The organism is Bradyrhizobium sp. LB13.1, assembly GCF_054056815.1.
In genome coordinates, this window is the sequence record NZ_JBSRYQ010000001.1 from 5,343,756 (window position 1) to 5,451,605 (window position 107,850).

General features: G+C 60.3%; 127 protein-coding genes, 3 tRNA genes and 10 pseudogenes (2 of these 140 running past the window's edge). 71 read left to right on the forward strand and 69 right to left on the reverse strand.

From position 1 onward, the window contains the following. A protein-coding gene (locus ACVWYI_RS25750; protein WP_456663538.1) for a TIGR02391 family protein crosses the window boundary here: on the forward strand, positions 1-691 show its 3' portion. It extends 23 nt beyond the left edge of the window; 691 of the gene's 714 nt are visible here — the last part of the coding sequence; its start codon lies off the left edge, out of view; it ends in the stop codon at positions 689-691. A gap of 21 nt (positions 692-712) precedes the next feature. On the opposite strand, the gene ligD (ACVWYI_RS25755) is transcribed toward ACVWYI_RS25750, so the two are convergent. Continuing rightward, positions 713-1,609 carry a non-homologous end-joining DNA ligase gene (ligD, locus tag ACVWYI_RS25755; protein ID WP_456663539.1) on the reverse strand — a complete coding sequence of 299 codons (897 nt, stop codon included), beginning with the start codon at positions 1,607-1,609 and terminating at the stop codon, positions 713-715. A gap of 566 nt (positions 1,610-2,175) precedes the next feature. Between ligD (ACVWYI_RS25755) and ACVWYI_RS25760 the strand changes: the two genes are divergently transcribed. The 5 genes from ACVWYI_RS25760 (at position 2,176) to ACVWYI_RS25780 (ending at position 6,616) form a co-directional block, all read left to right on the forward strand. Continuing rightward, positions 2,176-2,832, forward strand: a complete 657-nt coding sequence (locus ACVWYI_RS25760; RefSeq protein WP_456663540.1) for a hypothetical protein — start codon at positions 2,176-2,178, stop codon at positions 2,830-2,832. 6 nt (positions 2,833-2,838) lie between these two features. Continuing rightward, on the forward strand, positions 2,839-3,459 hold the full coding sequence (locus ACVWYI_RS25765; protein ID WP_456663541.1) for an SAM-dependent methyltransferase: 621 nt from the start codon (positions 2,839-2,841) through the stop codon (positions 3,457-3,459). A 175-nt stretch (positions 3,460-3,634) separates the two neighbouring features. Next, a complete protein-coding gene (locus ACVWYI_RS25770; RefSeq protein WP_456663542.1) occupies positions 3,635-4,591 on the forward strand; it encodes an Abi family protein in 957 nt (318 codons plus the stop codon). Positions 4,592-4,822: 231 nt separating this feature from the next. Next, positions 4,823-5,035, forward strand: coding sequence for a hypothetical protein (locus ACVWYI_RS25775; RefSeq protein ID WP_456663543.1), 213 nt, complete (start codon positions 4,823-4,825; stop codon positions 5,033-5,035). 174 nt (positions 5,036-5,209) lie between these two features. Next, complete coding sequence (locus tag ACVWYI_RS25780) at positions 5,210-6,616, forward strand: exonuclease domain-containing protein (protein WP_456663544.1); 1,407 nt, start codon at positions 5,210-5,212, stop codon at positions 6,614-6,616. A 12-nt stretch (positions 6,617-6,628) separates the two neighbouring features. On the opposite strand, the gene ACVWYI_RS25785 is transcribed toward ACVWYI_RS25780, so the two are convergent. Next, positions 6,629-6,835, reverse strand: a complete 207-nt coding sequence (locus tag ACVWYI_RS25785) for a hypothetical protein (protein ID WP_456663545.1) — start codon at positions 6,833-6,835, stop codon at positions 6,629-6,631. Positions 6,836-7,091: 256 nt separating this feature from the next. Between ACVWYI_RS25785 and ACVWYI_RS25790 the strand changes: the two genes are divergently transcribed. The 7 genes from ACVWYI_RS25790 to ACVWYI_RS25820 all read left to right on the forward strand — a co-directional run bounded on the left by ACVWYI_RS25790 (position 7,092) and on the right by ACVWYI_RS25820 (position 12,502). Continuing rightward, on the forward strand, positions 7,092-7,679 hold the full coding sequence (locus ACVWYI_RS25790; protein WP_456663546.1) for a thermonuclease family protein: 588 nt from the start codon (positions 7,092-7,094) through the stop codon (positions 7,677-7,679). 169 nt (positions 7,680-7,848) lie between these two features. After that, a complete protein-coding gene (locus ACVWYI_RS25795) occupies positions 7,849-8,127 on the forward strand; it encodes a hypothetical protein (protein ID WP_456663547.1) in 279 nt (92 codons plus the stop codon). A 305-nt stretch (positions 8,128-8,432) separates the two neighbouring features. Then, positions 8,433-9,275 (forward strand): hypothetical protein, encoded by an 843-nt coding sequence (locus tag ACVWYI_RS25800; RefSeq protein WP_456663548.1) that lies wholly within the window; start codon positions 8,433-8,435, stop codon positions 9,273-9,275. A 288-nt stretch (positions 9,276-9,563) separates the two neighbouring features. Next, positions 9,564-9,737 (forward strand): hypothetical protein, encoded by a 174-nt coding sequence (locus ACVWYI_RS25805; protein WP_456663549.1) that lies wholly within the window; start codon positions 9,564-9,566, stop codon positions 9,735-9,737. A gap of 601 nt (positions 9,738-10,338) precedes the next feature. Continuing rightward, positions 10,339-11,076, forward strand: a complete 738-nt coding sequence (locus ACVWYI_RS25810; protein WP_456663550.1) for a hypothetical protein — start codon at positions 10,339-10,341, stop codon at positions 11,074-11,076. Beyond that, positions 11,073-11,900: a hypothetical protein gene (locus tag ACVWYI_RS25815; RefSeq protein WP_456663551.1), complete on the forward strand. Its 828-nt coding sequence runs from the start codon at positions 11,073-11,075 to the stop codon at positions 11,898-11,900. Before ACVWYI_RS25810 ends, ACVWYI_RS25815 begins: the two co-directional genes overlap by 4 nt. A 5-nt stretch (positions 11,901-11,905) precedes the next feature. Beyond that, the gene (locus ACVWYI_RS25820) at positions 11,906-12,502 is read left to right on the forward strand and encodes a hypothetical protein (protein ID WP_456663552.1); all 597 of its coding nucleotides are present in this window, start codon (positions 11,906-11,908) and stop codon (positions 12,500-12,502) included. A 75-nt stretch (positions 12,503-12,577) separates the two neighbouring features. Here the strand turns inward: ACVWYI_RS25820 and ACVWYI_RS25825 are convergent, their stop codons facing one another. Then, positions 12,578-12,979: a hypothetical protein gene (locus tag ACVWYI_RS25825; protein WP_456663553.1), complete on the reverse strand. Its 402-nt coding sequence runs from the start codon at positions 12,977-12,979 to the stop codon at positions 12,578-12,580. A 186-nt stretch (positions 12,980-13,165) separates the two neighbouring features. Between ACVWYI_RS25825 and ACVWYI_RS25830 the strand changes: the two genes are divergently transcribed. From ACVWYI_RS25830 to ACVWYI_RS25855, 6 genes are all read left to right on the forward strand, one after another. Beyond that, a protein-coding gene (locus tag ACVWYI_RS25830) for an IS5 family transposase (RefSeq protein ID WP_247772603.1) occupies positions 13,166-13,917 on the forward strand; the annotation gives its coding sequence in 2 pieces (ribosomal slippage) (positions 13,166-13,496 and positions 13,496-13,917; 753 coding nt in all). A 20-nt stretch (positions 13,918-13,937) separates the two neighbouring features. Continuing rightward, entirely contained in the window at positions 13,938-14,063 is a 126-nt protein-coding gene (locus ACVWYI_RS25835) for a hypothetical protein (protein ID WP_456663554.1), read from the forward strand. 154 nt (positions 14,064-14,217) lie between these two features. Beyond that, complete coding sequence (locus ACVWYI_RS25840) at positions 14,218-14,460, forward strand: hypothetical protein (RefSeq protein ID WP_456663555.1); 243 nt, start codon at positions 14,218-14,220, stop codon at positions 14,458-14,460. A gap of 213 nt (positions 14,461-14,673) precedes the next feature. Further along, positions 14,674-14,886 carry a hypothetical protein gene (locus ACVWYI_RS25845; protein ID WP_456663556.1) on the forward strand — a complete coding sequence of 71 codons (213 nt, stop codon included), beginning with the start codon at positions 14,674-14,676 and terminating at the stop codon, positions 14,884-14,886. Positions 14,887-14,972: 86 nt separating this feature from the next. Continuing rightward, positions 14,973-15,290 (forward strand): hypothetical protein, encoded by a 318-nt coding sequence (locus ACVWYI_RS25850; protein ID WP_456663557.1) that lies wholly within the window; start codon positions 14,973-14,975, stop codon positions 15,288-15,290. After that, positions 15,274-15,492 (forward strand): hypothetical protein, encoded by a 219-nt coding sequence (locus ACVWYI_RS25855; RefSeq protein ID WP_456663558.1) that lies wholly within the window; start codon positions 15,274-15,276, stop codon positions 15,490-15,492. Before ACVWYI_RS25850 ends, ACVWYI_RS25855 begins: the two co-directional genes overlap by 17 nt. Before the next feature lie 21 nt (positions 15,493-15,513). Here the strand turns inward: ACVWYI_RS25855 and ACVWYI_RS25860 are convergent, their stop codons facing one another. The 4 genes from ACVWYI_RS25860 to ACVWYI_RS25875 all read right to left on the reverse strand — a co-directional run bounded on the left by ACVWYI_RS25860 (position 15,514) and on the right by ACVWYI_RS25875 (position 18,986). Further along, positions 15,514-17,319 carry a hypothetical protein gene (locus ACVWYI_RS25860; RefSeq protein ID WP_456663559.1) on the reverse strand — a complete coding sequence of 602 codons (1,806 nt, stop codon included), beginning with the start codon at positions 17,317-17,319 and terminating at the stop codon, positions 15,514-15,516. Next, the gene (locus ACVWYI_RS25865) at positions 17,319-17,516 is read right to left on the reverse strand and encodes a hypothetical protein (protein WP_456663560.1); all 198 of its coding nucleotides are present in this window, start codon (positions 17,514-17,516) and stop codon (positions 17,319-17,321) included. Before ACVWYI_RS25865 ends, ACVWYI_RS25860 begins: the two co-directional genes overlap by 1 nt. Before the next feature lie 343 nt (positions 17,517-17,859). Next, complete coding sequence (locus tag ACVWYI_RS25870; RefSeq protein WP_456663561.1) at positions 17,860-18,525, reverse strand: hypothetical protein; 666 nt, start codon at positions 18,523-18,525, stop codon at positions 17,860-17,862. A 65-nt stretch (positions 18,526-18,590) separates the two neighbouring features. After that, positions 18,591-18,986 carry a hypothetical protein gene (locus ACVWYI_RS25875; RefSeq protein WP_456663562.1) on the reverse strand — a complete coding sequence of 132 codons (396 nt, stop codon included), beginning with the start codon at positions 18,984-18,986 and terminating at the stop codon, positions 18,591-18,593. Between the two features lie 235 nt (positions 18,987-19,221). On the opposite strand from ACVWYI_RS25875, the gene ACVWYI_RS25880 reads away from it, so the two are divergent. The 4 genes from ACVWYI_RS25880 to ACVWYI_RS25895 all read left to right on the forward strand — a co-directional run bounded on the left by ACVWYI_RS25880 (position 19,222) and on the right by ACVWYI_RS25895 (position 22,469). Next, positions 19,222-19,386: a ribbon-helix-helix domain-containing protein gene (locus tag ACVWYI_RS25880; RefSeq protein WP_456663563.1), complete on the forward strand. Its 165-nt coding sequence runs from the start codon at positions 19,222-19,224 to the stop codon at positions 19,384-19,386. A gap of 451 nt (positions 19,387-19,837) precedes the next feature. Then, positions 19,838-19,996 (forward strand): hypothetical protein, encoded by a 159-nt coding sequence (locus tag ACVWYI_RS25885; RefSeq protein WP_456663564.1) that lies wholly within the window; start codon positions 19,838-19,840, stop codon positions 19,994-19,996. A 3-nt stretch (positions 19,997-19,999) separates the two neighbouring features. Beyond that, positions 20,000-21,061: a hypothetical protein gene (locus ACVWYI_RS25890; protein ID WP_456663565.1), complete on the forward strand. Its 1,062-nt coding sequence runs from the start codon at positions 20,000-20,002 to the stop codon at positions 21,059-21,061. A 307-nt stretch (positions 21,062-21,368) separates the two neighbouring features. After that, positions 21,369-22,469, forward strand: a complete 1,101-nt coding sequence (locus tag ACVWYI_RS25895) for a tyrosine-type recombinase/integrase (RefSeq protein ID WP_456663566.1) — start codon at positions 21,369-21,371, stop codon at positions 22,467-22,469. Positions 22,470-22,489: 20 nt separating this feature from the next. On the opposite strand, the gene ACVWYI_RS25900 is transcribed toward ACVWYI_RS25895, so the two are convergent. Together ACVWYI_RS25900 and ACVWYI_RS25905 are read right to left on the reverse strand one after the other, a co-directional pair. After that, positions 22,490-22,563: transfer RNA gene (locus ACVWYI_RS25900), tRNA-Gly, on the reverse strand. 354 nt (positions 22,564-22,917) lie between these two features. Next, a complete protein-coding gene (locus ACVWYI_RS25905) occupies positions 22,918-23,103 on the reverse strand; it encodes a hypothetical protein (RefSeq protein ID WP_456663567.1) in 186 nt (61 codons plus the stop codon). A gap of 203 nt (positions 23,104-23,306) precedes the next feature. On the opposite strand from ACVWYI_RS25905, the gene ACVWYI_RS25910 reads away from it, so the two are divergent. After that, a complete protein-coding gene (locus ACVWYI_RS25910; protein ID WP_456663568.1) occupies positions 23,307-23,687 on the forward strand; it encodes a YciI family protein in 381 nt (126 codons plus the stop codon). 6 nt (positions 23,688-23,693) lie between these two features. Here ACVWYI_RS25910 and ACVWYI_RS25915 read toward each other — a convergent pair whose 3' ends face one another. Then, the gene (locus tag ACVWYI_RS25915) at positions 23,694-24,287 is read right to left on the reverse strand and encodes a TMEM175 family protein (protein WP_456663569.1); all 594 of its coding nucleotides are present in this window, start codon (positions 24,285-24,287) and stop codon (positions 23,694-23,696) included. 128 nt (positions 24,288-24,415) lie between these two features. On the opposite strand from ACVWYI_RS25915, the pseudogene ACVWYI_RS25920 reads away from it, so the two are divergent. Both ACVWYI_RS25920 and ACVWYI_RS25925 read left to right on the forward strand, forming a co-directional pair. Further along, positions 24,416-26,474, forward strand: a pseudogene (locus ACVWYI_RS25920) (ATP-dependent helicase). A gap of 5 nt (positions 26,475-26,479) precedes the next feature. After that, positions 26,480-26,652: pseudogene (locus ACVWYI_RS25925) on the forward strand (LysR family transcriptional regulator); the annotation flags it as partial. On the opposite strand, the gene ACVWYI_RS25930 reads toward ACVWYI_RS25925, so the two are convergent. Continuing rightward, the gene (locus ACVWYI_RS25930) at positions 26,643-26,771 is read right to left on the reverse strand and encodes a hypothetical protein (protein ID WP_456664633.1); all 129 of its coding nucleotides are present in this window, start codon (positions 26,769-26,771) and stop codon (positions 26,643-26,645) included. The pseudogene ACVWYI_RS25925 and the gene ACVWYI_RS25930 overlap by 10 nt on opposite strands. 75 nt (positions 26,772-26,846) lie before the next feature. Here ACVWYI_RS25930 and ACVWYI_RS25935 point away from each other — a divergent pair, with 75 nt between their 5' ends. Continuing rightward, on the forward strand, positions 26,847-27,878 hold the full coding sequence (locus ACVWYI_RS25935) for an LLM class flavin-dependent oxidoreductase (RefSeq protein ID WP_456663570.1): 1,032 nt from the start codon (positions 26,847-26,849) through the stop codon (positions 27,876-27,878). A 119-nt stretch (positions 27,879-27,997) separates the two neighbouring features. Here ACVWYI_RS25935 and ACVWYI_RS25940 read toward each other — a convergent pair. Then, positions 27,998-28,083, reverse strand: a tRNA-Tyr gene (locus tag ACVWYI_RS25940). A gap of 206 nt (positions 28,084-28,289) precedes the next feature. Between ACVWYI_RS25940 and rlmB the strand changes: the two genes are divergently transcribed. Further along, on the forward strand, positions 28,290-29,120 hold the full coding sequence (gene rlmB / locus ACVWYI_RS25945) for a 23S rRNA (guanosine(2251)-2'-O)-methyltransferase RlmB (RefSeq protein WP_456663571.1): 831 nt from the start codon (positions 28,290-28,292) through the stop codon (positions 29,118-29,120). A gap of 62 nt (positions 29,121-29,182) precedes the next feature. On the opposite strand, the gene ACVWYI_RS25950 is transcribed toward rlmB, so the two are convergent. Both ACVWYI_RS25950 and ACVWYI_RS25955 read right to left on the reverse strand, forming a co-directional pair. Next, complete coding sequence (locus ACVWYI_RS25950; RefSeq protein ID WP_247443364.1) at positions 29,183-29,695, reverse strand: hypothetical protein; 513 nt, start codon at positions 29,693-29,695, stop codon at positions 29,183-29,185. Between the two features lie 43 nt (positions 29,696-29,738). After that, the gene (locus ACVWYI_RS25955) at positions 29,739-30,224 is read right to left on the reverse strand and encodes a hypothetical protein (RefSeq protein WP_247353223.1); all 486 of its coding nucleotides are present in this window, start codon (positions 30,222-30,224) and stop codon (positions 29,739-29,741) included. Between the two features lie 304 nt (positions 30,225-30,528). Between ACVWYI_RS25955 and ACVWYI_RS25960 the strand changes: the two genes are divergently transcribed. The 3 genes from ACVWYI_RS25960 to ACVWYI_RS25970 all read left to right on the forward strand — a co-directional run bounded on the left by ACVWYI_RS25960 (position 30,529) and on the right by ACVWYI_RS25970 (position 32,272). Further along, positions 30,529-31,020 (forward strand): hypothetical protein, encoded by a 492-nt coding sequence (locus ACVWYI_RS25960; protein WP_456663572.1) that lies wholly within the window; start codon positions 30,529-30,531, stop codon positions 31,018-31,020. Between the two features lie 164 nt (positions 31,021-31,184). Then, positions 31,185-31,259: transfer RNA gene (locus ACVWYI_RS25965), tRNA-Thr, on the forward strand. 746 nt (positions 31,260-32,005) lie between these two features. Further along, on the forward strand, positions 32,006-32,272 hold the full coding sequence (locus ACVWYI_RS25970; RefSeq protein WP_354069663.1) for a hypothetical protein: 267 nt from the start codon (positions 32,006-32,008) through the stop codon (positions 32,270-32,272). Positions 32,273-32,429: 157 nt separating this feature from the next. Here the strand turns inward: ACVWYI_RS25970 and ACVWYI_RS25975 are convergent, their stop codons facing one another. Next, positions 32,430-32,669: a hypothetical protein gene (locus ACVWYI_RS25975; protein ID WP_354069665.1), complete on the reverse strand. Its 240-nt coding sequence runs from the start codon at positions 32,667-32,669 to the stop codon at positions 32,430-32,432. A gap of 358 nt (positions 32,670-33,027) precedes the next feature. Between ACVWYI_RS25975 and ACVWYI_RS25980 the strand changes: the two genes are divergently transcribed. From ACVWYI_RS25980 to ACVWYI_RS26015, 8 genes are all read left to right on the forward strand, one after another. After that, complete coding sequence (locus ACVWYI_RS25980) at positions 33,028-33,267, forward strand: hypothetical protein (protein WP_354069667.1); 240 nt, start codon at positions 33,028-33,030, stop codon at positions 33,265-33,267. A 244-nt stretch (positions 33,268-33,511) separates the two neighbouring features. Next, on the forward strand, positions 33,512-33,796 hold the full coding sequence (locus ACVWYI_RS25985; RefSeq protein ID WP_354069669.1) for a hypothetical protein: 285 nt from the start codon (positions 33,512-33,514) through the stop codon (positions 33,794-33,796). A gap of 92 nt (positions 33,797-33,888) precedes the next feature. Next, entirely contained in the window at positions 33,889-34,446 is a 558-nt protein-coding gene (locus tag ACVWYI_RS25990) for a hypothetical protein (protein WP_354069671.1), read from the forward strand. A gap of 433 nt (positions 34,447-34,879) precedes the next feature. Beyond that, positions 34,880-35,074, forward strand: coding sequence for a hypothetical protein (locus ACVWYI_RS25995; protein ID WP_354069673.1), 195 nt, complete (start codon positions 34,880-34,882; stop codon positions 35,072-35,074). Positions 35,075-35,080: 6 nt separating this feature from the next. Continuing rightward, entirely contained in the window at positions 35,081-35,371 is a 291-nt protein-coding gene (locus ACVWYI_RS26000; protein ID WP_354069675.1) for a hypothetical protein, read from the forward strand. A gap of 938 nt (positions 35,372-36,309) precedes the next feature. Continuing rightward, positions 36,310-36,480 (forward strand): hypothetical protein, encoded by a 171-nt coding sequence (locus ACVWYI_RS26005; RefSeq protein ID WP_354069677.1) that lies wholly within the window; start codon positions 36,310-36,312, stop codon positions 36,478-36,480. Between the two features lie 140 nt (positions 36,481-36,620). After that, on the forward strand, positions 36,621-36,770 hold the full coding sequence (locus tag ACVWYI_RS26010; protein WP_354069679.1) for a hypothetical protein: 150 nt from the start codon (positions 36,621-36,623) through the stop codon (positions 36,768-36,770). 489 nt (positions 36,771-37,259) lie between these two features. Next, positions 37,260-37,445 (forward strand): hypothetical protein, encoded by a 186-nt coding sequence (locus tag ACVWYI_RS26015; protein ID WP_354069681.1) that lies wholly within the window; start codon positions 37,260-37,262, stop codon positions 37,443-37,445. A 32-nt stretch (positions 37,446-37,477) separates the two neighbouring features. Here ACVWYI_RS26015 and ACVWYI_RS26020 read toward each other — a convergent pair whose 3' ends face one another. Then, positions 37,478-37,681: a cold-shock protein gene (locus ACVWYI_RS26020; protein ID WP_247342407.1), complete on the reverse strand. Its 204-nt coding sequence runs from the start codon at positions 37,679-37,681 to the stop codon at positions 37,478-37,480. 264 nt (positions 37,682-37,945) lie between these two features. Between ACVWYI_RS26020 and ACVWYI_RS26025 the strand changes: the two genes are divergently transcribed. Further along, on the forward strand, positions 37,946-38,137 hold the full coding sequence (locus ACVWYI_RS26025) for a helix-turn-helix domain-containing protein (protein WP_354069715.1): 192 nt from the start codon (positions 37,946-37,948) through the stop codon (positions 38,135-38,137). A gap of 416 nt (positions 38,138-38,553) precedes the next feature. Here the strand turns inward: ACVWYI_RS26025 and ACVWYI_RS26030 are convergent, their stop codons facing one another. The 6 genes from ACVWYI_RS26030 to ACVWYI_RS26055 all read right to left on the reverse strand — a co-directional run bounded on the left by ACVWYI_RS26030 (position 38,554) and on the right by ACVWYI_RS26055 (position 43,051). Then, entirely contained in the window at positions 38,554-38,826 is a 273-nt protein-coding gene (locus tag ACVWYI_RS26030) for a hypothetical protein (protein WP_354069684.1), read from the reverse strand. 133 nt (positions 38,827-38,959) lie between these two features. Next, the gene (locus ACVWYI_RS26035; RefSeq protein WP_354069686.1) at positions 38,960-39,439 is read right to left on the reverse strand and encodes a phasin; all 480 of its coding nucleotides are present in this window, start codon (positions 39,437-39,439) and stop codon (positions 38,960-38,962) included. Between the two features lie 346 nt (positions 39,440-39,785). Then, positions 39,786-40,517: a Crp/Fnr family transcriptional regulator gene (locus ACVWYI_RS26040; RefSeq protein WP_456663573.1), complete on the reverse strand. Its 732-nt coding sequence runs from the start codon at positions 40,515-40,517 to the stop codon at positions 39,786-39,788. A gap of 1,009 nt (positions 40,518-41,526) precedes the next feature. Then, on the reverse strand, positions 41,527-41,808 hold the full coding sequence (locus ACVWYI_RS26045) for a hemerythrin domain-containing protein (protein WP_354069691.1): 282 nt from the start codon (positions 41,806-41,808) through the stop codon (positions 41,527-41,529). 506 nt (positions 41,809-42,314) lie between these two features. Further along, on the reverse strand, positions 42,315-42,560 hold the full coding sequence (locus ACVWYI_RS26050) for a hypothetical protein (protein WP_354069693.1): 246 nt from the start codon (positions 42,558-42,560) through the stop codon (positions 42,315-42,317). A gap of 311 nt (positions 42,561-42,871) precedes the next feature. Beyond that, positions 42,872-43,051 (reverse strand): hypothetical protein, encoded by a 180-nt coding sequence (locus ACVWYI_RS26055; RefSeq protein ID WP_456663574.1) that lies wholly within the window; start codon positions 43,049-43,051, stop codon positions 42,872-42,874. A 2,734-nt stretch (positions 43,052-45,785) separates the two neighbouring features. Between ACVWYI_RS26055 and ACVWYI_RS26060 the strand changes: the two genes are divergently transcribed. Next, positions 45,786-46,181, forward strand: a complete 396-nt coding sequence (locus tag ACVWYI_RS26060) for a response regulator (RefSeq protein ID WP_354069695.1) — start codon at positions 45,786-45,788, stop codon at positions 46,179-46,181. Between the two features lie 20 nt (positions 46,182-46,201). On the opposite strand, the gene ACVWYI_RS26065 is transcribed toward ACVWYI_RS26060, so the two are convergent. Together ACVWYI_RS26065 and ACVWYI_RS26070 are read right to left on the reverse strand one after the other, a co-directional pair. Beyond that, positions 46,202-46,555, reverse strand: a complete 354-nt coding sequence (locus ACVWYI_RS26065) for a response regulator (RefSeq protein WP_247351209.1) — start codon at positions 46,553-46,555, stop codon at positions 46,202-46,204. Between the two features lie 108 nt (positions 46,556-46,663). After that, a complete protein-coding gene (locus ACVWYI_RS26070; RefSeq protein ID WP_456662998.1) occupies positions 46,664-46,879 on the reverse strand; it encodes a hypothetical protein in 216 nt (71 codons plus the stop codon). A 209-nt stretch (positions 46,880-47,088) separates the two neighbouring features. Here ACVWYI_RS26070 and ACVWYI_RS26075 point away from each other — a divergent pair, with 209 nt between their 5' ends. The 4 genes and pseudogenes from ACVWYI_RS26075 to ACVWYI_RS26090 all read left to right on the forward strand — a co-directional run bounded on the left by ACVWYI_RS26075 (position 47,089) and on the right by ACVWYI_RS26090 (position 48,440). Beyond that, a complete protein-coding gene (locus ACVWYI_RS26075) occupies positions 47,089-47,358 on the forward strand; it encodes a DUF2934 domain-containing protein (protein ID WP_247338771.1) in 270 nt (89 codons plus the stop codon). A gap of 257 nt (positions 47,359-47,615) precedes the next feature. Beyond that, positions 47,616-47,842: pseudogene (locus tag ACVWYI_RS26080) on the forward strand (Hsp20 family protein); the annotation flags it as partial. Between the two features lie 68 nt (positions 47,843-47,910). Continuing rightward, a complete protein-coding gene (locus tag ACVWYI_RS26085) occupies positions 47,911-48,234 on the forward strand; it encodes a hypothetical protein (RefSeq protein ID WP_247338773.1) in 324 nt (107 codons plus the stop codon). 14 nt (positions 48,235-48,248) lie between these two features. Beyond that, entirely contained in the window at positions 48,249-48,440 is a 192-nt protein-coding gene (locus ACVWYI_RS26090) for a hypothetical protein (protein WP_346730914.1), read from the forward strand. Between the two features lie 158 nt (positions 48,441-48,598). Here the strand turns inward: ACVWYI_RS26090 and ACVWYI_RS26095 are convergent, their stop codons facing one another. The 4 genes from ACVWYI_RS26095 to ACVWYI_RS26110 all read right to left on the reverse strand — a co-directional run bounded on the left by ACVWYI_RS26095 (position 48,599) and on the right by ACVWYI_RS26110 (position 51,582). Beyond that, positions 48,599-48,907, reverse strand: coding sequence for a hypothetical protein (locus ACVWYI_RS26095; protein WP_247338775.1), 309 nt, complete (start codon positions 48,905-48,907; stop codon positions 48,599-48,601). Between the two features lie 537 nt (positions 48,908-49,444). Then, positions 49,445-49,714 carry a hypothetical protein gene (locus ACVWYI_RS26100; protein WP_456663575.1) on the reverse strand — a complete coding sequence of 90 codons (270 nt, stop codon included), beginning with the start codon at positions 49,712-49,714 and terminating at the stop codon, positions 49,445-49,447. An 868-nt stretch (positions 49,715-50,582) separates the two neighbouring features. Next, on the reverse strand, positions 50,583-50,900 hold the full coding sequence (locus ACVWYI_RS26105; RefSeq protein WP_354069699.1) for a DUF3303 domain-containing protein: 318 nt from the start codon (positions 50,898-50,900) through the stop codon (positions 50,583-50,585). 274 nt (positions 50,901-51,174) lie between these two features. Continuing rightward, entirely contained in the window at positions 51,175-51,582 is a 408-nt protein-coding gene (locus ACVWYI_RS26110; protein WP_247347539.1) for a hypothetical protein, read from the reverse strand. 679 nt (positions 51,583-52,261) lie between these two features. Here ACVWYI_RS26110 and ACVWYI_RS26115 point away from each other — a divergent pair. After that, the gene (locus ACVWYI_RS26115; protein ID WP_354069701.1) at positions 52,262-53,086 is read left to right on the forward strand and encodes a class I SAM-dependent methyltransferase; all 825 of its coding nucleotides are present in this window, start codon (positions 52,262-52,264) and stop codon (positions 53,084-53,086) included. Positions 53,087-53,747: 661 nt separating this feature from the next. Here ACVWYI_RS26115 and ACVWYI_RS26120 read toward each other — a convergent pair. Both ACVWYI_RS26120 and ACVWYI_RS26125 read right to left on the reverse strand, forming a co-directional pair. Next, positions 53,748-54,371, reverse strand: coding sequence for a YjbE family putative metal transport protein (locus ACVWYI_RS26120; RefSeq protein WP_247347543.1), 624 nt, complete (start codon positions 54,369-54,371; stop codon positions 53,748-53,750). A 158-nt stretch (positions 54,372-54,529) separates the two neighbouring features. Further along, entirely contained in the window at positions 54,530-54,907 is a 378-nt protein-coding gene (locus ACVWYI_RS26125; RefSeq protein WP_354069703.1) for a hypothetical protein, read from the reverse strand. Positions 54,908-55,645: 738 nt separating this feature from the next. Here ACVWYI_RS26125 and ACVWYI_RS26130 point away from each other — a divergent pair. Next, positions 55,646-56,626, forward strand: coding sequence for an ABC transporter substrate-binding protein (locus tag ACVWYI_RS26130; RefSeq protein WP_354069705.1), 981 nt, complete (start codon positions 55,646-55,648; stop codon positions 56,624-56,626). Between the two features lie 569 nt (positions 56,627-57,195). On the opposite strand, the pseudogene ku reads toward ACVWYI_RS26130, so the two are convergent. Further along, positions 57,196-58,121: pseudogene (gene ku / locus ACVWYI_RS26135) on the reverse strand (non-homologous end joining protein Ku). A 142-nt stretch (positions 58,122-58,263) separates the two neighbouring features. Between ku and ACVWYI_RS26140 the strand changes: the two are divergent. The 3 genes from ACVWYI_RS26140 to ACVWYI_RS26150 are packed head-to-tail and all read left to right on the forward strand — an operon-like array spanning position 58,264 to position 59,863. Next, positions 58,264-58,671, forward strand: a complete 408-nt coding sequence (locus ACVWYI_RS26140) for a hypothetical protein (RefSeq protein ID WP_247342461.1) — start codon at positions 58,264-58,266, stop codon at positions 58,669-58,671. A gap of 19 nt (positions 58,672-58,690) precedes the next feature. Beyond that, a complete protein-coding gene (locus ACVWYI_RS26145; RefSeq protein ID WP_354069707.1) occupies positions 58,691-59,140 on the forward strand; it encodes a hypothetical protein in 450 nt (149 codons plus the stop codon). Then, positions 59,141-59,863 carry an SOS response-associated peptidase gene (locus tag ACVWYI_RS26150; RefSeq protein ID WP_354069709.1) on the forward strand — a complete coding sequence of 241 codons (723 nt, stop codon included), beginning with the start codon at positions 59,141-59,143 and terminating at the stop codon, positions 59,861-59,863. A gap of 224 nt (positions 59,864-60,087) precedes the next feature. Here ACVWYI_RS26150 and ACVWYI_RS26155 read toward each other — a convergent pair. From ACVWYI_RS26155 to ACVWYI_RS26165, 3 genes and pseudogenes are all read right to left on the reverse strand, one after another. Further along, positions 60,088-61,018: pseudogene (locus ACVWYI_RS26155) on the reverse strand (alpha/beta fold hydrolase). A gap of 218 nt (positions 61,019-61,236) precedes the next feature. Beyond that, positions 61,237-62,322 carry an IS5 family transposase gene (locus tag ACVWYI_RS26160; RefSeq protein WP_456663576.1) on the reverse strand — a complete coding sequence of 362 codons (1,086 nt, stop codon included), beginning with the start codon at positions 62,320-62,322 and terminating at the stop codon, positions 61,237-61,239. 167 nt (positions 62,323-62,489) lie between these two features. Further along, positions 62,490-62,852 (reverse strand): hypothetical protein, encoded by a 363-nt coding sequence (locus ACVWYI_RS26165; protein ID WP_354070191.1) that lies wholly within the window; start codon positions 62,850-62,852, stop codon positions 62,490-62,492. 316 nt (positions 62,853-63,168) lie between these two features. Between ACVWYI_RS26165 and ACVWYI_RS26170 the strand changes: the two genes are divergently transcribed. Next, positions 63,169-63,993 (forward strand): pilus assembly protein TadG-related protein, encoded by an 825-nt coding sequence (locus ACVWYI_RS26170; RefSeq protein WP_456663577.1) that lies wholly within the window; start codon positions 63,169-63,171, stop codon positions 63,991-63,993. 80 nt (positions 63,994-64,073) lie between these two features. Further along, complete coding sequence (locus ACVWYI_RS26175; protein ID WP_354070195.1) at positions 64,074-64,700, forward strand: vWA domain-containing protein; 627 nt, start codon at positions 64,074-64,076, stop codon at positions 64,698-64,700. Positions 64,701-64,762: 62 nt separating this feature from the next. Here the strand turns inward: ACVWYI_RS26175 and ACVWYI_RS26180 are convergent, their stop codons facing one another. The 4 genes from ACVWYI_RS26180 to ACVWYI_RS26195 all read right to left on the reverse strand — a co-directional run bounded on the left by ACVWYI_RS26180 (position 64,763) and on the right by ACVWYI_RS26195 (position 67,201). Continuing rightward, positions 64,763-65,083, reverse strand: coding sequence for a DMT family transporter (locus ACVWYI_RS26180; protein ID WP_354070245.1), 321 nt, complete (start codon positions 65,081-65,083; stop codon positions 64,763-64,765). A gap of 112 nt (positions 65,084-65,195) precedes the next feature. After that, a complete protein-coding gene (locus tag ACVWYI_RS26185) occupies positions 65,196-65,651 on the reverse strand; it encodes a carboxymuconolactone decarboxylase family protein (RefSeq protein WP_354070197.1) in 456 nt (151 codons plus the stop codon). 126 nt (positions 65,652-65,777) lie between these two features. Then, the gene (pdxR, locus tag ACVWYI_RS26190; RefSeq protein ID WP_456663578.1) at positions 65,778-66,845 is read right to left on the reverse strand and encodes a MocR-like pyridoxine biosynthesis transcription factor PdxR; all 1,068 of its coding nucleotides are present in this window, start codon (positions 66,843-66,845) and stop codon (positions 65,778-65,780) included. Beyond that, entirely contained in the window at positions 66,755-67,201 is a 447-nt protein-coding gene (locus ACVWYI_RS26195) for a GntR family transcriptional regulator (RefSeq protein WP_456663579.1), read from the reverse strand. Before ACVWYI_RS26195 ends, pdxR begins: the two co-directional genes overlap by 91 nt. A gap of 205 nt (positions 67,202-67,406) precedes the next feature. On the opposite strand from ACVWYI_RS26195, the gene ACVWYI_RS26200 reads away from it, so the two are divergent. The 4 genes and pseudogenes from ACVWYI_RS26200 to ACVWYI_RS26215 all read left to right on the forward strand — a co-directional run. After that, a complete protein-coding gene (locus ACVWYI_RS26200) occupies positions 67,407-68,060 on the forward strand; it encodes an FMN-dependent NADH-azoreductase (RefSeq protein ID WP_354070201.1) in 654 nt (217 codons plus the stop codon). A 46-nt stretch (positions 68,061-68,106) separates the two neighbouring features. Next, positions 68,107-69,100: pseudogene (locus ACVWYI_RS26205) on the forward strand (nitrilase-related carbon-nitrogen hydrolase). Positions 69,101-69,157: 57 nt separating this feature from the next. Further along, positions 69,158-69,493: a tyrosine-type recombinase/integrase gene (locus tag ACVWYI_RS26210; RefSeq protein WP_456663580.1), complete on the forward strand. Its 336-nt coding sequence runs from the start codon at positions 69,158-69,160 to the stop codon at positions 69,491-69,493. A gap of 12 nt (positions 69,494-69,505) precedes the next feature. Continuing rightward, a pseudogene (locus ACVWYI_RS26215) lies at positions 69,506-70,210 on the forward strand (IS91 family transposase); the annotation flags it as partial. Between the two features lie 104 nt (positions 70,211-70,314). Here ACVWYI_RS26215 and ACVWYI_RS26220 read toward each other — a convergent pair. From ACVWYI_RS26220 to ACVWYI_RS26235, 4 genes and pseudogenes are all read right to left on the reverse strand, one after another. Next, a pseudogene (locus ACVWYI_RS26220) lies at positions 70,315-71,323 on the reverse strand (HlyD family secretion protein); the annotation flags it as partial. A 740-nt stretch (positions 71,324-72,063) separates the two neighbouring features. Then, positions 72,064-72,432, reverse strand: coding sequence for a rhodanese-like domain-containing protein (locus ACVWYI_RS26225; protein ID WP_354070203.1), 369 nt, complete (start codon positions 72,430-72,432; stop codon positions 72,064-72,066). A gap of 457 nt (positions 72,433-72,889) precedes the next feature. Then, positions 72,890-73,027: a hypothetical protein gene (locus tag ACVWYI_RS26230; RefSeq protein ID WP_354070205.1), complete on the reverse strand. Its 138-nt coding sequence runs from the start codon at positions 73,025-73,027 to the stop codon at positions 72,890-72,892. A 247-nt stretch (positions 73,028-73,274) separates the two neighbouring features. Then, positions 73,275-73,784, reverse strand: coding sequence for a lipocalin-like domain-containing protein (locus ACVWYI_RS26235; RefSeq protein WP_456663581.1), 510 nt, complete (start codon positions 73,782-73,784; stop codon positions 73,275-73,277). An 808-nt stretch (positions 73,785-74,592) separates the two neighbouring features. Between ACVWYI_RS26235 and ACVWYI_RS26240 the strand changes: the two genes are divergently transcribed. The 3 genes from ACVWYI_RS26240 (at position 74,593) to ACVWYI_RS26250 (ending at position 77,127) form a co-directional block, all read left to right on the forward strand. Further along, entirely contained in the window at positions 74,593-75,669 is a 1,077-nt protein-coding gene (locus ACVWYI_RS26240; RefSeq protein WP_354070247.1) for a DUF2336 domain-containing protein, read from the forward strand. Then, complete coding sequence (locus ACVWYI_RS26245) at positions 75,666-75,989, forward strand: PilZ domain-containing protein (protein ID WP_354070209.1); 324 nt, start codon at positions 75,666-75,668, stop codon at positions 75,987-75,989. Before ACVWYI_RS26240 ends, ACVWYI_RS26245 begins: the two co-directional genes overlap by 4 nt. A gap of 88 nt (positions 75,990-76,077) precedes the next feature. After that, a complete protein-coding gene (locus tag ACVWYI_RS26250; protein ID WP_354070211.1) occupies positions 76,078-77,127 on the forward strand; it encodes an HD-GYP domain-containing protein in 1,050 nt (349 codons plus the stop codon). Between the two features lie 318 nt (positions 77,128-77,445). On the opposite strand, the gene ACVWYI_RS26255 is transcribed toward ACVWYI_RS26250, so the two are convergent. Continuing rightward, positions 77,446-77,763: a hypothetical protein gene (locus ACVWYI_RS26255; RefSeq protein ID WP_354070213.1), complete on the reverse strand. Its 318-nt coding sequence runs from the start codon at positions 77,761-77,763 to the stop codon at positions 77,446-77,448. 1,337 nt (positions 77,764-79,100) lie between these two features. Here ACVWYI_RS26255 and ACVWYI_RS26260 point away from each other — a divergent pair. Both ACVWYI_RS26260 and ACVWYI_RS26265 read left to right on the forward strand, forming a co-directional pair. Beyond that, positions 79,101-79,322: a hypothetical protein gene (locus ACVWYI_RS26260; RefSeq protein WP_247342440.1), complete on the forward strand. Its 222-nt coding sequence runs from the start codon at positions 79,101-79,103 to the stop codon at positions 79,320-79,322. A 19-nt stretch (positions 79,323-79,341) separates the two neighbouring features. Continuing rightward, the gene (locus ACVWYI_RS26265) at positions 79,342-79,767 is read left to right on the forward strand and encodes a hypothetical protein (protein WP_354070215.1); all 426 of its coding nucleotides are present in this window, start codon (positions 79,342-79,344) and stop codon (positions 79,765-79,767) included. Between the two features lie 942 nt (positions 79,768-80,709). Here ACVWYI_RS26265 and ACVWYI_RS26270 read toward each other — a convergent pair. The 3 genes from ACVWYI_RS26270 to ligD (ACVWYI_RS26280) all read right to left on the reverse strand — a co-directional run bounded on the left by ACVWYI_RS26270 (position 80,710) and on the right by ligD (ACVWYI_RS26280) (position 82,408). Continuing rightward, positions 80,710-80,847: a hypothetical protein gene (locus ACVWYI_RS26270; protein WP_354070217.1), complete on the reverse strand. Its 138-nt coding sequence runs from the start codon at positions 80,845-80,847 to the stop codon at positions 80,710-80,712. 276 nt (positions 80,848-81,123) lie between these two features. Then, positions 81,124-81,300: a DUF3606 domain-containing protein gene (locus ACVWYI_RS26275; RefSeq protein WP_456663582.1), complete on the reverse strand. Its 177-nt coding sequence runs from the start codon at positions 81,298-81,300 to the stop codon at positions 81,124-81,126. A 187-nt stretch (positions 81,301-81,487) separates the two neighbouring features. Next, a complete protein-coding gene (gene ligD / locus ACVWYI_RS26280; protein WP_456663583.1) occupies positions 81,488-82,408 on the reverse strand; it encodes a non-homologous end-joining DNA ligase in 921 nt (306 codons plus the stop codon). Between the two features lie 310 nt (positions 82,409-82,718). On the opposite strand from ligD (ACVWYI_RS26280), the gene ACVWYI_RS26285 reads away from it, so the two are divergent. Then, on the forward strand, positions 82,719-82,952 hold the full coding sequence (locus ACVWYI_RS26285; protein WP_354070221.1) for a hypothetical protein: 234 nt from the start codon (positions 82,719-82,721) through the stop codon (positions 82,950-82,952). Between the two features lie 3 nt (positions 82,953-82,955). After that, complete coding sequence (locus ACVWYI_RS26290; protein ID WP_354070223.1) at positions 82,956-83,177, forward strand: hypothetical protein; 222 nt, start codon at positions 82,956-82,958, stop codon at positions 83,175-83,177. Positions 83,178-83,209: 32 nt separating this feature from the next. Here the strand turns inward: ACVWYI_RS26290 and ACVWYI_RS26295 are convergent, their stop codons facing one another. From ACVWYI_RS26295 to ACVWYI_RS26340, 10 genes are all read right to left on the reverse strand, one after another. After that, positions 83,210-83,530, reverse strand: a complete 321-nt coding sequence (locus ACVWYI_RS26295; RefSeq protein ID WP_354070225.1) for a DUF3551 domain-containing protein — start codon at positions 83,528-83,530, stop codon at positions 83,210-83,212. Between the two features lie 738 nt (positions 83,531-84,268). Beyond that, complete coding sequence (locus ACVWYI_RS26300; RefSeq protein WP_354070227.1) at positions 84,269-84,631, reverse strand: hypothetical protein; 363 nt, start codon at positions 84,629-84,631, stop codon at positions 84,269-84,271. 503 nt (positions 84,632-85,134) lie between these two features. After that, complete coding sequence (locus ACVWYI_RS26305; RefSeq protein ID WP_456663584.1) at positions 85,135-86,100, reverse strand: AAA family ATPase; 966 nt, start codon at positions 86,098-86,100, stop codon at positions 85,135-85,137. After that, positions 86,100-86,936, reverse strand: coding sequence for a DUF7146 domain-containing protein (locus ACVWYI_RS26310; protein WP_456663585.1), 837 nt, complete (start codon positions 86,934-86,936; stop codon positions 86,100-86,102). The genes ACVWYI_RS26305 and ACVWYI_RS26310 overlap by 1 nt, the downstream gene beginning before the upstream one ends. Continuing rightward, on the reverse strand, positions 86,920-87,174 hold the full coding sequence (locus tag ACVWYI_RS26315; RefSeq protein WP_354070233.1) for a hypothetical protein: 255 nt from the start codon (positions 87,172-87,174) through the stop codon (positions 86,920-86,922). The genes ACVWYI_RS26310 and ACVWYI_RS26315 overlap by 17 nt, the downstream gene beginning before the upstream one ends. 58 nt (positions 87,175-87,232) lie before the next feature. Further along, a complete protein-coding gene (locus ACVWYI_RS26320; protein WP_456663586.1) occupies positions 87,233-88,276 on the reverse strand; it encodes a DNA N-6-adenine-methyltransferase in 1,044 nt (347 codons plus the stop codon). Continuing rightward, complete coding sequence (locus tag ACVWYI_RS26325) at positions 88,273-88,482, reverse strand: helix-turn-helix transcriptional regulator (protein WP_354070237.1); 210 nt, start codon at positions 88,480-88,482, stop codon at positions 88,273-88,275. Before ACVWYI_RS26325 ends, ACVWYI_RS26320 begins: the two co-directional genes overlap by 4 nt. A gap of 127 nt (positions 88,483-88,609) precedes the next feature. Continuing rightward, positions 88,610-88,954, reverse strand: coding sequence for a hypothetical protein (locus ACVWYI_RS26330; RefSeq protein ID WP_354070239.1), 345 nt, complete (start codon positions 88,952-88,954; stop codon positions 88,610-88,612). Beyond that, complete coding sequence (locus ACVWYI_RS26335) at positions 88,954-90,228, reverse strand: site-specific integrase (RefSeq protein WP_354070241.1); 1,275 nt, start codon at positions 90,226-90,228, stop codon at positions 88,954-88,956. Before ACVWYI_RS26335 ends, ACVWYI_RS26330 begins: the two co-directional genes overlap by 1 nt. A 112-nt stretch (positions 90,229-90,340) precedes the next feature. Beyond that, positions 90,341-90,604, reverse strand: coding sequence for a hypothetical protein (locus ACVWYI_RS26340; protein ID WP_456663587.1), 264 nt, complete (start codon positions 90,602-90,604; stop codon positions 90,341-90,343). Positions 90,605-90,989: 385 nt separating this feature from the next. Here ACVWYI_RS26340 and ACVWYI_RS26345 point away from each other — a divergent pair, with 385 nt between their 5' ends. Continuing rightward, the gene (locus ACVWYI_RS26345; RefSeq protein WP_456663588.1) at positions 90,990-91,259 is read left to right on the forward strand and encodes a hypothetical protein; all 270 of its coding nucleotides are present in this window, start codon (positions 90,990-90,992) and stop codon (positions 91,257-91,259) included. Between the two features lie 172 nt (positions 91,260-91,431). Here ACVWYI_RS26345 and ACVWYI_RS26350 read toward each other — a convergent pair whose 3' ends face one another. From ACVWYI_RS26350 to ACVWYI_RS26375, 6 genes are all read right to left on the reverse strand, one after another. After that, a complete protein-coding gene (locus tag ACVWYI_RS26350; protein WP_247353217.1) occupies positions 91,432-91,632 on the reverse strand; it encodes a hypothetical protein in 201 nt (66 codons plus the stop codon). A 248-nt stretch (positions 91,633-91,880) separates the two neighbouring features. Continuing rightward, positions 91,881-92,312, reverse strand: coding sequence for a GFA family protein (locus ACVWYI_RS26355; RefSeq protein WP_456663589.1), 432 nt, complete (start codon positions 92,310-92,312; stop codon positions 91,881-91,883). A gap of 112 nt (positions 92,313-92,424) precedes the next feature. Next, positions 92,425-94,260: an outer membrane protein assembly factor BamB family protein gene (locus tag ACVWYI_RS26360; protein ID WP_456663590.1), complete on the reverse strand. Its 1,836-nt coding sequence runs from the start codon at positions 94,258-94,260 to the stop codon at positions 92,425-92,427. A 102-nt stretch (positions 94,261-94,362) separates the two neighbouring features. After that, positions 94,363-95,076: a class I SAM-dependent methyltransferase gene (locus ACVWYI_RS26365; RefSeq protein ID WP_456663591.1), complete on the reverse strand. Its 714-nt coding sequence runs from the start codon at positions 95,074-95,076 to the stop codon at positions 94,363-94,365. An 84-nt stretch (positions 95,077-95,160) separates the two neighbouring features. Continuing rightward, positions 95,161-95,562 carry a hypothetical protein gene (locus tag ACVWYI_RS26370; protein WP_456664634.1) on the reverse strand — a complete coding sequence of 134 codons (402 nt, stop codon included), beginning with the start codon at positions 95,560-95,562 and terminating at the stop codon, positions 95,161-95,163. Between the two features lie 404 nt (positions 95,563-95,966). Further along, positions 95,967-96,131, reverse strand: coding sequence for a hypothetical protein (locus ACVWYI_RS26375; protein ID WP_247353206.1), 165 nt, complete (start codon positions 96,129-96,131; stop codon positions 95,967-95,969). Positions 96,132-96,232: 101 nt separating this feature from the next. Between ACVWYI_RS26375 and ACVWYI_RS26380 the strand changes: the two genes are divergently transcribed. Together ACVWYI_RS26380 and ACVWYI_RS26385 are read left to right on the forward strand one after the other, a co-directional pair. Continuing rightward, positions 96,233-96,610, forward strand: coding sequence for a hypothetical protein (locus ACVWYI_RS26380; RefSeq protein ID WP_456663592.1), 378 nt, complete (start codon positions 96,233-96,235; stop codon positions 96,608-96,610). Positions 96,611-96,913: 303 nt separating this feature from the next. Then, positions 96,914-97,168, forward strand: coding sequence for a hypothetical protein (locus ACVWYI_RS26385; RefSeq protein WP_456663593.1), 255 nt, complete (start codon positions 96,914-96,916; stop codon positions 97,166-97,168). A gap of 42 nt (positions 97,169-97,210) precedes the next feature. Here the strand turns inward: ACVWYI_RS26385 and ACVWYI_RS26390 are convergent, their stop codons facing one another. The 4 genes from ACVWYI_RS26390 to ACVWYI_RS26405 all read right to left on the reverse strand — a co-directional run bounded on the left by ACVWYI_RS26390 (position 97,211) and on the right by ACVWYI_RS26405 (position 99,735). Continuing rightward, positions 97,211-97,453 carry a hypothetical protein gene (locus ACVWYI_RS26390; protein WP_456663594.1) on the reverse strand — a complete coding sequence of 81 codons (243 nt, stop codon included), beginning with the start codon at positions 97,451-97,453 and terminating at the stop codon, positions 97,211-97,213. Between the two features lie 252 nt (positions 97,454-97,705). Continuing rightward, positions 97,706-98,419, reverse strand: coding sequence for an outer membrane protein (locus tag ACVWYI_RS26395; protein ID WP_456663595.1), 714 nt, complete (start codon positions 98,417-98,419; stop codon positions 97,706-97,708). Positions 98,420-98,706: 287 nt separating this feature from the next. Further along, positions 98,707-99,141, reverse strand: a complete 435-nt coding sequence (locus ACVWYI_RS26400) for a hypothetical protein (protein ID WP_247443347.1) — start codon at positions 99,139-99,141, stop codon at positions 98,707-98,709. Between the two features lie 225 nt (positions 99,142-99,366). Next, complete coding sequence (locus ACVWYI_RS26405) at positions 99,367-99,735, reverse strand: His-rich protein BRANT (RefSeq protein ID WP_456663596.1); 369 nt, start codon at positions 99,733-99,735, stop codon at positions 99,367-99,369. Between the two features lie 251 nt (positions 99,736-99,986). Here ACVWYI_RS26405 and ACVWYI_RS26410 point away from each other — a divergent pair, with 251 nt between their 5' ends. Both ACVWYI_RS26410 and ACVWYI_RS26415 read left to right on the forward strand, forming a co-directional pair. Beyond that, entirely contained in the window at positions 99,987-100,529 is a 543-nt protein-coding gene (locus tag ACVWYI_RS26410; protein ID WP_247353193.1) for a tetratricopeptide repeat protein, read from the forward strand. 109 nt (positions 100,530-100,638) lie between these two features. Further along, complete coding sequence (locus tag ACVWYI_RS26415) at positions 100,639-102,027, forward strand: serine hydrolase domain-containing protein (protein ID WP_456663597.1); 1,389 nt, start codon at positions 100,639-100,641, stop codon at positions 102,025-102,027. Here ACVWYI_RS26415 and ACVWYI_RS26420 read toward each other — a convergent pair. Beyond that, positions 102,014-103,582 (reverse strand): S10 family peptidase, encoded by a 1,569-nt coding sequence (locus ACVWYI_RS26420; RefSeq protein ID WP_456663598.1) that lies wholly within the window; start codon positions 103,580-103,582, stop codon positions 102,014-102,016. The two genes, ACVWYI_RS26415 and ACVWYI_RS26420, sit on opposite strands and share 14 nt — an antisense overlap. A gap of 253 nt (positions 103,583-103,835) precedes the next feature. On the opposite strand from ACVWYI_RS26420, the pseudogene ACVWYI_RS26425 reads away from it, so the two are divergent. The 3 genes and pseudogenes from ACVWYI_RS26425 to ACVWYI_RS26435 all read left to right on the forward strand — a co-directional run bounded on the left by ACVWYI_RS26425 (position 103,836) and on the right by ACVWYI_RS26435 (position 105,859). Next, positions 103,836-104,616 (forward strand): annotated as a pseudogene (locus ACVWYI_RS26425) (NAD kinase). Positions 104,617-104,703: 87 nt separating this feature from the next. Next, positions 104,704-105,249 carry a response regulator gene (locus ACVWYI_RS26430; protein WP_247353187.1) on the forward strand — a complete coding sequence of 182 codons (546 nt, stop codon included), beginning with the start codon at positions 104,704-104,706 and terminating at the stop codon, positions 105,247-105,249. Positions 105,250-105,280: 31 nt separating this feature from the next. After that, on the forward strand, positions 105,281-105,859 hold the full coding sequence (locus ACVWYI_RS26435) for an Hpt domain-containing protein (protein WP_247353185.1): 579 nt from the start codon (positions 105,281-105,283) through the stop codon (positions 105,857-105,859). 40 nt (positions 105,860-105,899) lie between these two features. Here the strand turns inward: ACVWYI_RS26435 and ACVWYI_RS26440 are convergent. Then, positions 105,900-107,076 (reverse strand): annotated as a pseudogene (locus tag ACVWYI_RS26440) (DUF2336 domain-containing protein). Between the two features lie 224 nt (positions 107,077-107,300). Further along, a protein-coding gene (locus tag ACVWYI_RS26445) for a lytic transglycosylase domain-containing protein (RefSeq protein ID WP_456664577.1) crosses the window boundary here: on the reverse strand, positions 107,301-107,850 show its 3' portion. It continues 530 nt past the right edge of the window; 550 of the gene's 1,080 nt are visible here — the last part of the coding sequence; its start codon lies off the right edge, out of view; its stop codon occupies positions 107,301-107,303.

A 107,850-nucleotide genomic window follows, 5' to 3' on the forward strand; every position in this document is an offset into this window, starting at 1 on the left:
CATTCTTCTGGCCTTGGCGCTGCCGAGGGTTCAGGGCGCCGGCTTTATTCCGGACACGGTAGCTCGACCTGAATTGGCTGACGTTCATGCAGGCCGCGATTATCCATTCCACAAGAAGGCGGCGATCGATCAGCTCGTGGGGCGCACTTGGAATATGCTCGAGCGCGAGGGCTTCATTGAACCGACGCCGGGCATGAACGGCCAATACGGTTGGCGGCAGTTTACCGACAAGGGACGTCGGGTCGCCGAAGGCGAAAATCTTCAGAAAGTTCGTGAAGCCGGCGATCTTCCCCTCTCGCTGCTACACCCGACAATCCGAGAAAGAGGCTGGACCGCTATCGTTCACAGCGCCAATTCCCTCGATACTACTTCACTTGCGAGCGCTGTGCGTGATGCTTTCGTGATAGTCGAAGATGCGGTGCGCGTCGCGGCAGGATGTAAACCGAGTGATTTTGGCGATCAACTGATTGAGAAGGCCTTTCATCCTGACACTGGTGTGATGGGCGATCGAGATGCGACCAAACCGAAAAAGGAACGTGAAGGCCTGATGGTTCTGTTCAAAGGGGCGATGAACGCCTTTCGCAATCCAACGTCGCATCGCAATCTCGATATTGGGCTGGAGGAAGCTAAAGATCAGCTCCTGCTGGCCTCCCATCTGCTCCGCATCATTGACCAGCGGAAGCCACGATAACGCCCGCGCCAACGACATCCCTCACTTTGTTGTTTTCGACAGCCCCTTGAACGAACTCTGGCGGAGCAAGCCTTCGGAGGTGATGTCTCGGTACTCGATCTCTGCTGAAAAGACCGGCTCGACCCACGTGGCTTTAGATTTCTTCAGGGGCCTGCTCAACTTGCTCTTCGGGCTGACGACTGTGTCCAGGGCTTTCCTGATCTTGCTGGATGTCGTCCGATTCCACCCGGTCCCGACCTTGCCCATGTACAGTAGGTTCTTGCCTTCCCGCTTCCCCAAGTAAAGAGCGGCCACCCCAGCAGGATCTTTGACGAAGCCGACGACGGGGAATTTGCCCTTCTGGACCGATTTAATTTTCTGCCAAGCTTCGACGCGGTCAGATCGGTACAGAGCGGTCGCATCCTTCGATATGATGCCCTCGAAATTAAGCTTGGCGGCAGCCTCAAACAACGCCTGCCCGTCCCCTTCGTGATGCTCGCTGTAGAGAATTGGCGGGTCGAGCATATCGATCAGCTCTTTCAACCGCTCTTTCCGGTAAAGCTGTGGCTTGCTTCTCAGGTCTTCGCCGTTGTGGAAGAGAATATCGAACGCATAAAAAACAATCCGATCCTGACGACCGTTGGCGAGATCGGCCTGGAGTTCTGAGAAGTTGGCTCGTCCTTCATGGACGACAACCGCCTCTCCGTCGAAGATGGACCGGCTTTTTAGGTTGAAGGCGCCGGCGATGTTGGAAAATCGCTTGGTCCAGTTGTAGCCGTTGCGGGTGAATATCTTCACCTCGCCGCGATCGACATGAGGCTGGAGGCGGTAGCCGTCGTATTTGATCTCGTGAATCCACCTATCCCCGACAGGAGCTTTGCTCTTGAGGGTCGCAAGCTGGGGCTTAATGAACCCCGGCATCTCGATACGCTTCGCCACTACGCAACTCACAAAAAACCCTGCCAAGCGCCCGGGGGGACAAGCGGCTGGTCAGGGCTAGTTTAGCGCTCGGGAGCGCCGGGCCGTCAACGTCACTGGACTGGCTGGGTTCCTAATTGGGGCTTATGGTTTGGGCCGTAGTGGCCAGCGAGGGCGAAATTCGTGCAGGCAAAGAAATCGCGAGACGAACTTGAGGAAATCGCGTTGAAGCGCGTTCGGATGCGCTCTGGGTGCCGCGGAGCCGCAAGGATCGTGCTACCCTGGACGACGATGGCGAGTGGTCATTTGAGGTGTCAGACCCGGGATCCGCTGATGCCGAAACCGTCCGCCGTGCGACAATTGGTGGGACACGCGATGCACGATGAATTTGACCTTGCGACCGACGACTGATGCGCCGGACCGCAGCTCTAAAGCTTTCTACTATCGGCCATGACCGGGACGGCCGTAGGGGCTGGACATCGGCTCATACGGCTCGGTCGGCCCCGTTAACCACCTCTTAAGAAAGGAACCCAGAGGCACCCGCAATAATTGTACGCTTGCCAGATACTCAATCTGGCAATTTCCCCATGGCTTACCTCGATCGAGTGGCGCCGGTAGTCGATCTGACGATTTCCCGGCTTGCCTCCCAACGGTTTCTTGTCGATCCAATTGCCGGCGACAAGTTCTCACGCCAAACCAGCATCATCAGTTCGGCCTACAAGCGGCACGGTGCGATCCTGGAGGTCGCCATTCGAGAGAGCTTGCGGGAGAGCAATCGTCATCGCGTCTGGAGGGAAGACGCGTTCAAGGTATCTCGGGCCGCGGATCAGATTGTCGGTACACAAACCGACGACGCATATGCCTCTACCACCCTCCTCTACGGTGATAGCGTGCGTACCCTGCAGATCGATATGATTGCTTTCGACGACGCCGACAAAACCCTTCGGGCATACGAGATTAAGCGAGGAAACGGTGCCTTCGACGCCGGCAAGATTCGCTCGATCCGACGCGATCTAAACGTCACTCAGATGCTGCTCAAGAGCTATGGGGAAACCTTCAACTTAAACCCCGTCAGGGCGGAGGCTCGTGTTATTTTCTACTATGGGATTCGCTCGCTCCCCCGCCCGTATTCCTTGATCGGGACAGAGCTTAACGATCACTTTGGGTTCGCCGTGTACGATTTGGTCGAGGCCGCCAACCAGTACTTCCGTCAGAAACTGCACGAATTGCTTGAGCGGATTTGAGGGCAGATGCAAAATACATCGCACGCGGTAATGGCTCAGCGAGTTGAGGCCAAAGACAGCCTCGATAATTTCCCGACCCCACCTTGGGCCACCCGAGCGCTCTTGGAGCATGTCATCGCTGACGCCGGACCATTCCGACGATTGACTTGCTGGGAGCCGGCTTGTGGTGCCGGGCATATGGCACGGCCGCTCAAGGAGTACTTTGGCAAGGTGAAGGCGTCTGACATTTATGGCTACGGCCACGGTACGGTCGCTGACTTTCTCGCTGCTCCAATTGAAGCTGCCTCAGTTGATTGGGTCATCACGAACCCGCCCTTCAGGCTGGCTGAGGATTTTGTCCAGCGGTCGCTTATCGCAGCGCGCCACGGAGTGGCGATTTTGGCCCGGACCGTTTTCCTTGAGAGTATTGGACGGTATCGCGATATTTTCGAGAAGACCCCTCCCACGAAATTCGCTCAGTTCACCGAGAGAGTCCCGATGGTCAAGGGACGGCTCGACGCCAAGGCATCGACGGCAACGGGATATGCTTGGTTTGTGTGGGAAAAGAAAGCACCGACTGCGGCGCGCCTCATGTGGGTACCCCCATGTCGCAAAGGCTTAGAGCGGCCTGGGGATTACCAAAATTGAGGTGCAGGCGGCTATCCCTGGTGGAAATGATTAACAACATATGGAAGAGTTCCGCTTCGGCATAGAAATATTGCCCTTGACGGACTCGGGTTGATGAATCATATCTACAGCAACATGGCCCGCCCCTCTGCACGAAAGTGTACGGGTGGGTCTTCTTTTTTGTGAGCCATTTTCAATGGCTTACAGCAAGCCTTATCTTCCAGTTCCAGATCAGTTGGCCCTCATAAAGGGCCGGGGTATGATGGTGTCAGACGACGCCCTTGCCCAATCCTTCCTGAATCGCATCGGATATTACCGCCTCAGCGGGTATTGGTATCCGTACCGCCAATCGACGCATTCGGCGTCAGGCGTGGTCGTTGCCGACAAATTCCGGCCCGGCACAAAATTTTCCGAAATTGTCGAACTGTACGTTTTTGACAAAAAGCTGCGCCTCTTGATGATGGACGTAATCGAGCGCATTGAGATCGCTCTTCGAGTTCAGATCACTTTGGAACTTGGCAAACTTGGGCAACACGCTCATCGCGATCCAAACGCCCTGCATCCAAATTTTCAACGCCCTTCTGCATTCGGATCTTCCGAGAGCCGCCATCAAAAATGGCTGCGGTTGCACGATGAGGCCTTCGCCCGATCAAAAGAGGAATTTGCCAAGCATTTTAAAGTGAAATACGCGGGAGAACTTCCGCCCATCTGGATCGCCGCCGAGCTCTGGGATTTTGGCGCGATGTCATTCCTCTACTCCGGAATGAGGAAGAACGGCCAAACAGCAATCGCGAAGTTTTTTGGCGTCCCCTCATTTCAGATCATGGAAACTTGGCTGCATTCGCTCAACGTGGCGCGCAACATATGCGCTCACCACAGTAGGCTCTGGAACAAACCAAATGCCATTCAGCCAAAGTGGCCTTCACCAACCGATTGCCCGGACCTTGGGCACATTGCCACTAACACACATGCTTTGACGCGGCTCTACGCAATTGCGTGCATCTGTGCCCACCTTCTCAGAACGATAAACCCCAATTCAAGCTGGCAAAATCGCTTCAAGGCTATTGCGGCAGATTTCCCAAAATCAACGATCGTGAGCATTGGAGCGGCCGGATTTCCGGTTGACTGGGATAAGGCGAATCTTTGGTCTTAACCGCATAAGCGGCCTGAACGACCATATCCGTCGGGCAGATTTGGCCCCGGCCTCGATTGCAAGGCGACCCATGGGGGAAGCTATCCGGCCTTAACGTAACATGACCTGCACGGCGGGCGCTGTTCGGCTGCACCAACACTTTTTGATGGTCGCTGCGGGTTTCTGTCAGGTCGTCGGCCGCACGTGGGCGGCGCGTGTCATCCTGCCGGCGCAAGTCGAAGGAGACGGCAAATGACAAACACCGAGGCAGAGGAAAGGATCGCGATGTTTTGGTGGCGATCCTTGTCGCAGAACCAGCGAAATTATTGGCTTAAGGCCGACGGCACCGGATATCCGCTTAATTGCTGGGACCTGTTTAAAGACGCAAACCCCAAGCTCTGGCTTTCCGTGAAGGCGATTATCGATCAGGCGGCTCCGGAGCCTGATCACCGGAGCCTGAACTGACTTCCTTTGGGACTTAACGGAAGTCAGGGACGGTCACACCGCCCCATTCAGGGGCTTGCCTACCCCCTCGGCTTCATCTTGGATAGCCAGCGGTCTGGGGAGGCTAGAATGGGGGTCTGCGCGATCTGTGGCAAGTCCGCGGGGTTTTTGCGGTCAAGCCATCCCGAGTGCGAGATGCTGGCCAGCACCCCGCCCGTCGCCATCGTTGAGGATCGGCCGGCAAGCGACTTTGGCCAATCGATTTACGGAAGCCTAAGCGTAAAGTTGGGTCGGCCTTACGAACTGGAGGTCAGCCGAATTGATGCAGTCGTCAACGAGGTCAACCGCCTCAAACGCGAGGGAAAGCTGGAAGAGGCTATCGCGGTGCTCCTGCCCCAACTGGACCTTTGGGAACGGGATGCTGCGGCAGGCGCTGGCGGGGTCGCCCCCTGGTATTACGAACAAGCGGCCATCGTGTACCGAAAACTCAAGCGGTTTGACGATGAGATCGCTGTATTGGAGCGTTTCGCAGTGCAACAGCACGCTCCGGGCGCGTCCCCACCGCAACTTTTAAAGCGTCTGAAGATGGCTAAGTGGCACGCGCTAAAACGGAGCGGAGTGGATGCGCCGCGGCCAATTTTTGAGGACGATGTCGATCGCAACACCCCTGTTCCGGTCGCGCCTGTCTCCTGCCCGAAAAAGCCCCCGATCAAACCGGCGACCGATCAGCAGCCGATATCTGATTTCATTGCGCTCGACGTCGAAACGGCGAATGCTGACTTTGCAAGTATCTGCTCAATCGGGCTCGCTCATTTTAAGTCGGGTGAGCTGTTCAAGACTTTGACCATCTTGGTCGATCCCGAAGACGACTTCGATCCGATCAATATCGCCATCCACGGGATCACGCCTGAAGCTGTTCTCGGCAAGCCAAATATGGGCCGGGTTTTCGCGGTGATAGCGGCCGCGCTCTCCGATGTTCTGGTTGTGCATCATAGCCACTTCGATAAGACGGCGCTAAACCGCGCAGCGATCAAACACGGTGCCGGCTTTCTTCCGTGTGTGTGGCTGGACACATTGCGTGTGGCCCGGCGAGCTTGGCCAAGTTTGGCAGATGACGGGCGTGGCTACGGCCTTGCGAGGCTGGCTGAAGAGTTTTCAATTTCCTTCCAGCATCACGACGCGGCCGAAGATGCGAGGGCTGCCGGACTATTAATGTTGCGTGCGATGAATGATAGCGGGTTGGACTTGGTTCAATGGATCCGGCGCGTAGAAGAACCCATCGACGGCAGTGAGCCCGGAAAACACGCGCGCGAGGGGGCTGGATCAGGCCCCCTGCTTGGCGAGGTGGTCGTTTTCACAGGTAAACTCGACATCTCGAGAGAAACAGCGGCCCAACTCGCAGCGGCGGCGGGATGCGAGGTGGCCGACACGGTCAGCCAACGCATCACGATCCTGGTTGTGGGAGACCAAGACTTGCGCCTCACCAAGGGGCAGGAAAAGAGTTCAAAACACCGAAAAGCAGAGGCGCTGATCGCGAAAGGCTGCGCGATCAAAATCGTGGGCGAGAGCGATTTTAAGCGGATGACAAACGGGACCAGCTAAGTGCGAACACGCTCATTTTTTCTTGGTGCCGTACGGGCTTTGGTTTGTCGGCGCCAGCGAAATCCCCTCCTCCGATGCTTTCTTGTAAACGGCCGCTTCAGTTCGGCCCAGTTTGAGCCCGGCAACCCGGGTCGGGGTATTTCCCTTCGCCAATTCTTTTAGTTGTTTGACGTCGGCCGGCGTCCACGGCTTTCCAGTATTCCGCGTAGATTTGGCCATCCTATCCTCCCCAGGTTGTGGTTTGATCGTCGCAGCCTGCCGTCTAGGAGTCCAGAGCACAGATGCGCCCCTCGCGTTAGGGACTTGGCATTCGTCACATTTTCTGCCGTCGGATCCACGCGGCCAGCCCGCCAGATCGCTAGGCTGCCCGCGCCTACCCTACCCCGAGCGCACGCAAAGGTCACCAGACGTGTTGCTCTCAAACGAGAGTTGCGTAATGATGGAAGATATTTGAAGGCACACCCAAGGGGCTGGTGTGACGCGCATCGTTCGTAATCCGGGTTACGCTATTTTCGCATGCTTGACTGCGCTGGTTCTAATTTTGCTTGGGGTTCAATCTTTTCGAGGACGAGATTATAGCTCAAATGCCTTGCCCGCAGTGCATGTTCCGTCTTCTCCCTCGATACCCGAAGCCGCATCTAGTGAGGTACTTGTGGGGAACGCCTCCGTTATTGACGGCGACACCATCGACATACATGGCACACGAATCCGTTTTTCTGGAATTGATGCACCCGAAAGTCGGCAGACTTGCGAAGCTTATGGCGCCACTTATCGATGCGGCCAACGGGCCGCGCTTGCGCTCAGTGATTTTATAGGAGCCCACACGATTAGCTGCCACAAGACTGGGACCGATAAGTATCGCCGCGTGATTGCGAAATGCTTCTCTAATGGGATCGATCTAAGCGGTTGGATGGTTTCGAACGGCTGGGCGGTTGCTTATCGAAAATATTCAATGGACTACGTTGCGGACGAAGAACGCGCGCATAATCAGAAACTGGGCATTTGGGCCGGGACTTTTATCGCTCCCGAGCTTTGGCGAAAAAGCAAACCAAAGGGGGAATAAATGTCAAACAACGACGGACGTAATCTGGTCCCGCAACAAGCAAAGACACCGAGTGTAATCACAGTTGGCCCTTTGACAACCATCGATATTTCGTTTCTGCCGGAGGGCCAGCGAAACGCTCTCATGGAGGACTACGCGAGAGGCACAATTGATATCGCAAAGCGCGCACATGAACTCGGAGTTGATGTCGGAGCGTTGCAAGTCCACGCTCGATATTCTTTCGAACACGACTAAAGAGGTCTCTGAAAGCGGAAATTCGGTCACCGTGTCCCACACCCAAACAACCAAGATCGGCCGCACCGAAATAAAGATGGGAAATACTGAAGAAGCCAAGAGCGGAAAACTTAGCAGGACACAAACCGGCGAGAAGGACTGGAATCCATATTACATCTTCGCAGGTATTGCCGCACTTGTTCTGATCGCTTTCCTCTTCGCTGGTCGGCATTGACGGTGCCCTGTGTTTCAAACAACGGTACATGCCGACGAGAACTCTGACCCCGAACGGGTCACTGGCCAGCTTCGCGAGCGTTGCGAAGCAGCCGGTCTCGCGATCCCGGCAACTGATGCACTGGTCGCGCAACTAACGGACATACTCACTCCTTTAATAGACAACGGAAAGAAGCTCGCTGCTCAAGGGAGCCAATTATCCGTAACGCGAGACATTGGGGACGCCGACAATAAGGTAAAGCTAGTTTTTGGTGCAGGCATCCCTAAGCCGCAATGGCGCAGGCTCATAGATCGATTGTTTGGATCATGAGCCGCGGACGAAGCTCATATTACAGTCGAGAAAACCGAGGACGCGAGATAGCCCGTCAGCATGTCGCAGAAGCCGAGCAACTGAGCCGTGAGCTTGGTGGAACTGACGAGGATGTAAAAAGCTACTTCTTTTCGCTCCCAGCACGCGAGTTGCAGATTATCCTTGACCTGTATGAGCACCACTACGGCGCCCAAGCGAGAAACTACGCGAACACGACCATAGCGAACTGGAGGACCGGAAAGCGAAGAATGTCGGGTCAGACGGCCACTCGCCTTTTTCGATTGCTGCCGCCTGTAATGCCGCTTCAAAAGAAGTACCAGCTTATTAGCAATCTTTGGGACCATTGCGGGCCGACATCGAAGAAGATTCTACGCGTGGGACTTGATGCGAATGTTGACGAGATATTGAGTCACGTCCGCCAACACATAGAAAGTGTCATTGTTCATTATAGAATCCCAGACAATCTCGAAAAGCGTTTTGAGTGGCTCTCTGCCGGCGACTCGCTTATCAAGCAAGATTTGCTCGGCCATCTACGGCAGCGAGAAAAAAGTTTGGTGATCGAAGGCGCCAGGTTGCAGCTTCCCGTCATGCTGACCCACTTGCGCACCGAACAAGGCTTAAACACACATCGATTAGCTCAGGTGCTCAAGGTCGGGCGGCACGAATTGGAAGTTACCTTGGAGAGGGACTTTACTGGTGTTGCTTTGATGGATCCGCCGACCAAGACAATGCCGTCATCCCGATCATCTCAAATTAACGGGACGAACACCGGTGGATACAATTGGGTGTGGTGGATTATTGGGATAGCACTGCTCTTGTTCTTTATGACTCGCAAGTAAGGGTGCATCATCTGACGTTGGTCGTGGCCGAAATAAGCCGTCTGGCATGTGGGCGAGTGAAGAACTGACGCGGCGAGCAGTCGAAATCATTCGGCGTCTGCCAGCCCAGGCCGAGTTCGCTCGGTTTATGCCGATCAAGCTGGAAGGCAACGGCACGTCCTGGATGCTCGACAACACAATTGCCATGCCAACGTCGCTACAGTCGTCAATTGGTACGAAGGCCTCAAGCAGGTATTCGGCTATTTGGTGCTGCCGCCACAAGCCACCGGTTTGTCGTACTGGATCGTCATGGCTCATTCGCTGGTCGAGCCGCCCGAGGGAGGTCTGCTGGAGGTCACGCCAGAGGCCGACACGGAGGGCGTCCCGTTTATCCGGCATGAAGGCGACGCCGCGTTGCACGAAGAGTTCAGGAAGGCTGTGAAGGTGTTCGTGCGGGCGTCTGCGCTTCCTGAAAGATGGTAGCGGCGAGACCGAGACCGGTTGGCCCCGGTCTCCTCGATTCGTCTCAAGCGTTTAGATGGCTTTTCAGGCAGTCGCCCGTCGAGACAACGACGTTCATAAGATTGTCTTCGTCGAATGCGTGATCGGGATTGCCATTCGACGAGTATTTGCCGTTGCTGACATCTTCCACGTAAGTCAGCACCGCCGCACCGCCAGCGCCCCCGAAAGCGTTGTGGGCAGCCTCCGCGCTGTTGGTGGTGGGGCCGGGGCCGCGTGTTAGCGCACCCTCTCCGGCCGTTCTATTTCGGGCACGAGATGCCCTACTGAACTATACACCCATACACCCATGCACCTATTTACGCAATGGGTTTGTCCTCGCGTCGTTAAAACGTGTTGAAGGCTTTCGCTTGTTTTTGGTCGAATGACCGCCAAGCCCCTGGAGGCTGTAAGCCCTCGCCAAGCCCATGCCCCTATGCGCATGATCTTGAAACCCTCAGCGAAGCTGCCGACGGGAAGCCGTTGCACTCTTGATCAGCCGAGCGGTAATGCCGAAACAGCTATCCGGACTGGCTGTTTTCTTTAATCCGTCAGTGATAGCGTGTTGCGACTTTTGAGGATCGTCATGGCTTTGGACTGGACGTGCGAGAGCATCCGCTTATCCCTGTTTTCATCGCAGGCGGTGAAGCTTTCCGGGGACAACTGGAAGGTGCTGACGGGCCAGGCGGAAGCTGAGGAAGAACAAAAAGGGGCCACCCGGCACGTGTTCGCCTCCTCGATGCTCGGAGGCCAGTTCGCCCTCGGCGCCATCGCCAACCGCTGCGACATCATCCTCACGCCCACCACGGTTGTTGACGTACCCGAGGACTACATTCCTTCTGTCGGCCAATGGCCGAGTGCGCTCGAAGGCTACCAGAAGCACGTAGAGGCATTCCTTGAGCAAGTACCCTTCCCCGTCATGCGCATGGCTTTCGCGCCCGTACTGGTGCTCCAATTCAAAGAGAAGATCGAAGCCAATAAAGCCTTACTTTCCCTGCTAAAATCGGTCAAACAACCTCCTGAGAACATGCGCGATCTGCTCTTCCGGATTAACTGGCCCAAGAGCAGCACCGTCATGAACGACCTCTCGTACAACCGCATTACGACGTGGTCCGTACAGCAGTATCAGATGGCGCTCTTTGTTCCGGATGGGAACAGCCCTGCGACTTTGGTGCAGGAGCTCACACACGGGCTTCGGCTTGAGCTCGATCACAATACCGATCAGGGACGCAACACCCCATTTGACGCCGGCCGCCTAGTTCCCATATATAGGGAGCTGACCAACCTTGCGTTGCAAAACGCCGCAGAAGGCGAAGTTTTGTGAGCTCCAACCGCGCCATACTGACCACCAACCAGACGGCTCCGCCGCCGGGCAGCATGCGTATGCTCACGGCCAGCGATCCGTACGTCATGACTGAAGTGGTCGAGAAGTCCGCGAAGGACTGGTCGAAGATCGAAGCGTATTCGCATGGTGTCACGTACACGCAGGGCAGCTTTGCCATCGGTACGACGATCCGGCCGTCTCCGATACGGATCATTGCCGACACGTGCATCCTGACGCACATGGACACGGACCACATCCGTACGATCCTCTACACCGGCAACCTACACCGGCACCTGACGGCGTACGCCAACACGTTCCAAGCGGGACAGTGCAAGAACCTTGTGATGCTCTCGAAGGAGAGCAACATGACGACCCACGCTGACCTCTTCACGTTCGCGTCCTACAACGCGCATGCGGATTTGAAGGCGCACAACATCATTCAGATGTACGCCGATCTGCTCGAGAAGGTCGCCGACCCGCTCAAGGGATACGAGAAGTACCAGGCTGCAAATTGGGACGGTCACGGTGCCGAGGCGATCACCGCCGCGACGCTCGACTACGCACGCAAACTCTTTAAGGCGCTGCCGACGACACTTGGTTCGCCCGACGTTGCTCCCGCCGGCGATGGATCGATCGCACTCGAATGGGTGCCCGATCATCATCACAAACTCAGCAAACTCTTTCTCGACATCGGTCCGGGAGAAGAATGGTGTGCGTATTGGAAGCTCCACGACGGTCACTTTGACACCGTCACGCACGAGGGCTTCCACCCGACGACCACGAAGGCCGTCCTCAAAGACCTCTTCGATCATCTGAGCAAGTAGCACTCATGCCGCTCGCTGACGGCGACCAACCCGCCGAGGGCGATTTTTGGTTCAGGGTGCTGACGAGCGATGGCTATAGCGCGCGCGGTCGCGTAAATCACGCCGCTTTCAAAGGCAAATTCTTGGGACCAGCACAGGAAGGTCGTCCGTGGGATGCGGAAGCGTCCGGGCGCCTGCGTTCGCTGGCTGGCACCATCGAGGAGGCACGCGCGCACGCGATCCAATACTGCAAAGACAACAACGGCACTTTTTACGGATACATGGTGCCAGCACACGGCGTGAAGCTCATCGGTGCAGTCGTCGAAGGTATTACGCTTGATGTGCGGTACACGCCGCTGCAGGGTGGCGATCAAGCGCATGCGGATCTCACGTTCACCGGTCCGATCCCTGCTCCCAAGACAGACGAACACAAGAAGCTAATGATGGGGTTGCAAGACTTCTTTGCAGCAGTCCACGAAACGCAATGGTGGATGCTCGACGCGGGGAACGCTTCCTCTCCCGCTGCCAGTCCGGCAGAGACGCTTTCCACTCAACGGACTTTAAGCGATTTTGTCTCCCGCGCGTTCCGGTCGATAGTCTACCGTGACAAGGATCAAAAATAAGCAAGACGCTCGGTCTGAAGCAATGTTTGTCGATTGTTTTTTAGTTGTGATGTTGATCTTAGAAGCTGCACATAGCTAAAGCTCGTGAACGACTAGACCGCTCTTGCGAAGCTGATCGACCAAGCCCTCCGGAACACAATCATACTCAAGCATGCCGTCGTTTCGATCAATTTGCTGCGGCATTATCCAAGCTTTCACGTCACCCGTTTTGGGAAGTGAGCGAGTAAACAGGCGTTCAACCTCCTGATACCGCAATCGATCTGTTGCATCGATCAATATTCTTTTCACTTTTCGCCTCCTCTTTTCTTTGCTGCTGCCGGTGCCGTCGGTCGCGGCACATCGCGCATCAATAAAGCGATCAAAGCTGGTCGCCGCTTTTTTGCCGTATTCGCTCAAACACGGCTGGCAATAAAGCTTGCCGGCCAACGTATGTATCGAGCGTTCTCGCGGCCAGATGGCCTCGGCGAGGTCAACCATCTGAACGTGATTGCAGTGGCGGCATTGCACTTCAAGAAGCGGCACTTTCCCATGCAAGGCGTCGGAGATCCGCGGCGAAGGCTGGTCAGGCCCTCCAATAAAAAGACGAGCGTTGTACGCAAAGCAGTCTAGGGTCTGTTGGGATTCAGGATTCTCATCGGGGCTTGGTTGTGATTCAAGCTTGGGATGGACCGATTCGTTTTGACTGACGCCCAATGGGCGAAGATGGAGCCGCATTGTCTTGGCAAGCCGGGAGATCCGGGCCGCAGCGGCAAGGACAACCGACTGTTTGTCGAGGCCGTTCTGTGGATCGCCCGAACCGGCAGTCCCTGGCGGGATCTGCCGGCGATGTTCGGCCACTGGAATAGCACATTCACGCGCTTTCGCGACTGGGTGAAGGCGGATGTCTGGAAGCGGCTGTTCGAGGCCATCTCCGACGATCCCGACATGGAATACGCCATGGTCGACGCCACCATCGTCAAGGTCCACCGCCACGGTCAGGGCGCAAAAGGGGGACGCAAAGCCAGGCGATCGGCCGCTCGAAAGGCGGCATGACCACCAAAATTCTGGCGCTCACCGATGCGCTCGGCAATCTCGTGCGCTTCGTGCTCCTGCCGGGACAGCGTTTCGATACGGTGGGCGTGCCGCCGCTCATCGAGGGATTGGCCTTCAACGCGCTGATCGCTGATAAGGCCTTCGATAGCAACGCCATCATCGCCGAACTCGAAGCGCGTGGCGCCAAAGTCGTCATCTCCCAGCATCCGCGCCGTGCACAGCCTCTCGCCATCGACAAGGAGATGTACAAATGGCGGCATCTCATCGAGAACTTCTTCGGCAAGCTCAAGGAATTCAAGCGCATCGCAATGCGCGCCGACAAGACCGACCAGAGCTTCACTTCAATGATCTATCTGGCCGCGGCCGCGATAAACTCCAGATGAATCCCAACAGACCCTAGTCGATGCGCTTCGGCAAGCTGCTGATCCGCTACGGCGTGGGCGGCCTCTGCTTCTTTCGTGAGACGCGCAAACTCCTGTTCAACCCGATGCAGTTCCCGGCTGAAGTGCAGACGGTCACGACCAGATAGTGGCGTGTAAATAATGCGGGCGGCGGACATGCACCATTAATTCGCCGAATCGCAAAAAAGGGAAGTCGCTAGGTCTTGTGGTCAGTTCGATGTCCGGCACCAAACGCTGCAAACCCACGATTTGGCGCCGGAGCTTTCGACCGCCTCTTAGGCTTTGGGACAGATCGCCGCCCGCCACACCACTCCTCGGCCTGTGACATTCGCGCTGCCACCGATCAACAGCGCTGAGGATGCCACTAAGGCCTCCAGCGCGGTTCTCGCCGCAGTCGCAACGGGCGAACTCACGCCGGCCGATGCCGGCGAGATCGCCAAATTGATCGATACGTGGGTGAAATCGTTCGAAACCGCGGAGCTTGCTGCACGCCTCGAACGTCTGGAGAGGATGACGCATCAATGACCGTGAGAGGCATAGAAAACGCATCGCGCGCCTTGAGCAGCACCGGACGCCTCGGCCGCCGTATGTGTTTCGCAAGAGCAATCCGCCGACAGCGGAGGAGCTTGCAGCTGTCGCCGACGTGCACCGCCGCGGCTGGCGCTTCGCTATCCTGCCTCACAAGGCGGCGACGATCGAATAATGGGCAACACAACATGCCAAGCTGGGGACGCTGCATTGAGGGGCAACCTGCATATTCGGCTTTCAAGGCTGGAAGCGAACCGGCCTGATGAAGTGCGGACGCGCTGGGTGGTCTGCGCTGAACCGACGGCCGATGAAATGCTGGCTGATCTCGATCTCCCTGCTGGCTGTTACGTTGTCGGCCGGCATGGCGATCTCACCGTGGAAGAATGGTTTGAGAAATATGCCCCGCAGGAGGTGCGACATTGACGCTGCGAAGCTTCTGATCAAGCTGGAAGGCAATGCCGGCCACGCCGGTAAAGCGTTGCTGATCTGGCACCGGCCCAAAAGAGCCTGTGAACGCCGCCGTCGATAAGGCACGTCATCTGTTCGGCCCCGACGACGCGGTTATGTTGGCACCATGGTACGACAACGCCGACGAACCGCCCTCGCCTGCATGGCACGATGAACAGTTTCCGCGCGCGCTCGATGAGCGTGCCCGTGGCTTCCTGTATCGATGTGCTGAGGAACGCGCTGGCGGATTGAAAAGCCGACGCCTGAAGGATGCGCCGACGCCCCCCGGCCGCGAACGCCATGAGCAGTACACCGATGCCCAGCTATGGATTGCGCTCTTGAGCGTGGAAAGGTCGCTGCGCCGTGAAATCTGCCATTGAACGACGCCTGGTCGCGATCGAGAAAAGGCGGCAAGTCTCACGCCGGCAGGTGCATGTCGTGCTCGGCGTCGATCGCGCCGACGTTGACCAGCAAGTGGTGGACCTGTTCGCGTCTGGCGTTGCCGTTGATGGCGACGGTTTCGCCTGCATCACCGGCCAGCCAAAAAGCGAAAACCCCGGTTTCCCGGGGCTTTGCCAGTGAGTGATTGCACCGATGGGTTTACTACTTGGGTCCGCGCGGACCCTTCGACGAATAATCATCGTCAGCGCCGGGCTCGGGCTTCGGAATGACCCGGCCGTGGTAGTCCATACCCAGCGACAGGATCGCCTCCGGGCCGTACTGCACGATGCGCGGGAAGCGCTTCATGGTGTCCAACGCGGCCTCGGCAACAGCCAGCCACTTGTTGGCGATACGGTCCATTTTCGAATCCCAAAGACGCTGCTGCTTCATCAGATCGTCCTCGTAGATGCGGGCAGAGGCCTCGTGCTGCTTCAAGGCCGCAGCGGCGATCTTCTGGGCGGTCTCCGCACCTTCGTACTCCTTCTGCGCTTCCGCCGTACGGTCATTGTGGGCCTTCGTGCCGATGATCGACGGCGCCGGCTGGCCCAGCATGCGGCTGATGCGGCTGCTCGCCTCGAACACGGCGACGTTCCACTTGCCGAGTTCGGCGGTGAGCTTCTCGCCCTCGGTGCGGATGTGCTGCAGCGTGGCGGTGGCGGTCGGGCGCTGAGCCGCGTACTTCGACAAGCGATGATCGAGCCAGCGGCGAGCCGCCGCCTCGACCTGTCGCATGTACTTCACGAACGTGGCCGCCGTCCCCCAGCAGAGCGCGTTAGCGCCTGCCAAGAGCCGGTCGAGCACGCTGGTGTCCCGATCTACTGCGCCGACAGCTTCTGCAAAAAGCTGTTCAGCTCGGCCACTTCCGGCGAATGCGGGTCCTCCGGATCCACCGGATTGAGCAGCAGCATCAGGGACAAGCGCTGCCCCTTCAGCAACAGCGCCATCGCGCGATTGATCGCGTCCAGGGTGCTGTTCAACTTCTGCACCGCGTTCAGCGACTGCTGACGCATTTCGGCTTCCGTCATAGTTCTTCTCCACAAGTTTGATGATGGATTCACGCGGTACGCCCGGGAGACAGCGCGTCAACAGGTTGACGAAGTCGCTGTCATCGGGACCGTTGAAAACCGCCCACGCGGGCGACTTTCCACGATTGGTGACGCGCAGCTCGAGGCCGATATCGGCGAGCTTCGCGGAAAACGAGGGATAATCTTCGGAGGCGTAGAACGCCTTTTTCACAGCCTTGCTGATGGCGCGGAGGTTGATGCCCGCCGCTCTGGCGGGCTGCTCGATCTCGTTGGGGTCGGTGCGACCTTCGGGCTGGGCGTCCGGCGCATGCGCCGCCTCGATCTTATCGGCGACATCGTGCTTTCCCTCGGAGCGGAGCTGCGCGATGACGGCGGACTGGAAGCGGCCACGGAGGATGCGGGGGCCATCCCAGCCACGGGCTTCCGCTTCCCGGCTCACGCGCTCGCATTTAGCATGGCTCATACGCCAGCCCGGGTTCACCTTGCCGGAAATAGGGTCCACGTAAGAGATGCAGATGTGCCAGTGCCGCAGGCTACCACCCTGTTGCCGGTCCTCGGGGCGCTTGACGTGCTCGAACACCACGGCCCGCATCTGCGCGAAGCTGAACACCATGGCCAACAACGGCAGCACGTAGGTCAGGAAATCCTCGCGCGACATGTCCTGCCACGGCGCGATGATGAACTGCATCATGCTATATTTTTTGCCGCCGGCCTTGGCCTGATTGACCATGTCGACCAGGTCGCGCGGCGATCCCTGGATGCACTCGGCCGACTCGTTGTCGTCGGCATTCAGGAGGTGCGCGATGGAGTGGTTGGCGCCGCTCACGGTCGCGGCCAGCCGGTTCTGGATGATCATGGGGAGCGCGGTCGAAGACATGAACACGGACGTGTCATAGCAATCCTCGATCAGATCGCCGTCGGTCATGCGGGCGTGAACAAACATTAGATGGCCTCCAGCGTGCGGTTGATGATGGTCAGGGCGTCTTCGATGCGGGCGTTCTTCTGCTCAACCGTGCGCACGTGCGCAGCGAGGTTCATCGCCGAGCGGATGTTGAGCAGTTCGTTCTTGAGGGCGGTATCGGTGACGAGGCTCACGGCCGCGGCATCTGCGGCGGCGCGCATGAACTCCGACAGCGTCATTTTGCTCTTGCGAGCACGGCGATGCCATGCGGTCAGGTTGCGCGCCTCTGCGCGGACCTGAACCATTTCCGACTTCTTCATCCCACTTGTTTGTTGAGGGGGTCCGGGGGTGTTCTTGCACCACCCGTCTGTTGGCGCCGTACTACTGTACGGACAGACGCCATGCCTTGATGATCCTCAACTCTCCTTTCTGTGCTTACGATTGCTCAGAACTGGAGAATGCGGAATGCCTACAAAACAAGGAGTTTTTGGCGATTTCGGCCCCTTGCTGGACAAGGGTTTGTCAACGGATTTTGCGAAAGTCTCGCGCTGATTTCCGGATCAAGTTGCCATCATAGTGGCGTCACCGCGCAAAGGTTCTTTTTCCAACTTCAATCACTTGCCGGAGTGCAGTACGCTCGATCCGAGCGCTTGCCATCATTGAAATGGTGTCAGTACAAACTCGCAGGCCGACGCCGGCAGCAGCGTTTTTACGGTACAAATCTGCGGACTGAATGTAGCCGGCAGTCGTATCGAACCGAGCGTGGCGCAGTTGGCGCTGGATCAGCTCACCTCTAACGTCGTTCATCGCGGCGCTTGTGGCTAGTCCGCTCCGCAAAGAATGCCCGGCAAACTGTTGGGCCATCGCCTCGGCGTCGGCGAGCGAAGCACCGCCGGCAAGCTCACCGGCAACCACCGCTCTCTTGACGATCAAAGCCACCGCGCGATCGGAAAGGCTTTCGCCGATCTGGCCATGGCGATTGATGTTGCGGAAGATGCGGCCGGAGGTAATGCCGGACGCCGCCAGCCATGCGCGCAGTGAACGCACCGGGCAGGTTGCCAGATTGGCGCCGAACGGGATCGCGACCTGTTGTCCGTCGCCGTCCTGGTCGCCCTTGCTGCGGCCGATGTGAACCGTGATGCCCTCGGCGGTCTCCTCGAACCATATCAAAGCGTTTTTGCTAGCCCCGATCTCGGCTGCGGCGAGTTCGGAGCGGCGAAGCGCACCCGCGAACCCGGCGAGGAGCAACGCGCGGTCACGGATTCCGGCCAGTGTATCAGGGAGGGTTTCGAGGGCGCGTTTCAGCGCCGCGGTCAGAATGGCTCGCTTTTTGTCGCCGGCCGGCCGTGGGTACGCCTCACGCCGCTCCAGATCTTCTGAAATACTGGCGTGGTCAGGTCGAGATGATGGCCGGCCTCGCGATGGCAGTGCTGGATCGCAGCCAACCGGCGCCGCTGGGTAGTGACGGCCACCCTGCCCGCCGTGTCTATAACAAAGGCTGCGACCGTGGCCGCCGATGCGGGCAACGATGGTTCGCCCTGCACCGCGCACCTAGCCTTGAAGGTTTCGAAGTCTCCAGCGTAGGCCCGCCGCGTGTTCGCGCTGCTGCTCGCCTCGGCGTAGGCCGCCGCCTTCTCGGCGATCTCGGCCCGGCTGACCGGGAGGGAAGCGGCGCTCTCTATGATGGCTGGCATCTTGGTGCTGGTCATGTCCGGCTCCCGCCCTAGTTTCCGTTAACTCGTACTATCGGAAGCAAGAAATACATGAATACACCCATGGGTGCAAGGGTTGATTTACCCTTTTATGGTTTTTGTGCTTATAGTGAGTTCAACAATTTGCCCCCTGGCGCCTCGGCTGGAATTCGATATGGCAACGAAACAACCCTCAACAGGTACGGCTGGTCACGACGAGGCCGCAGCGCCTGCGTCCGGGAAACTGAGATACATGCAGACCCGCCTGTCCGAGACGGGCTATCGGGCTTTGAAGATGCTGGCGGCCGAGCAAGGCAGGCCGCTGCAGGGCTTGGTATTGGAAGCATTGAACGATCTATTGCGGCGCTACGGCAAGCCGGCCGTGGTCACCGGTCCGGAGAAGGCCGAGAAGGAATAGAAAGTAAGAAAAAGCCGGGAAGGTTTTTTGTCTAAAGAGTTGCGCGCCGCTCTTTGGTCCCTGGAAATTCGATGTGCAGCGGAGTGCACCGTAGATGACAGACCCCAAGTCTTGGGATGAGTTGGCCGCTGAGGCCACCGCGCACCCGACGTTTCAAAAGGCGTTCTCACGCTTCGCGGCCCGAATCACCAGTCCTTACGTAGATAGCGTCGCGCCGATCGCACGATGGAGCAGCGCCGGGATAACTACTCAAATGTTTGCTCGCGCTGGCGCACTTCCTCCGCGATATCGGCCAGATGGAAATCGCCGTCGATTACCACGAACTCGGCGAAGCGCTCTTTGACCTGAAAGCCGAACTCCCTCACCCGCTGTTCAAGGTTCCACCGAAATCCGGTCGGACTCCCAACACCAGCGCTATATGGAGGCTCCAGGCGCGCATCTCGGAAACGGCGTGCACGGCGGCTATGGCGATAGCGTCGGCGTGGTGACCCCATGGCAATGGCCGGATTTGATGGCGGATATTTCGGTCAAAGACCTGCTCGCGGTCCAGACCTTGATTTCCCGTGGTCAGTACCGTGCGAGTTCTCAGGCTGCGGATTGGGCCGGCTAAGCCGTGGCCGAGGCCTGCCGCCTTGATCTCAACAAGCCCACCGACAAGAAGCGCGCCGCCTACCTGCTCAAAGTCTGGGTTGGCACCGGGGCGCTGAAACGGAAACCCGGAAAGACGATCGCGGCAACGATCGGCCCATATCGTCGTGGGGGATTGGGCGACATGATCAGATTGGAAGCCTCTCCCCGCTCCGCATCGTTCGGGATAAGCTTGTCCCGGCCAAAAATCCCTCTTATGCCCGGCTTGCCGGGGTTCCCTCCGGTGACCATGGCAGACCCGACTGACGAGACTGGCGAAGAACAGCGCGAAGTCACCTCGGACTTGAGGCACGACATCGGCGAACGGCCAGCGGATGATAAGCCGGGGTCTGTTGTCGATGAACGCCGAGGCATTCGACGGGCAACTTGGGATAAGGCCTCAGCCACCGGCCAACCTGACGCCGAAGGCACCTTTGGCGTGATGACGATTGCAGCGAACCGCCACCTGCGGGCTGTCGGTGAGATGGATTTAACCGCCGTGATGGAGACGGCGGAAAACCTGTCCGCGCAATACCCCTCCCCTGAGAAAATATCCGAGCATCTGCGCCTTTGGGTACAAAAGCTCAAAACCCAAAAGGGCGAGCTATCAATCGACACGACGGCTGCGCGGTTTCTTCAAGCCGCCGATCGCCTTCTGCAGATTTTAGACCAGTCTCCAGAGATGCAATCGGCCGCATTTGATTTCGCCGATGCCTGGCACTGGTGGCATCTTGAATTGTATGGCGAGCATGCTCTAGCGGCGAAAGCCGATACGGCCGAGCGCGCGGTAGCAGGCCTTCAGGCGGGGCCAGAAGCGCTCAAACGCAATCGGGCGCTGCGCGAAGCTATCATCGAGTCCGAGTACAACCGATATGCTGCGACAGCGGATATTGCCGACAGCGGGAGCGCAAAGCGCGCCGCTGCTGCAATTTTGAGCGCAGTTTCTACGGCATTCGATCAGCGGTCTCTCGGCCCTATTAAGGAGAGCACCCTGGAGCGAACCCTTCGCTCCATCATCAAGGACCGGGGGCAGGTCCATGACCGGTAAAATCGGAAAGCTTGGCCAAGTCTTCCAATGCAGCGATTGCTTAGTCGGCTGGCCGCCCAGACTGTTCCTCAGCACTCGCAAGCTGATGCTTTTGGGGACACGAATATGAGCCGCGGCCCTGCCCGATTTACTCAAGCAGACGTCATCAGAGCGCTACGAGCCGCTCGCAAGGCCGGCGCTGGCGACGTCATCGTCTTGCCTGACGGCAGCATTCGCATCACCAGCGAGCCTGCCCCCATTGCGTCGCGCGTTTCACTATCAGAAAATGAGCGCTTGGACCTGGAGTTGGCGGAGTTCGAAGCAGAGCATGATTGATATCCCCGCCAAAGGCATTCACAAGGTCAAAGCGAAGGGGCGCTTCTACTACTACGCGTGGCGCGGCGGTCCACCCATTAAGGACGTCAACGGCAATTATCTCGCGCCCGACGATACGGCGTTCTTAGTAGTTTATGCCGATCTCGTCGCGGCCACTCGTTCATCTGACAAATCGCGGTTTGCGTGGCTGGTCGAGCGTTACAAGGGCAGCGACGAATATAAGGCGCTCGCTGATTCCACGAAACGTGTTTGGGGTCCTTGGCTAGACAAAATCAAAGACCATTTCGGGAAGCTGCGGATCAAGCAATTTGACCGAACCGACGCGATAAGGCCGATTATCCGGAAATGGCGCGCCAAGTGGTCGAAGCAGCCGCGCACGGCCGATCTCGGCATGCAGGTGCTTTCTCGCATCTGCTCTCATGGTGTTGATCCCGAGGGTGTCCTGACGTCGAATCCGTGCACCGGCATCAAGCACCTCTATAAGGGTGATCGGTCGGATATCATCTGGCTGGACACCGACATCGCGCTGATCAAGGAACACACCTCCGCAGAAGTTGGTTGGGCCGTGGACCTTGCAGCCCATACTGGCCTTCGCATGGGCGACTTGCTGCGCCTGTCGTGGTCGCACATCGGCGAGAACGAGATCACGCTCTACACCAGCAAAGGGAAGAAGCAACGGCTGGTCGCGATTATCCCGCTCTACGATGCCCTGCGCGCGGTTCTGGAGCACATTCCCAAGCGGTCCACAACGGTCCTGACCAACACGCGGGGACGGCCTTGGACCACCGACGGGTTTGGAACGTCGTTTGATGACGCCAAGATAGCCGCCAAGATGAAGCCGGATCCGCAGGTCAAGGGCGACAATACGCCGGACATCGACAGGCATTTTCATGATCTGCGCGGGACGGCGGCCACGAAATTCTATATCGCCGGAATCCCGATTCGCTCGATCGCCGAAATCATGGCTTGGGACGAAGAGAGCGTTGAGAAAATCATTCGGCGCTACGTGAGCCGTGCGGCTCTGACCAAAGCGCTGATCGAGCAAATGAACGATGCCGGAACAAAAACTGTAAAACCGGCTGTAAAACTCTGAGTCGATTTTCGGCTAAGTATTGGAGCGGGTGAAGGGAATCGAACCCTCGTATTCAGCTTGGAAGGCTGCTGCTCTACCATTGAGCTACACCCGCGACAGGGGCTCCCTAACACGGCCGGGCGGCGGTCTCAACTGCTCAGGAAACGGCTTGTCCGGCGCCTGCACGGCCTTGCGAACAGCCCTCGGTTCCTCCCGACCCGCCTCCTCTTAACAACGGCGGCATTGCCGCCTATATTGAGCTCTTCCGAAACCAACGAAAGGAGGTGATCCAGTGTGTCTTACCAAACGCTGTCACCTCGCTGGGATCGCCCGCTAAGCTTTAAATAAAGGCTTGGCATCGGGGCGCTCTCAGCCCTGGACCAGCGAGCAAGAAATCGGGCGCGACGGGGCCTCCCCGCCGCGCCTTTTTCGTTGGCGGGCGCCGCTCAGGCCGGTCTTGCCGAAGCCTTCAAAAACCGCAGACATTGAGGGCGCGCGGGCGTTTGCCCCGGCGGCTCTCAACGATGCGTTCGCCGCCATTCTCGACCGAGCTGCCGGAATAACGATGGTGACAGCTCCGGTCGTGCAAATCGGCAGGCTCCGATTGCGCCGCCCGCCGCGCGCCGCAAATGATCTTGATGGTGTGACCCGACATTGCCGCCTCCGATGGGCTTCCGTGTTCTTGTGGCCATCAGTCGTCTTGGCCTGGGGCAGCGTTCACCCGGCCGGCGCGCAATCGGGTTTCAGAACGGCTTCATCGAGGCCGGCACGACGCAATATTTTCCTCACCGCCATTGTCGGCCGCAGCCATCGTGGTACGTCCTTTGAGCTGCGCGCAGCAAAATCAACGAGGTAACGATGCTTTACGCCATCCTGGCCTATCACGTGGAAGACGAGATCTTGTCGTGGACGCCCGAGAAGGACACCGCGGTCGTAACCAAGGTCCTGGAGGTTCAGGCGACCTTGAGGGCGAGCGGACATTTCGGGCCGGCCGCCCGTCTGGATGAGACCCGAAAGGCCCGCACCTTGCGTGGCCCCGGCGCGGGCGTGGTGCTGGACGGCCCGTTTGCCGAGACCAAGGAGCAGCTCCTGGGCTTCCACCTCATGGAGTTCGACACTGACGAGGAGGCGATCGCAGCGGCGCGGACGCTGCGCCAGGTCAATCCGACGGCGGTCTACGAAATCCGCCCGGTCAAGCTCTACGTGCCGGCCGACGGGTTCGGTGCGGCACAAGGGTGAGCCGCCTTACGCGTCCGGGTTGGTCGGCGGCCCGACGTAGAAACGCTGGATCAGCAGCCCGCCGAAGGCGATGAACCACACGAACGGCGCGACATGCGGCGCGAACGCCGCAACGATCGTGCCCGGGACGAATACCAGCAGCGGAAACATCGAGGCCATGATCTCGTGGCGCCAGCCGCCAAGAATCCTCCACCACAGCCAGGCATTGAGACCGGCGATCGCAGTCAGGTGCAGGCCGTAGAGCACGGCGACCGCGCTGCTCATGGGGAAGTTGGTGTAGAGACCGTTGGTCACCGGCAGCAGTACGATCGAGAGCAGGAAGAACAGATTGAGGATCACCGCGCCGCGGCTGCCGACGGGCTGGCGCACCAATCGCCGGTGATGGCTGATCCAGAACACGCCGGCGATGATGAAGCTGAGCGCGAGGCCGGCGAGCTTGCCGGAATAGACCCGGGCGAGATCGTTCCAGTCGGGCGCGCTGGTGAAGACGGCGGCTTTCGGCAGGTCGTAGGCCAACAGCGTCATGGCGACGCCAAAGATGGTGTTGCTGAGTGATTCCAGCCGCCGCATCTCGAACTGTTCGGGCTTGGGCTCGGTCATGCCGGGTGCGCGCTTTTCGGGCTGGAACTTAAGGCGGTCTTGTCCCTAGGTCTTAACATCGGTTCCGTCCAGCCGCATTGCGATTCGCAACGAGATGGCCGACTCTCGGCCTTTCACCGGGGCGATTCGTGGCGACATATCTGGACACGCTCAATGCGGAGCAGCGCCGCGCCGTGGAGCATGGCGTGGCCGACGGTGCGACCGTGGGCGCCCCTCTGCTGGTCATTGCCGGCGCCGGGTCCGGCAAGACCAACACGCTGGCCCACCGCGTCGCGCATCTGATCGTCGCCGGCGCCGATCCGCGCCGCATCCTCTTGATGACGTTCTCGCGCCGCGCCGCGGCCGAGATGGCCGGCCGGGTCGAGCGCATCTCGCGAAAAGTGCTCGGCGAGAACAATGCCGCGATCATGCGCGATGCTCTCACCTGGGCCGCCACGTTTCACGGCATCGGCGCACGGTTGCTGCGCGAATATGCCGAGCGGATCGGCGTCGATCCTTCCTTCACCATCCACGACCGCGAGGATTCCGCCGACCTGATGAACCTGGTCCGGCACGAGCGCGGATTGTCGAAGACCGAGAGCCGCTTTCCGGCCAAGGGCACGTGCCTGTCGATCTACTCGCGCTGCGTCAATGCCGAGATGGAGATCGAGAAGGTGCTGGGCCAGTACTATCCCTGGTGCGCAGGCTGGGCGGCCGAGCTGAAGGGCCTGTTCGCGGCCTATGTCGAGGCCAAGCAGGCCCAGCACGTGCTCGATTACGACGACCTGCTGCTCTACTGGTCGCAGATGATGAGCGATGCGCTGATCGCGGACGAAATCGGTGGCCGCTTCGATCATGTGCTGGTCGACGAATACCAAGACACCAACCGCCTGCAGTCCTCGATCCTACTGGCGCTGAAGCCGGACGGACGCGGCCTCACCGTCGTCGGCGATGACGCCCAGTCGATCTACTCGTTCCGCGCCGCGACTGTCCGCAACATCCTGGACTTCCCGCAAAGCTTCTCGCCCCGCGCCGAGATGATCACGCTCGACCGCAATTACCGCTCGACGCAGACCGTGCTGGCGGCGGCCAACGGCGTCATCGGCCTCGCCCCGCGAGCGCTTCACGAAAAACCTCTGGACCGACCGCGCCTCCACGCAAAAACCCCAGCTCGTCACCGTGCATGACGAGGCCGACCAAGCCCGTTACATCGTCGAGGAGGTGCTGGCCAACCGCGAGCAAGGCGCGCTCCTGAAGCATCAGGCGGTGCTGTTCCGGACGTCCTCGCATTCGGGTCCGCTGGAGATCGAGCTCACCCGCCGCAACATTCCCTTCGTCAAGTTCGGCGGGCTGAAATTCCTCGACGCAGCCCACGTCAAGGACGTGCTGGCGCTGCTGCGCTTCACAGAGAATCCGCGCGACCGCGTCGCCGGCTTTCGCATTCTGCATCTGTTGCCGGGCATCGGTCCTGCGACGGCGCAGCGCGTGCTCGACCAGATGGCGGAGAGCACCGATCCGCTTGCCGCGCTCGGCCAGCTTCCGGTGCCAGCTCGCACCGGCGCCGACTGGACCGACTTCGTCCGCACCATCGAAAATTTGCGTTACTCGGAATGGCCGACGGATCTCGAACGCGTGCGGCTCTGGTACGAACCGCATCTCGATCGCCTCCACGAGGATTCCGAGACGCGCCGCGCCGATTTGATGCAGCTCGAGCAGATCGCGAGCGGCTATGCCTCGCGCGAGAAATTCCTGACCGAGCTCACGCTCGATCCGCCGGATGCGACCAGCGACAAATCCGGGCCTCCTCTTCGTGACGAGGACTATCTGATCCTCTCCACCATCCATTCGGCCAAGGGCCAGGAGTGGAAGTCGGTGTTCGTGCTCAACGTCGTCGACGGCTGCATGCCGTCCGATCTCGGCGCCGGCACCAGCGCCGAGCTCGAGGAGGAGCGCCGTCTGCTCTATGTCGCGATGACGCGCGCCAAGGACGATCTGCACCTCGTGGTGCCGCAGCGCTTCTTCACCCACGGCCAGGCCGCCAAGGGCGACCGCCACGTCTACGCCTCGCGCACCCGCTTCATCCCGGAGCAGCTGGTCCATCTGTTCGAACGCACCGCCTGGCCAAAGGCCGCAGCGGGCGCGGCCCGCACAGCGGCGCAGGGCCCGAAGGTCGACATCGGCGCCCGGATGCGCGGGATGTGGCGGTAGCGCCGGTGCGGCGCGGCCATCCGCTCACGGCGATGAAGCGGCTGAGCTCGCGCAGCTTCCTGAATGCGGGGCATGTCGATGTGAGCCTCGCCGGCAAGACCCGCCGTCCTACGACCTCTTCCTCGCCTCGCGCAGGCTGTCGCGCAATCTGGTCGCGATCGTCAATCACTACAGCGCTGGCTGCACGAGACGCTGGTCGATCCGTTCGCCCGATCCGGCTGAAGGCGCGGGCGAGCCCGACACGATGAAAAAGCGGAAACGCTGCGTTTCGCGAAGCAGCATTGTTGCGCCGGTCACTGCCGCCTAGCTCCACGCCAAAGCTAATCCCTCCCACAGTGACAGGCGCCAGTTGCGCCCGCAGAGACCTCATCAATGACCGCACCGCTCGAATTCGGACTGGATACCTTTGGCGACGTCACCAGGGACGCTTCCGGCGCGATGCTTCCGCACGCGCAGGTGATCCGCAACGTCGTCGACGAGGCGGTGCTGGCCGACGAGCTCGGCCTCGACTTCATCGGCCTCGGCGAACATCACCGTGCCGACTTCGCGATCTCCTCACCGGAGACCGTGCTGGCAGCGATCGCGTCGCGTACCAAGCGGATCCATCTCGGCTCGGCCGTGACGGTGCTGAGCTCGGACGATCCGATCCGCGTCTTCCAGCGCTTTGCGGCGCTGGACGCGCTCTCGAACGGGCGCGCCGAGGTGATCCTCGGCCGCGGCTCGTTCACGGAGTCCTTTCCGCTGTTCGGCTTTGATTTGCGGGCTTACGAGGCTTTGTTCGAGGAGAAGCTCGACCTGTTCACGGCCCTGCTGTCGCAAGAGCCGGTGACCTGGGAAGGCAAGCTGCGTCCGCCGCTCAAGGGTCAGCTCGTCTATCCTCCGGTCGAGAACGGCACGCTAAAGACCTGGATCGGCGTCGGCGGCAGCCCGCAATCGGTGGTGCGCGCCGCGCATTACGACCTGCCCTTGATGCTCGCGATCATCGGCGGCGATCCCGCGCGTTTCGCACCCTTCGTCGATCTCTATCACCGCGCGTTCAGGGAGTTTGGCCGCCCGGCAAAGCCGATCGGCGTGCACTCGCCCGGCTATGTCGCCGAGACCGACGAGCAAGCGCGCGAAGATCTCTGGCCCGACTACAAGGCGATGCGCGACCACATCGGCAAGGAGCGCGGCTGGCCGCCGATGGGCCGCGACGAGTTCGTGAACGAGGCCGAGCACGGTTCGCTCTATGTCGGCTCGCCGGAGACGGTCGCGCGCAAGATCGCGAAGACCGTAAAGGCGCTGGGCGTTGCGCGGTTTCAGCTGAAGTATTCGGCGGGCCCGCTGCCGCATGAGAAGCTGATGACGAGCATCGAGCTTTACGGGCGGAAGGTGATGCCGATGGTGCGGGAGATGATGGGGTGACTTACGCGCTGCGACAGCCCGCCTGTGCCCTCTGGGCTACGGAGCAGCTGCCTTCGTTAGCTTCGCGTGACGCTGATTGGGCTGGCTTGCCGAGCCGTAGCTCGCGAAGCGAGCGAGGCTGGTGGGGGAAGAAGGACTCGAACCTTCGAAGTCATAAGACGGCTGATTTACAGTCAGCTCCCTTTGCCACTCGGGACACTCCCCCGCTCGACGGCAGCACAATCGGGCCGGACCTTTCCGGCGACCGAAGACGGCCATGGAACATGAAGCCGCAAGAGCCCGGATAGGGACGCGACCGGCCGCGTTTATGGGCGAAGCGGTGGGGCAAAGTCAACCGAGCCGACCAGCTAAAATGGCCCATCGAAGGCACCCAAATTGCCATATTCCGGGACCCATGACACAAGCAGACCTATGAACGATCGAAAATTCGGCCCGAAAGGTCGCCGCGGCGGCGGTAAGCCCTTCAAAAAACCCGGAAAATCGGCCGGCCGGCCGGCCTGGCGCGAGCATGATTCGGACACCGACGGGCCTGTCATCCTCTATGGCTGGCACACCGTCACCATGGCGCTCGCCAACCCCGAGCGGCAGATCCGCAAGCTGACGCTGACCGAGAACGCCGCAAAGCGGCTCGCGGACGAGAACATCGCAACCCCGGTCACGCCCGAGATCGTCCGGCCCCAGGAGATCGACCGGCTGCTGTCGCCCGACGCGGTGCACCAGGGCCTGCTCGCCGAGGCCGATCCCCTGCCCTCGCCCGACATCGAGGATTTGGAGCAGGACGGCATCGTGCTGGTGCTCGACCAGATCACCGATCCGCACAATGTCGGCGCCATCCTGCGCTCGGCTGCGGCCTTCGCCGTGAAGGCGATCGTCACCACCGCGCGCCACAGTCCGGAAGCGACCGGTGTGCTGGCCAAGGCCGCCTCCGGCGCGCTGGAGTTGGTACCGATCGTGACGGTACAAAACCTCGCCCGCGCACTGACCACGCTGAACGAGCTCGGTTTCCAGACCGTCGGGCTGGACAGTGAAGGCAGCGCGGATCTCTCCGAGGTCACGCTGCGCGAGCCGCTCGCGCTGGTGCTGGGCGCGGAAGGCAAGGGCCTGCGGCAATTGACCCGCGACACCTGCAGCGTCGTGGCGCGGCTGGACATGCCCGGCGAGATCAAGAGCCTCAACGTGTCGAACGCCGCCGTGCTCTCGCTCTATATCGGCGCAAGCCGGCTGGGGCTGATGAAGCCCTAAAAAACAAAACGCCCGTCGGCATCGCGCGGACGGGCGCTTCGTTGGGTCAGCCGATCGGGCGATCAGTAATACCGGCGCAGCACGCGATGCCCGCCGTAATACGGCGCATGGCGAGGAGCATAGCCGTAACGCGGGCCGTAGCCGTAGTGCGTGCGCGGCAGATAGCCGGCGCGCGGGCCGTAGCCGTAGCGATACGGACGATAGTACGGCCGATGGTAGGGATAGGCGCCGGCTGCGACTGCGGCGGCACGATAGCCATAGCCGTTTCCATAGCCATAGCCACGGCCGTAGCCATAGTTGGCTGGCGCAACGACCGCGTCCTCACGATAGGTCGGATACGGCGCGAAGGCGCCCGGGCCGGTATAGGTCGGGCCCTGGTTGACGTAATAATACTGCGTGGTCGGCTCGGCGAGACGCTCATAGGCACCATAGCCATAGCCGCCGCAGCCGGTGTTGCAGCCGGAATAGACCGGCGCAACCGGCTGGCACGGATTGAAGCCGCAGGCCGCGGCCGGCGCGGCCCCGATGAACATCACGGCAGCCGCCGCGACCAGTCCCGAAATCATCTGACGCATTACTCTCTCCTGTTGATTTTCGTTTGTTGGATTTTGTCGTTTCTTAACCCGGCCGCCTGCCGGGCATCTCCGCACGTGGCCGCGGCCGAGGACGCCGCGGCTGCTCGTTGATCTCAGGCGCGAGGATCACCGGCGGGGGATCGACGGGCACGTCCATCTGCGCCGGCAGCGGCGCCGATTGCGCGCCCCAGCTCTGGTGATAGCTCTCCGCCGGCTTCGGCAATTTGCGGTTCGCGGACGGCTCGACCTCGAGCCGCCCATAGCCGGGCCGCAGGCCCAGCGTCGGGTAGTAATGGCCCACGTCGGCAGGCTGCCGCTCGGCGACATAGCGCCCGCCATAGATCGTGGGCTGCACCTGGACGTTCTTCCCCAGGCCCCAGGTACCCTCGATCACGGTATAGGACGCGTCGATGTTGTTGATGATGATGGGCACGCCCGGGCGGCCGGGAACGACGATATCGAAGCCGCCGCCGGCAAAAGCGGTTACGGGCAGTCCGATCAGAAGCGCTGCGAGCGCCAGGGCGCGCATGGAAAGGATCCCGGTTATCCAGTCCACAACCTATCGGATCGTCGGGCCGAGTGGGTTAAGGGATGCCGGCAAAATTCCGGTAAGCCTAACGCGTAGGGATCGGAAAGCACTTCAATGCAAGCGAGCGCGCTATCAAAGCATTAATGTGCCCACCGCGCGGCTTACGCCTCGAAGGACGGGTTGCATGCTACAAAATACACATCCCCTGCGGGTTCACGCCGATGTGACCGCACTTGCGCCAAATTGCGGAACGAGCTGCCGACGGTCGCACTTAGCAACGGTCTAACAACATGGAGAGAATGCCATGATGAGCCTGAAACTGATCGGCGCGGCCGCGATCGCTGCGACCGCGTTGGCAAGCCCCGCACTTGGTCAAGCGGCCTTCTCCAATCCCGCCGCTTGCCAATCCATGTTCCTCAGCGCGAATTGCCAGAATATGGGACGGGGCAGCCCCTACGCCACCAGCCGTCAAGAACGACAATATCGGCGAACGGCCTACCACGACCAGAACCGCTACAATGATGTGAACAGGGCGAACAACGGCTTCGGGCCGGTGGCTACTGCGGGCGCGGTTGCAGGCGCCGCCGTCGGGACCGCGGCAGCCGTTGCCTCGGCACCGTTCCGCAGCTGGGACAACTCGTACGCCTATGACAATTCCGGCGGCTACGGCAGCTACAATCGCAGCGAACAAGGTTGGTATGGCAATTGGGATACCTACGCGGCTCGCAACGGCATCGTTTGCCGTCCCGGCACCCGGGTCAAGGGCGACGACGGCCGCCAGCACATCTGCCAATAAGGTGGCATAAGTCGAGCAAATCAGAACAGGCGGCCTTCGGGCCGCCTGTTTCATGCCCGCGACGATCTTTGCGGGTTCTGGCACTTTCCAACCAAGTCTGATATTGCGGCGCGCACGGGGACAAACTCGGCGCATTGCCGAGCCCTGCCCGCTTTCCAGGCGTCGCCGGCTTAGCTCAGCGGTAGAGCAGCGGTTTTGTAAACCGAAGGTCGGGGGTTCAATCCCCTCAGCCGGCACCAGAAAACCAAAATAATTCAATATGATAAGGCCGTGTCGATGTTAGCATGTCGGAGGTATTGCCCGAAAAAGCCACCGGGAAGCCACCGAAAATAAACGGCCAGACCTTTCGATCTGGCCCCGTCTCCGGCGGCGCTGGATAGACGGGTTGCGCCTGAGCTATGGCCGCCGATAACGCAGCTTAGCGGCAGCACCTCAGCGCCGCGATATACGCGATTGCCCGTGCGCGATGCCGGCCGCGCCCTTCGGACCCGACCGACGCCATCGTCAAGGTCTACACGCCTAGGTAGTTGGCCTCCAATCCGGGCGCGGTCTGGTTTGTGGTGGAGGTCCAACCGAGGCTCGGTTCTGAGTCCTAGTGGGGCTCCGCGCCCTCGTGCTCGTCCTCCAGATCCCGGCCGGCGGGCGGTCGTTAGTTGATGATTAACCAGAATCGCCGTGCCTTCCTATCGTCAGGAGGAGGCATTCATGTGGATCGATCTTCTCGTCGGGTGCGCGATCGCGGCGCCAGGGGTCTCCTACGGCGCAGTTCAATATCTCCACTGCATGCAATAGCACCATGCATTTTGGACGGGCGAGGTAAGAGGAGTATGTGCGAGCTTTGCGCCGCCATCGATGAAAAGGCGGGGAAGTGATGCCGCCACGCCCACCGCATCTTCCCACCGTTGGGGACCGTCTAGGCATCGAAGCTATTCGCCGCGGCGAGCCGGTACCCGGCGGCGTTGAATAGGTTCAAGGTTTTCCAGCAATGAAACTCGTCACCGAACGCCCTTTTTCCAATCCGGAAGCTGCCGCCCGCCAGCTGGTTCAGCTCGCTTCAGGCATCGAGGCGGTACAGGACGGCCGAATCCACATCGAGAAGATCAACTATCCCTTCCTCTACACGCTCAAGGGAAGCGGCGCGGAGTTCGGCGCCGGCATCAGGTGCGCTGTCGAAAAGGGTTGGCTCGAGCTTCACGAGAGCGGGACCTACGTGCGGCTACTGACACCAAGCGAGAATCTATTGACGCGCTGAGGAACCGGTCGGGCATGTTTTGCTTGAATCGGCGCCAGCTCGCCACTGAAGCTGGCGGAGCGGCCCCGGCCTACCCCAAAGCCCCCCTGAAGCCGGGCCGTCTCTCATCCGTCAGGTGACCGCTAGCAGTCCGCGGCGCCGGACCAATGACTCCCGCCTACGCTGGATTCCGAAAGCGTCGATACCTTTGGGTGGTCGATTCAACGTTCGACAAGTCGCCCTCACCGAGAATCGCAGGAACGAGTTCGTCGCTCACAACCTTCTCCATGAGAAATCGTGCAAGCTTGGAGCGGGAGATTCCGCGTTCCCTTGCTGCCTTTTGTAGATACTCATCTTCCAAAGGAATGACGATGTTCTTAATAGCCACAATGTGTCCCCGTGATGCTACTTGTTTCATCTTTGCCCTCGTTTGCTGACCGGCAAATTTGGTGAGAATTGGAAAGTACTGTGGCGATAAACCAACGTATACACGCCGAGTCCTGCACATGTGCGTTCGTCCATCGAGGACGCTGCGCTTTCATATGAAAGGATAGGCCCGCCAGCGTGAACCGGTGGATGTTGTGGGCAATTGAAAGCCATCAAATGCGCCCGCCTGCTACTTGCTGAGCACCGCAGGGCGAGCCGCATCACAGATCAACAGGTGGCGTACCAGCCATCAGGAAACGGTGGCAGAGGCCAGGCGCCCGCGTTGTCGTTCGCGACCTGTGGCATGACGTTGATGGTTCCCGGCCCGCTCAGACCTCTCTCAGTAGGAGTTGAAGAGGGGCACGCAGGAGGCGCACGCCCGCGATCACCAGAGCACAGGGCGCGGCCTACTCACGTCTCTTTTCTGGCTCTGGGGCGTCGTCGGGCTTCTGTTCAACGCAGGCACGCTGTTCGGTCTCGCCGGCAGCATCGGCGTTGGGACGTCGGCGGTTCTTGCTGCCTCCGCATTGATTTGGATCGGCGGCATGATCTTGTTTGGCATTGGCGCCCTACTCGGCTCACAGATTTGATGGTGAGCGGCCGAACAAAAGAAGACTACGGCGACGTTCGGGTTACGAGGTAGGAAAGTCGTAAAGCCACATCATCCGCGCGCCCCGCTCGCCTCCGCAAGGCGCTTAATTGCGCAGCGGAAGGCGGCTCCTGAGTCGCGGCGGGTCAAAGGTTCATTGGTGGCAATCCACCGCTAGTCTCGCTTGAGTTGTCGCCGGGGGGCGCTTAGCAAAACGGGTGAGGTGGCCAGGTTAGGGGGCGGAAATGAGCGACATACACACTTGGTCGGATGATGCGGTCTACAAGGGGACGGGCGAGCAGCCGGGCTCTCAGATGTCCTACTGGCGCGAAGTCGAGATGAAGCGCCGCGAGTACCTGATGAACAAGCAATTGCTTGACGCAGAGCTGGCTACCGTAGTTGCTCAACGCGACGCCACCGCTCAGGCGGCCAAGCAAGCCCGATATATGTTTTGGTCTACGATCTTTGCGGCCATCTCAGCATTCGGCGCGCTTATCACCGCGGTCGTCACCTACATCGTGGCTAAGTGAGCCGCCCGCGCCGCATCGAGGTCGTGCTCGCCGCCGTGCTTCTGGCCGGCTGGGGCCTTTATCGTTAGCTGCGCTAAGGCGTTGGAGAACTTATGCAGACAGCAGATTGGGCGCTCGTCATCAGCATACTGTCAGCGCTCACCTCACTCGCGGGCTTTCTCTGGAATGTCTGGTCAAAATTCATCTACCCGAAACCCGTGGTTCGGACGTCGTTTGCAATGGTCACTATCATGCAAAGTGGGGCCCCCGACATCCATGTGCTTCGGTTGAGTGCAACCAACATGGGGCCAATTGAGGTCACGTTGACGCACGCGGTAACGATGCATCGGAAAGGCATATTCAAGGATAAAGGCTACGGGATACTAAATCTTCTGTCGCGTGCACCACTCAGCAACGACATGGACTTCGAGTATTCTCAAGGGGGCGGCCCAGGCGCGGGATTTCCAAAGAAGCTGGCCGTTGGAGAAGAACATTCGTCCTATCTTGTGCCAGATCACGAGACGCTCGCGAGGGGCGACTACGACCGGATTGGCTTCACGGATACATTTGGTCGGTTTCATTGGGCACCCCGTATCGATATATCCCGAGTTGCCCCATCCATCCGTGAAGCTTGCGAGAAGTCCGGCAAGGACTGGCGTGCATATCGATAACCGTAAGCCGCTTTCGCTCTAACGTGCGCTCACTGGTTCGCAAGTCGCCCAGCGGCAAGTTTAGCTGCCCATCCAGTCCGGCACCAAACATGAAGCCTCGCCGGCGCCGCGCTTGTCGCGCCGATAGATCTGCTCGGCAAAGCCCCCGATAGGCTGTAGTTGGGGATTGCTTGCTGTTGGCTCTATTGCCGGCCCTACGATCTTTGTTGCGCTGCGCTCCCTTGAAGGAAGCGGACCGACGCCCGAGGGGCTGACCTTGCAAAATAAAACAGCAACGGTGCCGTTTATTTGACGCAACGCTACACCCAAGTTGGTGCCATGATGTTAGCTTGGAATAGGCCCTAGCGATTTGCGGACTGAGAGACTCTGCATCTTCGGTTGAACTAGCGTTTGAAGGCTCAATTCATTTTCCTTAGCAGGGGGATTGATTGCCATGCGCCCCATCCAAAGTGAGCACATTGCTGCGCTATTCGAACTGCACGCCCAGCAGCTTGAATGCCTTCGCAGCGATCCAGAGATCGAGAAGAATTATGCGGAGATCCTTCTTTTGAGAGAGAAGATAAAACTGGCGACCAATCAGAAGGAGGCTCGCCGGCAATTCCTTGCTCGGTGCCTGCCAAGCGCCTGAAGGTAAATGATCCTGAACTCCACGATCACGTGTCCCAAATGCGGTCACGCTGCCGCCGATGCGCACGCCGCCGCCCGCCAGCTCGTCCAGCTGGCTTCGAGCATCGAGCCGGTCCAGGACGGCCGCATCCACATCGAGAAGATCAACTATCCTTTCCTCTACACGCTCAAGGGAAGCGGCGCAGAGTTCGGCGCCGGCATCAGGTGCGCTGTCGAAAAGGGTTGGCTCGAGCTGCACGAGAGCGGGACCTACGTCCGGCTGCTGACGTCCGGGCAGGATACGTTGTCGCCCCGTTAGGAACCGTGCCCCGGTTACCCGGTTTGCTGTCTCGCTGGCTCGTCCGAGCTGGCGGAGCGGCCCCGGCCCACAATGCTCCAGCCCCCAAGCCGGGGCCGTGTCTTGTGCTCAGTCCTAAATGAAAGAGGCCGCGCACACCGATAATGACATTTCATCAAGTGCCCGGCTTGCGGTGGCTGGATCGATATGCGCGACCTAGGATCAGTTTTCGACCGACGAACGGGCTTGGAACGACTTGCCGATTGCAAAGTTTTCCCATTGCCCTTTGCCAAGGGGTGGCTGCCTTCCCCAAGGGGCAGCGTTAAGACAGCCCCAGCTTCACTGCCCTGAAGCTGGGGTCCTTTTGCTCTCTCAATGGCCTCGGACCGCGCTGGCCGAAGCAGCGACCCTGAGGCAGTGACGTATTGAAATCCGATATTTGCGTGGTAGCGTTCGCCTTTACGCTCGCGCTATTTGCTCTGAAGCCGTCCTGATAGTGCTTTTTGTGCTGGGGAGGACATTATGCGGAGGCTCTCGCGCAATCCTTTATGCCGAACAACTTAGCGAACTCATTTCTCAGCTCTCAGAATTGGAAGATCTTCGGGGTCTAGTCGCCAAAGCAGAGCGACGCGCCCGCGGTGCGCCTCCATTACGCTTGACACGTCCTGCTTCGCGCCGCCTACGTAGTCGTGTCTGTCCGCCTCCGTCGCCACGCGCCACCAAACATGAATGCAGGAGCTATCAGCCCCCCTGACAACGACAACCAAGTCGATTGGACTTTGCTGGAGCCATTCCCCGACGGATGGTGGGCTTCCTCCTAAAGCCTCTCGAAGCGCTGGCTTGACGAAGAGATCGGTCCAATGCCCAGAGACGCTCCCTCGAAGGGAGTGGAGGGTCCGCCCTGAAGGAGCGGATGGGGACCAAACGGAACAACGCTGAACAACATCAGTTGATAGGCCATGCTCATCGAAATCTACAAAGGCCAGGTGCTCGATCCAGATCAACTCGAAGCGCTTCGCGTGAAGATTGAGAGCTTCGACACAATCCAGGAAGTCGACGCCGAGATGCGCGGCATCATCGAACGCAATTGGCCCCACCTTGTAGCCAAGCTGCCGCCAGAGGACGCCTGATCGACTAGAGCGCATCCCCTCAGCAAGTCGCAGGCGCAGGAGTTCGCGCGGAGCGTTTCCGAGCCCTGAGCAAGCGCGGTCGCATCCAGCGCCGATGATGGTTCGACGTAATCCGTCGGAACGATCTCACCGGAAGCCCGTTGTTTGCGATGGTCAAAACGTCCGATAAAGTTCGCGAAAATGCCGAGAACTGTCTGCAACTCGCCGAGGGGGCGACCAATGCGCAGGCGGCACTCCGTTACAAGCGGATGGCGCAGGCGTGGTCCGCCTTAGCGACCGAACAGGTTTAGCTCGACGGTCATCCGACACAAAGTGATCGGGCCGGCGAGTTGGCGGCAGACGCGATCGATGGTTTGCGCGATAAAGATGCTAGCACCGCTGACGTCAACGCTCGTAAGAGCCGACTGATAGACGGCCCAGTTGAGTTTCGGAAATCGCGCGTGGACAACGATTGACGTCAGACGCGCGCCTCTCGTTGGTCCTCCGACGCGACCGAACTGCGCCGATCCCATCGCTATCCGCCGCATCGCAGTTTTCGTTAAGCATTTCCCGCTAAGCGGGTACCATGTTGCGCGCGTCGGGGCAGTTGCTATTGCGAGGGGCGGTGAGCGTTGCGGGCGCCGCTTTGACGGCCCTCTGCATCGCTGGAGTCCTGTTGTTGGTGGCGACGCACTTTCCGACCAAAAAACAAGCAGTCGCCGAAACCATGGCACTCAAGAACGTTGCCTACCCAGCCGCTGCGGCACGAAGGTGAGCGCTGAGCATTAGCGGGAACAGCGATGCTTTCCAGGATCGAATATCCCCACTGGTTGATGCTCGCCGGGGCCGTCCTCATGCTGGCGGGATTGGTCGGATGGGCGTTTCAAAGAAACCGACAAGCGGCCGAAGAGGTGCGAGAACCCGCAGCACCGGAAACTGATCAGCCGGCCGTCGAGCCGGCGGCGAGTGCCAACGGCAAGCAATGACTAGCGACCACTCGTAGCGACTGGCTGCTGCGTCAACCTATCCGTAGGTTTTCCGCCGAGTCTTTTCCGCGATTGTTCACAACGTCGAAGCTGACCTTAGCTCCCTCTGCGAGCGAAGTGTAACCAGCCTTCTCAACTGCGGAGATATGAACAAAAACATCCTTGCTGCCAGAATCCGGTTGAATGAACCCGTATCCCTTCGTCGGGTTGAACCATTTGACGGTGCCTATAGCCACTTAACTTCTCCATTTTTCAAAAACCAAAGCTAGTGCTCGAACTTTGACTAAAGAAAGGCTAGTCGCGACACGCGCCCGCGCCCCCTCATCCTAAGACCCGCCGCGTCTTGGCGAGGCCCCTCACTTCCCTCAGCGCCGCCTGCCCTCAACTCCCCCGCCGCCAGTCCATCGGTGGCAGAACTCATCATTTACCATCTTGCTGTACGATGATGGTTCGCAGCGCTTTTGCTGGCATGAAATCGATGTCCAACAATCGGCAAAGAGATACGTCCGTGGTCGCCTGAAGAAGAAGCGCAATTGCTTGCGCTACTGGATGAGGGCATGACTGCAACCGAGCTCGGCGAGCGGTTGGGTCGAAGTCGCCGGGCCGTCTACGGTCGGTTACAACGTTTCCGCAAACAGCGAGGCCGGATAAGCCGCACCAGCGGACGCGCCTTCGCGCAATGGATTGGTTAGCCATCCCTCAGAACACTGCGACTTCGCGTTGTTCACCGCGGCAACAACCTTCCTTGGCATCGCAGCGCCGTGCACGCTGGCAGTTTCGGCCAGCTTCAGAATCCGCTGCCAGGCTCAACCCGGCTTCCTTGTCTGGATGTCTAATCGCCCTATCGGCCAAACGGCGGCATTCCTCAGCCTAGATTCGATAGCGGTCAGCTTCCTCCTCGCGAATCCTTCGACTCCCAGTGAACCAAGCGAGAGTGACCGAGCAGGAAATCGGAGGAACTCGAAGATAGGCGATGACGGGCAAAGAGGCGCGTACTCACAAGTCACGGACGCGGCAGACGTCCGCTATCCGTTGATAGCCGGCGCAAACGCTGACGTTGCAGAATTTCCGCGTTGGCCAGAGCGAGACATTCAGATCCTGAACGGCTTTACATTGCATCCTGATCTGCCATGCTGAATGGTTCATCCGTGTCGAGTGTGCCGCGCGTCCGGAAAAGTTCGTACGGCCGCGATGCGCTCCTCACCGAGTTCGGCTCCTGAAGCCAGGCATCCCGGGCGAACCATTCGTGCGCGGTGCCGCAGTTCGCGCAAAAGCTGCGGGCGAAGAACACAGCGCTGCTGCGAAAGCTATCCCGGTCCGTATTGATGCCGGTCGGGATAGCTCTTCCCGTCTTCGGACATTTGATCATGACCATACCCATGCTTGATAGCTCCCGTAACTCGCTTGTTTCGCAAAAGCCGCGTCCGACCATAGTCGGCTGGAGCGCTACTTTTTCGCGGAGACGCTTGGTCGAGCCGGCTTCCCTCAGGGGTGCCCGAACGTGCACAGCCAGTCTACAAGCTGGTTTGCAGCACCTTCGCGAAGCTCTTCTTGACCGGTTCAGACGACTCCGTCGCAACTTTCCGCGCGAGTTTCAAAAGCTCTCTGTTCTGGGCCGATGCGACTTCCAAATTTTTGCGGCTCTGCGCGGCCCAAAGGTTGAGGGCCTCGGAAGGCGACCTCGTATCCATCAAAGTAGTTATGTAATCCAACGCAGAGTTGGTGTTCTCCGTGGAGATTTCGATAATCTTAACGCCGTAATCTGCGGCGGCTTTGGTGCCGCCGGAGTAGGCCTCACGCACCACCTCGGCGATCTCGCCTGAGGCGGCCTGCAACTTCTGGCAGTGCTCCTTCGCCCGATCGGCGCCCTGCTCGGCGAAACCTCGAAACAGACCCGGGATCGCGAAAAGCGGCATGGCGCTCTCCCCGTTCGCGCTTCCGTTAATTTTCGATGCGCCGGCATTTCCTTCGACTTTCACGTTGGCATCACTCACTGGACTTCATCCTTTCAGGCGAACCCGCAAATCAACGATGATCGAATTGCCTCCCGGACGCACATGCGGAGAGTGCACCCCGCGCGGACGGTTTCCGAGAGTTACTTCCAACTTCCACGGAGATCGGAAATGTGACCACAGGTCACCGCGCCGCCCTTCCCCTGCGGGCGACTATGAAGGCGCAAGCTGAAAGGTTCGGTGCGATTTCTGACACTCGGTCTAATTTTTTTTCAACAACGAAGGGCGTGCGGCAAGAGCTTCTTTTCGAGTGCGCTGCAGCACGGAGTCGAGACAATTTGCCGATCCGGCAACACGCGCTCGAGCGCGCGATCCGCCCGGATCCAGTCTATCTCGCTGATAAGATCGACGGCGGCTTGCTTGGAGGCACGATACGGTCGAGGCGGGAAGAAATTGCCTGATAGCACTGGCACGTCGTCGCTTCGAGTCGTCGTCTGTCAACCTCGACAACGCCTCGCCGAGTCGATCGGATAGCGCCGACGTCCTTTAGCTTAGCAGCGACCACCGAGACCGTAGGACGGCGTACGCCGAGCAATTCAGCCATGGCCTCCTGCGTCAGCAGAAGCGCATCGTCCCCGGTTTGGTCGCGCAGACGCAGCAGCCACAAGGCCATGCGCTGCTCCACAGGATGCAGCGCATTGCACGCGGCAATATGCTGGAGTTGCGCTACAAGCGAACGGGTAAACGTCTGCACCATCTTCCCGATCGAGCTACTCCGCTGAAGCGCAGCGTTAAAGGGCATGGGCGAGATCTGCCAGGCATTTCCGGCTAAACGCACGACAGCGGTTGTCGGAGATGGAACAGGTCCTAGAGACACCAGCATCCCGGAGGCGCCCTCGTTACCAAAAACTGCGGTCGCCGCCGCTTCTCCATTCGGCATCTCCATGATGGATGCGATCAAGCCACTCGTCGGATAAAAGATTTGCTCCGCCAGACTGCCGGAATGAAGCAGGATTGTGTCCCGTTCTAACGCCACCTGACGCAGATGGGGCCTCAGCAGCTCAAAGTCGGAACGCGGCAACGCGTCGAGCAGTCGATTGCCAATTGGGACATGGTCCATGTCGGAGGACCCCAGATATCACCCGTGCACTGCAGCAATCGACCCAGCACCGGGCTCAAGCATCGTGCAAAAACTCCGCCAGTCCGCCTTGAGTTCCTGCGCTTAACTCCGATCATGCGGTGAATGACGGCCCGCATGCCAAGCGCGCCGTAGAAATACGGTAAGGGCGCTGTTGCGTCATGGCGCGAACATACCGGCTTGCCACCTGCATGCTCCATTCCGCGCGTTTTAGTCACGTATTCCTATTTGCGAGCGCTCGGCGGCTCTTCGGAGCCGCCGAGCTTTCACTTGCTCCTAAGAGGCAGGCGAGCCTCCACCAGAACGCCGGAGTTAACTAAGGGGGTCTGTAGCCGCCATTGAGCCCGACCCGGCTCGGAGGTCAGCCATGGCAACGTGAGTTAGGCTGTTGAGCGTTTTGCTTTTGTCATCTGCGTCGGGCAGACTTAGGGACGCGGGGATTTAAGGACCGACCGAGAAGGGCCAAGTTGATGTCTCAGTTGGGTCATGAGCGGTAATGCTTTGACCCTATGTGACGTTTCCGTTCGGGCCGTCAGAAGTGGACACTCACGCTTTTAGAAGTGCGCAGCGAGGCGGCGAGGTATCGGTCTGGAGCGGCATCAGAACCTCCTGCTTCGGCCGCAAGCGTAAGTGGGCGCGGAAGCAAAGGCGCAGCCCAATTCTGACTCACCCTTGCGCGTCCTCAGCGTCGCTCGGTACTTATGCACTGCGCGACAGCATCGGGATTACTTACGCTCGGCGTCAGCCTCCTGTTCAAGCCGCAAAATATGTGCGCGCAGAGCGTCAAACCGCTCCTCGGCAAAGTCGCTGAATAGCGGGTCATTGTGACTCGTTGCGGCTGAAGCGATCTCAGTCCAATCTTGAGTGCCACCGGAAAGAAATCGCGATCTTCCATCCTCATGTGACGGCGCTCGTGGGCGATAAAATCGCGAACGATAAGATTCACATCTTCGTACAGGATCTCACGTTCCGCGAGAACGCTGTCGACCGCCTAAGCGACGCGGCGTAAAAGTTGGGCCCCCTTCTGGTGTTCGCGAGCTAGATCGCCGACCTTCGCAGCAGCAGCCGGATCTCGTGCCCTCAGCTTCGCAAATACCAAGTCTTCCTGGGGATGATGATAAATTTCTGGGTAGACTTCGAAATAACTGATAACCGCGTGGATCACCTCGTAGTCAGCACGGTCGCCGCGATCGAATACCTCGAGTTCCCGTTCGAGGATGGCCAGCAGCTTCTCAATGTTGAGATGCTCTTGGGATAAGCGCTCTATGATCATGGCAGAGCTCCATAAACCGACAACTTAAATCGGCCGTCGGCTTTCCCGACGGCAGTCTCCTACTCAGCCGCGCCTGAAGCTCGACCACGACATCGGACGGCTCCGCCCAGCGAATGGCCGGCGGCAGACGAGGCGCCACGCGGTGACCCCCTCAACATTTGATTTGCAGACGCGTGTGAAACTGGGGGCGAGCGGTCGCTAACAAACGATTGGTTCTGAAGCTGCGGACACCCCTCCCTACCCCCTTACAGCAGACACGCATTCCTTCACGCCTTCCCGCTGTGCGGCGTTTCGTTGCGGTGTCGTTGCCGAGCGCGTGCATGGAAACGTCATCTACCTGGTAAGCATCGTCCTCTCTGACATCGCTGCTGCCACATGGGTAGCACCCGTGTCCTGATAAGCAGACCGGTGACCACGGACACTTCTTTTGACTTTGCCTGCCGCAATCACACGCAGTGGCGTGTCTTCAGCGCGCCCACGATCACGTCTGCTCACGAGGCAAAAGCTCACTCACACTGATGCGATGGCTCTTGTCCGGCGCCACCGAGAAGATTACTGCCTGCCATCCATTGGGAGAAGACCGAGGTCTGGATGGCCGATAAGAGGATGCCGCTCCAAACGCCTTGCAGCGTTAAGGTGGAAAGATCAACCAATGCAGAAAGCCGCGTAATGGCCGACAAGAAAACCCGTGATGGCATCTTCATCGTCATGAGCCGTCGACCGAAGCTGCGGACGATATTGGCGTGGCTCATGGAAAGCACTGGCTCACATCTTTAGTAGATGTGTCGCTTATCACGCCATATGGCGCGGATACGAGGCAAGCAAAGCTAAGTAGATGGCTCCCGTTCCGGGAACGCTGAAATCGTGATTGTTCTAATCCAAGTTGGGGCGAGGATAATGAGACCGGGGCTGGCAATCCCTTTTCATTTCGCATTTTAAGGAGACCCGGGGGGCCGCGGTGGCCCCAGTCATTTTAGGAACGGCAGTTCACGCGTTGGGTTTTCTTTAAGTCATCGCGTCCAGACAGCGCGAGACCTCGAGAGGCCCCAGTCTTTTTCCTCCCTTAGGCTGGGGCCTTTTCTTGCCCGCTATCAGAATAGATCGAGGTCCAGCGCGTAAGCGCCTGCCCACGCCGCCTGCGCTTCGTCTCCCCCATCTTCACACCCCAGCGCCGCTCCGCCGCCGCCTGCATGTCGGGCTTCTTCGCGTTACCATACCCGGTCGCGCGCTTCTGGCTGGTCATCAGATTGAGTGGATACCACGCAGATTCAATTGCTCGCAGGTGTAGACTGCGACGCCGAACATACCGAGCATCACGTCAATGCCGAAAGAAGCGCCGCAAAGGCTTGTCAATGCACACGCCGACCCAATCGAGGTTGGTGTGGTGTTCGGTTTCCTGCGCCGAGGTCAATAGGCGAGCCTGAACTTCCTTTTGGAGGCTCTCGAGTACGTCTCAACGGTCCCTTCAAGGAAACACGCACAAACCCGCTTCGGTGCCGAGGTCCACCCCGATGACGAACTTCCGTCCTATCGCCCCAGCTTCTCACTGGGTGTCAATCGGCTTGCGAAGTTGACCCCTCGTATTGCCGCATCTGCGAATGTTACCCTGATGGTGCCATTGCCGATGGCGATCCGATATCGATTGATTGACTGCGCCAGGTGGGCAGAACACGACACCGGCAACGACGGCCATGTGGTAACCGGAGATCGGTCAAGCAAAGATTTTATGTAGGAAATACAGCGCATTATAGCGCGGTTGCTTCCCAGGAATTTGGATTGGGAAGCAGGTGGGAAGCAGCTTTGGAGGCAACTGGCCTCGGCTCGGTAGCAGTTGGCCATGAACTCGAGCCCTGCCCGCTCCTCCGGCATGGCCGCGCAGGCCGCCAGCTCCAAGCAGATGCGCTCCATGCGCGCGAGTTCGTCAATGTCGTGCTGATGTCGCCCCATGCCGGCGCATCAGACTCCCGCCGCGTGGTCGCCGTCAAGTCTAGGGAGTCCGCCGATGGCCCGCGATTTTCCGGAGGGTGAGCGGGGGTTTCTAAGGAGCTCGGGATGCTTTTTGATTCGTGTTTCCCTGCCACGGCTTAGAGTGCTCGTGCTCAGCAATCCACTTGACCGCGTCGCTTTCCGTAATAAAGCCCTTGATTGCTTCCGTTTCGCCGTCGGGCCACAGAATATCGACCCCCCAGCCAAGTCCGGGATTTTTACGAGCCATGAAAGTTGGTCGCTGCTCGAGCATCCGCCGAATATGCGCCTATGGTGCCCAGGTTCAAGCCAGCTATCCTGCCGCAATCAAACTATCCCACACTGACCCCGCGTCCTCCCGCCAGGCCAGGCCGGGCCGGTTCGATTCATGTGCAATGTTTTACGCGCAGTAGCTCGCGCGCGTTCCGAAGCCCTACGGATTGATAATTTGCGAGGTGCATCGAATGCCGCTTTGATTGCGGCATGCCCGCCCCCGTCCGCCTCCGCAAGCACGAAGCTGTGCCCCAAACCGGCAGCTACGAAGTCTGCTTCGCCGATGGTCGGCCGAGCGTCTATTTCTAATGGGACGTTGTCGCCGGACGGCGGCTCGCGCCGAACCTGTTGACCGGAGCAGAAGCGCTCGAGCAGGCCCGGGCCCTGGCAAAGGCCGAGCTCGCCCGCTATCGCAACACAAAATGAAATTTGCGGATTGACGGTCCTAAATGGAACGACGAGCACGGGCGGATATTTGACTGGGCGCTGGCTCGCCGGCGAGCTGGTGGAGCGGCCCCGGCCTACCCCAAAAGCCCCCCTGCAGCCGGGGCCGGTCTCTCCGCCAACGAACGGCTGGCGGGGCTGCCCTCCACCCTCGGCACGAAGCCATTTCGCACTCCCGGCGAAATCTTCTTGAAACATACGAGGTCGAAGCTTGGCCGCATCAAATATGGGGATGCCAGATGTTAGTCCTGATGAACCTGATTTGGCGCCGGCTTGCCTACACAATGCTGATCGGTATGCGCTGTAAGCTCGTGCGGCAGTAATGGTGAAGGCGGCTTTCGTCAGGAGGCCACCACCATGCCCAAAGAGATCGCTATAGCGCTCTGGTCCTTGGCAGCTGCCTGCGTAGTCGCATTCAGTATGGCAGCGCTGGTTGCGCCCCACTAGAAGAGACACAGACCCGCCAGCGTGAACCTCGGCAGAAGTGGCGCCGACCGGGGCTGCCTACTGTCTCTGTGCAGCGCCCCTCTCGCTCCGCAGCAAAAGGCCGATGTCTCCGGCCACCGAAGCAATATACCTTCCAAGCTCGGTGGCGATTTCGATCGCGGTCGAGCCCGCGTTGATCACTTTGATCAGCGTCTGTACCTCGTCCTCCGTCCACTGCTTAGGTTTGTGATTTCGCACGCGCGACGCTCCGATTCGCGCGCGCAAATTGTTCCCATTCTCGGAACTGAACGCCCATCACATGTATTTCGGTTCCACCGAAATTGTGTTTGCAAACGGGGCAAAGTTGGAGCAGAATTTTGTCGCCGGGGCTGGCTGCATATTTCACTTTTCGATTTGACCCGGGTTTTTGACCATGCGCGGGCCGCAGCGGTTTAACCTTCCGCTGCGGCCTTCGTATGTGCGGTCACACCCGGAGGGTGTACGGCCGGCCTATTTTTTCGATCAATGGAGCGGGACCGTTCCTAGTCGTCCCAATGACCTTTGCACAATTTGCGCACTGGCAGACGCGGGCTGTCCGCCGGCCGTGCAAACGAGAAACCGCCGCTTTAAATACTGCGGCATGCCGCAGTCATCGCACCGCGGCGGCGGGAGTCTCATAATGGACGCCTGGTGAGATCGGCATGAGCATGCAGATGAGCATGCCAATGATTCGATGAACGGCTATTGATGATGCACTCGAGACCCAAACATCACCGGCCTCAGCGAATGTTGATGGTTTAGAGGCCAGCTGCCGCAACATTATAGTTCCAATTCTGGACCAACAACTATATTCCGCGAGCCGCGGGGCAATGGTTCGCCCCGAGTCGGAACTGGGGATCCGTCCCGAACGTTGGTTCCTAATGACCCACACAGTTCTCTTGGTAGACGATGATCCGGCGGTCCTCGATGTGATCGCGAGCATGTTAGAGGAAATCGGCTGCAAAGTTATCCGCGCCAACGGCGGGGCTGAAGCCTTGGATCTGTTGCAGCATCATGATCGCATCTCGATCCTGATCACCGACATCAATATGCCGAGCATGGACGGCCACGAGTTGGCCGAGCGGGCGACCCGTCTCCGCCCGGCGCTGAAGGTTCTGCAATTGTCAGGACGAGAGCGACGGCGAGACGGTTTCCCGATGATCCGGAAGCCATTCTCCGAAGATGACTTGTATCGCGTGATGCAGCAGACCACCGGTGCCTGCTGATACTCTGGAGCTAGTCGGCGTTAGAGCCTTGGGCCCAGCAGCGTCCGCATGCAGCGATCGAGAGCGTCTAAGAGGAAAGGCTTCTGTAGAATTGGCCGACCTTTGAATTGCTCCGGTACGCCATCGGCGCCATAGCCGCTCGCGAAGACGAAGGGAATGCCGCGGACCTGCAAAGCTTCTGCGATGGCTGCCGAGCTATCCCGGCCAAGTTGCAGATCGAGAATAGCGGCGTCGCATTCAGCGCTCATGGCCATGGTCAGCCCAGAGCCTAGGTCACCGGCCTCCCCAGCAACCTCGTGACCAAGCTCAGTCAGCATATCCGCAATCATCATGCGGAGAAGCGTTTCGTCTTCAACTAGCAGTACTGATGCCATGCTTCTCAGTACGCCGGCAGGTTTGTGAATGGGAGTCTTTTCCCGACCTCTCATAAGGGCAGCCGGTTCTGAGGCCCGAAGCTCGCTGGAGGAGTTGATCAGGCGAGGCTAAGCCGACTTGGGCCTATTTCGGATATAGACTACCGCACCGCGGCCAGCAGACGTCAGCTCACCGAGAGTGGTCTTCCCTTGCCGCGCGGCTCCGATCAGTTGCTCGGCAACATATCTGCGGCTTTCGTGATCGCCGCCGTTCGTCAATTCCGCACAAACTTGCTCCAACACCACGTCCATGTTCGCTTGAACTCGATCTGGAAACTTGCCCACGCCCTTCTCTCCTTCGAGGAAACGTAACGAGGCTAAGCTCCTTTCTACAGTGGGTACAGCGCAGCGTGACGACGAGGTTAAGGAGCTGCTTTGTGCAAAAGTGAACTCAACGGCGTGAAGAATTGGCACCCCTCGCATTATACAGCCAGGGCTCGAACAATTGAGCTCAGCCGGAGTCGTCTTAGGTAAGGAGGAAATGGAGCGATCCGATGGACGAAAGGAAAAAACTCGAGCATCAGATCGCACTGGCTACTCGGACAGCCGCATACACCAAGGACGAGAACACCGCGAGCAGGCTGCGGCAGTTTGCTGATCAACTGAGGCGCAACCTATTGCCCTCTTCTTCCCGGCGGGCCCAGATCACGGCACGTGCCTATCAGCTGTGGGAAAGGGCCGGGCGCCCTTCGGGGCGCGACCTGGATTTCTGGCTCGATGCTGAGCGGGAGTTCAGCCGACCCGACCGTGGGAGCCAAGATTAGGGCACGACGACGCTCCGCGCGGTCCGCTCGCAAAAAAGCGGAGGCAGTGGCCAGTTGTGTGCACTTTCAGACCGTCAGTTCCGACGGGGGAACGTAGACCGTTGCCGCCTCTCTTAGCAGAAGCGAGCACATGCCCTCCGAAAAACAAGAAAACGGCAACGGCGGCCGTCCGCAAAACAGTCTCCTTCATATGGGCGCCCGTGATTACAAGGCGCTTCGGCCTTGCCTCGATTTGGCGGAGGTCCATTCCGGTGAGGGACAAGACCGAGCGTGATTTCCTCTATCGCGATATCTCGCACCGCAGCTTCAAGCGCCAATTCAGCCTCGCCGGATATGTCCAGGTGAAAAGCGCCGCGTTCGACAATGGCTTGCTGACCATCGAACTCGTCCGCGAGATTTCGGAAGCCATGAAGCCCGCCGGATTTCGATCGGCGATGCCTCGGCCGGCAACGTGCCGAAGCTGGAAGCTGAGGCTGCCGCCTAGCGCTCGCGCCTCGGAGCCGCACGATTTGTCGCGCGGCTCCATCCATTCGTCAAGAAAAGGAGAGGACCATGCGGCCGACGACCGCTGGCGACAATGTTTTCGACTTCAACGCTCTTCTTCATCCCGGTACGGTGTTTGAAGCACCGAGAGACGTTCTGGATCATCCGGCCCTGACGCTGACCGAGAAGCGCGCAATCCTGGCATCATGGGCGTCCGACGCGTCCGCGATCGCCTCTTGCCCGTCGATGCGCGCACCTGCCGGCCTCAAGAAGCCGGTATCGATCGACGAAATCTTGGACGCGTTGCGCGCCTTGGACGGTGGCCCACGGACGCCGCCCGGCGGAAAGCCCTACCGTCTCCGTTCGACCGAACGTGCGGCCGCCGCGGCGTAGTTTTGGACGCCCTGATGACGATGGACGAAAACCTGGCACGCCTTCGTGCCCATCATAACAACATCAGCCGCTACCGCCGGCTCCTGCGTCAGGCTTTTGCCTCTGGAACGCCAGTTCATCGAACGGCGACTTTCCGAAGAGGAGGCCGCTCTGCAAAGCCTTTCCGCTTCGACCTTCCCGAACGCCTTCAGGGAGCCAAGGCTTGATCGACCGTTGCCTGTTGCAGACGTGATGCCATGAGCACGACCGTCAACCTGGGTCGACCGGGCTCGGGCTCGTTCCCTTTGGCGCTCCTCAAAAGGTTTTTCGTGCGCGAATATTGAAGACTCCGGCTGCGGACGGCGTATCATCGGCCGTGGAGATTTCAGGGATGGCTGTCTCGACCAACGAGCGTCCGATGTGCCCTGTGTGCAAGCACCGGATGGCGTTGGCGCGCATCTCTCCCGGCCCCCGCGGATTCGATGAGCGCACCTTCGAGTGCTCGACTTGCGAGCGTACCGAAGTGGTCCGCTTCGCGGTGGATCCGATACAAACCGACGCGGTCGGCTGGCTTGCCGGTGAGCTGAAGCCGCGAAACTGAGTGTTCGGTGTGAGTGGCGCGATGGATGAGGACTTCTGCAAAGAACAGACGCAACGCATTCGCGCATTGGCTGACCGGGCTGATCTCCTTCACCAGGCGATGCCTGTTGGCGCTGGTCGTCCATACGCCCCCGGGGTGGCCAGTCCCTTGAAGCCCGCGGAGCGGCCGCTGCCGGTGCGCGTCACGCCCCCGGCGTCGATCCTCTCAGGGTGGGCGAGGCGTGACCAAGGGCGCGATCGAAGTCTGGTGCGACGCTTGCGGCGGCGGAGGATCCCTGCCCGCGCGGGAGTCCGAGCCGGCCGCAGGACCTATCCGGGCCGCGGCGTGAAGGCAAGGGCCGTATGCCGGCCAAGCCGAGTGAGGTGCGGCTCACACCTCCGGGAGCTTGACATGGCAACTATGAATTGAGGAGGCGAGAATGCTCCTGATAGGACTTGGCGCTCTGCTTGTTCTCGGCGGAATCTTGTACATGGCACGCGCTACTATTTGGCGGGGATCGCTTAGCCGGCCCGCTGGCGATACACTGGAGCCGACGCGGCGCGGCGTGGGATTCCTGGGGATCGGAGCGAACTGGCCGGGCATTCTCCTTATGGCAATCGGTGCCGTTCTGTTGGTGGTGGGGGCCGGCCTCTAGCCCCAGCCATCCGCCGAGCTGCCGCCCTGGATGACAAGTTGGTATCGACGCTTCAGCCGATGGCTCGTGGTAGTAGCGGCGTTTTGGAGGCGATCGAGGTTCGCGCCGTCTTTAGCAATCACGAGCAGTCGCCAATTCAGGCCATCGGGTTCCGCGTCGTCGTGTTCAATCTCGACGGAGATAACGAGCTCCCCGCCGGGAACGTGCCGGATCTCCTGAAGAGCGATCAGTTCGAGATCGGCCTTGGACATCAACGTTCTTGCCACCGGTCTCCTCCCGGCCGGCCTAACGCAGCCTCAATCGCTACGCGACTGCTTTATGAAAACGGCCCGCTCGATTATGTCAGCGGGCTATTTCTTTCGCTTCTATTTCCCTTTCATCTTCGGGTCATTCATGGTCGCCCCCGGGTTAGCCGAACTCGGGCTGCTCGATGCCCCTTGACCGCTGGTCGCGGCTGGAGAATTGCCGCCGCCCCCAGATCCCGCACCTGCGCCTCCGCCGTCCCCTGATCCCGCACCCGCGCCGCCGGCTCCGCCCGATCCCGCGCCCGCGCCAGCCCCCGCTCCGCCAGCCCCCGCTCCGCCCGCTCCTCCCGCCCCGCCCCCAGCGCCACCCTGCGCGGAGGCGGCAGCGATCGATCCGAACACAAGTGCAGCTACGAGCGCCATCTTGCCAATCTTCATGGTGCTTTCCTCCTATTTAAGTTTGCTTGCAACCGACCGCTGTAACCTTCGTTCCTAAGCTGGAGCAGGACCAAACGCGTCGAGGTGCCGCACGGGCAGGATACCTCACTTGCAGCAGACGACTTCCCCGTGGAGGTCGAGATCAAAGCGAGCCGGTCGCACCTGCCGAAACAGAGGGGCTCGCCGACCGACTCGCCGAACCGCTCAACGAGCATGCGCACCAATGCCCGGTAACAACCACAAGGCCCCGGCTTAGGTGGGAAGCGAATTTGCTCGAACGCATTTCCGCATGCCGCGGCAGAATGTCTCGATTTGAGCTCCCGATAACTTCAACAAGGCAGGCAGTGCCGCCGATCGTATCGGATCGCGACATCGGCCTCGCTCTCTCCGTTGCCTTGAATTGAGACCCCCCGACCAATTGTCGGGGCGCTGATTTCATATCGTCCGCCAACTACCCTTTAGACGCCTGTCTCGCCCATTCGAGTGAACTTGCGTTTATCGGCACCGACTCACCGATGTCGACGACCGGAACGACATCAATGTCATTCCAGAAAGTGTACTTTGCCACGAAGGCGGTGATGGCTTTTGGGTCGTTGGCTTCGACCAAAACATAGCCGCCTCGTCCCGCCAGGTTCGCCACGAACACGTGTATCGTCAGCCCCTTCTCTTCATCCGGCGTCCACTTGCTGAACGCCGCAAGAAGCGATTGCGACCCTGCGAAGTTTTGGTCAAAGGAAAGACCGGCAGTGCGAACTGTATATTCGAGCATGTATTTCGTGAAACACCTCCTTCAAAACTGGACAGTGAGCCACGCGCCCCATCTAATCTTAAGTGCGAGCGGTCGCGCAAGTGTTAGCAGCGGCGAGAGCGACCTCATTGGTCGTGAAATTGCCCGGTCATGACCCATCGCGTCGGTTAGCGCAGCGGGCATATCTAGAAATTCGACACAACCCGGAAGGCACGTCAGAGGGCACACCGACGCGATCGGCGCGCCGTCGCGTGCGCCATTCGCTCTACAATCTATTACTTGCGAAGAACGAGCCTTAAGCCTTCAGGTCGGTGATCCTCATGATCGCGACCACGTTCCCATCATTGAACGCCTGCTCCTTTGTGTCCTTGTTGCAGGTCCAGACAAAATTCTTCTTGCCGGTAAAGGTCTTTTCGTCCTGCTCAAGCCGAAGCTCTCCTTCGGTGATATGGCAGACCATGGCATTCATCATCGGAGGCCCCATGGTCTTCGATCCCGGCTGCATGATGACGTCACGCATTGAGACGGTCTTAAAACCCGGGATCAGCGATGGTGTGTCGCCATCATACTGGCGCACCACCACACCCGGCCATGGAGTTGTGTCCTTGTAGCCCGTGGTTTGAGCGGCGGCGGGCTTTATCGTGGCCGCCGTAGCCGCTGCCAACCCGAATGCCAATGCAGACCTTCGGTCGATCTTGCTCATCGGTTTTCTCCTCTGCAACAAGCCGCCGCAAAAGTTGCGCGCGTGGGGAATGTGAAATCGTGGTGTGAAACCGAAAAGGGGGCGAGTCTCTTAGGGTAGCGTACCTGCCGATAGCGCTAGTAACTGCTCGTTCGTCCCGAACGGTGACTTCGGCACATCCCGCTTCAGGGGCAACCACATTCTACAAGACTGGATGCACCCCTAGAAATGGGTGTTTCGCCCCAAGAGGCAAAATGCCTCAGCTTGCTCAGGGCCCGAAGATCGTACTCGCTGTCGGCAACTTCACACTGCGTCCAACTGAATACGCAAGTCAGTGTGGCTGACTGGTTCTACGGTGTGTGTGTGCTGGTCGCAGGGCATATTTCGCGGAAGGCTCCGGGAGAGGAATGTAATCGGCTGCTTTTGGAGAAGTACGCGCACGATAAGTCATGGCGTTCTAACCCCATCCAGTGGTGCGATTACGTGGCAACCTTGACGCTCGTTTATAGCGATCTCGGCACGTGACCCGAAGTTTGCCCCTGCGCCGATGCCCTACATCTCCCAGTCATCGTCCCCGGTGCGGACCGCCGCCTTGACCCATAGCTGACTTCATAGCATCGAGTTATACTGCCCTCACGGCCAACGTACTTTGTAAAGTCTGGTTGCGGTCAAACATTTCTTGCAGGTAGGAGGCATGAAAATGAGCCAGCAAGCACAGTGGCAGGTCGTGGGCAGTGCGCCCGAGGTATACGAGCGAGAGCTGGTGCCGGCTGTGTTTGGGGTGTGGGCTCCGATACTTGTTGAGCTAGCTCAACCTCGGCCTAGCGAGCGTATTCTCGATGTCGCGTGCGGCACTGGTGTTGTGGCGCGCATCGCCGCAACGCGCGTCGGTCCAAGTGGTACCGTGGTTGGGATTGATCTCAATCCTGGAATGTTGAGCGTCGCTAGATCAGTCGTATCGCCGGATTCGCGGTCCGGCGGACAACTCCAGTGGCAAGAGGCGAGTGCGGATAAGCTGCCATTCCGAGATGGTTCATTTAACGTCGTATATTGCCAGTTGGGCCTGCAATTCTTCGCCGACCGGCCCGCGGCCTTACGCGAAATGCGTAGGGTTCTTGGTCCCGAAGGAAGACTCGCGCTGATGGTGTGGAACGGCATTCACGAAAGTCCCGGATTTGCTGTTCTGGCTGACGCATTGCAGCGACACGTTGGTCGAGCCGCGGTAGCTATCATGCGTGCGCCATTTGGGTTGTCCAATGCCGACGAATTGGAAGCCCTCGTTCGTGCCACAGGTTTTCAGGACGTTGCAATTCAACAGCGGAGTGGGACCGTGCGCTTTCCGACGGTCGAGCGATTTGTGTTGAGTTACGTTGCGGGCTCGCCATTGGCTGGTCCGGTATCACAGGCAGACGCTGCGGCGCGCGCAGCTCTAATCACCGACGTCAGGAACGCCCTGGGTAAATTCACGAGCAATGATGAACTGGCCTTCCCCATAGCCGCCCACCTGCTATGCGCGAGAGTGTAGGACAGTTCGAGTTTTGCCTCGGTTGCCGCGACGCGAACGAGAATTGCGGCTTCCGTTGTTGGCCCGTCGCCGACCTTCGCTTACAGGGCCGCTATGTCTGCCTTTAGGAGATAAGCCGACCCCAGCTCTAGTCGCTATGAAAGTCAGACTGTGACCAAAAGCAGACGCGCGCTGATTCAGTCATCAGCCGCCGCCAAACTTGGATGGATCATCGTAGGCAGGAGGATCGTCGTGATCGGTCCGGAGACCTCCCGGAACGGAATCGTCGCGATAGATGCGCACGCCGCCTGGAGTGATATAGCTCGGGGTGACCACCTGGCCAGGACGCGCGATGGCTTGTCGCGAGTTGTGATGCCACCTTGGCGCGGCGCTCGCAGAAGCACACGACGCGAACACAAGGCATAATCCCAAGACAAAACGCATTGCATTTTCTCCAACCAAGCTCTGTTGTATGTGGTGCGCGCGCTGCTCCTTGCTTTCACATTCGAACGGTGGTTTTGGCTTATCGCGTTGGTTGGCACACCGCAGCGACATGTCCGGAGCACGAGTAGAACGGAATTCGTCCCACTCGGGGGCCGACCGCCGCCTTTGACCCAAAGCGGAAGTGCTTCCTATGAGGGGACCGGAACAGACGCAGGCCACCAAGCAGCGGTATGTCATGTCATATCGACGCTACCTTCATGATATCCAATGTTCCGCGAAAGATCATCTCGACTGCAACGTAGAGAATGACGGCCAGGCCGACGTAAGCAATCCATCGATGATTTTGCAGAAGGCGCGCAATAAGAGAAGCGGCCACGCCCATCATCGCAATGGAAAGCCCCAACCCGAAAATCATGACCACTGGATGCTCTCGTGCCGCCCCTGCGACGGCCAGGACATTGTCAACCGACATGGAAATGTCGGCCGCAATAATCTGCCAACTCGCTTGGACGAGTGTCTTGCGGGGCTTGTTTCCTGCAATTGCTCCAGCAGTCTCCTTCGCACCCATAGGATTTGTGGAGGATGCGCGCAACTCTCGCCACATATTCCAACACACCCACAACAGCAGGATCCCGCCAGCGAGCAGGAGGCCGACGATTTGGAGGATTTGCGTCGCTAACCCGGCAAACAGCATGCGCAGTATCGTCGCCGCAACGATTCCGATCAAAATCGCCTTGACTCGTTGCGCCTGCGGAAGTCCCGCTGCGGCAAGTCCGACGACGATGGCGTTATCGCCAGCGAGCACAAGGTCGATCAGAACGACCTGCAACAATACGTTCAAGACATCTGAGAAATCCAACACGCGTCGCACTCCCCCGTGCCGGGAGAAATGGCCCGCTCTCAGCGCGGATTTTTGGTGGTTGGTATGTGTCTAATCGGTTCGCCGATGCGTGTCGCAGTCCCGTGCCGCAGACAAAACGGGGCCGCTCTAACTCAACTCTAGTTCGACGTCGCCGGCTGTCAGGGGGCCTGGTGACTGTCTCCCACAGCCGGCGTGCCCGGATGTTGTTCGACCGGTTGCTCGAAAAACAGTGCCACTTGATCCGGTTCGCCAAGAATCGCCGCAGCGCAGCCCATCATGGTGAATGCACCGGCAATATCCCAAAGCGTTACATTTTCTAACGTTTCATTTTCTGAAGTTGCCCGAGCAAAGAGCGCTGTGACGATCGCGTCCAAGAAAAGCAGAATGCTGAGCGCAGGCAAGACGAGTTGGATATCCAGGAAGTACATCATCAAGAATGCGGGAGCTGCGACCAGGATGCTCAACAGCGCGAATATGCAGAATGTGTCCCGCCAAGGAGCATTCCTGTTTGTCCAACTTGCATGAGAAGCGATCATTTTGTCCTCCTGCATAGGAGTGTCTTCCAGCGCCGCAAATTACTGAACTACTCTGGCCTAGATGCACCGTTTTCCGACGTCTCCCCGATCAATGTTTTGTCCTATGCCGCCGAGTCTCGATCAGCGTAATAGCGCCGGCCGCCACCACGGCAATAATAACGACGGCTGCAAGCGTCTCGACGGACGCCAGGGTCCCGGACCATTTGTCCCAAAGCTCAATCATATGCTTGCCTCTCGCGAGAGCGCACCCACGATCGATAAAATCCACTCTCTAAAAAGACGAACCTTTACGATCAGAAAAACAATGCTACCCATCGTCGCGCGCTTTTTGACCGCGCGGCAAGGTGACTTATGCGGAACCGATAAGCAGGCCGCTTGGACGCCCGTATATCGCGTGCGCTCCGGATCACGGCGACACGCCACTGGATCGCAGAGGACTTCCGCCCGTCGTCGGTCAGCTGCGCCAGGTAGCGGACATAAACGGCGAACGCGAGCTATCTGTGTCAGCCGCGGCACCGGGATGTCGGCTTGTGGCCCACCACGGAAGTGGCGGCGCACCTCACTGAGGTCCGCTTACCGAGGCATGGCAGACAAGATTTGCTCAGGTTGAGTTCTTCGCATTTTGACCCATTGCGGAAGTGAGGGCGTTAGCAGTCGAGGTCAGAAAGTGACCTGCACCGATGGTCAACAGGTGGTATAGTCGTTTGGTCGTCGTCCTCAGACAGCTAAGAGGATGGAATGGAGCGGCGAGAGTTCATTGCAGGAACTGCAGCGCTGTTCATTTCGCCACGCCCTTCGCACGGGCAGGGTAAACGTCGTCGTCTCGGCTTCCTCGCCATCGGCGATGGAAGCGGGAAGGCCCTCAATCAAGCCGAGCTTGCGTTCCTTGATGCGCTGCGAAGCCTAGGTTGGATAGAGGGAAAAAACCTGGCCATCGAATATCGGTTTTCTCAACCCGCAGATCGATTAACCGATTCCGTCGCCGAGCTGATGGCGCTCGGCCCCGACATCCTGATTGCCCCGGGACCGCAAGCAGCCATAGCGCTCAAATCTGCGACCGCCATTATTCCCGTTGTGTTCGTGGGTGTCGCTGATCCCGTGCACCTCGGCCTCGTACAAAGCCTGTCGCGGCCAGGTGGCAACATTACGGGCGTGACGACCAATGTTCCCGATGACTTCTTTGCAAAACGCCTCGAAATTCTTCGAGAACTTGTTCCCGGCGCATCCAAAATCGCTGTTTTGGTCAACCCCGACAATCCGCTGCAAAGGCTGTACTTCGCGGAAGAGATCCCCCGCATAGCCCGGAACCTCGGCGTGGCTCTGCCTCTCGTTCCGGCGACCACGCCAGAAGAACTCGACCTTGCCTTTGCCTCGGCCGTCGCCCAACGCGCCGATGCGATCATTGATTTTGGCGATGCCCTCACTTATGCCCAGGCACAGCGGATCATCGCGCTCGCGGCTAAGTATCACCTGCCAGCAAATTATTTATTTCGACATTATGCCAATGGAGGATTATCGGTATACGGGGCAGATACAGCCGATCTATTCCGCCGCGCTGGCGACTATGTAGACAAGATCCTCAAGGGCGCCAAACCTATGGACCTCCCGGTAGAGAGGCCAACAAAGTTCGTCCTCATCATCAACATGAAGACGGCCAAGGCGCTCGGTCTCACCGTTCCGCCATTGTTGCTGGTACGGGCCGACGAGGTGATTGAATAGAAGGCCCGCCGCGCTGCATGAGTCTGGTGTTGGCCCGTAGCCGACTAGCTAGGGCGAGCTGGCCATGTCCGGTTTCGAAGAGTCTAGCGGATACGCCTATCTCTCGGCCACCGGCTGTCAACCTTCGCCCTACACGCGCCAACGATGCGAGGATGCTACCGATCCGCACCAGCTAACGCTCAAAACTGTGCTCGTCCGTGATCTGCTGGGAGCAGCAACGCGAAAATCAGCTGGACCTGAGGTGTGAGTGCTCACTGGCGCGAGCGCGGAAGCTTGGCGTACCATCCGGTATACGGCGAGTTCTTGATCGTGTGGCGGCTGAGGTCGGGCGCGCCGTGCTTCCACCAGATCGCGCCGCGCTCGCCGATGGCTCGCTTCGCCTCTTCGACCGCCCGACGAGCCGTTTCTTCCGCTTCAATATTCTTGCGCGCCTTGGCATCGCCACCGCCCGCCTCACGCTCATAAGCCGCCGCACCAGGTCAGATCTCTCCTGCTCTCCGAGGGCCGGGTTTGCCATGTGCCAAAGGCGTCCGCGGACGACGAAATATCGGCCGTCAGGAGTCAACGGATCACGCCGACTTCCGCTGGCGACCGGCCGCCGGCTTGTTCGCCGCTTCCTTCGCGAGCTTCTTCCCGGCGATCGGCATCAGCAACTCCTTCTGGCCAGCCGTCGCCTTCTTCGCTTTCTTTGCCGGCTTTTTCGCTGCCTTGCTCTCCGCAGCTGTGCCGCCGACGCTCTTGCGCAAGGCGTCCATCAAATCGACGACGTTCTCGCCGCGCGGACGACCCTTCGGGGTGATCGGCTTGCCGGCGCGCTTCTGGTTGATGAGGTCGATCAGCGCCATCGTAGTGGTCCTCGAACTTTTCCGGCTCGAAGTTGCCGGCCTTCTGGTTCACGATGTGCCTGGCGAGATCGAGCATGTCCTTTGTGACCTTCACGTCCTGGATCTCATCGAAATACTCGTGCTCGCTGCGCACCTCGTACGGATAGCGCAGCAGAGTGCCGACGAGTCCCTTATCCATCGGCTCGAGCGCGATGATGTGCTCGCGGTTGGTCAGCACCACGCGCCCTATCGCGACCTTGTCCATCTCGCGGATGGTCTCGCGGATCACGGCGAGGGCATCGTGGCCGACCTTGCCGTCCGGTCTGATGTAGTAGGGCCGGATCAGGTAGCGAGGATCGATGTCGGACTTGTCGACGAACTCGTCGATCTCGATTGTCCTTGTGGACTCCAGCGCGATCCCCTCCAGCTCTTCCTTGGTGACCTCGATGAACTAGTCCTTCTCAAGCTGGTAACCCTTAACGACGTCCTCGTTGGGCACCTCGTCGCCGGTGTCGGCGTCGACCTTGAGATACTTGATCCGATGACCGGTCTGCCGATTTAGCTGGTTGAACGAGATCTTCTCGCTCTCCCGACGTCGCCGGGTACAGCGCGCCGGGACAGGTGACGAGCGAAAGACGCAGGAAGCCTTTCCAGTTGGCGCGAGGGGCCATCAACGCGGTACTCCGAACAGGGCGGCGGGTGGATTCAAGACGATCGGCCGACCATGGTTCCGACATCACCGGTCGACCGTCTGTGTGATTTTTCGAGAGCCGGACTCGACTCTCCTGTTCTTGATATGTTCTAATGCCAAGCATGAACGACCGCCCCGCGAGCTGGCGCATGCCCACACCTAAGCAGATGGAAAAAATGGCCGCTGCCGTCAGCAGGAAGGCCCCTCCCCCCGGCGGACCGGGGCCGGGGGACGATCTGCCGCCGGAATACTGGCAGGCGCTCATGGAGGACGGGGGCGTCGAGGCTCGCCGTCTGAGCGCGGGCGCGTCCGGACGGATGCTGCGGCTGGACCAAATTCCCCAGCATTTACTGAGAGTGGGCTGCCGGCGCTGCGGCCGGACCGTCGAGATCCAGAAGGCCGATGCCGCCCGGCTGTACGGTCCGGACGCGGTCTGGAGGGACGTCGGACAGCGCCTCTTGGACAACATCTGCACTCAGCGGACTGGGCGCCATGAGGAAGACGGCTGCTGGCCGTCGTTCGATACCTGACGGGTCCGGAGCCCGGGCGATGGCGCCGAAGTATCACCCGACGCCCCTCTCCGGAGGCGACCGCAAGGCCCTCAACAAGGAGCTCGGCCGCGCCCGGGCCATGACCACGATCCTTGCGACGCAGGCCGCCGATGCCAGAGCCAGGGGCGAGGCACTGATCCGGACCGCGGACAAGCTGCTGTGCGAAAGCTGGAACGAGCGCCTGTGGGCCGACGGCGAGCCGATCGCCCCCTCGCCGACTGTCGACCAGGCCGTGAACGGCGGCTATAGCTGGCTGAAGATCGAGTGCTCGCGCTGCAAGACGCGGCGGAACGTCGAGCTCGCCGAACTTTCCCACCCTCCGACGACCTTCGTCCACGACCTGGCCGGCCGGCTCCGCTGCAGCAAGTGCGCCAAGGCCAACCGCCGCCCATCGGCGACACTGCTGCAGTTGGCACAGCGCGGTCGCCATCCGGATCCGGAGACCTGAATGTGTAATCTCTATTCGATCACCACCAACCAAGCCGCGATCAGCGCGCTATTCCGGGTCGTCAACCGCTACGTCGGCAACCTCGCGCCGATGCCCGGGGTGTTTCCGGACTACACGGCGCCGATCGTCCGGACCGGCGCCGACGGCCGCGAGTTCGCGACTGCGCGCTGGGGCATGCCGTCGTCGTCGAAGGCGCTGATGGATGCCACCAAGAAGCGTGCCGAGAAGCTGCAAGCGAAGGGTAAGACCGTCGATTTCAAGGAATTTCTGCGGATGGAGCCGGATTCCGGCACGACCAACATCCGCAACGTGAAGAGCAAACATTGGACGCGGTGGCTGGGTCCGGAGCACCGCTGCGCGGTGCCGTTCAACTCGTTCAGCGAGTTCAACAAAGCCGAAGGCGGCGACGTCTGGTTCGCGCTCGACGAGACCCGTCCGCTCGCCTGCTTCGCCGGCATCTGGACCAACTGGACGTCGGTCCGGAAGGTCAAGGAGGGCGAGACCACCAACGATCTTTACGCGTTCCTGACGACCGAGCCGAACGTCGAGGTCGGCGCCGTGCACCCGAAGGCGATGCCCGTGATCCTGACGACGCCCGACGAAGTCGAGACCTGGATGACGGCTCCTCCGGACGAGGCCCTGAAGCTGCAGCGGCCGCTTCCGGACGGGGCGCTCAGAATCGTCGCCCGCGGCTCGAAGGAAGACCCCGCGGCGGGAAGGTAGCGTTCTGCACAGGCGCGGCGGGAACAGATGGACAAGCCCTGGCGCTCTCGATGGCGAATCCCTGCTCCGTGCTAACCGCTCGGAACGAGCAGGTGGGCAGAAGGACTCGTCCTCGCAGGAGTGATCTGGATGCTTATGACGAAGGAACGACGGCCGGCGGTACAGACGCTGCGAGGCTGGGCGATCAACGCGATCGGCGATACCTGCCCGGAATGCCCAGCCGCTTAGCGATTGACATGTGCTGGATCGCGCTCGCCCTTGGCGGACATAGATGCCGCCTCTTCGATAGCCGCCATCAAGTCCGAGGTTGCGGACTGCTGGATCATATGCCCTGCTCCGGCGATACGTCGCAACCTGCTCTGCTCGACCTTGTCACGCAATCGCGCGGATTGCTCGAATTCGATCAAGCGGTCGTCCTCACCCGCGATTATGACGGTCGGCACTGTGAGTTCGCTGTAGGTTTTTGAAGCTGCAAGGGCGATGGGGACCATCATTGCGGCTTCTTCAGCGCTGGGCGCGGAGTTGAGACGGCCGAACAGCCATCTCGACTGGAAAGCCGGCGAACTTCTCCGGGACGCTTTGCGGTCCGAATATCTTGCGCATGAGTCCGGGCCACATCAGTCGGGCGACGAGCGGCGAGATTGTGTTACTGACGATGTCCCCAAGCCCCGGTACCGCAGGCACGGACGGCGTGGCCAGATCGACCCTGGGATTCGGAAAGTAGTATCCGGACGCCAACACCAGCGCTTCGACGAACGAGGGGTGCCTTATGGCCAAGGCAATCGCCACCGAGGCTGCCCAAGAATGCCCGAGCACAATCGCTCCCCGGATGCCGAGTCGCTCGAGAGCCTTTTGGAATAAGTCCGCCTGTTCGTCCGGTCCCCAAACGATACTGCGGGGTCGCGAGCTGTGGCCAAAGCCCGGGCGGTCGAACGCGACTACCCTGTAATCCTTGGCAGCGAGGTCGATCAGGCCGCTCGATTGAAAATCCTGGATCATGCTCCCATTGCCGTGAAAAAGGACAAGCGGACGGCCGCTACCGCGTTCCATGTAGTGGAGCCGAACGCCGTCGATATCGATAAATCTGCCCTGCGGCGGATTCTCGCGTTCCGCCTTGCGCGCGAAATACCGGTTTACGAGCGCCGTCGCCGCCAGAAGAGCCGCTGCGCCCGCGACCATCGCGACCGCGGGCCGTCGCCGGAGCGCGGTCTGGAAATCAGACAAAAACGATGGAGAACTTGTGCGCTCTAGCAGTCTGCTGAAAAACCTTGAAATGGAGAATTTTCATTTTTCCGCCGGTCGTTTTTGGAGCGGCGCGGTAGAGTTGGATGTAATTTCGAGCTTGTTATTGAGTGTGCCCCGGCGCGGGGTGGCTATGCGGCGAGCAGTTTGGGAATTCGGATCAGGTTATAGGCGATCAGATTAAGCAGGAAGTCGGCGGCGACGCGAGCGATGCCCCGATGTTTGGTCTTGCGCATGGTGCCATGCTGCTTGCCCCATCCGAAAATGCACTCGACCATCGCCCGGCGCGATTGCGACATGCCGTATCCCGGATGCCGCGTGGTTCGTTCGTCGATCGCGCTGTTACGGTTCTTGCCGGTTTTGGTGATGGCCTGGTTCTGTGTCACATGCGGCGTCACGCCGATGGCGCGAAGATTGGCGACATGATCGGCCGTATCGTACGCCTTGTCCTCACCAGCCGTGATGCGGCGACCTGCGGCTTTGCGTCTCGCCTTCAGCATGACCTCCGCAGCCCGGCGTTCGGCGGTGCCATTGGCATGCGTGACCCTGCCGGCCACCGCCAGCCCATGCCGGTTCTCCATGGTGGCGTGGCCCATATAGCAAAGCTTGGCCTCCCGTCCGGCCGCCTTGCGATAAAGCCTGCTGTCCGGGTCACTGGTGCTCGCATGGGTGTCGTTCTTGCGTTTCTGGCCATGGAAGTTGGCGCCGTCATCATCGTCGCCGCTGCCGTCCTTGGGGCGAAAACTCTTCTGCGAAGCCCAGGCTTCGATCAGCGTTCCGTCCACCGAAAAATGCTCGTCCGACAATAGCGGCTGGACCTGAGAATGGTTCAGAAGCCTGGTCATGAACTTCGTGAACAGATCGCCGTTCTGCAGCCGCTCCCGGTTCTTGGTAAAGGTGGTCGGGTCCCAGACCGGATCGTCCGGCGACAGTCCCACGAACCAGCGATACAAAAGATTGTAGTCCAGTTGCTCCATCAGCTGGCGTTCCGAGCGGATGCCGTAGAACACCTGCAGCAGCAAGGCGCTCAGCAATTGCTCCGGAGGGATCGAAGGACGTCCCTCGCTGGCGTATAGCTTTCCAAGGCTGCGGTTCAAATCACTCAAAACATCCCGGACAAGTTCCCGGACCTTCCGCAGCGGATGGTTCGCTGGCACACGTTTATCCGGCGCGATGTACGAAAACAGGCCGCCCTGATCCGTAAACCTGCCGCGCATGATCGTCTCCGCCGATTCGAGATGATAAAGTGAATCATCAAGTCCCCTCCCTGGCGAGGCGGTTTTTCAGCAGACTGCTAGAGCCATGTGCGGTGCCTCGGGACGGTCCGCACGATGACGTCGCCAGCGCGGAATGGAATGGGTGATCGGCAACACCCTTCGGCTTTCTACGTTCCTGCGCCGCTGGCCGCATAATACGTCGTAGCATCGAAGAAGGATTCACGATCATCTCGATCTGATTGCGCAATCACGATCACGAGCTTGGGGGTCGGGTGCGAGGTTGCTCGATATGCGAGAGGCCGGTACCCAGAGTTGAGCATTGTCTGATGTCCGGCGGCGCTTTGGTGCATAAGCGACGCGACTTTCCTGCTGAAGCCGTTTTCGCCGGCGACCTCCTCAAGCCTTTCGACAATAAATACCTTGAGCAGGTTACGGCCCAGCTTAGATGGTCCGACGCTTCGACCAGCCACCAATCCGTACACGAAGAGTACGATGATGGCGCAGACCTCGTCGAGACTCGGATTCGCCATCCGCCATAGCCGCCGCGGACGGCCCGAAGCCGCGCAACGCTACTCCGCCCTGCTGGAACAACCCGCGATGGCGGCATAACTTAAACCAAATGGCCTCCGCAATCCCGGGGCGGCATGGTCGCTTCAGTCCTGTGCCACAGTGACAGCAAATGTCCAGTTCGCGCGCGCCAAAGCAGCATCGGGAACCTAAAGTGTCTAGGAATTCCGGACTCTCCGCCGCGGCACGATGAAGAAGGGCGTTTCGCTGGCATTCTCGAGGATTGCTTAAGGGCAATTGTGGGGCTCTGGCTCAAGGAATTCTTGCAAAGGAATTCCCATGACCTCGATTCCGCGTTCCGCCGCCACCTTATCAGGCCGCTTCGCCGGCGACGAGCGCGGCAACATCGCCGTGATCTTCGCCATCGCCCTGCTGCCGATCCTGTCATTCGTCGGCGCCGCGATCGACTATAGCCGGGCAAGCCGGGCTCGCACCGCGATGCAGGGCGCGCTCGATTCGGCCTCGCTGATGGTCGCCAAGAACCTGTCGGACGGCAAGATCACGACCGACCAGATTCCCACGGCGGGGCCGGCCTACTTCGCCGCACTGTACACCGAGACCGACGTGCAGAGCGTCCAGGCGGCGGCGACCTACACCGCCAACAGCGGCGGGAAGGGATCGACGGTGGCGATGACTGCCTCGGGCGCGATCAAGTCCCAGTTCATGCAGATCGCCGGCTTCCCGACCCTAGGATTCGGCGTCTCCTCGACTTCGACCTGGGGCAGCAACCTGCTGCGCATCGCGCTGGTGCTGGACAATACCGGTTCGATGAGCGGCACCAAGCTCTCGAACCTGAAGACCGCGTCCAAGAACCTCGTCGACAAGCTCGGGGCGCTCGCCAAGACCCCCGGCGACGTCATGTTCTCCGTCGTGCCCTTCGCGAGCGCCGTAAACGTCGGTACCGATAAGGCCAGCGCCAACTGGCTGCGCTGGGACTTCTGGGATCCAAGATCGGAGGATGCCTCCGGCAACTCCTACTGCAGTTCCGGAAGAAGCTCCTGGTACACGAGGGCGATGTGCAAGGGGCACGGGTACACCTGGAGCCACTCCGTCGGTTCTCCTTCGACTTCGAACTGGAACGGCTGCGTCACCGACCGCGACTAGAGCTACGACGTCTCCGACGCGGCCCCCTCATCGCTGACCACCCAGTTCGTCGCGGATCAGGACCGTACTGCCCGGCCAAGATGCTGGCGCTGACAAGCACCTTCAGCACCGTCAAGAGCACCATCGAGGCGATGGTGGCGAACGGCGGCACCAATCAGACCATCGGGCTGCACTGGGGCTGGCTGTCGCTGCTGCGCCAGTCGCCGCTGAACGCCCCGGCCGAGGACGTCAACAACCAGTACCAGCACGTGATCATCCTGTTCACCGACGGACAGAACACAGTCAACCGCTGGAACGGCGACGGCTCCATGAGCACGTCCTCGACGGAGCGCGGAAAGATCGATACGCGGATGGAGACGCTGTGCGCCGCGGTCAAGGCCAAGAACACCACGATCTACGCCGTTCAGCTTGATGACGGCACCGGCGTGTCGCCCGTGCTGCCCAAATGCGCGAGCGGCTCGGCCAACTTTTTCATGTTGACCACGCCGAGCGAGATTGACGCCGCGTTCGCTCAGATCGGCACCTCGATCTCGAAGCTGCGTCTCGAACTAGCCCGCAAGCGAAATAAGGTCGCTCTTGCGGGCCGACGCGTGAGCGCCAAGGCGATGTCGCTCGTTCAGTTCGAGACATGCCTGTCCGATCTGACCACGTCCGCTTGTCCGGCTAGACCGGAAGTCATCGCCTCACGGGCAAACCGACGCGATTGACCCGAGGCGGACAAAGGGCTTGCTGCCTCACGAAGATTGTCACCACCGGCTTCAGCGGCGTCTCAGTTTGCGGAGACAAGCTTTAACCCAATCACCCCTGCCACAATCAAAGCAATGCAAAACAACCGCGCCGGCGACGCGGAGTCGCCGAGCACTGCGATACCTAGAACAGCAGTACCTGCGGCACCGATGCCGGTCCAGACGGCGTACCCCGTGCCGACTGGAAGTGTGCGGAGTGCCAATGAGAGAAGAACGACACTTGATAAGCCGGTGGCGGCCGCAAACAGCGCGGGTAGCAGCCGCGTGAAACCTGCGGACCACTTCATGCCAAAGGCGAATCCGATCTCGAGGAAGCCAGCGGCGGTTAACATTATCCATTCCATGGCGGCGATCCATCCGCGATCGCCAGGCACTACGGCTGGGCGGCGTTTGTAAGGGGGCAGGATGCGCATGGACGGATGTCCATGCGCTACATGTTTGCTCACTGGGGGTCCCTCAGGACTCGCTGACGGCGCGGGGAATCGAGCGGAATGAGATTCCAAATCGATTGAATGCGTTCATCAAGCCGATGGCATAGGTGAGGTCAGCCAATTCCTTGTCGCTGAATGCACTCGTCGCGGCCTCATAATCGGCCTCCGGAACCCCGGTTTCCGCCACTAGCGTCACGGTCTCCGTCCAGGCCAGCGCACAGCGTTCGCGCGCACTGAAGATCTCACCCGCGTCGCGCCACACAGGAACCAGCACGAGCTTGTCGACGGCGACGCCAGACTTGAGCAGATCGCGGGAGTGCATGTCGATGCAGTAGGCACAGCCGTTGATCTGAGAAACCCGTAGATACACGAGATCGACCAGTTGCTTTGGAAGGCCGCTCTTCTGAAGATGGACGTAGACACCTCCAAAAGCCTTGAAGCCTTCCGGCGACGCCTTGGCGTAATCGATGCGCTTGTTCATGATTGAATCCTCATCTGGTTGAGAGATTCGATCGTCTCGCATCTTGGGCTATCCAAGAAGGTCCATGATCGGCCTCCGTTGCTAGACCATCATTTTCCTGGTCCAGAGGTCCCTCTCAAGCGGCTGTCACATCATTTTCAAAATGCGCCCTCCGAGATTTTCGGCTGTACGCTGAGAATCAATATTCGTGAAACTCAAAAGTAGGGCTGAGGCACCATCGTTGCGCGCCGTCCAGTCCGTGAGCGCCTCGGCGTAAAGCTTCTGCTTCCGCATGCTTGCAACCAGCCGGCGGTCTGAACGATTGCCTCGCAGACGCAAGATCAGGTGCATGCCCCCGGGCTGCAAGTCTATGCGCACATATTTTCCGAGCACGCTTTCCAGGCCAGCCGCGGTCGCTTCCCGGCGCTCGGCATAGAGTTTCCGCATTCGCTGGATATGGCGGGCAAAATGTCCTTCGCTAATGAATGCAGTGACGATGGATTGCGTGAGCCCGGGGCAGCCAGCCGAAAGGCTTTCAGTGACCTGCTCAAACAGCTCGACTTGCTCTTCCGGCACTACGAGATAGGCAAGCCGCATACCCGGAAAGAGCACCTTGCTGAACGTGCCCGCATAGAGCACCCGCCCATCGCGGTCGAGGTTCTTCAACGCAGGGAGCGGGCGGCTGACATAGCGGTATTCGCCATCGTAATCGTCTTCGATGATCCACGCCTTGTTTCGCGCGGCCCAATCCAGTAGCGCAAGACGTCGGGGTAACGACAAGGACATGCCGAGCGGGCTCTGATGCGCAGGCGTGACTACCGCTGCGCGCGCCAGGGGCGCCAGCTTGACCGCGTCGGAAACAACCATGCCCTGCCCATCGACAGGGACCAAGACGCTTTCAACATGCATATACTTGCATATCTCTCGCGTCGGCGGGTATCCGGGGTCTTCGAGCCAGACGCGATCGCCCGCCTTGAGCAGGGCGTTGCCGATCAGCTCGACAGTTTGGCGATACCCCGAGGTGATGAACACCTGCGATGCAGTGCAGTTGATGCCGCGCGAGACCTGAAGGTATCTGGCGACTTCCGCGCGCAGCAAAGGTAAGCCTTGGACAGGAGGATGGATCATATCGGAAGGCTGCATGGCGCGCGCACGGCGCGCGGTAAGGCGCGCCCAAATCTTTCTTGGAAACGCATCCAGGGCAGGCAAGCCCATCTGAAAGGGTAAGATCGTATCGGGACGAAAACTATGAGAGCGTCCGGAGCGAAGTCCAAAGGCGGCGCTGGGCTTGCCATGAGCGTACGCGGCTTGAGGTCCGGGCTTACAATGGTGCCTGCCTGGCCGCGTGCCTCGATTAACCCCTCCGCGGCCAGCAAGGAATAAGCGGTTTCGATGGTACCTCTGGCGAGTCCCAATTCCTCGGTCAGTGCCCTCGCCGAAGGAATGCGGTCGCCGGGCTTCAACATTCCATTGGCGATCGCGTCCCGGAACCGTTCGTAAATCTGGCGGTAGAATGGCTCGGTCGCCGTCGGATCCAGCGGAGAGATCCTTCCAGGCGTGGCGGCAGACATGGCCCGATCCGATCTTTTCCATGAAGGAAACCACTATGCCACAACGGTTCGGATGGGTCTCCAGTTCTCGCAGGACTCCAGCAGTCTAGCCCAGCGCGGGGGCATATCATGGACCAGTCGCAAAGCTCCTTCATGGTCCTTGGATGCAGGCCTCCATTGCTTATCGTTCATGATCCGAGTTCAAACAGCAGCGATCGGATAGTCAATGGAGAAGATACTGCATTTGATTTGCAGCCCCCGGGGGCAGGCATCGGAGAGTTACAGGCTATCTCAGAAAATCATCGGCAATTTGCTGGATAGCGAGCCCGCGGCAACCGTCATCATTCGAGCCATCAGCGACGCCATCGCCGATCTCGATGAGCGTTACGCAACTGCTCTCGGTGGGACCGAGCGATCGTGCGCGGAACTATTTGCCGAGGGCTCGATGTCGCGGTCCGAAGAGTTGATCCAAGAGTTGGAGAGCGCCGACTGCGTGGTCATCGCAACTCCAATGCATAACTTCACCGTGCCAGCCGCTCTCAAGGCGTGGATTGATCACGTCGTTCGGGTCCGTCGAACTTTCGACGTGACTGCCCAAGGAAAAGTGGGGGCGCTGCACGACCGGCCGGTCTTTGTCGCAGTGTCCTCGGGCGGGCGATTTTCCGGCGAGCGCACGCATCAGCCCGATTTTCTCACGCCATATCTTAAAGCTATCCTCGGCAGCATCGGGCTGCATGATCTGACGTTCTTCTCCGTCGAGGGGTCCGCCCTTGGTGCTGATGCATTGGCCATAGCCCGGGCCACCACCGATCAAGCGATACAGGAGTTCTTTCTCCGTTTCGCATGCACTTCAGCGGTGGCGTTTCGGCAAGCTGTGTGAGCGGCCGACGGCCGTCGATTTCAATCACAGTTCTCGGAGAAACAACATGACGGTCGTCAAGGCCGCTGCCGTACAGATCAGCCCCGTGCTCTACAGCCGGGAAGGAACAGTGCAAAGAGTAATCCGAAAGGTCGCCGAGCTCGCCAGGCTGGGGGTCCAGTTCGCGACGTTTCCGGAAACAGTGGTGCCATACTATCCCTATTTCTCGTTTGTGCAGACGCCCTTCGAGATCAGGACAGGCAAGGAGCACCTCAGGCTGCTCGATCAGGCCATAGCGGTACCCTCAGCCACCACAGAAGCCATCGGCGAGGCTGCGAGGCAGGCCACGATGGTGGTGTCGATAGGCGTCAACGAACGCGACGGCGGCACGCTCTACAACACGCAATTGTTGTTCGACGCAGACGGCACCTTGATCCAGCGCCGGCGCAAGATCAGTCCCACTTTCCATGAGCGCATGATTTGGGGCCAGGGCGATGGTTCCGGGCTGCGCGCAGTGGATAGCGCCGTCGGCCGTGTCGGCCAGCTGGCATGCTGGGAGCACTACAATCCGCTGGCGCGCTATGCCCTTATGGCTGACGGCGAGCAAATCCATTCAGCCATGTACCCGGGTTCGTTCGCCGGTGATCGCTTCGCCGAGCAGACACAAGTGAATATCCGCCAACACGCCCTTGAAGCGGGCTGTTTCGTCGTCAACGCAACAGCGTGGCTTGATGGCGAACAGCAAGCGCAGATCATGAAGGACACCGGATGCAGCATTGGCCCGATTTCCGGCGGCTGCTTCACTGCAATTATTTCACCCGAAGGTGAATTGATCGGTGAAACCCTTGCGATCCGGCGAAGGCCACGTGATTGCCGATCTCGATTTCTCGATGATCGATCGCCGCAAGCAGATGATGGACTCGCGCGGCCACTACAGTCGACCGGAACTTCTCAGCCTGGCTATCGACCGCACAGCGGCGTCCCACTTCCATGAACGCGGTACGCATCCTCTGCCGATCATCGCGGGGCCGCTTGATGAAGATAGCGTCAAGGCGGCATAGTGCTGCTGGCCATTCCGAGAGGATGCGTTCTTTGGACTTCCGGGCCGCAAACCCGTTGTGCTGATATCAAAGCCCGCAACGATACGGCCACTACCACCTGCGCCGATGCCAGTCAGTCCTCTTACCACGCGCCAGTTCAATCGCGCCTGCCATGCGGCTGCCCACATGGCCGGGATCGACAAGCGGGTATCTCCGCACACACTCCGGCACAACTTTGCCACCCACCTTCTGGAACAGAACATCGATATCATAGTGATCCAGGTGCTGCTCGGCCACGCCAAGCTCGATACCACGGCGCTCTACACCCGCCGCGCCACCAAGACGATCCGCGAGATCATGAGCCTGCTCGATCACATCATAGGCAAGCTCAAGGAGGCCGAGCCACCCGCCTGACGTGCGGCTCGCGTGCCGCGCCCAGCGCTGGAGGTCGCGGATATTCTCCGCGACCGTGGACCGGCATGGCGTCAAGCCAACGCCGGCCATGTGAGCCTCGGCCAGCTCAAGGTCATGTCAGCCATCGAGAGCTGCCGCACGGCATCGCTCGGGGGACATGTCGAGCGATACGAGGATTGTGTCCACACCCAGATCGCCTACAACGCTTGTCGCAATCGGCATTGCCCGAAGTGCCAGGGCGCCGCGGCGAAGCAATGGCTCGCCGAGCGCGAGGCCGATCTGCTGCCCGTGCTGTACTTCCATGTCGTGTTCACGCTGCCGGCGGGCATCGCCGACATCGCCTACCAAAACAAGGCCGTCATCTACGACCTGCTGTTCAAGGCCTCGGCCGAAACGCTGACCACGATCGCCGCCGATCCAAAGCATCTGGGCGCCCGCATCGGCATCACCTCCGTGCTGCACAGCTGGGGCTCGGCCATGACCCATCACCCGCACGTCCACATGATCGTACCGGGCGGCATCTCGCTCGATGGCGAGCGCTGGGTGGCGTGCCGCTCCGGCTTCTTCCTGCCGGTGCGCGTGCTCTCGCGCCTGTTCCGCCGGCTGTTCCTGGAGAAGCTGGTGGCGGCACACGATGCGGGCCGGCTGCAATTCTTAGGCAATCACGCTGCGCTTACCGTTTTCGGGCAGAAAGCGGGGTCCTGCCGACGCTCGGAATGAATCAGCTTTGGACCCTGGCTGTGACACGGCCTGGGCCAGAAGCAGTATCGAAGGACATTTCTTGATCGCGGCTGCTCATCGAGCAGCTTCTTAAAACGCCCTCAATGGCCGCTCAGCACCAATCTCTTGACAGGCAGCACGAGCGCCTGAATGCGTAGCAGCATTGCGTGCACGATGCCGGTGGCATCGACCCGGTGTAGCGCAAGCGCTTGAGGGCGCTGGTCTCTTTTGCCTCAATCACATCGTGATTGCTGGTGTAGGCGTTTGCGATGCAACTGCTGCCGGGTGTCACGCCCTCGAGCCCGCCCTTGTAGATCGGCTCCATGAAAACGAGAATGGTGCCGGGCCGCGCGACCTGCTGCGCCTCGATCAGTTGTTCGCCGCCCCTGAACTGCCCCGCCGCGATGTAGTCCTGCACACTGGTCACCACTGTCGGGATGATCGTCCACGGCTTGGAGATGCAGGTGGCTTCGGCCACCATTCCGACCTTCATGACCTGAGCCTCGATCTGCCCAAAGCCAGCCATGAGAGCACGGCGTCCAGCGCCCTCCGGAATCAGAACGCCGGCCGACCGAATCATGGGATTGACGATATCACCCGGCCTCAGCCCGACTGCTCGATACGCCCATCGACACCGGCGCGAATAGAGGTTTTATCCAGGTCGACTTGCGCTTCGGCCAGAGACGCCTCTGCGCTTGCCTTCTCCGCCGGCAGCAGAGCGCTCAGGCGCGTCGCCGCAGATTGCTTGGCAGCGGTCGCGGCATCGAGAGAGCCCTGGCGACCCGCGACGGCCACACCGAGCTTTTCGATGTCGCGCTGCGGAACGATGCCGGGGTTGCGCTTTTGCTATTCAGTTTTGGTATCCAGCTCGTCCTGCGCCTGCTGCAACGAGCCTTTTGCCTCCTGAAGCTGGCCTTCCGCCTTCATGATATCGGCTTGCTTGCGCTTGGCCGTTAGGAGCGACGCTTCCTGCTTGGCGCTGTCGAGCCTGAAAAGCACGCCGCCTTGCTTTACGTCGGCGCTGACATCGACGTGAACCTCCGCAACCCGGCCGGTGACTTCGGACACAATCGGAACGGTCCGATAGAACAACGTCGCTGACGTGGTGGCGTGGCCCAGAATGTAGGGGGCAGACCGTCTGGCACTTGCCGTCACGGCTTACGTGAACGGGCCGGCGTTCAAGAAGCGCTTGTCTGAGCGCCTTGACGACTTCGCTGTGGCACCACTAAGTATCTGGAAGGGTCGGTTGCGACCGGGCGGGATCGGTACGCTGCGAAGCCCAGGTTGAAGGTCGCAGCTCGCGTGATCCCTATGCGCTCCAGCCGTGCAAGACTCGGCCGGTTGACGAGGAAAAGCTCTCGTCCGGGAAGCGCGCTCCTGTCTCCGAAGCCGCATCCAGATCGGCGCGGACGATGGGTTCGATCCGAACTCCGCTGTCGCGCGGCCGCTCCCAGAAGACCTCCGCCACGCCGGGCCGTCAAAATCCCTCCAGCTTGCCTTTCGCTGCCGGCACCTCGTTCAACCAGCAAGCGAAGCGCGCGGTAATAGGCATAATTTCTGGAAAGCTTTAACCAGGCGCGCAGCATCTGATCGACGGTGACACCGAACTTCACGTCGATCAGATAGTTGTCGGAGTAAGCAAAGAATGCCGGCCCCGTGTCGCCCCCGGCCACTGCGCCGCGGACTGGACGGTGAGACGAACATCGCACAACCTCGCTGGCGACGCCCATGCCGTGTCGTGGAGGGTCCAGATCGAGAGCGGTGTCTTAGCTGGCATCGTGGCTGCATCACAATGGTGCAGCCACGCGTGCTCGCAAGCCACCGGCAATTTTCTGGAGGATGGTCAGATTTCATTTCTCTACCGCGCCTGTCCAATCCTTAAAGCCGCCAACGTTATATACCTTTTCATACCCCATATCCTTGAGCACCTTACCAGCGAGAGCTGATCGACCGCCCGAAGCGCAATAGAGAATAACGGTTTTATTAGTGTCGAAATTCTTGTCGTGGTACGGCGATTCCGGGTCTGCTCGAAATTCCAACATGCCTCGCGACACATTCACGGCACCAGCAATCTTCCCGCTAGCGGCCACTTCGGGTGCATCGCGAACGTCCAAGATGAGGGTATTGCCAGTCGCAATCATTTCGGTAGCTTGTTCCGGCGTAATCTTCGGAACTCCGGCGTTGGCAGCTTCGAGCATTTGCTTGACGCTTGTTGCCATCGATCTTCTCCGTTTCCGGCCCCTGTTAGAGAGTACCACTGCGCGATAACGCCGTCTTGCGACCGCGAGCCGGATGCGGCGCTGGTAATTGGCGATGGCTCAAGGATGCACAGGCGGACGTGGCACAGGCGCTGGGCGATCTTGCGCCCTTCCGCGTCAAGCCGCCGCAGGTTCAAGCAGCGTCGGCCCTTGGTACAACAGGGAGGCTCCCCGGATACGCATTGATTTGAATTTCTACGAGGTCCTTGGACCGCTTCCGAAGGCTGTAAAATGTAAGCTCATGTTCCAGCATGGGGCAGTGGAAGCTAACGACTGCTGTATCCGGCAGTCGACAGAGTTCATCGATGAGCTCGCCAACTGTGATCACGGGGGGATCGGTGACTGCCTTGCGAAAAGCCTTACTCATGGCGTTACTCCTCACTTCCCTAACCAAAGCCTCGATGGTTCTGTTCCATCTTCACGACGCAGGGTTCGGGCCAAAGGCCTGCGGCTGCGACGGCGCAGGCGACCCCTGCCCGGCCTGCAACGATGCCGCGCCCGAATAGATGCCGCTGCCGCCCGGATTTGAAAACAGCATCACCAGCATCGAAGTCATGCGCCCGCTGTTGAGGAACCCAGCGGGGAAGCGGCGACGGAAGCCGTGAAGCTACGACGTGTACTCATAAACGTCGGCCTACCAACGCAAAGCGGAAGTCTCCCACCTTGGCCGTGATCGGCGGCTTGTGACCCCATGCGGACATCGTGTGCGGACCCACTCACTGGATCACATTGGGATAACGAGGCTTGCCGGTCGCGGGGTCGAGTTATCAAACCGGCGGCTCGGCGACGGATCGCCCAAAAGATCACTGGGTTGCGCTTGTCGCGCGCTTCAGTGTCACCACAGCCGTACCCCCACCGGATGCCGGCGTAGGATTCTTATACGTGAGCTCATCGCCGTTGATCGCGATGAAACGCTTCTGATTCGAATTGTCCCACGCGGGAAAGCTACCGCCGATAATATGTAAGGATATTGAATGTTCAGATTCATTGACCTTGTAGTCGCCAAACATCGCGATTAGCCCCTCCAGAGCGGCTTTGCTTTCCCCGGCACTCGGAAAGTCGCGGCGAGCAAATTTTGGTCGTCTCGGACGCAGGAGATTGATTGAGAAGTGATCTGCTGCATCGAACATGAAATATCCTTTCGGATCGGAACCAAATACTTCGGTCGTTTTCCCGGTCCTTTCCTTGACGTTTACGAATGAAACGACGCTCCAAGTGCCTACAAGCTGCTGTTTGAGTGGCTCTCCGGCTCCCGCGGATAGCGTAGCGCACGTAAGAGCTGCGGCTAAGGGAATGGACAGTAGTGCTTTCATGGTGCTCCCTCCGGTCTTCGGGAACGTTCCCTCTGTGACGGGTTCTGGGCTGGCCGCCCAGCTTAGTCAGAGCCTCGAAACCACTATACGGCGCACTCGGCGGTCAGTGGCGCAAATTCATCGCACAATACCGCACCGACGGCCAGTACGGGATTCAGCATCGGTACAAACGGTGCGGCCCATGATCACGTCCGCGATCCTGCGGAAGCCGTCGAGCTAGAAGGTCTGGGCCTATGCTAAGAAACAGCGGTCGTTTGAGCGTTCGGCATACTGTGCGTTACTTGTGATCCGCGAGAACGCCAGCAACGAAGGTCCGGTTCTGGCCCGTTGCCGACCTCCGCTAACACAGCCGCTATGTCTGCCTTCAGGAGATAAGCCGACCCCAGGTCAAGTCGGCGCGGAAGTCCGCCTGTGACCCGTAGCGGACGTTCGCGACTGGCGATGAGCGCGTCTGCTTTGGCCGATGTCAGCTGCAATGTCGCTGAACGACGCTACCGCTTGCCCGCATAAGCTTTTCTTCGTCCTGAAGGCCAAAATGCCGAACTTTAGCGGCTGTCCAAAGCTGGACCGCATTCACGCAAGTTGTGGCAGCTATCATCCCAAGGAATGCGTTACAGGTTGGGCAGTCGTCCACGCGCAGGCCGCAGCGTCAGATAGCAGGTACTTTAATACGCCGCGGAGCGCCGTTCAGTTGAATTATAACAGCCTCTCGTATGTCACGGTTTGGCATATAAAGGAATCTTAACAACTTCAGCGCGTAATATGTTTGATTTGACGTGACGATATTAAAATGAATTTGGGCCAGCCAATGAGGGCAATTTCTGCGGCCGATCTCATTACTGAGTTGGATGCCACCATCGCGAGGAGCTCATCCGAACGTTGCGCGCGCATGCTCTGGCGCACCACCGAGCTGCTCGTCGACGGTAATAACCGATTGCAAGAGCCGCAGGTCGGCCTGCTTGACGACGTTCTAATTCGCTTAGCCCAGCGGATTGCGCCGGGAACGCTCGCCGAGCTCAGCACGACGCTCGCCGAGCTGGGTACTGCTCCGATGAAGACCCTGCGACGTCTCGCCTCGTGCGGCGATCCGGCGATCGCAGTCCCGATCCTTATGAAATCTCCCGCCCTATCGCCGGCTGATCTCGTGGCGATCGCGACGTCCGGCAGCGAGGATCACCTTCTCGCCATTGCTGGCCGGCGCAGGATCGAAAGCCCAGTGACTGAGGCAATATTGCAGCGCGGCAGCAGCAAGACTTGTCTGGCCGTCATCAGCAATCCGGGCGCTGAATTCTCAGGCGCGGCCTATGCCAACTTGGTCCGTAGGGCTGTGGAGGACGACGAGATCACGAAAGCGCTGACGCTGAGGCCAGACACCCCGGACATGGTGGTTCGGGAGCTGCTGTCGGCATCGCCACGGCCAGCGAATAAGGCTTCCAACGCAAACGCTTCCTCGCAAGTATTAGCGACAGCGAAGCGACCTTACGACACTGAGTACGCCGCTGCGAGGCCGGAGATCATATCCCTCAATCGGACCGGAAAGCTGAGCGACTCGACTGTCAATCGGTTCGCGATCCGGCGTGAGACAGCCAACCTGTTCACGGCGTTGTCGGTGCTGTCGGGAGCACCGATTGAGGCCATCGAGCAGGTTATGGCAGAGTCCAGTTACGAAGGCCTGGTTATGGCGTGCCGGGCATCGCGCTTGAACTGGCAGACCACGCTGGCGGTCCTCAACACTCGCGGCGCGGGGCTTTCACCAGGCGAACGCGCACGAGCACAGGTGCTGTTCGAAACGCTTCATCTCTCGACCAGCCAATGGTCCGTTCGTTGGGGAGAAATCTCCGCGGGCGCCCACGGTCGCACTGCAAGATCGGCAGGAAACCATTGAAATTCGACGGTCGCAAGGCGTCTCGAGTGCGCATGGACAACAGACAGCCCGTGAACCTGATGGGCTCCGACGGCACCTGGCGGCGAAGCTGCGTCTTGCTCGATATCTCGAACACCGGCGCCAAGATCGAAGTCGAAGGGTCGCTCGATGTTCTCTCGGCCAAGGAGTTCTTCATGCTGCTCTCGTCGACGGGACTGGCCTATCGACGCTGCGAGCTGGTCTGGATCGACGGAACCACGGCTGGCGTCCATTTTATCCAAGCAAATGGCAAGAAGACCCAAACGACCGCGACCGACAGAGGCGCGCACAAACCAACTTGAGCCGAGCAGTCTCGTCGAAGTGAGCCAATGACCTTGGACCACCGACGAGGCCATTCAGCCCGGCACCCGACGAACGAAGGCACCAGTCATGCTCGTGCAAGTATTGGCCGACACTTCCGAAAAGCTCTTCGGGCTCTGTTCGCTTTTTGGAAAGCAGTTCACCGTTGCCGGCGAGCGGCTCGATGTAGAAGCAAAGCTTCCGCACGCTGCTGCTGCGGTCGTCGTCCGTGCCGACCTGCGGGCGGTCGAAAACATTGCCGCGCTGAAAAAGAGAGCTGCGCGGTTCGCCAAAGCAAAGAAGCGCATCTTCCTCGTCGAGCAAACCTCCCACTTTTGCATCTCGCAAGCTTATGCGCTGGGCGCAACGTTGGTGTTGCCTGGCAAGATCGAGGCAGCCAAGCTCCTGGCCGCTTTGGTCGATCCAGCCGCCCACGGAACTGGGTCGACGAGCGGCATCTCGAAGTCTGACAATGCGGTTGAGGCCGCAGCAATCGCCATTGCGTCGATGTTCACTTCGATCACCCTCGGGGAGCGGGTCGACGTCGCCGGTCCCAAAGAGGCCGGCCGCAAGATCACCAACCGGATTTCCGAGCATGGGCTATCCGAATGGCTGGCCACTGTGCGGCGCCATCACGAGGGAACGTTCCAGCACTGCCTGCTCGTGACCGGCGTCGCCGTCGATTTCGGCCTCAGTCTCGGTTTTCGTAAAAGTGACCTTGAACGGCTCTCCACCGCTGCCATGTTCCACGACATAGGAAAAGCGAGGGTGCCCTTGGCGATCCTGGACAAGCCAGGACGCCTCGACGACGACGAGCGAGCGTTGGTCGAAACCCACCCAGCGACGGGTTACGATGTGCTGAAGGGGCACGGGGACATCTCACCCGAAGTCCTCGATGCTGTGCGGCACCATCACGAATATCTCGATGGCAGCGGCTATCCTGACCGCCTCTGCGCCGAGAACATCACCGACATCGTTCGCATTCTCACCATTTCGGATATCTTTGCGGCGCTGATCGAACACCGGCCCTACAAGCTGACCATGCCGCGCGCGGCAGCGTACGAGATTCTCTGCGGCATGAGGGGAAAGCTGGACAGGGCGCTAGTCGTCTCTTTCAAGGATGTCGCGCTTACCAGATGAATTCTGCTCGAACCTATGCAGGAATATTCCACGTCTCCACTCAAGGCGTGATCGGAGGCGGTCTCATTTCCATGCACTTCGGCTTCTGGCCCATTGCGTCGGTTGGCGCAGTGCAGCGGCAAGTCCGGAGTCGGGGGCTAGACCGGACGTCTCGGAGGCAGGGGCTGAGCGACGTGAATGACCCCGAACGGACATTTGATCTGCGGCGAGTTTAGCTAAGCCGGGGCCAACCGCGAAATGTGGCCGGTCAATCTGAGCGCCGCGCGGTCAAGCCGGACTCGGCGGCGCAACTCGCCGCCGACGCGAGCGCTGATGGCTCTATTTTGGAACGCCGGTCTGGCTACCCGAGCCCGTCGTCTGCTCACTTCCCGGTCGGCCCGGAGGATGCGCAGAAGCGCCCGGCTTGTCTTGATCGGCCACGTAACCGGATTCTCCGGAGTTGCGCGTCTTGACCCCTTTGTCTGCATCACGCTGCATCTGCTCATTGGGCTCGCTAGTCTTGAGCCCTTTGTCTACATCACCGTGCATCTCCTCCTTAGTTTGCTCACTAGGTGCGGCCTTTTGCTGTTGCGCCGCTGCTTGGAAGGCAATCGCGCTTCCGGCAACGACAATCATCGCGAGCGTTGCTGTTCGCATGCCTCTCCTCCAGTGCATTGCCCCGGTCAGCTAAACGCGCGAGTTTCCCAACGTTTCCTGGTTCCGATTGCCATTTTCAAAGGTACGTCCTTGCAATCAGATAGGATGGGCTCAATGCCGCCTATTGCCCCGTTGCAGACCGTCACCGCGCCGCCCACTGAGGACCGTTCCTGACCCAAAGCTTGAAGTAAGGCGGCCCTTTGACCCGACGCGGGTCGTATGTAGTTGCCAATGTCCTAATTAAGACCGGGCGTTTCCAGCGGATGAGAAAAGGGCACGTTTGGTGCAACGCGAGTACCGTCTCCTTCATGATCGATGCTGGACAAGTTCGCCGACAATACATCTTCGCTCTGGCTGGGCCGCTGATCGGATGGGTCGTTCTTTGTGTCGTGCTCGGAAAGCCAGGCTTGCTAGTGATCGGCACCTTGGTCGGTTGGCCGTTCATCTATCTGTTTGGACTTCCCCTTGCGGTCCTCATCTATTGCGTTGATCGCGAGATGATAGATAGATCATTGCCTCTCTGGTCGAGGAGCATCGCCTGTCTGCTCTTGGGTGGCGTGCTCTCGATAGCTCTGTTTTACTTCGTTCCTCTCCCGCTCGGTCTTAATAACCCGGGAGCTTTACTCGGAAGTTTGCTCGGAGCCATTGCCGGAGTTGCCTGCGTCGCTTGGGGAGGCAAGTGAGGCTGCGAGGTGGACGAAGTCCGCTTCTGGCCCGTCTGCGACCTCGCAGACCATTTGCTCTTCGGCCGCTGTTGGCGGTAAACCGGACATCAGCGGCAGCCGCTAGATTTAGAGTGCGAAAAGCGTAACGCGGCCAGTGCCGCTGAGGTGGAAGAGTTCGCCGCCGAGCCTGTAGCGACCCGCAGACCGGTAGCTGCAAACGATAACAATGAGGGCGGGCCATGGCTGCTCGTTGCATTTCCTGACGATTGGTCCGCGACGTGTTGAAACATGGTCCAACACGGGGCTAGCGCCTCGGCGCGGGTGGCGTCGCGGCGGATCATTGGTTAGGGCTTACCCGTCTTCCCCGACGTGTCAGCGACGAAGCTGGCCAAGTTGGCCGCCTTCGCCTTTCCGCCGCCGGCCTTGCCGGGACGGCTGCCCTGCCGCGCCTCCCTCCGGATGCACCGCTTCATAAATCTGCCTTTCGCTTCGCGATCAGCTTCGCCCGTTGCGCCGGCGCCAGGTCGCGACGGATCAGGTTTTCGTCGATGTCAGCGAGCCAGACAACCGCTGACTACAAGAAGGCACAATGAATTTGCCGAGAGCAGGAACACTATTCACCGGGGCGAGGTTTGTCTTCATCAGAGGCTAGGCATTGCGGAGTTCTCTTCCATGGCTACCCAGATCGTGATGGACCACACAGGCGACAGCAGGCATTTCTTTGAGCAAGACCACCCCAAACAGCTCGCCCAGGCTGAGCGGCGCTTCAACAAGTTCATCGGCCAGGGATTTACCGCTGCCACTCGGACGGCGGCCGGCGATCTCGAGGTGATACGGTCATTTGATCCAACCGCGGAGGAAACGCTGTTTTATCCGCGCCTGGTCGGCGGTTAGAACGGTCGCAGCACGGACCATGTTTTTGTTCAGACGCAACGGCGTCGCCCGGGGAGCGAGTTTGCGTGCCCTGCGTGCGCTCTATCGGAGCTTCAACGAGCAAAATGGCCCGGACGCGAGTGCGCGTCGTCTTTTGCGAGAATGGTTATCTGCAGGGCAACGCGCGCAGTTTGATGCCAATGGTTTTTTCGAAGTCACTGGCTCTCTTACCGGCCGGAGATACCGAATCCATCAGGGCACCATGAGTAATGTTTTGGAGCTGGATGAGGCACTGGAGCCTAAGATGGGGTGGTGCTTCCTTCCCGAACGGAGCTTGGCAGTTGGCGATGTGATGCTCGCTCAGAAGATCGCGCTCGAAACCGACGAAGCCGCAGTTCTCGCGATCGCAAAGCCGTTTTCTCCGAGACTGCCCTTTGTGCCCCGAGCAGTGCGGCGCGCTCACTAGATCTGATCATGGGCGGGGCCGTCGCTTGTGACGGCCGCGGCCCCTCGCCGCGAAGGCGCCAGTACGCGAGACGAGGACGACTTCGCGACTGCATCGAGCATCGGCGCTGGGCCAGATCGACGCAAGAACGTCCGGGCGTTAGCGTTACTTGGGCTGCTTAACGGCGTCTGATGGCTTTGCGGGTGGGGACCGGGAGGCGATCGCTTCAACCTTTTGTAGCGTTCGTGCGAACTCAGAGCGCAGATGTTGGGCGTGCGCGACGTCCCTCGGCTCTGAGAGAAACGCGATCTTCACGAGGAAGCGGTTCAACAGCGACGCTATTCGAAGATTGTCGGAGTGTTGCGAACGCAGTGCGGTGAGTTGCCGACGCATCGCGACGAGATCAAGCGGTTCGTGGTCCGGCTGGTTTGTCAAACGAAACTGCCTGCAATCAAACGAAGCCGACGCGCCGAATATTATGGCGCGCCGACTTCGCCATGGGTGGTCCCGGACGGGGGCAATGTCCGATGTGCCAAGGTAACCCGCGGAAGGCTCGTCGCAATCTGAGGTTCAGATTAAGCTTGATATGCAGGGTGGAAGTTAATTCGGGAACCGAGAGGACGCGCCGAAGGTGCTGAGCCGGTGAATGCTAAGAAGGAACATCTAGGCCAGTGTGGGAATTCCTTGGCTGAGCAACAGCTGCGAAAGTTTGATGCGCTGCTATATCTTTACTCTCGACTACTGGGGCAAGACGCTCGATGTGCAGGAGATCGAGTGCGGCAGCGCGGAAGAAGCTCTTCAGCTTGGTTCTGCCGGGGTGGCGAACGAACCGATCGAAGTGTGGTGTGGCCCCCGCTCGGTCGGTTTGAGCCACGGCCAAACGTTCTTGACAGCCCTCCGTCCTGTACACCACCCGTGGGGCAGCCCGTCTACGCATCCCGCAGGCGACGACTGCCTGCCGTCTTACTCTTGAGGATCACCGATGTCGAATGCGCCCAGCCGGTAATCTTCGCCAACCGATTGCTCTGTCGTCGGCCCCGCAATCAAAGCGAATGTCCCGTCGGGATAGCGCGTCCACACTTCGACGTCGGCTGCCGCCACGCTTATAGCCGTCAATGACGACGCTTCTTTCCGTCTGGATCGGAAATAATGTGGCTTGCGTCAGGCTTTTCGAACCCGCGTTTATGTCTGGCGACCTGTTGCAGGCGCACGGCTCACCGGCGCTACACTGGCAGCCAAGCTTTTCGCTCCAGGCCGGTCGGGGTGGTTCTCGCAGACAAGCCTAAGCCGAAGCAGATGGGACAGTTGGGATTGGTCATGGCATGAAAAAGCGCGCGGGCCTTGCTCCAGAGATCGCAAGCATACCACGCGCCTCGGTTACGCCGCCAATTCTTTGCGAACCGCGGCGGCCGAATTGCCTACCTTGTCGACGGCCTTCTGCAGCTCGTCCCTGGAGACACCAAGCTCCTTGGTCCAATACTTGACCTCGAAGTCTTCATTCATGTTGATCTTGCTCCGGTCGCGCTGGTCCCGTTTGGTGAGATTGTCGCTCATCTCTTCCTCCTCCATCGCCTGAACAAGCCGTTCATCTCAAGAACGGTCAGCAGTCCATTGATCGTCCTCTCGCAGTCCCTCGGGCCAGGCTCCACATAGCGAGCCAAGATGGCTTGGGCTTCTTTTACCGCTTGGGTTACGCGATCCGGCATGCCGGTACTCCACTCACTCGTGGAGAAAAACGCCGTCAGGAGCGCCGCGTTTCCTTGCTGAGCCCCTTGAAAGAGCTGGCGCGCAGCAGGCCTTCAGATGTGATGTCCCGGTATTCGATGTCGGCATAGAACTTTGGCTCGACCCAGGTCGCCTTCGGCTTCTTGACGGGCCTGGTGAGCTTTTGGTTCGGGCTGACGACCGTATCGAGAGCTTTGCGGATCTCGGCCGACTTCGTCCGGCTCCAGCCCGTGCCGACCTTCCCCATGTACCGCAGCTCTTTCCCTTCCTTCTTGCCGAGGTAGAGCGCGGCAACGCCGGACGAGTCCTTGACGAAACCAACGACGGGGAATTTCTCACGTTGGACGGTCTTGATCTTCTGCCAGGCCTCGACCCGCTCCGACCGGTACGGGGCATCAACCCGCTTCGACACGATGCCTTCGTAGTTCAGCTTGCTGGCAGCCTCGAACAGCGCCTGCCCGTCGCCTTCATGGTGCTCACTGTAGAAGATCGGTGCTTCCAGCCCGTTCTCATCTATCAGCTGCTTCAGCAGCTCCTTGCGGGCAAGCTGAGACATTCTGCGAAGGTCTTTGCCGTCCAGGCACAGGAGATCGAAGGCGAAGTAAACTAGCCGGTCCTGGTCGCCTCTGCCGAGGTCCGCCTGAAGTTCTGAGAAGTTGGTTCGCTCCTTGTGGATGACGACCACCTCCCCGTCCACGATTGCCCGACCAGGGATGTTGAAGGCGTCGGCGATGACCGAGAAGCGATCGACCCAGTTGTGGCCGTTCCTGGTGAACGCCTTGCGGATGTCGCCGTCGATGTGGAGCTGGATGCGGTAGCCGTCGTATTTGACCTCGTGAATCCACTGAGCCCCCGAAGGAGCTTTCATCTTCAGGGTCGCCAGCTGCGGACTGATGAAGCCCCGTTCGGCCGGTGGTGCCTTGGTACGCTTTGCCACCAACGCAACTCACAAAAAGCCGCCGCCGGTGTTTGGGAGCCGACGGCGGGACAGTCTACCTTCTTGATCACGAGTCTCATAACTTCGGGGCTGCCAGCCTGTTCCGCGGAAGGCAATACAACCGCACCAGCGGATTCAGGTTGTGTTTCTGAGAACAAAGCCGAACACTAAGTGAACGCCGTATGATAATTCGTTCTCAGTACCGCCGCCACTGCGGCGCGCCCCGCCGGCGGGAGATCAGTACCGATAACGCAGGTCGACTTGGCGGGAGTTTGCTTGCACCAACGATTGGGTGCGGAGATGATGCGGAATGTCAAAAGCCATGGAGTTGATTGTCGCAGGTTATGTGAGGGGCAAGGATCGACGCGCTCTGACAGAATTGCTGGCGCATCGGCGCAAGATGCTCGGCGAGTTGCAGGCCGTCTCGGGTATCGATCCGACGAACGCCATTCAAGCCGTTCAGGCTGAACTTGCTATCATCGAAGTCGGCCTGGAAGAGCTTAAGCCGCCGCCTGGCTCGCTGCCCGAAAATGACTGGACCTAGCGCGTGCGCGTTAACAAGATCAACTGGGACAAGATCGGCCGCATGACAGAGCCCGGCCGTTACAAGTGCTTCTTCGGCTATCTAACCGTCTCCGCGGACGACGTCGAAGTGTGGACGCGCTATCCCGACGGGACATTCGCTTTGATTGCGGGGCCGACGACAGAGCAATCGGTCGGCGAAGGGTATCGTCTAGGCGCATTCGACATCGGTGATCCTCAACAGTAGGACAAAGCTACCGAAGGTAACATCATCATCATCTACCGCGGCCCGGTTTGTGATCTGGAATACCCTCGGGGCCAATACGGATTGTCCAAGCACATGGCGGGAAGTCCCGCCGCTGCTGCTCGGCACTGATCCCAAGATGTAAACTTGCACTCGAAGTATGTGCTGCCACCCCAGACCCACCTTTGCAGGCAAACCGGGTATCTGGGATCGTAAGTTTGCGCTGTGGCGGACGCGACCGCGGAGACTGTCGCACCGCCGAGTAATAGCCAACGTAACGTCTTGCGCATGGGCCGCCTCATTTTTGATCGAACGATAAACGCACCGACCGGCAAGTGGGTCAAGTCGGCCAGCATTCCGCAGGGCCGCCGACGTCCGATCGTTTGCACCTTCGCGCCCCCCAGACTTCCTAGACCGGATGTACGAGCATTGTTGGACGTTCTCAACGCACTGCGATAGCGGTTCCAGATTTAACTCTCCGCGGCGACATCAAGCTTAATCCGCAGTTTCGATCGCACCGGGGCTGCTGAACACTAGCCTCTCTGCACCGGACATTGCCCCCGTCCGGGCTCACCATGGTGAAGCCGTCGCGCCATTATATTCGGCGCGGCGGCTTCGTTTATGGGGGTGAGATGCTGTGCGCAAATTGCTTTTGATCGTCTTCGGCATCTGTTTTTGGATCGTGATGCTTGCCGCGATCATCACGACGGTGGCGCGCCTAGCGGCTGGCTATCGTTTGCGTGTTTCATGGAAAGCGGCTCTGGGCCGATGTGACCGCCCCCAGAGGGGTAGGTCAGGCTTCTGGCGCGGTCACCCCCGCAGACCGCCGCTGAACTTGCACACGCGACGCCGCGGATTTCGAAATTAATTTTGCCGGTGACACTTTTTGAAAACTTGCGGCCTAAACTCTGTGACTTGGCGGCCGGAAGCTAACGCAGATGCCGGGAGGGATTGAGATGGCGCCTACCCCCGACCATGTTTGGTTTTGGTTTTGCACGCAAACAAGGGGACTTGGGGAGTCGGTCCCTAGAATAGATGCGCGAGGGCTGTCCGCAGATAGGTACTGCACCGCACCGTTCGGCAGGTGTCCACGGCTACCCTTCGGTGACAACGAATACCTCCTGCGTGTCTTCGCGGTAATGCTTGCCCGGCTCTGTTTTCTCCAACTCGACCGCGGCCATGATGGCATCGGCATCTACAACGTCACGCTCAACGGTTTCCGTGTGATCGAAGTCAACCGCCCGGTTATCGTTCGCCGCACTCAGGCGGGGCATGGCGTTTCGCACCTGCCAATCCACATGGCCGGTCACGAGCGCAAGCTTGCCGGCCTTGTGTAGGCGCCGGCCCTGAGGCCAAGCGCCTCCCTGATACGCGCGCTCTCCGCTGGTTGCTTGCTCGGCCAGGATCGCGCGGTGTTGCTCTGGGGTGCGGGGTTGGTTGTCGTTATGGTCGATCATATTGCCTCGACGTTGTGCTTGATTGGCGCCTGTGCGGCTCTCGTTTGGTGCAGGGGCGGTTTCACACTCTGGCGCGGTCCCCGCCGGACATTTGGACAGGACACCTATAGTAAAGAGTCCTGTCCGTCCGGCTCCATCAGCGACCACAGGGGACACATACTTGATGTATGTGCCCCTACTCTGCGGTGACGCTGACCGTGATGGCAAACCAGACACCTTCGGACTTGTCCGGTTTTGTCCTGTCCTGTCCGGATCATAATTCCCAGATCCATTCCCTGCCGGCCCAAGCTCCAGTCCCGTATTGTCCCGAGCTGGCCGCCCGCTCAAGGGCACGATCGAACTGCTTTCGAACTGCGTCCGCTCTCTTTACTGGATCTATCTGAGCCGTCACATAACGACTGGTGAACTCAGTGCGAACCAGATCAGCGCGAATAGCTCGGACCTCCGATGCACCAGCTTCGCCACGAACACGAACCAACTCTCCATGATCCGCAAGTGCGCACTCAAAGGATTCGCGGAACGGCTTCTCCGTCTTTGTTGGACGAGGTTTCCGGGGTTGGTACACGGCCACTTGTGTCGAAGTCCAACACCAGCGACGTGATCGGACTTCCATCGTCGCGACTACCAATTGTGACCGACTCCGTTACGATCGCGGCAATCGGCCCTTCTGGCGCGTCGCGGCTCTTAGATAGATGAAGATAATGATTGGCGGTTAGGCCGGTGATTTCGTCGCGCTCACAAGCCAGCATCAGGGCGAAATCAGCACCGGCTCGCGCGTTCGATGAACCGCGCAATCCCGCAGCCGCATTCTTGCCGGCGTGATGCACCAGAATAATGACGCAATCTAGTGCCTTCGATATTGGTTGAAGGCCATCAAAAACCTTCTGCCACGCCCCTGGATCGTTCTCCTTGTCCTCTGGGATCATTCCGGCAGCGGCGACGGTGTCGACAATGAAAGCGACAAGTTGGATGCCGAAGCGCTCGCGCATGTCCTTCGCTGCTTCGCTCAGCCTTGCTTTCAGCGCCTTATAACCGCTGTCATCAGAAATCGCGCCCATGTCGGTCAACAAATAGAACGGCAACTCGGCATCGGGCTTTGCCATGCGGGTGCGGCGCGCCTTCAATCTCCCGTCAATGGTGCCATCGCCCTCAGCCGCTAGGTAGACCACCCCGCCAGTCCGCTCGATATCGCGACCAGCCAGGGATTCACCGGTCATGAAGCATGTGGCCGCGTGAATAGCGAAGAATGTCTTGTAGGCACCCGACTGGCCACCGAAAAACCCCACGCCGGTTCGCGGCATTGTATCCCGCACGAGCTCTGGCTTTGGCATGTAGGCCCGGTCCTCTCCGAAAAAGACCAACTTGCCGCGAGGTGTTTTGTTGTCATTTGCAGCCGGAATCACAGGAGGCGGCTTGCCGGGCTGGTAACCGTAAGTCTTGACTTCAATTTTGCTCGGAAGCGCAACCATCACGCCACCTCCATCATGGTGGCGAAATCGGCGCCAGTTTCTACGGGGATATGGATGATGGCTTCGCGTCCGGCGCGATGCCATCGCTCGGCGCATTCTTTTGCAGCGGCAAGGCCGGTGCCTGTTGCATCGTTGTCCGCGAAGATGGTCAGGCATTCGATGCCGCCAAGCACCGGGAACGCCCTCATGGTGTTGGCGGACAGCGTTGCCCAGATCGGTACAAAGCTTGTCGCAATTGCGGTCTCGACTCCCTCCGCGATTGCCAAGCCGTAGTGGACGTCTTCGTCGGCGGTCAGACGCACGACGGCGTTCTTGGCGCGACCGCGCATCTTTCGCTCGACCTTTCGGCCATCACCATCCAGATATGTGCAATGAACGCCGCAAGGCTCGTTGGTGACAATATCTGTCATCAGCGCAACCATTGTGCGGTCGTTTTCTCTAAAGCGGATGGCATCGCCGCTGTAGGTCAGACCGCGCGATACCAGGTAGGAATCGGCCAGCGTCCCAGGAATCGGGAGGGCGTGCGCCCACCGCTGCAGGGCATTGCGGACCCGCGCGTTGTCATCATCGTCCCGCTCTGGCAGTCTGATTGCCGGCGTGTCGTCATTGGCAGGTTCGCGGCGCCAGTCATTCGGCAAACCGAGCCGTTCGCGGACGTAATCTCGGCATGCGCGCCAATCGTCGCCAGCGAATGACGTAACGCTGAATGAGCCGTCAGGTTTGAATTTGACCTTGAGGGATCTATCGCGCTTGCTGTGACTGGGACCGGGACATAGAACATAGTCTCGGACGGCGTTGCCGCCGAGGATGACGGCAATGCTACGAATTGATTGCATGTTCGGTCTGTAGCTCCACGAGGGAATTGAGGGCGAGTTCAGCCAGCGCCTTGTTGAACGAAGGGCTAAAGCCAGCGGTGCGCTCTTGAAAGGCGTTTGGCGCCATTACGTGGGCGGGCTCATCGCCACGCTGCCGCAAAGCCAGGTTGTACAGGCGCAAATGGTCGTTCAGTTCGAGGTCGAAACGCGCAAGCGTGCTACCTCCCGAAGGTGCCGGGCGGAGGGATAAGAATTTCAAGATGGAGATTCCCCTATCGGGGTTTCGGGTTGCACTCGGCCAAAGGGCCGATCGTGCTTTAGGCGGCTTGGGTGGCTTGCTTGTTGTCGTTTGCCAGCGTCACAACATTACCGACTTCTGAAAACACCTCAGTGAATCCTCTCGGATTAGGTCTGAAATAAGAGAATGCTTGGCCCATTGCGGGCGCAGCAAATTCCCCCTTTGGCGATACAAACTTCACTCGTCCGGTTGTGAAGCAGATTGCGTCAGACGACTTGAACAGCGCGTCAAACCACTTCGTATCGGTGCTGTTGTGCGTGAGCATGATGGCCTCCTTCACATTGCCAGCCTTGTATTCGGCAATGAGCTTGTCGACGAAATGCACAATCTCCGGCTGACTGTATGGCGGATTCATCCAGACCTTGCCAAGCCATGGCTTGTCCAGCCCGTCAGTTTCTGCCGTATAGAATGTCCTGGCCCTGACCGTCTCTTGAGCCATCGGGTTGCTGGCGGGGTCGACGTCAATCTGCCCCAAGACAGTGCGGGCTAATTCAACGTATCGCGCTGGCGTGTACCACTCGTTGTCGCCAGTGAAGCTGGTGCGGTAGGCTGCCTGTGCCTTCTCGCCCGCAGCCAGCAAGTCAGCAGTAGCTCGGTCTCCCTCTTGCTGTACGCGGGTGCGATAGTCATAAACGCGAGCCTCAAATTCTTCCTCCGGCACAGCTGCATATTTTCTGGCGCGGTCGGCTAGATGCTTATCAATTCCCATTTCTGGCAGTGTGATTGGTGCGGGTCCGTCCGTGTCCCGCACCTCGTATTGGTTGCTACCGCTTCCCTGCCCACCCTTGGCCAGCAGCCCTGCATCTCTCTGCATGGCCATAATCTCACCGATACGCCGCTCGGCGCGGAATCGGACGGCCATCATGTCGGCCTCAGCGCGTTTGTTTTTTGCCACCTTGGCGGCAGCAGCCATCGCTCGCGCCTTGTCGTGTATCCCCTTAATCTCGTCGACGGCCAGGGCTTCTGAAATGGCGCGGCAAGCAGCGTCGTACCTCATAAGGCCGGTTTGCTGGTTATCGTTCGCGTGCGGAACGGTCGACGTAATCCAGTCGGTGACACTCACGCCGCCACCGCCGGCTTAGTGTTATCGTTGGCCGCAGTCGACTCCCGCCGCCGCGATGCCATCCAGGAATCGAGGTCGGCGATGCTATAGACCACCGTCCTGCACAGCTTGTAATAAATCGGGCCGCCGCCATGACAGCGGAGCTTATCGAGCGTGGATTTCGATAACCGGAGATGTTCGGCTGCTTCGGTGACCCTAAGATGCATTTCAGCTCCCCCCAAATGTTGCCGCGACTATCGCGGTGATGGAGGGAATATGCTGATTGCTCAGCGTGATTTCCAACTAATCAAAAAGCCCAATAAAATAGGGAAGCATGCAATTGATTGTCTTGGGTTATTCGGCGTCCGAAATGGCCTTGTTGTAGGCGGTTATGCACGCCTCGACGTGCTTATCGCCGCGGCGGAAATCTTTCACGAGTCGCAGTAAGCGATCTCTCCGCGAAACACCTTCCGCCTCCATCCAATAGTTCGCGTGTCCAATCTCTATCCACTTATGGAGCCCAGACGATTTGCGGCCGCGACCACCGGCAAGCAGCATAGCGGCAAGCTTCTGCGTCTCTGGCTTCGCGTTGCCGGTTGCGATCGTTTCACGCGCCAGCTTCGTGGCCTCCTTCGTTTTGCCGTGGTTGAGCAGTTCGCGGATCTTAACAGCGGTGAAGTCTACGTTGAGCTTGGCCATTACTTCCCGCCGATCGCAGCGGCGATCGTGTCGCCGATCATGTTAGTAGCGGCGCGCAATGGTGCGTTCGCAAGGTGCGCATATCGGGCCGTCGTCTTCGGCTGGGAATGCCCAAGAAGGCCGCCAATTTGCACAAGGCCCAGCCCCTGGCCTGCACCGACTGCGGCATAGGAATGACGTAGATCATGCAGGCGGACATCATCAAGTCCGGCCCGACGGCGTATAGCCCGCCAAGGCCGGTTAAGATCTGCGCGGGGCCGCTCGTCCTTTTGGCCAGCGCTTTCGCCCGCAATGACATAGCGCCCGAGCTTCGGCAGGTTCTTCAGCACAGCCGTGGCAGGGTCGTTTAGAACGAGGGACTTTTTGCCTGTCTTCGAGTCGGGCAAGTTGAGCAGTCCGCGCTGCTTATCCCAGTCCGACCACCGCAGATGCAGAACCTCCCGCAGCCGTGCGCCGGTTAAGAGCAAGAGTCTGATTGCAGCGACGGCGTGCTGGTCGACCACGACGGCGCGGTTTTCAGGCTTCGGGGCATGCTTAGTCTTCTTGGCTGGGTCTGGCTCCCAGCGAATTCCGCGGGTCTCAGCATCCCGCAGCGCGGCTCCGAGCCGCTGGAATTCCTTGACCGAGAGGAAGCGTTCGCGGCTCTCCTCTTTGTACTTTTCAATTTTCTTGGTCGGGTTCGTCCCTTCCGGCACAAGGCCGCGCGCGTCGCCAAACGAATAAATAGCGCTCAGCACAGCGACGGCACGATTAGCCGTGACCGCCGTCTTGCGCAGCGATAGGTGGAACTTGGCGACCTCGGCGCGGGTAAGGTCCACAGCGCGCGCCGTTCCCAGTTTCGGTTTGACAAAACCGTCGATCAACCGGCGATATGTCGACGCCGTTCGATCCTTCCGCTTTGCTTCCACGTGGTCAGTTATGAATGCATCGGCCAGGTCTGATACGCTTATCGCTGCGCGCCCCTCGGCTCGCGCTGTCGCGGGGTCGTCGCCGATTCTGGCGTTTGCCAGCGCGTCCTTAGCGGCCCTGCGCGCCTTCTCAGCGGTTAGTGTGGATGCCGAGCCCAGTACTATTCTTTTCTTGGAAACGCCCCTACCGCCCGCGCCAGGGCGATATTCCACGATCCACGCCCTGTGCCCATTCTCGGTGATCTTCAGACCAAAGCCCTTCAGCTCTGTGTCCCAGTAAATGACGTACCGGTTGGCGTCTCTATTGGTCTGTGGAAACTCCGGCTTGATCGCCAGTGATGACGCGCCCAATCGAACCATCGGCATTCGGTGTCTCCCCCAAAGTAGCCACCCGGAAGCCACCGAAACGGAAAACTAGAGCTATCGTGCGGCAACACGGTGAAAGCAAAATAAAGGGAAATGGCCTATTTACAAGAGCTTAGTGTATCTCCGAGATATAGCAGGCAACCCAACGCAAACTATCAGTTAGGTTTTGTAAACCGAAGGTCGGGGGTTCAATCCCCTCAGCCGGCACCAGCGATTTAGCCGACATTGCAGCCTTACCGATCGGGGTTCCCTTTGTCCCTAACAACGCTGCCAGCCGTCCACGGGTCTCGATTGTGTAAGGCTCCCCGGCCTTCCTCGGCATAACAATGACGCTGTCGACCAACTCGCGGAAAGCAGCGCCGATCTGATGGTCCACCTTGTCCCCGCTCCCCGAGATTTGCTCCAAGTTGGCTTTAAATCGCTCAAGTGCAGTGGGGTGCCCGCCGCGGCCAAGCAGGCGTTTGGGCCGATAGCAATTTCCTTGAAGCCGCAGCGAGAGTGGATTTCAGGTAGATAATGAGATCGATCTATTAGACATGGTCCTTATTGGGGCTATGCGCACGAAAAAGGCCCGGCGTGCGCTGCCCGGCGGAATCACAGAATGTGATTTGTAAAAGTGGATCAATTTGTCGCGCGGTAGAAATTCTGCAGACATTCGTCCCGGTTCACGATTGTTGCCGGAAATTAAGTTCCTGCTCATCCCTCGTTCATGTGCAACTTCCTACCGTGCCATGCGTTCCAGCGCTCCACAGGAGGACACCATGAAACTCTCGTTCGCACTCATCGGACTAATCGCGCTCAGCGGCGCCGTGTTCACCGCTAGTGCGGCATCGGCTATGCCGCTCGCCCCTCTCGGACAAACATCAAACGTTGAGAGCGTCGCATTGGTTTGTGGTCCGAACGGCTGTGTCCGCACGGCACCGGTCTATCGACGGTATGGCTACGGTGTCGGTCGCTATGGCTATGGCGTGCGTCGAGGTTACGGATACCACCGTGCGTATGGCTATCACCGGGGCTATCGCCGGTACTGATTGTTAACGGCGAGGCCGCCCCTTTTGAGGCGGCCTCTCTCTTACAGATTGAAATACAACATAGAGACTAAGACCGTCGAAAAGACGCCCAGTCCAACGATGGCAAGTTTCAAAACTAGGTCGGCTGCCAAGCGCTGCTCCCTCAGTTGTAAATCAGCCAGAATCATACGCCTTACTTCGGCGGTTGCAATCCGCGCGAGTTCAGCCATCCGTCAATGTTGGCGCCGGCATCGAATTCGCGGGCCTTCTTCAAAAACACTTCACGCTCCGCGTCGTCTGCCGGGAATTGATCTGCCTTTTCTCTCGCTAGCCGCGCTTCGTTGATAAGCCGCTCGCCTAGCGTCCTGTCCTGTTTGAACCGGTGGCGCTTCATGAAAATCCTCCTTCATGATTCGCTATACCGGAAATCTTTTCGGGTCCTCCAAGGTTCCAATGGGCAATAATATTGCACGAGGGCGTTCGCTTGGCGGAACACCCTCGTTCGCAATTTGTACGCTAGGACCAGATCGGTCTATGGGCGACGCCCGAGGACGAACCGGCCCCGCGGGCCGCTCCTCCTCCGACCAAACACCAAAACTCACAATCCCCGGTGTTTCCTGTCGGCTAAACTGACCAATCCCCTCAGCCGGCACCAGCTTTTGACGCGCGGCTCTCAGCTCGACGACTTTCGCGCGCTCCCGCGGCGCCGTCGATCTCGACCCACACATGTTTCGACTGCTCGAAAACCGATTTGATCGGAGCCGGGAAGTTCGGGTCCCCAATCGTGCCGACGGCGACTCCGATCAGCGCGGGCAGATTGTCCGCCTTCCAATAGACGGTTGAGCCGCAATCGGTGCAGAAATGGAAGCGCACCTTGCCGCCGCTTGCGGCTGGCCGGACGTATTCCTTCGGCGCGCCCGAGATCGTGACGACCTCAACCGGATAAAAGGCACCGACGCCGAACGGCGCGCCGGTTCGGCGCTGGCAATCGACACAATGACAGGCGACTACCAGGTTGGATGGACCCGGAAGCGAAAGCCTGACGGTCCCACAACTGCATCTGGCATCGATCATCGAGCACACTCCGATTCCTCACGTTTCGAACGCCCGGTGTTTTATTCCAGCAGAGTCTGCATGGGCGATGGTGCTGGTCCTGTCCTGCCGCAAGTCGCGCCGATGACGGCCCTCACTTCTTCTCCACCTCGAACGCCAGCAGTACGTTGCCGGCAATGCCGCTCCACTGGCCATAGCCGGAATTGGTGTAGAGCACGCCGCCGGCGATGACCGGCCCCGGGCCGTCGATTGCGCCGCCATGAGCGGGGACGCCGTTGACGGCTTTGAAATCCTGCGTGGTGTCGAACTCCCACAAGAGCTTGCCGTCGGCGGTGGCGTAGGCACGCAGGAAGCCGCTGACGCCGCCGGAGAACAGGACGCCCGGGATCAGGCTCACCGCCGCCGACAGCGCGGGGCTGCATTGGGGGCGGTCACCGCAGGCGACCGGCGGCACTTCCATTGCAATCTTTCCACTGACGAGGTCGAGCCCGAACAGACCGCCGCCCTGGGTGGAATCGAGCCGCCGCGTGCCGTCGCGCGTAAAGCGCACATCGGAGTTCGCGACATAGATGCGGTCCTGGTCGGCGGCCGAGCCCCACTCGCTGCCGCCGAGCGGGCCGCCCTTCCCGATCCGCGTCTGCCACAGAATCTTGCCGCCGTCATCGGGATCGAGCGCGTGCACGACGCCGGATTTCTGCGCAATGACGAGCACGCGCCTGTCGTCGCGCAGGGTCACGAGAATTGGCGACTGACCGAAATCGTGATCGGGTCCGTGATCCTCGGGACAGTTGGTCTTGTCCGCGCTGTAGCACGCCACGACATAGGCGTCCTTCGGCGTCGCCTGCTGCTTCCAGAGCAGCTTTCCTGTCGCAAGATCGAAGGCGAGGATCGCGTCGCTGGTTGCGGACGGCGGATTTGAGTAGGAATTACTGGTCGCGACATAGATCGCGCTGCGCTTCGGATCGATCGTCGGAGCCGACCAGACGGCGGCGCCGGACGGGCCGAATAGCTGCGTGCCCCTCGCATTCTTGCCGGCCGGATGCGGCGCTTCGGGAATCGTATAGGCATGCCAGACTGTCTTGCCGGTCGCGGCGTCCAGCGCCGCCACGCTGCCGCGGAAGGTACAGCATTCGTAAGAGGCCTGCGAGCCGACGGCTTCCTCGAGCGAGGACACCGGCACGTAGAGCACGCCGGAATGCAGCGTCGGCGCGCCGGTGATGCGCGCAGCCGCATGCTCCTCGACCTTGGTTTTCCAGATCACCGTGCCGGTCAGCGCGTTCACGGCATAGGCGTTGGCGCGCAAATCGCCGAAGAAGATCGCGAACTGATCGGAGCCCGGAAGCTGTGCAAAGCTGATCGCGGCGCGCACGGCGGCATCGGCCGCGAATGTCCACAGCGTGCAGCCGCTTCGCGCGTCAAGCGCGTGCACCTTGCGGTCGGTGCCGCCGATGAACAGCAGGCCGCCCACGATGGTCGGCGGCGCAAAGGATACCGAGGCGCCGGGAAACGCGTAAGTCCATTTCAGCCGCAGGTGCGGCACCTCCTCCGCGCTCAGACCGGCCATGTCGGCTGGCTGGAAGCGACTGTTGTTGACGTCAACGCCCCATCCGTTCCAGCGCGGACCGTCCAGCGTTTGCGGGAAGCCGCCGGCCTGCTGCGTGCAGCGTCCCTCCGCGTCGACCGAACTGGCACTGGTCGCGGACTTGCCGGTGACGAAGGCGGCAATTGCACGGCGCTCTACGTCGCTGCGGTCCTTCGCCATCGCTGACATGCTGCCGGAGGTCAAAGTCTCCAGCACATGATCGAACGACATCGCCTGCATGGCGCTGCGGCCCGGCACGCGGTTCTGAACATCGCCGTCGTGACACTGTGCGCACTGTGTTGCGTAGAGCGCAGCGCCGTCCTGCTGCGCCAGTGCCGGCGCGGAGCACCAGAACAACAGAGCGGCTACGACAAGACTCGTCCTCATGGCGTGCTCCGGCATCGTCACCGCAGTGCGAGATCGCTTCACACAACCACAAGTGTATCGCGACGGCCAACACCGAGGCAATGGACGTTCCGCTCGCGCCTGTCACACATCCGTGGCAATGCGGGCCCCATCCGGCAATTCATCCAGCCGCCACAGCCCAAGGCTCTTGTCGCGCCAGCCGCCACCGCCCTCCTCGCAACGCTCGCTGATCAGTTCGCGCGGCGCCGGCCAATCGAACGGCGCCTTCGCCATGTTCAGCGCCCGCCAGTCGCCGTCCTCGCAATCGCGATTGCCGTCCCATTCGGGAAACGTCGTGACCAGCAGGAAGCGCGCGCCACTCGTCCGGAAGCGGTCGACGGCACGAACGATGTTGTCGAAGCTCAAATGCACCAGGCAGTCCCGGCACAAGACGACATCCGCGCGCGGCAGTGCATCGCGCGTGATGTCGGCAACGAGAAATCGGCCGGACAGTTCGCCGCGAGCCGCGCGCCCGTTGTTGGCCGCGATCAGCGACGGCACGATGTCGATGCCGGTGTAGTCGAGATCGAGCTTCATGCGGCCGATCCAGCCGGCATCGCCGCAAGGCGCATCGAGCAGCGAGCGCACGCCGAGCCGTTGCAGCAATAAAGGAAGCGCCTCGCGGATCGCGGCGGTTGCGGCATCCTCCGAGCCGAGGCCTGACACCGAACTGGCCGCGCCCCACAGGTTCGTCTGCTCGATCCGCTCGAACCGCGCGACGAGGTCGAGGCCCGCGAAACTGTTGCGGTCGGCGGCGAACCGCTCATGGGCGAGCACAGGTGGACGATTGGCGATCATGGGACGGGATGTGACTTCCGGCGCAACCGCAGTATACAGGCAAAGTGAGCGGTCCAAAATGGTCCGTAAACGAGCCTGCTTAGGTCATCCGTCGCGTCTGGGCCCCATGCGCTCCACCACAGCCAAAGAGAAGGCCAGAATCGCTGCCGGCGCGGCGACGGCCGTCATCATGACGGCTGTGCTGTTCGTCGTCGCGTTCGGTTTTCTGCTGGCGCGATAGCGCGCGCGGCGACCAAAGCCGCCGCGCAGACTTACGCGGCGCGCACGGTCCGCAAGAACTTCCCGACTTCGTCCTTCAGCCGGTTGCTGTCGGTCGCCAGCAACTTGGCGGTGGAGAGCACCTGCGAGGAGGCCGAGCGCGGAAGATTGCGCAGCGGAGACTTCGGCGAAGCCGTCGACGGTCGCCGAAAGTTCGCGCGTCCCGAACGCGGCGACGGCGGCAAGCGCGCTGCCCATCAGCCGTCCCGATTTCTGCCAACGCTTCATCCCAGCGTCGGGCATTGGAACCCGCGGACGTTAAAATTTAATGCCAAATGCACCGCATAGTCTTACGGAAAAATAACCCTTTGGAGTCTCGACGTAAGCTTCGCGTAAGCTTCAGCCGTTGGGGCGCGATCCCGACAGGGCCGGCGCGGAACCGGTTGCTCGCCTCAGCCGTTGTCGGCCCATGCGGATCCGAGAAGAAAACCGAAACATGTTTCTGCTGTCGATAGTCACGCTGTGCTGTGGCGTCGTGGCTGGCACAGTTGCGCTGTTCGAGCTGACACTGGGGCCGGCTCCGGCGCAGCAGATGGCCGAAAGGGGCTGCTATCGACGTAACCGCGCCGACACCCGTTCGGGTGGTCGGGGCGCCGTTCGAGCCCAACGTCAATCCGCGGGAGCGATAGCGCTCACCCCGGCGAGACCTCCGTGCCCTCCTCGGGCCGGCTTTGGGCCCGCGCCAATTCTTCCACGAACGCGATCACCTCCGCCCGCTTGTCGGGCGGCAGCGACAGGAACGCGCGAACGAGCCTCAAGCCGTCCGCTTCGTCCGAATGGTCCGTTTTGGCATCCATTCCCCACTGTCAGGCGGGCGGGAAAAATATGCAATCCCCAACAAACACCTTCTTGATTCGGCTGGCCAGCTTTGCTGGAATAGCCCCAACAAAGGTGCACCATGAAGTGGATCAGGGAACGCGACGCGCTGATCGCGCAGACAATGGCCTTCGTCCAATCGGTAACCGGCAAAACGGATGACCTCCATCCGCCGGAGATCCCGATGGCGGCAGCGGCCGCGCCGGTGGAGATCATCCCTCTCGAGACCGTCGTCGAGATCGAACCGCTTCGGCCCGCCCCGCTGGCGCAGCCCTCACCTGTCTTAACGCCGCAGGCGGCGCGCTACGACGTCCGAGCCGAGATGCAGACCCGCATCGCCAATTTCCGCAAGCATCAGGAGCGGTTCGAGCGCGAGCGCGAGGAATATTGCACGGCCACCCTGACCAAACTGCGCGCCGCCATCCGCGACGTCTCTCGCCGCCCAGCGGCTGAAAAGTAAAGCCGGGCCTCCTGTCGCGGGCCTACAGCCAGGACCACACCAGCCAGAGATTGGCCGCACATGCGCCGATCAGCGCCAGCGTCAGGGGCAGCAGCATGTGCCCGCAGGAGGTTTTCAGGTCGCTCGTCATGGCCGAAAACATCCGCTGATTCCGCCAAACGAGTCCCAGGGATTCTTTTTTTCGGGATTCAGGACTCGTTAAGGACTCAGGCCCGGCGCCGCACATCACGGCCATGTGATCAACCGGTCGACGGGAACCCCTCCCCCGCAAGATCGTTATCGCGGTTTCCGGGAGCGGGAAGAATGCCTTACGCCCTGTTCTGCAACGATGCCCAGATCAGCAAGGCCTACCCTGATGAGTCCGATATCTGGAAGCTCGCGCAGCGGAGTGGCCTCGTCGTGGATGTCAGTGCCGACGACGATCGCCTCGGCCCGCGCCGGGTGCTCGACAACGATTACGAGATCAAGCCGTGCCAGGCCGCACACGGCGAGGACCCCGCCAGGAACAAGGCCGAGGCCGATCGCCAGTCCAGGTTGGAGCTTGAGCTGAATTCGTAGGATCCGACTGGAAGCCTGAGAAAGTCAGGGCCGGGAAAAGTCTCAGGGCGTCGCGGTTGCAAGCGAGGCCTGCTCGCCCGCCAGGGCCACGCAGGCCTTCCGGCGATGTAGCCCACGGATCGCGCCGGTGACCTTCAGCACCTTGCCGGAGGAGCATGAGGCGTCCTTGACGAAGGCCACCTCATAGGGTGCCAGCATCAGAGGCTCGGATTTAAGGATTGTTTGGGCAGCGCACGGCAAACTAACGAAGCTCGAGAGCACCACTGCCGACACCAAGATACGCATGTCCGTCGTCCCACCAACCCGGTAATTGTCATATAACGCGTTCCAGCGCGTGAGTTCCGTAAGCGGCAAAAATTATTTTTGCTTTACCCGAGCTCCATGACGCGTGTGAGAAGGCGCACGCTGGAATGTTCGCCTGCAAATGACGCGCCAGATGGTTGATGCAATGCAAACAAAAGGCTGGCCCACGAGGGCCCGGCAAACGAAAGGCCGGCGGGAGCCGGCCTTTGTCAGATCGTGGTCGTTGGTGGCGCGTCAGTAGCGCGAGGCTGCCGGACCGCCCCAACCGAAGCGGTAGTTCACGCCGACCTTGACGGTATGCTCGTCGTCCCGGCCCCGGACGCCGATGATGTCGGGCGGACCGGAGGTGGAGGTGAAGGTCGTGCTGCCAAAGTTGTAGTACTGGTACTCGGCCTTGGCCGACCAGTTCGGCGCGAACATGTATTCGAGGCCGGCGCCGACGGTATAACCGTCCTTGCTGTTGCCTGTGGTGGTGAATGCCTGCGGCACGCCGGCGACGTTGACGCCGAGACCGCCATTGCGCCAGGCGTAACCGCCCTTGGCATAGAGCAGCGCCGGACCCCAAGTGTAGCCGATGCGGCCAGTCACCGAACCGATCTGGTCGGTGTTGGACGTCACCTGTGAGCCCAGCGGGAACGTGACACCATTATTGTTGGTCGGCAGCCATGAATACTGGGCCTCGATACCCACGACCCAGTTGGGCGCGAACTGGTAGTCGAAGCCGCCCTGCACGCCGCCCAGGAAGCGCGCGTCGCTCGACTGGAAGCTGCTGTCGCCGGCAAAGGCGCCGCCGACATGGCCGCCGATGTAGAAACCGGTCCAGTTGTAGATCACCTGCGGCGGCGTGTAGGCCGGAGCCTTGGTGTAGGTGCGGGCCTGCATATCCGCTGCTGCGGCCGGCGCGGCCAGCGCAAGCAGAGCGACTGCGCCCAGCAAAATCGTTTTCATGATCATCCCCGTTCTTTCATTAACGACACTCAGGAAACAACGTGGCGTGAATTGGGTTGCTTCGCGGCGATGCCGGAACGTTGATCGTTCGCAACTGTGACAGAGCAGCAACAACGCGACTTTGTTCCATCACGTAGCCTTGTACCGGCTGTTTTCCTAGCCTGCGCAAAGATCTGCGTAACAATTTGTCGCAAGGCGAAACCACCCCGTTCAAAGCTCGCCGAAATGTGATCCGGCAGCTCCGGCGGCCTCTGTCCTACCACCAGCCGATGAAGGCGGGCTTTGCGCTACCGCGTCATCTTTTCCAGTTCCGGAAAGGGTACGTAAACCGCGCCCGCGCACAGCTCACTGGCGCGATCGACGACGCGGTCCCCCCGGCCGTTGACGAAAATGACGGCGCGTTCCCGCATGGCCTTGTAGGTGCCGTCGGTTTCGCGTGGGGTGAAGTGCAGGCAGCTGACATAGAACTGGCGGCCGCCGACCTCGCGCTGCAACGGCTCGGCCATGCTGGCGTCGCGCACGCCCACCGGGTTGTTCAGATAGCTGCGCATCAAGGCCAGCGTATCGCTGCGGAAATTGTCGGGAAACGGCTGCGGCCCGCCGGCCTGGGTCCCGTCCATCAGGGTTGGACGGTCACCGTCGCTGCCGAAACATGCCGCCAGCGCCAACGGCAATGCCAGGATCAATGCCAGGCGTACCGCTCGTTTCGCCAATTGCCCCACCGGTTACGCTCTCCGTTCAATCAGACCAGAAGCTGTTCTAGCCTCAAGATTGCGCGAAGGGAATTCGGTCCTGCTCGCACGTCCTGCCGCCACAAGCCTTGCGGATAGTGCACCGGCCCGCCGCCGACGGCTGCGCTTTCGCGCAGGCGCCGAATCGACGGGCCGGCCTGAACTCCTCACGCGGCGACTGGGCAATGCTACGACGTCGCCGCGCCGGATCAGTCGTTAGCTGCGCTTGTCCATTGTCGCCGGCTTGATCACGTCCGGCTGCGTCTTCAGAGACTTCTTCGCCGCCAGATGCTTGTGGTGGTGGCGATGCGTGCGCACGGTCTTGTGCTGGTCCGGGGTGGCCGCGGCGTTGGCGTTCATCGCCTTCGACTTGGTATCCACCTTGGCGCCCGCCTTGATGTCGGAGACCTTGGCGTCCGCCTTGAGGCCGGCGTCGGGTTTCGCGGCGGTGGTCGACACCTTGGTCTGGCTCTGGTCCGCCTTGATCACCGGCGTGGTCGTGGTGGTCTTTCCGGCTTCGGTGGCGAAGGCCGGAGCTGCAATCACGGAAGCTGCGAGCAAGGCTGCGGAAATGGTCTTCAACATGGTTGGTCTCCTCTTGGAAGGATCTTGAGGCGGCACCCTCTCGCCTACCCTTCGATCATAGGTAAGAGCCTAGGCGGCGGGCGCTGAACCCAGTCTGAAGCCCTTTGCAGGTTTCCGTTCATCTCGATGACACGTTTGTCATCTGCGGCAGGGCGAATAGACCGGGGCGGCGGGGAATGTTTTTGCGCGCCGGGTGTTCCGGTCTCTGGGCAATCGTGTAGGATCGCCACGCTTCATACGGGAGAACTTAGATGCGCAAACTCTCAACGCTTCTTGTGCCGGGACTTGTCGCCATGACGTTGGCGGCCGGGCCGGCTCTGACCAGCGCCTATGCCGCAGGCAGCGACGAACCCTCGTCGCCGCCGAAGTCGGACACCTCGACCAAGAAGGGCAAGAAGAAGAGCTCCTCCGTCAGCGATCCGAAATTCCTTGCCGCGTACCGTACCGCTTACACCACGATCTACGACAATCACGACTACACGGGTGCGATCGGCCAGCTGAAGTCGCTCAAGCGCGACGACGTCGCCGACGTCGCCAATTTGATCGGCTATTCCTATCGCAAGATCGGCGACTACCAATCGTCGAAGATCTATTACGAGCTGGCGCTGAAGGACGATCCGAACCACGTCCGCACCTGGCAGTATTACGGCCTCTGGCAGCTCGAGCAGGGCAACCGGGAGCAGGCGCAGTATCACTTGAACAAGATCGCCTCGCTCGCCGGCACCGACAGCTCCGAGTATCGCTCGCTTGCCACGGCGCTCGACAAGCCGACCGGCGCGACCCTCGTCTACTAAAGACGCCGCATCTTCGAATGAAGCAAATGGGCACAACCGCAGGGTTGTGCCCATTCTGCGTTCTCGGATAGCCTTCCGCACCAATCCTCCCCTCGCAAATTGGTGCGCAATGGACAAGTGGCTGCGATCCGCGATCGACTACATCGGCTCCTGGATCGAATTCCAGCAGACGACGTTTCAACAGCCCGGCGTTATGGTCGCATTCGTCCATCGCGGCGAGGTGGTCGCCGAGCACGCGTTCGGCCTCGCCAATCTCGACACCGGCGAGAAGCTCACCCCGCGACACCGCTTTCGCATCGCCTCCCACTCCAAGAGTTTTACCTCGGCCGGCATCATGAAGCTGCGCGAGCAGCACAAGCTCCGGCTTGACGATCCCATCGGACAATATGTCGTCGGCCTGCATCCGCGCGTCGCCGAAACAACAATTGCGCAAGTGCTCTCGCACAGCGCGGGACTGACGCGCGACGGCGCCGATTCCAGCCAGTTCATCGACAACCGTCCCTATCTCAACGCCAAGGAGCTGGCGGCGGAATTGAAGCTGCCGACCGCGATCGAACCGGGCACGCGCTTCAAATATTCCAACCACGGCTTTGGCCTGATCGGTCTCCTCATCGAGGCCGTGACGAAGGAGCCCTACCCGGTCTGGATCAAGCGCGAGATCATCGAAGCCGCAGGCCTGCGCGAGACCGAGCCGGACGCGCCGCTTCCCAAGAGCGCGGCATTCGCGCGCGGTCACACCCGCAAGCTGCCGTACGGAGAGCGATGTGTAATCCCCGGCGACAATCCCGCACACGCCATGGCATCGGCCGCCGGCTTCGTCGCGACCGCCGCCGATACGGCGCGGTTTTTCGCGCAGCTCGCGCCCAATGCGAAAAAGAGCGTGCTATCGGTCGCGAGCCGCCGCGAGATGACGCGAAACCATTGGCGCGTGCCGCAGAGCTTCGAAGGTTACTACGGCCTCGGCGTCAACGCCGGCAAGACCGACGGCTGGGATTGGTTCGGCCATGGCGGCGGCTTTCAGGGCTACATCTCGCGGACCTGCTCCATCCCCGCTTGCGAGCTCGCGATCAGCATCCTCAGCAACTCCATCGACGGCGCGGCGCCGTTCTGGATGGACGGCGCGATGCAGATCCTGCACGTGTTTAAAACGCGCGGCGCACCCGACCGGCGCGTGCGAGACTGGACCGGGCGCTGGTGGACGATCTGGGGCGCGAGCGACCTCGTGCCTGCAGGCAACCGCGTGCTGGTCGCCAATCCCCAGTTCAACAACCCGTTCATGGACGCTGCCGAGATCGAGGTCACCGGCCGAGACACCGGCAAGCTTGCCTGGGCCGCAGGCTATTCCAGCCACGGCGAGCCCGTGCGGCGCATCCGCGACAAGCGCGGCAAGGTCAGCGACGTCTGGATTGCGGGCGCCAACATCAAGCCGGCCAAGGTCGTGGCGCGTGAGATCGCGCGGAGGTACAAGCCGCGCAAGCGACGGCCTACTCCCGAATGAGAGTCTCGACCTCGCTCCGCAACGCCTGCCGCGAGCCGTCGCGCGAATAGAACATGTGGCCGCCGGGATAGACGATGAATTTCACCCGCTGTGTCGCGAAGGCCGGCAACTGGTCGAGCACCCGCTTCGATCCGAAATAGGGCGTGGCGAGATCGAAAAGGCCGTGCGCGACCAGCACGTTCAGCTTGGCATCCGTGGCAAGGATCTGGCGCAGCTCGGACACCGACTGCGGCGGGTTGATGCCGCGGCCGAAATCCCATTTGCCCTCGACGGCGCCGTTCAGGACCTCGTAGGAGCCGTCCGGCCGCCAGTTGAGTTTTCGCGTCAGGACGTCGACCGCGGCACTCGTCAGCGGCGCCTGCAGCGCATCGCCTGAGGGGTCGCCGAACCGAGAACTGCTCGAATCCGGGTAGGGATCGAAGCCGCGCACCGAGGCATCGTAGCGGCCCGTCACTTTGCCGCCTTTGCGATCGAACTCGCGGCGGAATTCCCCGACATCGAAGCGGCCGGCGAGCCGGCGGCTGACCGCCTGGTCGATACCGGTGAGCTCGGCGACCTTGTCGGCAAGACGGTTGGTGGCCTCCTTATCCACCTCGCCCTTGACGAGATCGGCCAGAAAGTCGCCGCGCGCGTAAGCCTCGACGTCGGCGAGATCGGCGCGCTTGACCGCCCCTTTGGCTTCGCGCGCCACAGCGACATAGCTCGGCAGCGTCGCGACATATTGCAGGAGGCTGGTGCCGGTGAACTCGCGGAAGTCCAGGAGCGGCGACACCAGGATCAATCCCCTGACGCCGACCCCATGCTGGAGCTGCAACTGGCGCACCACCTTCGGCCCGCGAATGCCGCCATAGCTCTCGCCCGCGACGTATTTCGGCGAAGTCAGCCGATCGTGCTTCTCCAGCCAGCGGCGGATCACAAGCGCGATCGCATTGACGTCGCCATCAACGGAGTAGAACGATTTGCGCGCATCCTCGCCGCTAGCGATGAAGCGGCTGTAGCCGGTGCTGACGGGATCGATGAAGACGAGATCGGTGAAATCGAGCCAGGTCTCCGCATTCGGCTTCACCTCGGGCGAGGCGGACGGCGACAGCGCTTCGCCATCGAGCGGTAGCCGCCACGGCCCGGCCGCGCCGAACTGGAGCCATGCCGAGGACGCACCGGGGCCGCCGTTGAACAGGAACATTACGGGGCGCGTCGCACGGTCGGCGCCGTCGAGCTCATAGGATGTATAGGCAATGTCGGCCAGCGGCTCGCCCTTGCCGTCGAACACGCGGATCGAACCAGCGGTCGCGGCGAAGTTGAGGGTACGGCCGGGAAGATCGAGCGTCTGCTTCGTGGTCGAATCCGAGGGGAGACGGTGCGGCTCGGCGGATGACGATGAATTCTGAGACGCGCTTTGTGCGCCGCCGCCGCGCCCGCCCTTTTGTCCGGCTGGCGCCGCGGTCTCGGCGCGCGGTTGCGGCGGATCATCCGCACGCGCAAATCCCGCAAGCGCGAAAGCCGACACCGCCAGTACCAAGGTCGCGCGGCGGAGCGCCGGCATATTCGTCGCCATAATCGTTCTCCCTGCTCGGCTGCGAGCACCGGTGCGGACCGCAAGGGTAGCGCGGAATTGCGACGGTTTGGGGGATCATGGGTCCAGCGGTGCCTGGAGAGCCCGGTTGGGCGCAAATCGACCCGATTTTGTCCTCAGATCGGGATGGGCAGTTGCCGGTCTCTTTTGAAGGGCGGTCATCCTCGACAATCGAGGCCCAGGTCGTATAGACGAGCCCGGCGGAACTTTCTCCAGCGGCCCTGCCCCGGAAGCCATGACCAAGCCAGCGCGATACGACCGGATCGCCTTCGTCGCCAGGCCCGAGCAGCGAGGCGCAAGCGGCCTTCGGCCAGCTGACGGGGGATTATGGCAATTGCACCGTCGAGGAGGCGGACGTCGTGGTCGCACTTGGCGGCGACGGGCTCATGCTCCAGACGCTGCATCGGAACATGCGCTCGGGCAAACCGATCTACGGCATGCACCGCGGCACCGTCGGCTTCCTGATGAACGAGTACTCGACGGTCGATCTTCGGGCCCGTCTCGACGCGGCGAAGGAATCCGAGATCAACCCGCTCCTGATGCGCGCGACCGACGCCAACGACCGCGTCCACCTGCATCACGCCATCAACGAGGTCGCCCTGTTCCGGCAGACCTACCAGGCCGCGCGCCTGCGGATCCTGATCGACGAGCGTGAACGCATGACCGAGCTGATCGCCGACGGCATTATGGTGGCAACACCGGCCGGCTCGACCGCCTACAATCTGTCCGCCCAGGGACCGATCCTGCCGATCAACGCTGCGCTGCTGGCGCTGACGCCGATCAGCGCCTTCCGCCCGCGCCGCTGGCGCGGCGCGCTGCTGCCGAACACGGCTTATGTCGTGATCGAGGTGCTGGAGGGCGACAAGCGCCCCGTGGCGGCGGTCGCCGACCATGACGAGGTCCGCGACGTCCGCCGCGTCGAGGTGCTGTCCGACAGGACCATCTCGATGCGCATGCTGTTTGACCCCGGTCACAGCCTGGAAGAGCGCATTCTGCGCGAGCAGTTCGGCTCCTGAGCGCCTCGTCAGACTGCCGATCGCAACCCTTCGTTAACCGTCGGCGCGATATGGTTAACGAAAGTTGACCGCTTCGGCCCGGGCTCCATGTTTCGCATCGATTTCAACAAGCTGCGTTTCCTCATCTGCGACGACAATCCGCACATGCGCCGCATCCTGCGGACGCTGCTGCATTCCTTCGGCGCGCGCGAGGTCTACGAAGCCGAAGACGGCGCAACCGCGCTGGAAATGTACAGCCATTACGTGCCCGACATCGTCATCGCCGACTGGGCCATGCCGATCTTCGACGGGCTCGAGCTGGCGCAGATGATCCGGCAGCCGGAATCCAAGGGCAATCCCTACGCGCCGATCATCATGCTGACCGGCCATTCCGAGAAACGCCGCGTCACCGTGGCGCGCGATGCCGGCGTCACCGAATTCCTGGCCAAGCCGATCTCGGCGAAGGGGCTCTACCAGCGCATCCTCAACGTGGTCGCCAGTCCCCGCCCCTTCATCAAGACCAAGACCTATTTCGGCCCCGACCGGCGCCGCAACACCATCTCCGCTTATATGGGTCCCGAGCGCCGCGTCGGCGAAAAGCACGAGGTGCTGCAGCAGCCCTCGCTGCTCGACAAGGCCCGCTCATCCATCTAGCGCAACGTCTCTCACGGTCGAGGCCGATATCATGGCGAAGAACAGCGCAAGGGACATCAAGGTCACGGCCTTCGCCACGCATCAAATCATCACGCAGCCCAACCCGCTGCGTACAGTCCTGCGCCGTGTCGAAGAGAAGGACATGGACGATCCGGTCGGCCGGGCCGAACAGGCGCTCGCGGGCCTCGCCAGCGAGTTCAAGGACTGGATGGTGACCGAGATCAACCGGCTGTCGGCCGCCTACGTCGCCATCCGGCACGACGGCTTCACCAAGGACAGGCGCGACGAGCTCTTTCGCGCCGCGCACGACGTCAAGGGCGATGCCGCGACCTTCGGCTATCCGGCGGCGGCGGGAATTGCCGAGAGCCTGTGCCGCGTCATCGAGCATGCGCCAGATCTCGAAAAGGTGCCGGCCGAGCTGTTCACGCACCACATCAACGCCATCCTCGCCATCGTGCACGAGAACACCAAGCTCGACCACATCAGCGTCTCCGCCGAGCTCAGCCGGCGCCTGCGCAAGGTCGCCGACGACTATCTCGCCCAGGTCAACCGCGACCGCCCCGAGCATCTCGAGGTAATCCTGGCGCCGAGCATCGCGCCGGCGGAGTAGCGGCTCGCCTCTTTCCTCGTCATTGCGTTTGCGGGTCTCGTTACGCCGCGATCAGCTCGTCGTACCCCGGATCGACCGCCTCGTCCGCGACCAGCTCGTCGCAGAACAGCCTTGCCTCCTCGCGCGCGGATTCGGTGGCGAAGCGGCGCAGCAGGACCATCAGCGGCTCGGTGGCGCCGCGGTCGGTCTCGCAATGGGTGAGCACGCGCTCGACCATGCGCCGGCGCAGCCGCGCCGCGTTGTCGTCGCTGTCGACAAAGCCTTGCTCGTGGCAGGCATCGAGCGCGACCTGGAATGCGGCAAACGTCGCCTCGGGAAGCCCGGCGCGGCGGAGCAACGCGTGCAGGCTGTTGCCACCACGATCGTGCAGCAGTGCGGTCACGCGCGCCAGCGGCAGATCGGCGAGTTCAGCCAGCGCCGCGTCGAACAAGTCGAGATTGCTCGACAGCAGAGCGCGCAGAACAAGACCCGCGGTGAGCTGGCCCGTGATGCGCAGGTGCCGGACAAGCCCCTGCATGTCCTCGCCGCGCGAGCGCGCCGCGATGTTCATGGTGGAGCGGTCACGCGCCTCGGTCGCGATGCGCTCGGCGCGGTCGGCACTCAGCCAGTTCCGGGCCACGACGAATTGCGCCAGCGTCTCGGAGAGTTTCGCCACCAGCGCGGCGCGCGTGGCGGACGGCATATCCTCCAGCACCAGCATCGCCTCGCGGATCGCGGCAAGATGGCCGTGACGTTCGACGATGCGATCCCAGGAGAATGGCGCAAGCTCGGCATGAGGATTTTCGATCAGCTCGAGCGCTGCCGCCGCGCAGCCGACTTCGGCGATGGCGGCGCAGACCGATACCGGCAGCGCGATGCGGCGGGCGACCGCGCACTGCACTTCGTCGTTGCCGGTCGCGACGATGTCGACGAGATCGGCGTCGATCAGCAACGGAGAATGTTCGAGCACGGGCAGCGCGACGGTCGGCTGGTCCGCCGACAGCGCCCGCACGATTGCGGCCGGCGCCTCGGTGCTGCGTGCCAAACGCCTCGGCCATCGCCTGCCGCACCAGCGGCGAGGGATCGTCGAGCAGCATCAGAAGCGCGCCTTCGGCGGCAACCCGGTCGTCACGGGAAAGGTCTGAGATCAGCCAGGCCCGGGCCAACGCCCGTGTCGCCTCGGCCCGCTCGCCGGCGGGCGCCGTCCTGATCCAATTGATGAACTGCCGAACGATCATGTTGCTTCCGGCTTAACGCAACGAAGACGAAGCGGTGACGGCTTGTCACCTGCAACACAAAATAAACCACGACGCTTAACAAAGCGTTCACCATAACCGTTTGGTTTTATTGACGTTTTGTTAATGGAACCGAAGCGCTTCGACAGCCGTCTGTGCGGCATGGGTCCCGGCTCTGCGGCGCATCGCTTACGCGTTGCGCCTTGTGCGGGACACGAGTGCAGATATTAGCTCGAGAACGTGCCGCTGCGATCGCTGAAGAGATCAAGCGGCTGCGGCGGCCGAACGTCGGGCGTTGCCGATGCGCCCGAGGTCGCGGGTGCGACCGAATTGAGCGAGGCATTGTTGCCCCACAATTTCTGCACGGTCGTCGAGACCGGCTGCGTTGCATCGCCGGGCTGATAGAGCGATCGAAACACTGGCGTGCTCGGCGCATTGTCCGCGACCGTCGTTGGCGCCATGGCGCTACCCGGCGTCATCGCGCGTGTGTTTGGAAAGGTCTGGAGATAGGCGGCGTTGTCGATCACCGGCGCGACGGGCTGCACGCCGTTGGCGCTTGCGACCTGCGTGGTCGACGGCGTGTCGCCATACGCCGCCATCGCGCTGCGGGTCGATTTCGAATTTGCAGCGCCGGCATAGCGTGCATCCAGCACCGAATAGACCTCGGAGACGCTGCGGGCGCGGCCGTCCTTGGCGTAGAAGATCGAGCGGTTGGCCGATGCCGCATTGGGAAACAACCGCGCGCCAACGGCTTGCGGATTGTCCTCGGCATTGGCG

Excerpts from the sequence above, each read along its gene's own strand:
- ACVWYI_RS25865 (WP_456663560.1), bottom strand. The coding sequence starts at position 17,516 with ATGACGCTGTCGGAGTTCATGCGCGCCGCCGCAGATGCCGCGGCCGTG.
- ACVWYI_RS26275 (WP_456663582.1), bottom strand. The coding sequence starts at position 81,300 with ATGAGCGACAATCTCACCAAACGGGACCAGCGCGACCGGAGCAAGATC.
- ACVWYI_RS26420 (WP_456663598.1), bottom strand. The coding sequence starts at position 103,582 with ATGGCGACGAATATGCCGGCGCTCCGCCGCGCGACCTTGGTACTGGCG.
- ACVWYI_RS26005 (WP_354069677.1), top strand. The coding sequence starts at position 36,310 with ATGCTCATCGAAATCTACAAAGGCCAGGTGCTCGATCCAGATCAACTC.
- ACVWYI_RS25915 (WP_456663569.1), bottom strand. The coding sequence starts at position 24,287 with ATGACCGAGCCCAAGCCCGAACAGTTCGAGATGCGGCGGCTGGAATCA.
- ACVWYI_RS26375 (WP_247353206.1), bottom strand. The coding sequence starts at position 96,131 with ATGGATGCCAAAACGGACCATTCGGACGAAGCGGACGGCTTGAGGCTC.
- ACVWYI_RS25905 (WP_456663567.1), bottom strand. The coding sequence starts at position 23,103 with ATGTCGGGTCACACCATCAAGATCATTTGCGGCGCGCGGCGGGCGGCG.
- ACVWYI_RS26310 (WP_456663585.1), bottom strand. The coding sequence starts at position 86,936 with ATGCAATCAATTCGTAGCATTGCCGTCATCCTCGGCGGCAACGCCGTC.
- ACVWYI_RS26285 (WP_354070221.1), top strand. The coding sequence starts at position 82,719 with ATGTCAAAAGCCATGGAGTTGATTGTCGCAGGTTATGTGAGGGGCAAG.
- ACVWYI_RS26355 (WP_456663589.1), bottom strand. The coding sequence starts at position 92,312 with ATGATCGATGCCAGATGCAGTTGTGGGACCGTCAGGCTTTCGCTTCCG.
- ACVWYI_RS26345 (WP_456663588.1), top strand. The coding sequence starts at position 90,990 with ATGAAACTCTCGTTCGCACTCATCGGACTAATCGCGCTCAGCGGCGCC.
- ACVWYI_RS26165 (WP_354070191.1), bottom strand. The coding sequence starts at position 62,852 with ATGGCGAATCCGAGTCTCGACGAGGTCTGCGCCATCATCGTACTCTTC.
- ACVWYI_RS26110 (WP_247347539.1), bottom strand. The coding sequence starts at position 51,582 with ATGAGCAAGATCGACCGAAGGTCTGCATTGGCATTCGGGTTGGCAGCG.
- ACVWYI_RS25995 (WP_354069673.1), top strand. The coding sequence starts at position 34,880 with ATGCGCCCCATCCAAAGTGAGCACATTGCTGCGCTATTCGAACTGCAC.
- ACVWYI_RS26200 (WP_354070201.1), top strand. The coding sequence starts at position 67,407 with ATGGAGAAGATACTGCATTTGATTTGCAGCCCCCGGGGGCAGGCATCG.
- ACVWYI_RS26350 (WP_247353217.1), bottom strand. The coding sequence starts at position 91,632 with ATGAAGCGCCACCGGTTCAAACAGGACAGGACGCTAGGCGAGCGGCTT.
- ACVWYI_RS26230 (WP_354070205.1), bottom strand. The coding sequence starts at position 73,027 with ATGACTTCGATGCTGGTGATGCTGTTTTCAAATCCGGGCGGCAGCGGC.
- ACVWYI_RS26150 (WP_354069709.1), top strand. The coding sequence starts at position 59,141 with ATGTGTAATCTCTATTCGATCACCACCAACCAAGCCGCGATCAGCGCG.
- ACVWYI_RS25895 (WP_456663566.1), top strand. The coding sequence starts at position 21,369 with ATGATTGATATCCCCGCCAAAGGCATTCACAAGGTCAAAGCGAAGGGG.
- rlmB (WP_456663571.1), top strand. The coding sequence starts at position 28,290 with ATGAACGATCGAAAATTCGGCCCGAAAGGTCGCCGCGGCGGCGGTAAG.
- ACVWYI_RS26325 (WP_354070237.1), bottom strand. The coding sequence starts at position 88,482 with ATGCATCTTAGGGTCACCGAAGCAGCCGAACATCTCCGGTTATCGAAA.
- ACVWYI_RS26225 (WP_354070203.1), bottom strand. The coding sequence starts at position 72,432 with ATGGCAACAAGCGTCAAGCAAATGCTCGAAGCTGCCAACGCCGGAGTT.
- ACVWYI_RS26040 (WP_456663573.1), bottom strand. The coding sequence starts at position 40,517 with ATGGACCATGTCCCAATTGGCAATCGACTGCTCGACGCGTTGCCGCGT.
- ACVWYI_RS26115 (WP_354069701.1), top strand. The coding sequence starts at position 52,262 with ATGAGCCAGCAAGCACAGTGGCAGGTCGTGGGCAGTGCGCCCGAGGTA.
- ACVWYI_RS25960 (WP_456663572.1), top strand. The coding sequence starts at position 30,529 with ATGATGAGCCTGAAACTGATCGGCGCGGCCGCGATCGCTGCGACCGCG.
- ACVWYI_RS25950 (WP_247443364.1), bottom strand. The coding sequence starts at position 29,695 with ATGCGTCAGATGATTTCGGGACTGGTCGCGGCGGCTGCCGTGATGTTC.
- ACVWYI_RS26415 (WP_456663597.1), top strand. The coding sequence starts at position 100,639 with ATGGACAAGTGGCTGCGATCCGCGATCGACTACATCGGCTCCTGGATC.
- ACVWYI_RS26235 (WP_456663581.1), bottom strand. The coding sequence starts at position 73,784 with ATGAAAGCACTACTGTCCATTCCCTTAGCCGCAGCTCTTACGTGCGCT.
- ACVWYI_RS25990 (WP_354069671.1), top strand. The coding sequence starts at position 33,889 with ATGCAGACAGCAGATTGGGCGCTCGTCATCAGCATACTGTCAGCGCTC.
- ACVWYI_RS26240 (WP_354070247.1), top strand. The coding sequence starts at position 74,593 with ATGAGGGCAATTTCTGCGGCCGATCTCATTACTGAGTTGGATGCCACC.
- ACVWYI_RS26330 (WP_354070239.1), bottom strand. The coding sequence starts at position 88,954 with ATGGCCAAGCTCAACGTAGACTTCACCGCTGTTAAGATCCGCGAACTG.
- ACVWYI_RS26060 (WP_354069695.1), top strand. The coding sequence starts at position 45,786 with ATGGTTCGCCCCGAGTCGGAACTGGGGATCCGTCCCGAACGTTGGTTC.
- ACVWYI_RS25825 (WP_456663553.1), bottom strand. The coding sequence starts at position 12,979 with ATGGTTGACCTCGCCGAGGCCATCTGGCCGCGAGAACGCTCGATACAT.
- ACVWYI_RS26380 (WP_456663592.1), top strand. The coding sequence starts at position 96,233 with ATGAAGTGGATCAGGGAACGCGACGCGCTGATCGCGCAGACAATGGCC.
- ACVWYI_RS26170 (WP_456663577.1), top strand. The coding sequence starts at position 63,169 with ATGACCTCGATTCCGCGTTCCGCCGCCACCTTATCAGGCCGCTTCGCC.
- ACVWYI_RS26405 (WP_456663596.1), bottom strand. The coding sequence starts at position 99,735 with ATGTTGAAGACCATTTCCGCAGCCTTGCTCGCAGCTTCCGTGATTGCA.
- ACVWYI_RS26360 (WP_456663590.1), bottom strand. The coding sequence starts at position 94,260 with ATGAGGACGAGTCTTGTCGTAGCCGCTCTGTTGTTCTGGTGCTCCGCG.
- ACVWYI_RS25955 (WP_247353223.1), bottom strand. The coding sequence starts at position 30,224 with ATGCGCGCCCTGGCGCTCGCAGCGCTTCTGATCGGACTGCCCGTAACC.
- ACVWYI_RS26130 (WP_354069705.1), top strand. The coding sequence starts at position 55,646 with ATGGAGCGGCGAGAGTTCATTGCAGGAACTGCAGCGCTGTTCATTTCG.
- ACVWYI_RS26180 (WP_354070245.1), bottom strand. The coding sequence starts at position 65,083 with ATGGAATGGATAATGTTAACCGCCGCTGGCTTCCTCGAGATCGGATTC.
- pdxR (WP_456663578.1), bottom strand. The coding sequence starts at position 66,845 with ATGGGCTTGCCTGCCCTGGATGCGTTTCCAAGAAAGATTTGGGCGCGC.
- ACVWYI_RS25985 (WP_354069669.1), top strand. The coding sequence starts at position 33,512 with ATGAGCGACATACACACTTGGTCGGATGATGCGGTCTACAAGGGGACG.
- ACVWYI_RS26105 (WP_354069699.1), bottom strand. The coding sequence starts at position 50,900 with ATGCTCGAATATACAGTTCGCACTGCCGGTCTTTCCTTTGACCAAAAC.
- ACVWYI_RS26030 (WP_354069684.1), bottom strand. The coding sequence starts at position 38,826 with ATGGGTATGGTCATGATCAAATGTCCGAAGACGGGAAGAGCTATCCCG.
- ACVWYI_RS25765 (WP_456663541.1), top strand. The coding sequence starts at position 2,839 with ATGCAAAATACATCGCACGCGGTAATGGCTCAGCGAGTTGAGGCCAAA.
- ACVWYI_RS26160 (WP_456663576.1), bottom strand. The coding sequence starts at position 62,322 with ATGCGCGGCAGGTTTACGGATCAGGGCGGCCTGTTTTCGTACATCGCG.
- ACVWYI_RS26365 (WP_456663591.1), bottom strand. The coding sequence starts at position 95,076 with ATGATCGCCAATCGTCCACCTGTGCTCGCCCATGAGCGGTTCGCCGCC.
- ACVWYI_RS26435 (WP_247353185.1), top strand. The coding sequence starts at position 105,281 with ATGGCGAAGAACAGCGCAAGGGACATCAAGGTCACGGCCTTCGCCACG.
- ACVWYI_RS25785 (WP_456663545.1), bottom strand. The coding sequence starts at position 6,835 with ATGGCCAAATCTACGCGGAATACTGGAAAGCCGTGGACGCCGGCCGAC.
- ACVWYI_RS26140 (WP_247342461.1), top strand. The coding sequence starts at position 58,264 with ATGAACGACCGCCCCGCGAGCTGGCGCATGCCCACACCTAAGCAGATG.
- ACVWYI_RS25795 (WP_456663547.1), top strand. The coding sequence starts at position 7,849 with ATGAACTCGGAGTTGATGTCGGAGCGTTGCAAGTCCACGCTCGATATT.
- ACVWYI_RS26300 (WP_354070227.1), bottom strand. The coding sequence starts at position 84,631 with ATGATCGACCATAACGACAACCAACCCCGCACCCCAGAGCAACACCGC.
- ACVWYI_RS25835 (WP_456663554.1), top strand. The coding sequence starts at position 13,938 with ATGCGCTTCGGCAAGCTGCTGATCCGCTACGGCGTGGGCGGCCTCTGC.
- ACVWYI_RS26305 (WP_456663584.1), bottom strand. The coding sequence starts at position 86,100 with ATGGTTGCGCTTCCGAGCAAAATTGAAGTCAAGACTTACGGTTACCAG.
- ACVWYI_RS26295 (WP_354070225.1), bottom strand. The coding sequence starts at position 83,530 with ATGCTGGCCGACTTGACCCACTTGCCGGTCGGTGCGTTTATCGTTCGA.
- ACVWYI_RS25910 (WP_456663568.1), top strand. The coding sequence starts at position 23,307 with ATGCTTTACGCCATCCTGGCCTATCACGTGGAAGACGAGATCTTGTCG.
- ACVWYI_RS26185 (WP_354070197.1), bottom strand. The coding sequence starts at position 65,651 with ATGAACAAGCGCATCGATTACGCCAAGGCGTCGCCGGAAGGCTTCAAG.
- ACVWYI_RS25935 (WP_456663570.1), top strand. The coding sequence starts at position 26,847 with ATGACCGCACCGCTCGAATTCGGACTGGATACCTTTGGCGACGTCACC.
- ACVWYI_RS25800 (WP_456663548.1), top strand. The coding sequence starts at position 8,433 with ATGAGCCGCGGACGAAGCTCATATTACAGTCGAGAAAACCGAGGACGC.
- ACVWYI_RS25780 (WP_456663544.1), top strand. The coding sequence starts at position 5,210 with ATGCTGGCCAGCACCCCGCCCGTCGCCATCGTTGAGGATCGGCCGGCA.
- ACVWYI_RS25970 (WP_354069663.1), top strand. The coding sequence starts at position 32,006 with ATGAAACTCGTCACCGAACGCCCTTTTTCCAATCCGGAAGCTGCCGCC.
- ACVWYI_RS26250 (WP_354070211.1), top strand. The coding sequence starts at position 76,078 with ATGCTCGTGCAAGTATTGGCCGACACTTCCGAAAAGCTCTTCGGGCTC.
- ACVWYI_RS26395 (WP_456663595.1), bottom strand. The coding sequence starts at position 98,419 with ATGAAAACGATTTTGCTGGGCGCAGTCGCTCTGCTTGCGCTGGCCGCG.
- ACVWYI_RS26195 (WP_456663579.1), bottom strand. The coding sequence starts at position 67,201 with ATGTCTGCCGCCACGCCTGGAAGGATCTCTCCGCTGGATCCGACGGCG.
- ACVWYI_RS25810 (WP_456663550.1), top strand. The coding sequence starts at position 10,339 with ATGGCTTTGGACTGGACGTGCGAGAGCATCCGCTTATCCCTGTTTTCA.
- ACVWYI_RS26125 (WP_354069703.1), bottom strand. The coding sequence starts at position 54,907 with ATGATCGCTTCTCATGCAAGTTGGACAAACAGGAATGCTCCTTGGCGG.
- ACVWYI_RS25880 (WP_456663563.1), top strand. The coding sequence starts at position 19,222 with ATGCAGACCCGCCTGTCCGAGACGGGCTATCGGGCTTTGAAGATGCTG.
- ACVWYI_RS26430 (WP_247353187.1), top strand. The coding sequence starts at position 104,704 with ATGTTTCGCATCGATTTCAACAAGCTGCGTTTCCTCATCTGCGACGAC.
- ACVWYI_RS25775 (WP_456663543.1), top strand. The coding sequence starts at position 4,823 with ATGACAAACACCGAGGCAGAGGAAAGGATCGCGATGTTTTGGTGGCGA.
- ACVWYI_RS26000 (WP_354069675.1), top strand. The coding sequence starts at position 35,081 with ATGATCCTGAACTCCACGATCACGTGTCCCAAATGCGGTCACGCTGCC.
- ACVWYI_RS25820 (WP_456663552.1), top strand. The coding sequence starts at position 11,906 with ATGCCGCTCGCTGACGGCGACCAACCCGCCGAGGGCGATTTTTGGTTC.
- ACVWYI_RS26255 (WP_354070213.1), bottom strand. The coding sequence starts at position 77,763 with ATGCGAACAGCAACGCTCGCGATGATTGTCGTTGCCGGAAGCGCGATT.
- ACVWYI_RS26015 (WP_354069681.1), top strand. The coding sequence starts at position 37,260 with ATGCTTTCCAGGATCGAATATCCCCACTGGTTGATGCTCGCCGGGGCC.
- ACVWYI_RS25760 (WP_456663540.1), top strand. The coding sequence starts at position 2,176 with ATGGCTTACCTCGATCGAGTGGCGCCGGTAGTCGATCTGACGATTTCC.
- ACVWYI_RS26385 (WP_456663593.1), top strand. The coding sequence starts at position 96,914 with ATGCCTTACGCCCTGTTCTGCAACGATGCCCAGATCAGCAAGGCCTAC.
- ACVWYI_RS26145 (WP_354069707.1), top strand. The coding sequence starts at position 58,691 with ATGGCGCCGAAGTATCACCCGACGCCCCTCTCCGGAGGCGACCGCAAG.
- ACVWYI_RS25860 (WP_456663559.1), bottom strand. The coding sequence starts at position 17,319 with ATGTTTGTTCACGCCCGCATGACCGACGGCGATCTGATCGAGGATTGC.
- ACVWYI_RS25875 (WP_456663562.1), bottom strand. The coding sequence starts at position 18,986 with ATGACCAGCACCAAGATGCCAGCCATCATAGAGAGCGCCGCTTCCCTC.
- ACVWYI_RS26085 (WP_247338773.1), top strand. The coding sequence starts at position 47,911 with ATGCGGCCGACGACCGCTGGCGACAATGTTTTCGACTTCAACGCTCTT.
- ACVWYI_RS26075 (WP_247338771.1), top strand. The coding sequence starts at position 47,089 with ATGGACGAAAGGAAAAAACTCGAGCATCAGATCGCACTGGCTACTCGG.
- ACVWYI_RS26065 (WP_247351209.1), bottom strand. The coding sequence starts at position 46,555 with ATGGCATCAGTACTGCTAGTTGAAGACGAAACGCTTCTCCGCATGATG.
- ACVWYI_RS26370 (WP_456664634.1), bottom strand. The coding sequence starts at position 95,562 with ATGAAGCGTTGGCAGAAATCGGGACGGCTGATGGGCAGCGCGCTTGCC.
- ACVWYI_RS26265 (WP_354070215.1), top strand. The coding sequence starts at position 79,342 with ATGTTTTTGTTCAGACGCAACGGCGTCGCCCGGGGAGCGAGTTTGCGT.
- ACVWYI_RS26410 (WP_247353193.1), top strand. The coding sequence starts at position 99,987 with ATGCGCAAACTCTCAACGCTTCTTGTGCCGGGACTTGTCGCCATGACG.
- ACVWYI_RS26260 (WP_247342440.1), top strand. The coding sequence starts at position 79,101 with ATGGCTACCCAGATCGTGATGGACCACACAGGCGACAGCAGGCATTTC.
- ACVWYI_RS26050 (WP_354069693.1), bottom strand. The coding sequence starts at position 42,560 with ATGAGCCACGCCAATATCGTCCGCAGCTTCGGTCGACGGCTCATGACG.
- ACVWYI_RS25805 (WP_456663549.1), top strand. The coding sequence starts at position 9,564 with ATGGCTCATTCGCTGGTCGAGCCGCCCGAGGGAGGTCTGCTGGAGGTC.
- ACVWYI_RS26390 (WP_456663594.1), bottom strand. The coding sequence starts at position 97,453 with ATGCGTATCTTGGTGTCGGCAGTGGTGCTCTCGAGCTTCGTTAGTTTG.
- ACVWYI_RS26175 (WP_354070195.1), top strand. The coding sequence starts at position 64,074 with ATGCTGGCGCTGACAAGCACCTTCAGCACCGTCAAGAGCACCATCGAG.
- ACVWYI_RS26090 (WP_346730914.1), top strand. The coding sequence starts at position 48,249 with ATGACGATGGACGAAAACCTGGCACGCCTTCGTGCCCATCATAACAAC.
- ACVWYI_RS26055 (WP_456663574.1), bottom strand. The coding sequence starts at position 43,051 with ATGACCAGCCAGAAGCGCGCGACCGGGTATGGTAACGCGAAGAAGCCC.
- ACVWYI_RS26045 (WP_354069691.1), bottom strand. The coding sequence starts at position 41,808 with ATGATCATAGAGCGCTTATCCCAAGAGCATCTCAACATTGAGAAGCTG.
- ACVWYI_RS26335 (WP_354070241.1), bottom strand. The coding sequence starts at position 90,228 with ATGCCGATGGTTCGATTGGGCGCGTCATCACTGGCGATCAAGCCGGAG.
- ACVWYI_RS25770 (WP_456663542.1), top strand. The coding sequence starts at position 3,635 with ATGGCTTACAGCAAGCCTTATCTTCCAGTTCCAGATCAGTTGGCCCTC.
- ACVWYI_RS25975 (WP_354069665.1), bottom strand. The coding sequence starts at position 32,669 with ATGAAACAAGTAGCATCACGGGGACACATTGTGGCTATTAAGAACATC.